Source organism: Flavobacterium sp. FlaQc-49 (assembly GCF_044005985.1).
Taxonomy (GTDB): Bacteria; Bacteroidota; Bacteroidia; order Flavobacteriales; family Flavobacteriaceae; genus Flavobacterium; species Flavobacterium cupriresistens.
The window spans coordinates 1-110,764 of sequence record NZ_JBIPCS010000015.1 but is presented as its reverse complement, the minus strand read 5'-3'; the positions used below and the strand labels follow the sequence as shown (position 1 = coordinate 110,764).

Sequence of the window (110,764 nt, the reverse complement as noted above, 5' to 3'; positions counted from 1 at the left end):
ACTATGTTTATCTGTTAGCGTTCAGTTTTCATTCTCAGACGCATTTATGTCACCCTGAGCGAAGTCGAAGGCTTGTTAGTTGTAAAGGGCTTCGACTTCGCTCAGCCTGACAGTTTGGGGTTTTAGTCTGAGGTTTCAGGTTTCAGGTTTCAAGTTGCGACTGAAAACTGCGACTGAAAACTAATAAGTATATTTCACGAAATTGATAATATATTTAGACGTCAGTTCGGGATATTGATGTTGGGGGGCGTGACCGGTTTCAGAGTAGACGATTAATTGCGAGTTGATCATTTGATTGATAAAGGGATACCAGTTTTCTACCGCAAAACTAATATCATGATCCCCGGAAATAACTAAAATCGGAGTTTTGGTTTTTTTAAGCTGTTCTCTCAGGTTTAAAATATCTTCCCGAAAACTGTCACCTCCTGAAAAATAGAGTTGAAAGACGTCCATGGTAGAGGGGATTTTTCCGATGTCGATTTTTTTATGGATTCTGTCGTGCGATACTTTTGCAGCAGCACGACTGGTTTCTGATTTTGGTTCGAAGAATAAAATGATTTCATCCTCAAAATCATTTAGCGGTTTTAGCACCACATCTAAAAAAGCAGGTTCAAGAGGGACTTTGTTTTTACCGGGAGGATTTGTTCCAAGTAAAATAGAATGTGTGACCAAATTTGGATATAATAAAGTCGCTGCCTGCGCTACCAAACCACCGTAAGACCATCCTAAAACGATAATAGTGCCCAATTTTAACGCATCGGCCAGATCTTTTACATCTTTGGCTACAAGCGCTATATCAGGAGCCAAAGTTCCTGTTGAAGAGCCGATGCCGGAATAATCAAAAGTGATTACATTAAATTTTTTAGCCATTACAGCTATAAATAAAGGATCCCAGGTGTCGAGTGTTCCTCTAAAACGGTTTATGAAAAGTATTGTTTTTCCTTTGCCGTAGGAGCGATACGCAATTTTTCGATCTCCTGTTTCGGCAAAACGAGTCTCTGTTTCATAAATTTTTTTCATACTTATAATTTAAAATTGGAAAAAAAAGAAGCGTATTTATAATCGGATTTTAAAGAATGTCCTGGCGTAAAAAAGAGAAATCTTCAATTAAAAACGGTTCTGCTTTGTTTAATGATGATTTAAGCAGACAAATGTTAAACCAAATTTGACGTTGTTTGAAATGCGATAATTTCCGCTTTCTGCGAACTTTTTAATTTGCAACAATTGAATTTCAAGATAAAAAGAAGCATCACTTTTGATGTTCTGTTTTTGCTGTTTCCTGAAATTCCGGATTTAATAGGCTAAAAGTATGAAACTTTTTGGTGCTTTAAAGTTAACTTATTGTAAAACAGTATTTTCAAATTGTAAATAAATCAGAGAAACGACCAACTACTTTTTTAAGCTACCGGAATTTGCGATTACCCGAAAGTAAAAGTTTAGTGCTTGTAGCTGTCGAATGTGTTTTTACAAGGTCTTTTTTTGTAATTTGGCTATTGAAAAAATAAGCAAACAGATGCCGTAAATCGTATTTATTCGAATTACGACTAAAAGCTTAAGTAACTACCTTTTATAAAATTTCATAAAAATAGAATGAACATAATTAGAATTCCTGATGAGCTTCTGGCTGAATCTTCACAATCGGTACAAGTTTTCGATTACAACAGTACGCAGGAAATTTCGAAGCAGCAGATCATTTTGAACCAGAACATATTTAGCTTTTTAGTAGAAGGCACAAAAGAGATTATTTTGGAGAATTCGTCTTTATCCATCACTAATTCAAAGTTCCTCATAATGAAATCAGGTCATTGTTTAATGACAGAAAAACTTTCTGAGACCAAGAATTATAAAAGTGTACTTCTTTTTTTTTCAAATGATGTTTTGCTGAAATTTATACGAAAATTTAAACTAAACAGCATTGAACCGACTGATTATAAACCAGTTTTTTCCTTTGAATATGATGTGTTTATAAAAGGATTTGTCAACAGTTTATTGGATATTTCAAAGCTTTCAAAAAATACACAGCGGGTATTATTAGAAGTTAAGTTTGAAGAAATCATGCTGTACCTGATAGAAACACGCGGAATAGATTTTATGCTGTCACTAACTTTAAACAATAGTGTTCCGACGCAAAAATTTATTCGTATTGTAGAGAGCAACCAGTTGAGTAAATTAACTTTAAACGAGTTGGCTTTTTTATGTGATATGAGTATTTCTACTTTTAAAAGGGAATTTGAAAAACAGTATTCCGAATCACCTAGTAAATGGTTTCAAAACAAAAGATTAGAATATGCACATTCTTTGCTCAATCAGGAGCAAAGAAGTTCGTCTGAAATATATTTTGAAGTCGGTTATGAGAACCTGTCAAGCTTTATTCAAGCCTACAAATCAAAATACGGGGTCACACCAAAACACCATCAGAAAATTTGAGCTTTTAGCAACAGTTTTTGAACCGGATGCTATAATTTCTAAACGGCTATGCGATTTAAATTTGTTTAAAATTATAAATCGCAATAAAATGAAAAAAGCAAATTTGATTCTGGTACTATCGTTAGTTTTCTCCGTTACCCTTTTCGGTCAAAAAACATTTACGCTAACCAGTAATGACCTTGGAGGAGAAATTACAAAAAAGCAAGAATTTAGTGGATTTGGCTGTTCCGGTGGTAACCAATCGCCACAATTACTTTGGAAAAATGCTCCGGAAGGAACCAAAAGTTTTGCCATAACGATGTACGATCCTGATGCGCCTACAGGAAGTGGGTTTTGGCATTGGATCGTATTTGATATTCCTGCAAACGTAAATGAATTGGTAGCCAATGCCGGGAACATAAAACTTAATCTGGCACCAAAAGAGGCTATTCAAAGTATAACCGATTATGGAATAAAAGGGTTTGGAGGAGCATGTCCACCCGAAGGACATGGATTTCATCAATATATACTAACTGTTTATGCTTTAAAAACTGATAAATTGGGCGTTACTGAAAATACAAATCCAGCTATAGTGGGGTTCAATCTTTGGAACCAGACATTGGCAAAGGCCAGTATTGTGGCTTATTACAAAAGATAGAAAATTACTCTGTTTTAATAGAATAAAAAATACAACGATGAGGTTGTATCATGAGTGAATATTGTATATAGACCCTGTAGAAATTATTTTTGCAGGGTTTACTTCAAAAAAAACATTTTGTAATTTTAATGTAGGCTGGTTTAGTTTTGCTTGTTTTTAATTTTTCCGATATAAAAGGTACTTCCTATAATTAGAACAATCAAAGCAGAGTAAAAATAACTAATCATATAATTGGTGTTGTGAATATAAACATGCAAAAAGTATTCAGTTGGATAGATAAAACCATAAGTTAGTAATCCCAATCCGGAAATTAAAAGAGTGTAAATAAACCATTTCATAATTTTTTGCACTATTTGTTAATATTTAAGGGGTTAAAAGAAATTTTCAAATGAGATAATGAATTTCATTTCTGTATGTTTTTTGAAACCACAGTTCCATTACATAATAACAAGAATATCACATCTACAATAAACTCTAATTCTGATAGTAAAGGAATATGATAGTAATGTTATGTTTATGAGATAATAGATATACGTATAAAATTGTTTTACGGATGTAATCATCTTATGTTTTAATGTTCTTGCGATTTTTGAATTGAAGGACATCTTCTTTCAAAAAATAAAGAATTGAAAAAGAGCAATCCGGTTTATTTTTCAGAGCAGGAAAGGGGTATCAAGTGAGAGAAAAGTAGACACAAAAAAGATTAAACTCTGGAAATAGATTCTAAAAAATAATAACTGAAACGCATTTTGTAAAATTATTTTTTGTCTTAACGAATAGCCATTTAAAAAAAAATATAAAAAAAAGGGAAGCCCAAAAGCTCAATTCAATCCGAATTGAGCTTTTGGGCTTTATCTGCTAAGAAGAAAAAAGAAGGCAAAAATGTAGAGCCATTATTTAGAAATGTGGAAAAATACAGGCTCTTTGTATTGTTTTCTTGTTTCATATTATAAAATGAAACCTGTTTAAAAAGAAATGAAAACTAAAAAAAAGTTAAATAACTTAATTTTAACGATAATAGTGGTGTAAAAAAAACATGGTCATTTTTTGAAAGAAGACAACTCCTTTTTTTAAAGTCAGTGATTTAAATTTTTTATCGGTCTAAAATCCAAATTATAGAATATGAAAATTAAATTACTATTTTCCATTGCATTTGTTTTTGTTGGTTTGAATATTCATTGTCAGGAAAATCAAACTCCTAAAGTAAGACCTTCTGACGGCAGTGTTCTTCCATTTCCTGAACCGCCTACAGCAAGTATAGCCGGAGAATCATTGGCAGAAAGCAAACACGTAAGGAGAAAATACCCAAGCCATTTACCAAAAGATGCACCCAATATTGTAATTGTTTTAATGGATGATGTTGGTTTTGGATTGCCTTCTACTTTCGGAGGAGAAGTAAACACACCAACCTTATCAAAAGTATACAACAATGGTATTGCCTACAATGAGTTTCATACTACCTCTATATGCTCGCCAACAAGAGCTTCTCTTTTAACAGGTCGCAATCACACCCGCGTTGGAAACGGTACAATCGCCGAACGTGCAGTAGATTGGGACGGTTATACCGGAATTATTCCAAAAGAAGCAGCAACAATAGCAGAGGTATTAAAAAATTACGGATACAGAACCTCAGCCTTTGGAAAATGGCACAATACTCCGGCGAATCAAACCTCTAAAATGGGACCTTTTGATTACTGGCCGGTTAATTATGGTTTTCAGCATTTTTATGGGTTTTTGGGTGGCGAAACCTCTCAATATGAACCCCGATTGATCAATGATTTTACGCCGATCGAACCTCCACACAAAGAAAATTATCACTTATCAGTTGATTTGGCTGATAATGCGATCGAATGGTTAGAAGATCGTAAAGCTTTTGCACAGGACGAACCTTTCTTTTTATACTTTGCTCCTGGTGCTGGTCATGGACCTCATCATATTTTTAAGGAATGGGCCGATAAATACAAAGGTAAATTCGATGATGGCTGGGATGCCTACAGAGAACGGGTTTTTAAACGTCAGAAAGCGATGGGTTGGATTCCAAAAGATGCACAACTCACAGAAAGAAATGAAAAAATGGCTTCCTGGGCGAGTATTCCGGAAAACGAAAGACCTTTTCAGGCTCGTTTGATGGAGATTTTTGCCGGTTTTGTAGAGCACTGTGACAGCCAGGTAGGTCGTATTTATGACAAGATTGATGAAATGGGTTTAAAAGAAAATACCATTTTTATTTATATCTGGGGAGACAACGGTAGTAGTGCCGAAGGTCAAAATGGCTCTATCAGCGAATTATTGGCTCAGAATAATATCCCGAATACGATCGCACAGCAAATTTCTACTTTAAAAGAGTTAGGCGGGCTGGATGTATTAGGAACCGCACATACTGATAATATGTACAATGCCGGATGGGCTTGGGCAGGAAATACACCTTTTAAAAATACCAAATTGGTAGCGTCCCATTTCGGAGGAACCCGAAACCCGCTGATCATCAGTTGGCCAAAAGGAATTAAACCGGATAAAACACCTCGTTCGCAATTTCACCATGTCAATGATTTAGTGCCAACATTGTATGATGTACTAGGTATTACACCTCCAAAAGTGGTAAATGGTTTTGACCAAATTCCTCTGGATGGAATCAGTATGAAATATACTTTTAATGATCCTAAAGCCAAACCGGCTCCAAAAACACAGTTTTTTGATAACAATGGTAGCCGTGGTATTTATAAAGACGGTTGGTACGCCTGTACTTTTGGACCGCTTTATCCATGGATTCCGGCACAAAAAGGATTAGCAGAATGGGATTCTAAAAAAGATGTTTGGGAATTGTATGATTTGACGAAAGATTATACACAGCACAACGATTTAGCAGCTAAAAATCCGAAGAAAGTGCAAGAGATGGAAAAAGTATTTTTAGATCAGGCGGGTAGTAATAAAGACTTCCCGATTGGTGCCGGAATCTGGTTGCGTTTGCATCCGGAAGATGTAATTACGTCTCCCAATACAAGCTGGACTTTTAGTCAAACCAGTACCAGAATGCCGGAGTTCTCGGCACCGGGTTTAGGTAAAAAGAGTAATAAAGTACTTGTTGATATTGATATTCAGGAAAATGCAAACGGAGTATTGTACGCTTTAGCAGGAGCCGGAGGAGGACTGACCTGCTTTATGGAAAACGGTAAAGTGGTTTATGAGTACAATATGATGCTTATACAAAGAACAACTTTGGAATCTAAAGAAAAATTAAAAGCAGGAAAACATACTATCGAAATTACAACCGTCCTTGCAAAACCATTAGCGCCGGCAACAGTTACCATGAAAATTGACGGTACAGAAACAGCTAGTGGGACAGTACCTATGACGGTTCCGGCAGCATTTAGTGCCAACGAAACTTTTGATGTGGGTACTGATTTGGGTTCTCCGGTTTCGTTACGCTATTTTGATAAAGCTCCTTTTGCGTTTAATGGAAAAATAAATTCGGTAAAGGTGGATCTCATAAAATAATTAATAAAAAAGGATATCTGTTTAAAATATAAACTGCAGACTATGAGAGTTAAAGAAGTATTTAAACCGTTTTTTTTATTTTGTCTGACAATTTTATGCTGCACTTTTGTGAATGCACAAGACGTACTTCCGTTTCCTCCTGCTCCGTCCGGATCTCAAGCTGGAGTAACCATTGAGACTTCGACCTATAAAAAAAGAGTTGAGCCCAAACATCTGCCGGCTGATGCACCAAATATTTTAATTATTTTAATGGATGATGCAGGACCGGGAGCAACATCAACCTACGGAGGGGAAGTAAATACCCCTACATTAAGCAGAGTTGCAAAAACAGGAATTTCGTACAATCGTTTTCATTCTACGGCCATGTGTTCACCAACCCGTGCTTCTTTGCTCACGGGACGTAATCATACTCGTGTAGGAAACGGACAGATTGCAGCTATTGCAAATGATTTTGATGGTTTTAGTGGTACAATTCCGAAAAGTTCGGCGACAATGGCAGAAGTTTTAAAAGACTATGGATATAATACAGCCGCTTTTGGGAAATGGCATAATACTCCGGAAGAGCAGATTACATCAAAAGGCCCTTTTGATTATTGGCCAACAGGTTATGGATTTGAATATTTTTATGGTTTTCTTGCGGGAGAAGCTTCACAATACGAGCCAACTTTGGTTAGAAATACTTCTTATGTCGAGCATCCGAAAACATCCGGAGGACATAATTATTATCATTTATCAGAAGACATTGCTGATGACGCTATTCATTGGTTGCAAGAGCAAAAAGCATATGCTCCGGAGAAACCGTTCTTTTTGTATTGGGCACCGGGAGCAGCTCATGGACCTCATCATGTTATGAAAGAATGGGCAGACAAATACAAAGGTAAATTTGATGACGGTTGGGATGCTTACAGAGAAAGAGTGTTCAAACGTCAAAAAGAAAACGGCTGGATTCCACAAAATACGCTGCTCACTCCACGCGCAACGTCTATGGCTTCTTGGGCAAGTATACCGGAGGCAGAAAAACCATTTCAACGTCGATTGATGGAGTTATGGGCCGGATTTGCAGAACATGCAGATTATAACGCAGGCAGGGTTATTGACGAAATTGAAAAACTTGGAGAATTGGACAATACCATTATTATTTACATATGGGGGGATAACGGTTCCTCTTCAGAAGGACTTAATGGTACAATTAGTGAACAATTAGCACAAAACGGAATTCCAACCAAAATCGAACAGCATATTGCTGCCTTAAATGAACTAGGAGGCTTAGAGGTGCTTGGCGGACCAAAAACAGATAATATGTTTAATGCCGGTTGGGCCTGGGCAACCAGTTCACCCTATCAGGGAACCAAATTACAAGGAGCTTATTTTGGAGGGATTCGTCAGCCGATGGCGATTTCGTGGCCTAAAGGGATCAAACATGATAGTACGCCAAGACCACAGTTTCATCATGTAGTTGATATCGTGCCAACAATTTATGAAATTAATAAAATTCCGGCTCCACAAGTAGTAAATGGATTTCCTCAAGATGGATTAGACGGGGTAAGTATTGTTTACTCATTTACCGATCCAAAAGCACCCGGAACCCATCATACGCAGTTTTTTGATATTATGGCCAGTCGTGGAATCTATCAAGATGGTTGGTTTGCAAGTGCCCGTGGACCAAGAGAACCGTGGGTAGGAGGAATTCCAAAAGGGATCAAAGAATGGTCACCACTAACAGATACCTGGCAATTGTATAATATAGACGAAGATTGGTCTCAGGCAGTTGATTTGGCGACAAAAGAGCCTAAAAAATTAGAATCTATGAAAGCTTTATTCTTAACAGAATCAGCTAAAAATAAAAATTTGCCTATTGGCGGGGGATTGTGGTCCACGGCCTTATATCACCCTGAAGATGCGCCGGCTTCGCTACTTACAGAATGGTCTTTTGAGTCTCCAATAAAAGGAATGCCGGAATCGGCTGCTCCAAAACTTGGAAAAGTTAGCAATATAGTAACCTTAGAAGTTGAAGTTCCGGAAAATGCCAATGGCGTTTTGTATGCCCTTGCGGGTTTTTCAGGTGGAGTAACTTGTTATGTAAAAGAGGGATACTTAAATTATGAGTTTAATTTATTTGAAGTACAACGCACGAAAGTGAAGTCGAAAGATAAATTGCCAACGGGTAAAGTTAAAATAGAAGTTGAATCTAAATTGGTGGATAAAATTGGTGGTGCGATGAATGTAACACTTAAAGTAAATGGTTCTGCAGTAGGGCAAGGTACTGTTCCTGCCGCAATGTCTCTTCATTTTACTTCTAATGCAACATTTGATATTGGTACGGATCTGGATTCTCCGGTTTCTTTAGATTATTTTGATCAGGCACCCTTTACATTCAACGGAAAAATCGGTAAGACCTCAATAAAATACGTAAAAAAATAAAAGAATGAAAATCGTAATAAAACAGATCAGACTTGGATTTTTAGTTTTACTGGTAACACTGTCGAACAAAAATTTTGCGCAAGGCGACGGAGCGAGAATGCTTTTATGGGGACCAACAGGAGCAACGGGTTTAATACCCAAATGGATGCATCTGAACCAGAATATAACCCCTGCTAATATTTTGGTTAATGGAGCAGACCTTACCATTAATGCTTTTCCTGTTACCCTGATTCATAATTTTAATTTGGGTGGGAATTTTGCTCAGATTATGTTAAATGCAGTACCGGGTAATGTTTCAGGAACTTTAAATGCTGCCGCATTAAGTAATCTCAATTTGCCGTCAACAATTGACGTAAGTTCCGGAGGTTTTGCGGATGGTTTTATCGGATTTAAATACGGATTAATAAATCAACCCGCACTGAATGTTAAAGAATACGTGGCGTATCAGCATAAAACTTTTTCGATGATGGGGTATTTCAGAACTTGGTATTCCGGCTCTTATGATAGAAATAAAGCGATGAATCTGGGGAGTAACCGATTTACGTTTGAATTGGGATTTCCAATGAATATTCATCTGAGTAAGGATCCCAAAAGAGTGACGTGGTTAGAGGTTTACCCATCGGTGCAAATGTATACGACCAATAGTGATCCTACTTTTATAACCCGGGCGAGAGAAACCAAACAAAAACCGCTGTTTGCTATCGAAAATCACTTGACTCATAATTTTACAGAAAAATTCTGGGCCGGCGCAGATTTGAGATACCAATACGGAGGAGCATTAGAATACGACGGAGTTAAACAAGACAATAAAATAAATGCATTGGGCGGTGGTGCGACAGTTGGTTATCAAATTATACCCCCTTTGGGAATTAATATGTCATATGCCGGCGTTTTTTCGAATCCGTCGAATGTAGATGCCAATATGTTTAAAATAACAGCCGTTTTTACCTATGTTAATTTGAAGAAATTGAAGTAGAAAAATCGAAACCACATGTTGACCTTGAGTCAAGGTGATTAATAGTAAAAAATAAATGTTATGAAAAAGATACTAGTTTTAGGTATGATTTTGTTGGCAGTTCAATTGACAACTGCTCAAAAAGTGATAAGAAAAAATAATAATGTGGTAAACAATAATAATGTCGGTTCCTGGCGTGTGATAGGCAGCAGATCGGTTACACACAATGCCGATCATGACAAACTTGATGTGACCCATCGGGATTCCTTTAGAAAATTAAAACTTAAGGTGACAGATTCGCCGCTTAACATGCAAAAAATGGTCGTAGATTATGAGAGCGGGGCACCTGAAAATATCGAATTAAGACAAAATATCGCCAAAGGAGGAGAAAGCAGAGTAATTGATCTTCGCGGAGGCAAACGCAAAATCAAAGCCATTCATTTTTGGTATGACACCAAAGGATTTTTAAATGGCAAAGCAGAAGTGACCGTTTTTGGCATGAAATAAACAGCATGAAATACTTCCCAAATTTTTAAACCTACTCTTTTTTTGATACCGGATTAATTCTGATTCCCAATGAGGAATTACTAAGGTCAAAATTAAATTTATGTATGTTACCAGGTTAGACGTTTACAATTTTTGTAATTGTGAATGATCTGATTAATGTTTGAATAAAGTTTTTCCACTATAAATAAGTATACTATATGGAACAAGATTACCAAACAAGACTTTTTGGATACAGAATTATCAGAAAAGGAATAATTTTTTGGAGCCTAATTTTATTTTTCGGCAATCTTATCAGCGTAAAAGCTCAAAATTGTACGGTTAATGCAGGTGTGCTCAATGAAACTATTTGCGCCATAGATCCTATGATGTTGCAAGGAAATAGTCCGGCTCCAATTATTGGTACTGCAAAATGGACACAAATAGGCGGGCCGTCTGTTACCATAACATCTCCAAATTCACCTACTACAACAGTAACCGGATATACCGGTGGAAATACCTATGTTTTTCGTTATTCGGCGATCTGTGGTGACGGTGTTGTGGCTTTTCAGGATAAAACAGTTATTGTGGTACCAATTACGGTAGCCAATGCCGGAGCCAATATCGCTTCGTGTCCTAATTCCACAGGAAGCATTGCTATTTCAGGGAATGCCCCTCAAAACCCGGGAGAAACCGGGCATTGGGAAATAACGGGAGCAAATAATGCAGGTGTTGTTATGAATTTTCCAACGTCGGCTACTACAACTTTAACACTGCCAACAACGAGTTGCGGTGTGAGTACATTGACCTGGGTAATTACAGGACCGGAATATTCACCCGGAAAATTTTGTTCCTCTTCTTCTTCCATAACTGTTACCAATTATGGAGGGGTTACACCAGTTAGCGCAGGATCAGATATTACGCTGACGAATTGTTATACGACTACGCAAAATGTGAATTTAAATGGTTCTTTCGGAGGTTGCGGATTAAATGGTCAAATGGGAACCTGGACCTTTGTCAGTGGACCCAACACACCAATAATTGGAAACCCAAATTCGAGTTCAACCAATGTTTCTAATTTACAGGAAGGAACTTATGTTTTAAGATGGACAGTTGTAGGACCTTGTGCATCGGGCAGCGACGAAGTAACTATTACAGTGCCAGCTGCTACACAAGACGTAACCGTACTTCCGGGAGGTACAGAACGTATTTATTTTTGTGATCCTACCATTAATCAGGTAACACTTTCTGCACCGGCGCCTTTGTATGCCGGTGAAACGGTTTTATGGACACAAATTGGTGGTACAACATTGCCTCCGGGATCTATACAATCGCCTGCAAGTCCAACAACTTTAGTGACAAATATTTCGGATGCAGGAGATCCTTATACTTTTCGATACACTTTAACAAACTCTAATACAGGCTGTGTTTTTACAAAAGATTATGTGGTAGAATATAAAGAGTCGACGCGAACCATCTCCGTAAATGGTGGAGAAGATCTTTATGGAAATTGTGAGCAAACTCAATTTACGATACCTATAGTTGTAACAGGAACAGGCTATAATCGATATAGAATTTTAGATGGTCCGATTGGTTCTCCTCTTGGTCCATTTCCGACGGCTCCTTTACAAATTGGAGAGACCAGTGTGACTTTGCCGGATTTAACAGTACCGGGTACTTATTCACTGCAATTTGCCAGAACAGAAGATGGAAATTTACCCGTAGGCTGTGATTATGGTTTTGATAGTATAGCGGTTATCGTATCTGCACAGGCTACACCTTCAAATGCGGGATCAGACGTTAGTTTAAATTGCGGTATGACAGCAGCACCTTTGGAAGGAGTTGGTACAACGGCAGAAGGAACTAGCTATTGGACACAATTAAGTGGTCCAAACGAGGCCAATATAGTAGACCATACGGCTCAGAATACCATGGCGACCGGTTTAATTCCGGGAACGTATGAATTTCAATATATTACAAAAGGAGGAGGTTCCAGATGTCCTTTTTCTACTGATAACGTGACTGTTTATGTTTCAAGCGGTATACTTTCAACAGTGAGTGCAGGACCGGATCAGGGGGCGTGTATAAATTCACAGCTTACTATGAATGGTAGCATTCCCGCATCGGGAGAATATGGAATATGGTCTCAGGTTTCCGGCCCCGATGTTATTGTTTTTGCAGATTCAAGTAATCCTACTACTATGGCAACCGGTTTTTTAACGGCAGGAGGGACAAATGTATTGCGATGGACCATAGGTTATTTACATCCGGGAACAAGTGGTTGTAGTACGCCAATTTCAGATGACATATCGGTATTAACTTCTGTAGATATGGCGGGTACTGTGGCTATGGCGGGTACTGATGCTTGTTATCCGACTAATACAACCACAATAAATTTAAATGCCAATACACCCGCAGTTGGTGAGCAGGGTACATGGACTGTTAATCCAAGCGCAGGAGTAGTTTTTGCCGATAATCATGACCCTCAGACAGCTGTTACAATTCCCGGTGATAATTTTTATAAATTTATCTGGACGATTACTTTAACCGGTGGTTCTTGCGGCAATTCTTCAGATTCAGTAGAAGTAACCGTTGCTGAAAATCCGGCAACAGCAGGAGCCGGTCCTGATCAAAGTGTTTGTGGTACAACCGTAACCATGGCTGCAACTTTGTCCAGTGGGGCTGTTGGGGTATGGTCAAGAGTTTCCGGTTTTGGTGATTATACAATTAGTAATGTAACAGATCCAAATGCTGTATTTACATTTGAGAGCAGTGGACCTTATGTTTTTCGTTGGACGGTAACTGCAGGTTCTTGTTCAACAGCATCAGACGATGTTCGAATCTTACTTGGTGTACCACCACAAGTTGCAAATGCAGGTCCTGATCAGGAAATTTGCAATGGAACTTCAGCAACGATGGCAGGAAGTTCTTATAATGAGTTTTTTGAAGGGGGTGAATGGTCGCTTTTAGCAGGAGCACCCAACATACCCTTGATTGTTGATCCAATGGATCCTAATACGGTAATTAATAATCTGGTAGAAGGAAAATACGTTTTTAGATGGAAGGTAACAAGTACGGAAAACTTTTTATGTCCGATATCATTTGATGATGTTATTATAGAAGTTGCAGCTCCGGCTTCGGCAGGATCTGATGCCACCTATTGTGATGTATCAAGTGTACAGTTGATCGGATCAGAAAATTCCACAGGAACCTGGACCTTAACAAGTGGTAATCCGGTAGGGGTTACTATTACGCAATCACCATCAAACAGTTACGTGGCCAATGCAACAGTGGTTCCTGGAAATACCTATGTCTTTACTTATACTACCAGTACCTATAGTTTTACATCAGGAAATACTTGTCCGGGAAATTCAGATACTGTAACCGTTACCGTAAACAGCGGGGCAAGTGTTCAGCCGGATGCAGGCCCCGATCAAACGATCTGTACGATCGATGTTGGGGGCATAATAACTTTAAATGGAAACACAAAACCAATAGACGTAGCTACTTCAGAATGGGAATGGGTATTACAACCCGGCACAAGTGTGGCTAATATTACCGATATTAATGATCCCGGGACACAAGTTACGGGTCTGACAGTACCCGGATTATACATCTTAAAATGGGTATTTAAAAATTCAAACGGAAGCCCGGGCGGAGGAGGAAGCTGTAGAGATTTATCCGATATCGTTCGTATTAATGTATTCCAGGCTCCAAGTCTGGCCGACGCAGGTCCTGACGATACAGTTGCTTGTCAACGAACTTATACAACCAATGCCGTTGCACCTACAGCAGGAATTGGAAGATGGTCTTTTGCAATACCGGCTGATGATCCGTCAGGAGGACAGGCGGTTATTGACAGCCCGAATAATCCACAGACAACTTTATCAAATGTTACAACTTTAGGAACTTACATATTAACTTGGACTGTGACAAACGGACCATTTACCAATCCATCAACATGTCAGCCTTCTGTAGATCAGGTTTCTGTTATTTTTAATGATGTGCCTCCATCTATTGCAAATGCAGGACCGGATAAGGAATTGTGCGCAGTGACTCAGACCAATCTGGCTGCAGTTCCTCTGACGCAAGGTGTAGGAACCTGGACGCAAACTCTGGGAACTTTGGCAAATATTGCGTCACCAAATGATCCAGCAACTCTTGTTTTTGGATTAACAACAGGGGTTTACGAGTTTACCTGGACGGCAGCGACAGCAAATAATGACGGCTGCTCTTCTTCAGATACAATGCGTATTGAAATTTACGAACAACCTATTAATGCCAATGCTGGTCCTGATCAGACTTTACCTCAGTTTGCTCCTGTAACGTTGGGAGCAACTCCGCCTACAGTTGGGCAAGGACAATGGGTTAAGGTTTCAGGAACTTCTTCGGTGGTTTTTAGCGATGTAACTTCTCCAACAACAGCGGTGTCTGGATTAGATGTAGGGACGACCGTTTTTGAGTGGCGTGTTACAAACGGCCCTTGCGCTGTTGCAACGGATCAGGTCAGTATTACTATAATTGCAAACACCGATTTGGAATTGATAAAATCAGTTACCCCAAACAATGTAAATGTGGGTAGCGAGGTAACTTTTATTATAAGTGTTTTTAATAACCCTAGTACAGGAGGAACCGTAGATGCTACAGGTGTAGGCGTAAAAGACCTTTTACCTGACGGGTATACCATAGTTCCCGGTTCTGTTAGCAATGGGGGAGTATATAATATAGGGGATTCTTCTATAAGCTGGTCTAATCTGAATGTTACACTAGGAGCACTTTTAGATCTTACTTTTAAAGCGACAGTAAATGCAACAGGGACTTATTTAAATTCGGCAGAGGTTGTGGCTTGTAATCAATTTGATATAGACAGTACACCAAATAATAATATTCCGACCGAAGACGATCAGGACGATGCTACAATTTCAATACAATCAGCAGATTTATCCTTGCAAAAATCAGTAGTGCCAACATTGGTAAGTATTGGAGATAATGTTGTTTTCACGGTAGTGGTGTCCAATTCAGGTCCAAATAATGCAACCAATGTTTCGGTTAGAGATCAATTGCCTGTCGGATATACTTATGTAAGTGATACCGGAGCAGGAGCTTACAATGATGCTACAGGAATCTGGACGGTCGGAACTTTAAATAACGGAAATTCCGCCACTTTAACCATTACAGCCACCGTAAAAGTAACGACGGTTATAAACGGTTATCAAAATACAGCACAAGTTATAACATCCGATCAAATTGATCCGGACAGTACACCGAATAATAATGTTCCAACCGAAGACGATCAGGATGATGCTACGGTTACTTTACAAGTTGCCGATTTAGAATTAGCAAAAACGGTTTCCCCGACTAGTACTACAGCCGGAGGAGTGGTAACCTTTACCTTGGCTCTTACTAATAATGGACCGGGGAATGCTACAGGAGTTGAGATTAAAGATTATCTTCCAAATGGCTACACGCTGGTTTCAGGATCCGTATCAAATGGTGGTACTTACGATGCCGCCAGCAGTACGTTGCTTTGGCAAAATTTAAGTTTAGTGAATGGAGGAGCATTGAATCTTACTTTTGATGCAACGGTTAATGTAACAGGTACTTATGTAAATACAGCTGAGGTTACCAAAAGTGATCTTCCCGATCCTGATAGTACGCCAAACAATAATATTCCAACCGAGGACGATCAGGATGATGCTACGATTGTCATAGAATCAGCCGATTTATCGTTACAAAAAACGGTAGTACCAACTGTTGTAAGTATTGGTGATAATGTGGTTTTCACAGTAGTAGTGACCAATTCCGGACCAAATAATGCAACCAATGTTTCGGTTAGAGATCAATTGCCTGTTGGATACACGTATGTGAGTGATACCGGAGCAGGAGCTTACAATGATGCTACAGGAATCTGGACTGTCGGAAATTTAAATAACGGAAATTCCGCCACCTTAACCATTACAGCAACCGTAAAAACAACGACTGTCGTAAATGGCTATCAAAATACCGCACAAGTTATAACATCCGATCAAAATGATCCGGACAGTACACCGAATAATAATGTTCCGACTGAAGACGATCAGGATGACGCTACGGTTACCTTGCAAGTGGCCGATTTAGAATTAGCAAAAACGGTTTCTCCAATTAGTACTACAGCCGGAGGAGTGGTAACCTTTACATTAGCTCTTACTAATAATGGACCAGGGAATGCTACTGGAGTTGATATTAAAGATTATCTTCCAAATGGCTACACACTGGTTGCAGGATCTGCATCAAATGGAGGTACTTACGATGCTGCCAGCAGTACTTTGCTTTGGCAAAACTTAAGTATCACAAATGGAGGAGCATTGAATCTTACTTTTGATGCAACGGTTAATGCAACAGGAACTTATGTAAATACAGCGGAAGTTACCAAGAGTGATCTTCCCGATCCTGACAGTACACCAAACAATAATATTCCAACCGAGGACGATCAGGATGATGCTACGATTGTCATAGAATCTGCCGATTTATCATTGCAAAAATCAGTAGTACCAACTATTGTGAGTATTGGAGATAATGTGGTTTTCACGGTAGTAGTAACCAATTCCGGACCAAATAATGCAACTAATGTTTCGGTTAAGGATCAACTGCCTGTTGGGTATACTTATGTGAGTGATACGGGAGCTGGAGCTTACAATGATGCTACAGGAATCTGGACTATCGGAACTTTAAACAATGGAAATTCCTCCACCTTAACGATTACAGCAGCCGTAAAAGCAACCGCTGTTGCAAATGGATATCAAAATACAGCACAAGTGATAACATCCGATCAAAATGATCCTGACAGTACACCAAATAATAATGTTACTACAGAAGACGATCAGGATGATGCGACAGTTACCTTGCAAAATGCTGATTTAGAATTAGAAAAAACAGTCGCTCCAACAAGTGTGACAGTAGGTGGAGTGGTAACCTTTACCTTGGCTCTTACTAACAAAGGACCAGGAAATGCGACGGGAGTTGACATTAAAGATTACCTTCCAAATGGGTATACACTGGTTTCAGGATCCGTATCAAATGGAGGTACTTATGATGCCGCCAGCAGTACTTTGCTTTGGCAAAATTTAAGCTTAGCGAATGGCGGAGCTTTGAATCTTACTTTTGATGCAACAGCAAATGCAACAGGGACTTATGTAAATACTGCTGAGGTTACCAAGAGTGATCTTCCGGATCCCGACAGTACACCAAATAATGATGATGGAGATCAAAGCGAAGATGATGAATCTGCCGCAACGATCACCATTTTGCCTAATATGGTAGATTTGTCCTTAACCAAAACAGTAGTGAATAATACTTTAACGCCACTGGTAGGCTCTCAGATTTCTTTTGAAATCAGAGTTAACAATAGCAGTCTAAATACGGCTACCGGTGTTCAGGTAAAAGACAAAATTCCAACAGGATATAGTTATGTTTTATTTAGCTCGACTTCCGGTACTTACAATGATACTACAGGAGTTTGGGATGTTGGAGTAGTTAATCCCGGAACAACAGAAATTTTACTATTGACGGTAAATGTAAATGCTACAGGCGATTATCTTAACATTGCGGAAGTAACAGCATGTGATCAGCCTGATATTGATAGTACACCAAATAATGGCGTAACAACAGAAGATGATTATGACACCGCAATTGTGGCACCAGTTTCACTTGCCGCCGACCTGTCTTTAACCAAAACAATTGTCGGAGGAAATACAACACCATTAGTAGGTTCACAAATTTCATTCGAAGTAATAGTAACCAACGGAGGCCCGCAAGATGCGACCGGAGTTCAGGTTACCGATAAACTTCCGACGGGTTATACGTATGCGATTTCGAATACCTCAGCAGGTACTTATGATGCCAGTAGCGGAGTTTGGGATATTGGTGGATTGCCAAAAGGAGAATCAGAAACATTAGTAATTACCGCAACCGTAAATGCTACAGGGGATTATCTTAATATTGCTGAAGTTACCGCAAGTGATTTGCCGGATCCTGATAGTACACCAAATAACGGAGTTGTAACAGAAGACGATTATGGAAGTGTTACAATAACGCCAATTGCTACGGTTGCCGATCTTTCTTTAACCAAAACAATTGTCGGAGGAAATACAACGCCATTAGTGGGCTCACAAATTTCATTCGAAGTAATAGTGACCAATGACGGACCTCAGGACACAAGCGGAGTTCAGGTTGTTGATAAACTTCCTACCGGTTATACGTATGTCAGTTCAACTCTTTCGGCAGGTACTTATAATCCTACCAACGGATTATGGAATATAGGAGGTTTGCCAAACGGACAATCGCAAACTTTAACGATAACAGCAATCGTAAACGCAACAGGGGATTACCTTAATATCGCTGAAGTGACGGCAAGTAGTTTACCGGATCCCGACAGTACACCAAATAATGGTGACGTAACAGAAGATGATTATGGAAGTGTTACGATAACGCCAATTGCTACGGTTGCTGATCTTTCTTTAACTAAAACAATTGTAGGAGGGAACACAACACCATTAGTTGGCTCACAAATTTCATTCGAAGTAATAGTGACCAATGGAGGTCCACAAGATGTGACCGGAGTTCAGGTAACGGATAAACTTCCTACTGGTTATACTTATGCCAATGCAACCCCTTCAGCAGGGACTTATGATGCGACTACCGGATTCTGGAACATAGGTGGTCTGCCAAACGGACAATCGGAAACATTAGTAATTACGGCAACGGTAAATGCAACAGGGGATTACCTTAATATCGCAGAAGTAACCGCAAGCAGTTTGCCTGATCCCGACAGTACACCGAATAACGGAGTTGTAACAGAAGACGATTACGGAAGTGTTACTATAATTCCGGTTGCTGCAATGGCCGATTTATCTTTAGCCAAAACAATTGTAGGAGGAAATACTTCGCCATTATTTGGTTCGCAGATTTCTTTTGAAATAGTGGTAACCAATAGTGGGCCTCAGGATGCAACAGGAGTTCAGGTTACGGAATCGCTTCCTACAGGTTACACTTTTGGTAGCGCAACTCCTTCTGCAGGGACATATAATGCCGGTAACGGAGTATGGAATGTTGGAGGATTACCAAATGGACAATCGCAAACTTTAACTATAACAGCAACCGTAGATGCAACAGGCAATTATACTAATGTTGCCGAAGTTACCGCCAGCAGCTTACCAGATCCTGATAGTACACCAAATAACGGTGATATAACAGAAGATGATTATGCAAATGTTGTCGTAACACCGGTTTCAGGTGTTGCCGATTTATCGTTGACCAAAACGATTGTTGGAGGAAATACAACAGCATTGGTTGGTTCAGAAGTTACTTTTGAAGTGATAGTAACTAATAGTGGTCCACAAGATGTAACGGGAGTTCAGTTAGGGGATAAACTTCCAACCGGATTTACCTATACGCGTTCCAGTATTTCAACAGGAACATACGATGCGACTACCGGAATCTGGAATGTGGGAGGCTTAATAAACGGCAAATCCGAAACCTTAACGGTAAGCGGAACAGTAAATGCGACAGGAGATTATGCAAACATTGCTGAAGTTACCGCGAGCAGTTTGCCGGATCCAGACAGTACACCAAATAATGGTGACGCAACAGAAGACGATTACGGAAGCGTGACGGTAACGCCAACTAGTTTAGCTGCCGATTTATCGTTAACCAAAACAATTGTTGGAGGAAATACAACAGCACTAGTTGGTTCAGAAGTTACTTTTGAAGTAATAGTAACGAATAGTGGTCCACAAGATGTGACGGGAGTTCAGGTAACGGATAAACTTCCAACCGGATTTACTTATACGCGTTCGAGTATTTCAACAGGAACATATGACGCCACTACGGGAATTTGGAATGTCGGAGGCTTAATAAACGGAAAATCAGAAACCTTAACAGTAAGCGGAACAGTAAATGCAACGGGTGATTATCTCAACATAGCTGAGGTTACCGCAAGCAGTTTACCGGATCCTGATAGTACACCAAATAATGGTGACGCAACAGAAGACGATTACGGAAGTGTAACGGTAACACCAACAAGTTTAGCTGCCGATTTATCGTTGACTAAAACCATAGTTGGAGGAAATACCACAGCACTGGTTGGTTCAGAAGTTACTTTTGAAGTAATAGTGACCAATAGTGGTCCACAAGATGTAACGGGAGTTCAGGTAGGGGATAAACTTCCAACTGGATTTACTTATACGCGTTCGAGTATTTCTACAGGAACATACGATGCGACTACCGGAATTTGGAATGTTGGAGGCTTAATAAACGGCAAATCAGAAACCTTAACGGTAAGCGGAACAGTAAATGCAACAGGGGATTACCTTAATATTGCTGAAGTTGCCGCAAGTAGTTTACCGGATCCTGACAGTACACCAAATAATGGTGATGCAACAGAAGATGATTACGGAAGCGTAACTGTAATACCAACTAATTTAGCTGCCGATTTATCGTTGACCAAAACAATTGTAGGAGGAAATACCACAGCGTTAGTTGGTTCAGAAGTTACTTTTGAAGTAATAGTAACCAATAGTGGTCCACAAGATGTTACGGGAGTTCAGGTAGGGGATAAACTTCCAACTGGATTTACTTATACGCGTTCCAGTATTTCAACAGGAACATACGATGCAAGTACGGGAATTTGGAATGTCGGAGGCTTAATAAACGGAAAATCAGAAACCTTAACAGTAAGTGGAACCGTAAATGCAACAGGGGATTATGCAAACATTGCCGAAGTTACGGCAAGTAGTTTACCGGATCCTGATAGTACACCAAATAATGGTGACGCAACAGAAGACGATTACGGAAGTGTAACGGTAACGCCAACTAGTCTAGCTGCCGATTTATCGTTGACTAAAACCATAGTTGGAGGAAATACAACAGCACTAGTTGGTTCAGAGGTTACTTTTGAAGTAATAGTAACCAATAGTGGTCCACAAGATGTAACGGGAGTTCAGGTAGGGGATAAACTTCCAACTGGATTTACTTATACGCGTTCGAGTATTTCAACAGGAACATACGATGCGACTACAGGAATCTGGAATGTTGGAGGCTTAATAAACGGAAAATCCGAAACCTTAACAGTAAGCGGAACAGTAAATGCAACAGGAGATTACCTCAACATCGCTGAGGTTACGGCCAGCAGCTTACCGGATCCGGATAGTACACCAAATAATGGAGTTACAACAGAAGATGATTACGGAAGCGTAACGGTAACGCCAACTAGCTTAGCTGCCGATTTAGCATTGACCAAAACATTGATAGGCGGTAATACCAGTCCGGCATATGGAACCTCAGTAACCTTTCAGATTACCGTAAACAATAAAGGACCACAAGGGGCTGGAAAAGTACAAGTGACAGACAAGTTACCGAGCGGTTATACCTATGTTGTATTTAGTTCTACTGCTGGTGTTTATGACGAAGTAACCGGAATCTGGGATGTTGGAGCAATTGCCAATGGAGCTTCAGAAACTTTATTGATAACTGCAATCGTAAATATTACAGGAGACTACCGCAATACAGCTGAAGTATTTTCTTCAGATTTGCCGGATCCTAACAGTACGCCAAACAATGGAGTGGTAACAGAAGACGATATAAGTTCTGTAATTTTGACTCCGGTTAATACTATTGCCGATTTGTCACTTGAAAAATTGGTAGTAGATGATATGCTGACTCCTTTAGTAGGCTCTCAGATTACATTCCAAATTACATTGATGAATTCAGGACCAAACATTGCTACGGGTGTTGAAGTAAAAGACCTGTTACCTGCTGGGTATACCTTTGTTTTCTACAATGCAAGTTCCGGTTCGTACAATAGAACGACAGGTATTTGGAATCCGGGAATTGTACTTCCAAACAGTAGTCAAACCTTGCTGATAAATGTTTTGGTTAATGCTCCGACAGGTACAGTTAATGAATACTTGAACATTACAGAAGTTACAGCAGCAGACGATTTTGACCCTGACAGTACACCAAATAATGGTATCACGACAGAAGACGATTACGACAGTATATCGGTAACGCCAATTATTGTTATGGCAGATTTATCTATAGAAAAAACAATTATCGGAAATCAAAAACCAAATGTGGGTGATATCGTTACGTTCCAGGTTAAAGTCAAAAATGACGGACCAGGAAATGCGATAGGCGTTGAAGTAAAAGACCTGCTTCCTTCCGGATTTGCTTATATGATGCACAGTGCAACAAGCGGAACCTACACCTTCGCAGACGGAAGATGGAATGTAGGATCAATTCTCAATGGCAACGAACAGATTTTATTAATTAATGCTACCGTTAAACCTGCGACAGGAGCTGCAAACGAATATTTAAACATCACAGAAGTTACAGCAAGCGCGTTACCGGATCCTGATAGTACACCGAATAATGGTGTTACAACAGAAGACGATTATGACAGCATTCTGGTAGATGTACAATTGGCGAATCTGAGTTTAGAAAAAACGGTTAGTAATGTAAAAGCGAATGTTAATGAAGTTGTAACCTTTACAGTTCAGGTTAATAATGCAGGTCCGGTAGTGGCAACCGGCGTTGCTGTCGAAGATTTACTGCCAATAGGGTACAGTAACATTACTAATATCACCGGTGGAGGTATCTACAGCGGATTTAGAATCACCTGGTCTAATTTGCAAATTCCACTGAGTGGCTTGACTTTAACGTTTCAAGCAACAGTTGAAACACCAAATGGTCTAAAAGATTCCGATTATGTAAATACAGCACAGGTTACAGCCAGTGATCAATTTGATCCAAACAGTACACCTGATAATGACGACGGAGATCAAAGCGAAGACGATGAAGACAATGCCTTTATTGAATCGCCAAAAACCGATATCGCGATTATAAAAACAGTCGATGCAACAGATCCTCCAATTGATGCGTTAATCAATTTTACAATTACAGCAGATAACATTGGAAGTCTAAAAGCAACAAATCTAGAAGTACAGGATATTTTACCTACAGGCTATCAATTTGTATCGTCGTCAACAAGTTCAGGAACTTTTGATGCCGGAACCGGAATCTGGAAAATACCTGCTGTTGATGTTAATTCAGTTCAGACTTTAACCTTAAAAGTAAAAGTACGTGACGTTAAAGACTATTTAAACACGGCAAAATTAATAGCCTTAGATCAAATAGATACGAATGCTTCCAACAATCAAAGCAGTGCTACGATTGAACCGGCCTGTTTAAAAATCCACAATGAGTTTTCTCCTAATGACGATGGTGTCAACGATGTATTCTATATAGATTGTATTGCCAACTATCCTAACAATGTACTCGAAATTTACAATAGATGGGGGAATTTGATTTATACACAACAGGGATATAAAAATACCTGGGACGGAACTGCCGACGGATCTTCAAAATTACTACCGGTCGGAACCTATTTCTATATTTTGGATCTGGGAGACGGAACGCCAAAAACATCAGGCTGGTTGTATTTAAAACGATAAGTAGTAAGTAAACGGAATAGTAAATTGCTAATAACATTGAACAATGGTCAGAAGATATAACCAAATTATCGCTATACTAATGCTGTTTATTGCAAACTTTATGTATGGGCAGCAAGATCCGCAATACACACAATATATGTACAATACATTGAGTGTAAACTCTGCGTATGCAGGATCTGCGGGGCATTTGACAATTACAGGGATCTACAGAACGCAGTGGGTCGGGCTGGAAGGAGCTCCGAACACGCAATCCTTTACACTGGATTCTCCCGTCGGAAAAAATGTCGGACTGGGATTATCAATCGTAAATGATGAAATAGGTCCGTCAGAAGAGCAATACGTTGATTTGAATTTCTCTTATTCAATAAAAGCATCCGATACCTACAAGCTTTCCTTTGGGGTAAAAGGAGGAGGAAGAGTAATTAATATCGACTGGTCTAAAGGTTCTTTTAAAGATAACGACGTTCAATTTCAGCAAAACATTCAGAATAAGTTTTTGCCTGTTGTTGGTGCCGGGATTTATCTGCATAGCGAAAAAAGCTATTTAGGATTATCGGTACCTAATTTTCTAACAGACGAACGCTACGATGAGGTTCAGGAAGGTTTGGCAGACGAGCGCATGCATTTGTTTTTAATAGGAGGATGGGTTTTTGACCTTAGCCCGAGTGTCAAATTCAAACCTGCTTTTTTAACCAAGTATGTGTCGGGTGCACCAGTGATTGTAGATTTATCGGCCAATTTTATGTTTAATGATAAGTTTAGATTGGGAGCCTCTTATCGTACAGGAGATTCCTTTAGTGCATTGGCAGGTTTCCAGATTACACCTCAGTTTTTAATTGGATATACCTATGATTATACAACTACTGAACTGCAGAAATTTTCGTCGGGAAGTCATGAGATCATGTTGCGCTTTGAGTTAAAATCAAAAGAGAAAGGACTAAAATCGCCAAGATTTTTTTAAACTAAAGAGTTATGAAAAAAATAATTACCCTAATCGGATTATTTATAGTGATGGCCGGCTTTTCGCAGACCAAAAACAAAACTGCTGATGCTCTTTTTGATAAAATGTGGTATTTAGAAGCCGCCAAAGCTTATGAATACGCCATAAAAGGAGGCGATCGTTCTATGGAAACCCTTCAAAGAGCCGGAGATTCGTATTATTTTAATACCGATATGCAGCAGGCAAACGAAAAATACCAATTGCTGATCGCGGAATATCCGAATGAGGTTTCGGCGGAATATCTTTTTCGTTACGCCCAGACTTTAGAAGGAATTCAAAACTATGAATTGGCTAAAAAGTGGTTGAAGAATTTCAGTAAAAAAGCAGAAGCCTCAGATGCGAGAAAGCAAAATTTCTCGCTGCAGGAAAATACAATCGAAAAAATTATGAATCTCGAACCCCAGTTCACCCTTCAAAATCTATCGATTAATTCTTCTTATTCTGATTTTGGACCTATGTTTTACAAAGGTCAGCTTATTTATTCGACATCTATAGATTCCTCTTATGCGGCCACAAGAAGATATGCCTGGAACGATCAGCCGTTTTTAAGTCTTCAGTTGGGAAAAATTAGTCCGTCGCAATCTGATGTGAGTCATGTCAGAAGATTTTCAAATGCACTTTATAGCAAATATCATGAGGCCTGTGTTGCTTTTTCGCCCGACGAAAACACCATTTATTTCACCCGAAATAATTACAATGGAAAACTCGGAAGAGATGGAAAAGGCAGGAACAATCTAAAACTATATTCTGCTACAGCCGTAACCAAAGAGGACAAAACAAGCTGGGAAAACATACAGGAACTTCCTTTTAACAGTGATGAATATTCAGTTGGACAGCCGAGTGTAAGCAAGGACGGAAAGAAACTTTATTTTATATCAGATATGCCCGGAACAATTGGTTCTACAGATGTTTTTGTAGTCGATATTTTGGGAGATAATAAATTTTCGCAAGCCAAAAATGTAGGTGATAAAGTCAACACCAGAGGACGCGAAATGTTTCCCTTCATTACAGATAAAACCTTATATTTTGCAAGCGATGGACATTTAGGTTTAGGTGGACTTGATGTTTTTGAAAGTCCAATAAAAGACGGTCTTTTTGAAAAACCGGTTAATCTTGGAGCACCCTTAAACAGCAATCTGGACGATTTTGCTTATATCGTTAACGAAGAAACTAATTTAGGTTTTGTGTCTTCCAACAGAAAATCCGGTAAAGGGGATGACGATATCTATTCTTTCGAAAGAACACCTATTTGTAAACAGCAGATTAAAGGGTTTGTTTTCAATGAAATTACAAAAGGAAAAATTGCAAATGCAACCGTGACTTTATATGCCGCCAATGGAGAAAAACTGGAAGAAACCACCTCAGGGGAATTAGGTGAATATCAATTTAAAACTCCGGTAGCCTGCAGCACCAGTTATAAAATTGAAGCGACCAAACAAGGATTTACGCCACTTGTACTCCCGGTTTTAACACAAGGCACTTCCGGAGAAACGGTGGTGGATTTAGGAATAAAGTCACCTCTGATTGTTAAAGAAGACGGTATTTTAAAAATAAAAATCGGAATAATTTTCTTTGACTTAGACAAATCCAATATCAGAAACGATGCTGCTATCGAATTAAACAAAGTCGTTTTATTAATGAATGAATATCCGGAAATGGTCATTAAAATCGAGTCCCACACCGATTCCAGAGCCAGAGACCATTATAACCTTATACTTTCAGACAAAAGAGCAAAATCCTCAAGAGATTATATCATTTCGCAAGGTATAGTCGCCGAGCGAATTGAAAGTGCCATTGGTTACGGTGAAACCAGACTAATCAACAATTGTAAAAATGGCGTTCCGTGTACAGAAGAACAACATCAGCAAAATAGACGTTCTGAGTTTATTATCATTAAGATGTAGTTTGTGAAATGTGATTTGTGAGATGTGATCTGTTAGCTGTTGAGTTTTCCTTGTCATTTCGAGGTACGAGAAATCACACAAGGTGGCTCCGTTTCCATTTTCCCCAATTTTGTCATACTGAGGAACGAAGTATCTTCACAAGTAATTCCGTAAAGTGAAGCTCAGCACTATCGATTCAGCAAACGTAGATCCTTCGTTCCTCAGGATGACAAACTGAATGTCTTTCTGTTGTGGAGGTCCTTGTGCGATTTCTCGGCTTCGCTCGAAATTGACATAGTTTGTGATAAAGTACACTCAGTTTATAGAATTTACTTCATAAAGTTTCTCCGTTTTTCAGAATTTAAATCTGACAGGTTTCAAAAACCTGTCAGATTTGGGTTTTAGTTATATAATTAAAGTCAAGGCTAACTCCGCTCAGAGAGACAAAATGTATAGAATATCGCCTGCTAAAATACCCCGTTTCGTTTATCGATCCACACTTTGGAATTTGGAATTTAAAAAATTGGAATTTTAGAAGATATCTCGTTAGTACAAATAAAAAAAGAGACTATTTCACTTGCGAAATAGTCTCTTAAATACGGATATTATCTTTCTTATTTAATTTCCGTTATAAACTCACTTTTAGGAGTTCTCACTTTTTTCATATTAACTAACCAGTCATTCGCTTCATCTCTGTAACCAAGCGTTAGTATTACGGCACTTTTAAGACCAAGTTCATTCAGACCTAAGAGTTTATCAACTTCTGCAGGAACAAAACCTTCCATTGGTGTTGCGTCTACTTCTTGTTCTGCAGCAGCAGCAAGTGCTATACCGAAAGAAATATAAGCTTGTCTTGCAGCGTGATTGGCATGCCATTCCTGACCAAGTGGCTCATACATTCCCCAAAGTGAATTTTTGTAATCGTCCATAGTATTGGCAGGCAATCCTCTTTCGGCAAGTGTTCTGTCGAATACAGTTGAGATTTTTTCTAATGAATAACCGTCCCAAGCTGCGAAAACCAATACGTGAGAAGCGTCTGTAATCTGGCTTTGATCGAAAGCTACTACTCTTAATTTTTCTTTTACTTCTTTATTAGAAATTACAAAAATCTGGTACGGTTGTATACCGGATGACGAAGGAGCTAGTTTTGCCGCTTCCAGGATGTAATCGATTTTTTCTTGTGGGACAACTTGTCCGTTCATTTTTTTAGTAGCATAACGCCACTCGAGTGCTTTTATTAAGTCCATATTCTTGATGTTAAATTTAAATTGTATTCAAATGTAAAAACTTTAAATGTATTTTTGTCATTCGATTACCAAAAGTAACCGTAACATTGAGGTAACTAACTGACATTTCATGATAAAAGAGCCCGAACACGATCTGAAAAAATGCAATCAACATATGATGGCAGTGCACGATGCCATGTATATTCTGAACGGAAGATGGAAAATTTCGATTATTGCATCCTTATGTTTTAATACTTTACGATTCACAGATTTACTTAGAGAAGTAGAAGGAATTTCGGGTAAGATGTTAAGCAGGGAATTAAAAAATCTGGAAGAAAATCAATTAGTAACCCGCACGGTTCTTGATACGAAACCAATCACCGTCGAATATAAACTAACGGATTATGGCCACACCTTAAAAGAAGTTATAGACTCTTTGGCAAAGTGGGGACATAATCACAGAAAGAAAATAACAGGAAAAGAATACGCTTAACTCTTTAATACTGATGCCCTTTGGAAGAAACTCTGACTGGCCAGTTTTTGTTCCGCTTCCTCAATTGCTTTTAAGAGATTATTTTGGTTATCTGAAATCTCTGTTAGTACATTTCGAATAAGATTCCAGACAGGTTGCATTTTTACGACAAGCTCTTTGCCTTTGACGGTAAGTACAATTAATCGTTTCCTTTCATCGAGTTTATCTTTTTTAGAGCTGATAATTTTTAGCTTTTCCAATTCTTTCAATAAACTTATAGTCGACGGATGGGTGTAGCCAATTTCGTTTGCAATTTCTACTACGCTTAACATTTCTTTTATATGTAAAGTATAAATGACAGGAAACCATTTCGGTTCAAAATCAATATCAAATGATTTGTAAACCAAAGCACCATCCTTTCGCAGCTGTTCGCTCAGTCGTTGTAGTCTGGTTGATAAGGCTAAAACACCTATTTCGTCTATTATATTCATTTTATTTGATTTAGTTGTAGCTGACGGAATACATTGTCGGCTTGCATTAATGGAAAATCATGCGGGAGTGCTTCTTTTTCTATTGCAATAAAATTATTTCTTTCATAAAATCGCAAGGCGGCCTGTAAAATAGAAACAGTTCCCAAATATAAGTTACTTAATCCGTTTTCTTTGCTGTATGTGATTAGTTGTTCTAATAGCTGCTGGGCAATATTGTATTCTTTACCTCTGTACTCTTTTAAAACAAACATTTTTCTGACGGCAGCATTTTCTTCATTAAATTTTACCAAGGCAATGGTGCCCACTAGTTTTTCGTCAATAAAAGCGCCAAGAAAACAACCGCCTGATTCGTAATAAAAATTCTTAATGTTTAATAAATCCGGCTGATCTTCTAAAGTAATGGCGACATTAAATTCGTTTTGTTGAATGTTTAAAATCAAATTTATGATTTCTCTTTCGTATTCGTTTTGGATAGGTTTGATCTGCATTTTTATAAGTATTAAATATAAGTACAAAACTACGTAGTTGAATACATATATCCAAATAAAAAAACTGAAAATCGTATGGATTGGATTTTCAGTTCATTGTAATAGTTAAAATTTAGTATAAAAATTTAGTTATTGGTTTACTAAATAAACAGTCCTTTATTTTCCGATTTTGTAGATCGATGCATTAGAACCATCTGTAACGGCATATAAAGCCCCGTCTTTTCCTTCTAAAACATCTCTGAATCGGCTTTTGTAGGTTGTAAGCAAACGTTCTTCGCCGATGACAACATTGTCCTTAAGTACTAATCTCACGACATGCTGACCACTTAAAGCGGCTACAAATAAATTATTTGCCCATTCATTAATTTGATTGCCTGAGTAAAAAGTAATCCCACTTGGCGAAATTACCGGATCCCAATAATAAACCGGCTGTTCCAAACCACTTTTGGTTGTAATTCCTTGACCAATAGGGCTACCACTATATTCAAGTCCATAACTGATTGTTGGCCAACCATAGTTTTTGCTTGCTGTGATTTTATTGATTTCATCACCTCCCAGCGGACCTAATTCAGCCTCCCACAGCTCTCCCGTAACCGGATGAATGGCGAGACCCTGAACATTTCGGTGTCCGTAAGAATAAATCTCCGGCAATACACCTGTTTGTCCAATAAAAGGATTTCCGGTTGCAGCCGCTCCGTTTTTGGTAATGCGAACTATTTTTCCGAGAGCCGCATCTAATTTTTGAGCCAATGGTCTTGACTGTATATCGGAGCGCTCTCCGGTACTCACAAAAAGATTGCCTTGTTTGTCCCAAGCAAGACGCGAACCATAATGAAGGGTACTGTTAAATTCCGGAATAGCTTTGTAGATTACTACTGCATTTTCAATTTTTGTTTCGTCGGCAGAAAGTTTTCCTTTTGCTACTGCAGTTGCCGTACCATTCGTTCCGGTTTGCGAAAAACTCCAATAAACCATTCTGTTAGTAGCGAAGTCAGGATCTACAGCAACGTCCAGTAAACCACCTTGTCCGCTACTGTTTACGGCTGGAATTCCGGTAATAGTTCCGCCCACTGTTCCTGCCTGAGTTACAATTCGCATAGTACCATTTTTTTGGGTGACCAAAATTCTTCCGTCAGGTAAGTTTTCCATTCCCCAAGGGTTGGTTAAACCTGTTGCAAAAACTTTAACGGTGTATTCTGTTTTGGTTTTTACACCTCCAATTCTGGTTTGTCCTTTAAAAGCCGGGTTGTATTTGGAGTTTGCCGGATTCGTTTCTACAGGTGGCAAGGTTGCTGTTGCTTCTTCTTCTTTTTCGTCGGTTGTATTTGATTTGTCATTGTTGCAGGATGCTTGCAAAAGCGCGATCAATACAACGGAAAAACACAAGAAAATTGGCCTGTTTTTTAGAAAATGTCTTTTCATAAATGTCATTTTTTAAGGTTAGAATTGGGTTTCATTAAATGTAACAATTTTGGAATTATTTTGTCGTTGAAAGAATTACATAATTCCCATGTCTTGAAAAATAATAAGTTACGAGGTCTGAAAGCTTTTACAAGATTTAATTTACCGGACTAACCTCAGCGAATTTTCAGGATTTTCAGCTTTAATTTGGAAGTTTTAGTTGTACTCTTTTTTTTCAATTCTCGGTAGTTTTATACATCGGATTTTGGCATCAAATAAATCTAACAAAATTAGCCTAAAAGTGAATTTTTGAAACAATTTTTCATTTCTCAGATGGTCACGTAAAGTATATCTTTGGTTGTTACACGAAGAAAAAAAAACAATTATAAAAAAGGAATTATGATAGTTTTAGGGGACAAAGAACATTATAAAGGAATTGGCCAGATTAAGTATGAAGGAAAGGATTCTGATAATCCGCTAGCTTTCAGATATTACAATCCGGAGCAAATTGTTGCGGGGAAAACGATGCGGGAACATTTTAAATTTGCCATTTCGTATTGGCATAGCTTTGGCGGAAACGGGTCGGACTTATTTGGACAAGGCACTCATCATTTTGCGTGGAATGAAGCAAGAGAGCCGATCAGAGCGGCAAAAATCAGAGCCGATGCGGCATTTGAATTTATAAGTAAAATGGGATTTGATTATTTTTGTTTTCATGACTTTGACCTGGTTCAGGAGGGAGAAAATCTAGGACAATCTGAAGTACGATTGGCTACGATGACTTCGTACTTGAATGAAAAAAAAGCAGGCTCGGAAATTAAGGTGCTTTGGGGGACAGCAAATTGTTTTTCGAATGCCCGTTATATGAATGGTGCCGCAACCAATCCTGATTTTAAGATATTGGCCAGAGCTGCCGCACAGGTAAAATTAGCGATAGATGCTACTATTGCTTTAGGTGGGGAAAATTATGCTTTTTGGGGTGGAAGAGAAGGTTATATGTCTTTACTGAACACCGATATGAAACGCGAATTGGATCATATGGGACAATTTCTGATTCAAGCAAGGGATTATGCAAGAGCCCAAGGGTTTAAAGGAAATTTTTTGTTAGAACCTAAACCTATGGAGCCTTTGAAACACCAATATGATTTTGATTGTGCTACTACAGTTGGTTTTTTACGTCAATATGGTTTGGAGAAAGATTTCAAAATAAATATTGAGGTCAACCATGCCACACTGGCGCAGCATACGTTCCAACATGAACTTGAAGTGGCGGCTCAATCCGGAATGTTAGGGAGTATTGATGCCAACAGAGGTGATTACCAAAACGGCTGGGATACTGCTCAATTTCCAAATAATATACAAGAGGTTACAGAAGCGATGTTGGTTTTTCTAAAAGCAGGTGGTCTTCAGGGTGGCGGAGTGAATTTTGATGCTAAAATAAGAAGGAATTCTACCGATATGGAAGATATTTTCTTAGCTCATATTGGAGGTGTAGATACTTTCGCAAGAGCTTTATTGACTGCGGATAAAATTATAACTTCATCCCCATATGATAGTTTAAGAAAGCAACGGTACAATTCTTTTGATTCGGGGAAGGGAAAAGAGTTTGAAGAAGGCAAATTAAATTTTACCGATTTATATCACATTGCGAAAGAAAATGATCCAATTGAATTACAAAGTGGAAAACAAGAACTTTTTGAGAATATTATTAATCGCTATATATAATCTGACGTTTTGAAAAAAAGAAAGACGACTCTCAAGACGTCTTTCTTTTGCTGCTTTTTGTGTAAGTCATTTTATATTTAATTCAAGTTGCGGGTTAATTATTCTTTTTTAACCTGTTACTATTTGAATGGACTCCAGCTTTAGTTCAATGTGATTAAGTTAAGATATTTTTTTCACGCAGATTTTGGAGATTCAGCGGATTTTTTATATTTCAATCCGCTAAAATCTGGGTGAGACTTTTTTTTAACAATCCTAATAACTTGTTTCATTTTGGAGATAAGAGAACTGGCAACTTGAATTATTTAGTATTGCTATTGAAAAATTCACACTATTTCATATCTGAAAAAAAGCTTACTTCTCCTTTTGCCGTTATTTGAAGCACCGAATTTTTTCCGTCTTTAGAAACCTCAACAAAGTAGTTATCAGTATCCGCAAACTTCTTATCATACCACAATAGATTAGAGTCATTGCTTTCATTATCATCATAAAAAGACACTTGCTTTTTAGTATACTCTTTGTATTTATCGTTTATTATTTTTAATGCTTTTGCCGGTAAATCTGTGATGTTTTTAGCGGTCATGGTTCCTACCAGTTTTGAGTTTGCGTCATAAAAAGCAGTACTAGCAGCTCCGTCTTTTGTGAAGCTGGCTTCATCATAATAATCGGAGCGTTTCCATTTTGCAGCGGTAGCATTTCCAAAATCGGATTTAAACTGATCTCTGGTAGTACTACTTACATCCTGTCCTTCTAATTTGCGAAGTTCTTTTCTTAGATCCTGTTTTTCTTTTTTCGCATTTGGATCGTTTTTATCTACTGCTTTTAGTTCACTCTTTATTTGTGTTTCTTCTGCTGTCTGAGCTTGTGAAACCGAAACATTTACCATTATGGCAACTAACAATACAATTATTTTTTTCATAATTTTAAAATTTAGTTTTTGTTAATGATTTAAGTTCTGAAATAGGTATTATAAGTGATTTACTTCGTTAATGTCTCCTGTATTCCCGTGTATCTCCTAAAAGAATTATCGGAGGCTTTCTTAGTGTTTTTTTATTTTTGAATGACTTTGTCAGAGCGGAAATAACTATTTTGAAAAAAAAATATAATTATTTGAATGTAAGGTTGTTACGTGTTTTAAGTATTACACGTTAGTATAGTAAAGTTACATATTTAAAATGAAAATTGGGTTAAATGAAGCATGTCCTTCGACATTGAAGTTATCCTACCGCTTTACATCAATGTTATTAAGTCGAAATATTTTTTCACGCAGATTCTGCGGATTTTTTTTATTTCAATCTGCTAAAATCTGCGTGAGACTTTTTTTGATAATCCTTAAATTAATTACAGTACGCTTTACATTGCTAAATTTTTTAGTCTGTCGGGATTGATAAAATTTAATGGTTTGCAATAGCGTAATTTTATAAACGTAAAGCGAACAGGAATGGCAGTCTGATTACTTTTTTTTCTTCATTTTTTTCAGGTAATCACTTTTTGCCGCAGGATACTTAGCAAAAGTCAGCGCAAAGCTAAAATCTCCAAATTTAGAGTTGTTTATAGTATCTCTTGAGTAAGGAGCAATTGTACTGAAAATATGACAGTCGAAGCACGTTTTGGTGGATTGTACATAGGTTTCCATTGTAGAATTGGCTATTACCGTACCTGCACCACTAAGCATTGTTGATCTATTTATATTTCTTGGTACCCGAATTGGAACAGTAGGATCAGGCTGAATACTCTGCGACCATATTACATCAATTAACTCATAATATTGCCAAACCGAATTGGGATAAAATTTCTTGATTTTTCGTTGCATCAGAGCATTAATAGGGGCGGCATTATTTTTATCAATACTGTTTACGCGAACGGTTTGTATGGGTACCGGACCTGCCTGATTCAGATAATAACGAGGAGGGGTATTAGGAATACAGGGTACAATTACGAGTGAATCCCCATTTGGAGTACGAATTTTGACTTCGCGGTCTTTACATTTGGGATCGTAAAAATTGTAGCCGTCTGGAGGAGCAGATGCGGTATTTAAATTATCCCTGTCAGGGACATTGTCTATGTGCTCAAACGTAGCCCATACCCATGTAGGCTGATTTTGTGTTTTATGCAGTATGTGCAATCCCACGAGTGCCACAACTGTCCTTCTTAGCCTTCTTGTAATCGGATCTAATACAATGGCTTTAGATAATTTATATCTTTTCCATTTCGATAATTCCGGCTTCACTACTTCCATCCATGCTGCTTTTAATTCGATAGCACCAACGATTCCGTTGTATTCCCCTTGCGGAAAATTAATGGGTAGATTCCGTTTTATAGTGTCATGTTGTACTTTGGCATTGTAAAATCCTTTCTCAACAATAAAGTCATAGTAGTCTTTGTTTAGCATAATTTCATACCACAAATTAGTGAAGTTTTGTGCTCCCAGCCAGCTTGGCTTGCCAACAGGTGATGCCTGATCGGGAGTGAAAGTGATTGCGGCACCGTTTTCTTCAATTTTATTGACAAATGTCAACAGTTTTGTATCTGTTTTATTGAAAAGAAGTTTCTGTGTTTTGAACATGCGGCTGTATTCGTCAGATACCATAGTTCCCCATGCAGGTGGTCTTGAACCGTCATCTTTAAACATTACTTCTCTGTGCATATAAGTTTCCCATTGCACAAAAGAATAATCATGTGGTGTACCAAAATCAGAAGACGGATTTGTAGGCCAGTTCAAAGAAATAAATTGCTGCCATGCAAAGCAATCGGCTAAGATCTGATGATTAAAAGTGAATAAATCGCCGGGTACTATATTATGAAAGGTTATAGGGAGAATATAGCTTGTTGAGTCGGTAGCATAACAATTGCAGGTATTGGTCTTGGTTGGGATAATAGCGGTATAAGAGGAGTCGGAGTTTCCAAGTTTTGCTTTTGTACTAATAGCGGCAAGTGGGATTATTACCACTCCCAGCCATAATATCTTTTTAGAAAGTATCGTTTTTATATTCATTGTTTCCAGGGTTTAAAAGAAAATAAAAGGGAAAACAGCAAGATTCGAATTGGATTCCTGCTTAATAGTTTTCCCTAATAATAGTAAATTAGTGTATTAGCCAATAGTAATTTTAACCGCTATACTGCCAATATTATCAACAAAACCGGCTCCGTAAGTGCCGTTTAGATCATCATTAATGCACAATTCCAATTCTCCCTGAAGATTATCGGGAACAGTAGTTCCCATACCAACAGGAAATAGGGTACTGCCTACTCGTCCTATTAAAGAACCATCATTTTGTCCCGGCAGGGTATAACCGTCTTGAGCGGCTCTAAAGTTTGGAGTTCCTGAAGCGTCGTACAATTGCCCGTTATTATCATCCGGATTTGATGTCCAGAGTCCGCTGTGGTACGCAATTTTTACCGGAGTTCCCGGAATCACTGTCACTCCCATATTTTGCCATTTCACATTGGCTTCTACTCTTCTGGGGGTGACTGTAAGCATTGCGAGCATTGCCTTACTTTGATTTTGACCGACATTGGTAACAAAAATGCCGTGTGATCCTGACGCAGCATTTGCGCCTACGTTTACGGAAATGTACAAAGCCGTATAACTGCCGGGCATACTATTTCCGGGTACGGCATAGTCGATGTTGACGCTGACAGAAGTAACCTCTGCTGTAATGTTAGCATCAGTAAAAGTTATTCTTGGAAAAGTGGAACGATTACCGGGTCTTGCAGTACAGGAGTCACAGATCAATACCATGGGTACCCGGTTTGCCGAGTTAGAAATGGCTGGCGGAATAAAAGTACTGTTACTTAATAACGGAATAGGATTATTAACAGGATTAGGAACTTTATATTCATACATAGCCAAAAAGTAGTCCTGATGAAAAAGTTGTAAGGGCTGGGCAAAAGTATTGGCCTCGTCCGGTGTACCTACGGCATTATAGCCTCTGGGTGCCACAGGACTGTCAAAAGAGCTGGCAACAATTTGTACTTGAAAAGTAGCCGCCACCTGTGATCCCCATAAAATAGGTTCCTTACCTATGGTTATATCACTAATTGTATAATTTTTTCGATCCGCCTCGGTAATTTCAAATACAGCATGAAGTATAAAATTACCCGGTAAACGATTGCCGAATTGATCTCTTAGATCTCTGTATCCTCGCGTAATTTTCCAAAATTTAGAGGCTTCATCGCGATCGGGAGTTTCATAATTTCCAAAGTTAGGCATTTGAATGTACAATCCCGGAGGATCCGTAATGGTTGCTACTTGCGGTATGTTGTTGCTAAGTAGGCCAGTAACAACATTATTTACATTGCCGCCAATGGCAGGATCGCTGTTACGGTTTTTTTGTCCGTATTGTGCGAAACATAATAAATCGTTGTAGGATCTTGGTGGCCACCTGGTGTCACCTGTAGCCGGATTATTGCGTTGTACCGTTGCGGCAGTAGCCAATCCGATTTCGGTTTGTAACGTATTTGGGGTACTGGTCAAATGCATGGCACCACCTGATGATCTGGTAGATGTAGTACCAACGTTCCATTTATTTAACGGATTGTAAACCGGGCCACGTGTAATAGGATTTACAGCACCTCTTAGGCTTAAGTCGGCAAGGGTAATTTCGGGTTTGCCCAGTGTTGATCGATACAGTTCCACTACTTTATTGTGGTCAATTAGCCACAGACTGTTCCAGTATTCCGGATTTTCGCAGGTAAAGTCAATTCGAATAATTTTGTTCAGTTCGTTTCTTGTAACGGCCCATTCACAATATTCATCCTGCCAGCCTCTCGGTCCATAAGGAAAATAGGGAATAGTTTCGGTTGGTATACCACAGGGATTGTTTTTGATATGTGACGGCATTATACCTGTATCTGCGATTTCATTTAATTTAAATTGTGGAACATTTGGAAAATTAAAAGCCAGTCTTCCGGGGAAGGCAGACCATGCCATAGGAAATGTTCTACCTCGCGGATTGTTTTCTATGGGATTGTAATAATTGGTTGTACTTGGTGCATTTGTCACATTCCAGGGATTGTTTAACATACCTTGTTGTGTAAAATCATTCAGGTTTGAACTCCATAAAGTATTCAACGCTATCTGTTTTGCACGATCACCTTGAAAATCCTGTATTGCAGCCGGTGTTCTGAATTGAAAATCAACAGCTGAATTATTGATTATAGCAATGTCATCCTGTTCGTTTGTGTCTTTTGTTTCCATAATATTAGTTTTTTGATTGGTCTTACTCGTATGGCTTTTCAGTACTCGCCCCGTTTTTTAAAGTGGGTTCAGGACTCCACATTATTCCTTTGTAATCTGGATTGTGTGGCAGATAAAATGGTATTGCGATAAAGTAAAAGAGGGGTGTAAAAAGAATGGAGCGTGTAGGATAGAGTTTGGACGAGTAAAATTAGAAACAATAGTTGTAAGAAATTAGCGTAGAAATACCTGTTTTAAGTATTTGGTAATCAGTGAATTGTTGTTATTTTTGATCTGGTATTTTTGTTTAAAAGAAAAGCCCGTCTTACAATTTGTAAAACGGGCTTTGGAGAAAATTTTGAACTGTATTAGGAACCGGGAACGCATCTGATTGATGCGTTCTGTAATAAACTCAAAGAGAAGAAATGACAAAGTTTTGATTTTTATAGTATCGGAACAAATGATCATAAATCAGTAGTTCATACGTTCTTTGCTTAGAATTGTATTGTCGGTTAAGCATCATGTGGATATGAGCCGAGAGAAATTGATCGAGAGGGATTTCGATTTTAGCCTTAATTTCTAATGCCATTTTGTTGCTTTTTTTGGTTTTAGCATCCACAATTTTTAGGATTGCGCCAAAATGGTTTTTAGATTCAGAAGACAAGATTTTATGTATTTGTGGAGATAGAACCTGATAGTTTTTTGCTAACTCTTTTTTTTGTTCTTTGTCACTTTCGAATTCCTGTTTAAAAGTTGTTTGCAAGCGATCCATCAAGGATAATTTTTCCTGATTTGATAATTGAAAAGAATTTAGAAACGAATCGATTGCATAAAAACTGAATAATAAAGGAAGTTCCTGTTGCTTAAACAAGGGTTTAATTTGGATATACTGCAGTATCATTTCACTGTCTCTGTAAAAGAGGCTTTCTGAAGTAATCATAGTTGTTTTGCCGTACCGCTCTATTTCTCTTTTATAAGTATCTGCTTGTAGGGTCCAGACCACATTTTGTTGTATCAGTTCCTTAAAAATAGAGTAGAAGGCTTGTATGGCAACGGATAAATGAGCCGGATTTTCTATTAAAAAACGAATACGGAGATGCTCTTCAGGATCTCTGTAGCGAATAAAGAACCATTTTGTAATGATTTTTTTGTGTTGCAAATGGGTGATAACAGGTTCTAGTTTTTCCAGTAAAACAGCATCGGAAGTTTTTACTCCGGTATAAATCTTATAGTACAACCATTCGCTGCCTAAACAAAAATCTCTTTGCATTTTTTATACTTTTTCTTTAAAATAGGAGAGTATAATCTGGTTAGAAAAAGAATCCCCTGTATTATTTTTTACAACTGATTTTTCTGTGAATAAAAATTCTTCAAGGAAAAAATCTTCTTTTTGTTTCACAGCATTTAAAAATAAAGCAATTCCTATTGGAGATTCAAAATCAAACAATAACGTATTGTCGGAATGAACCCAATTGGCAAAACGCGGAATATTTCTGCCTGATCTCCAATTAAAAAAAGCTTCCGTCAGTAGCTTTTGATCTGTTTGATAAAAAGGTACTATTTCTTCTTTTCGGACTCTCCATTTCGCTTTTGAAAGTATAATGTCATTGTAAATTACTCTTGGAAAAAAATCATAATCAGTCTCTAAAACGCCCCAATTAAACGAGTAGGCCGGTTTTTTATGCTGTAGTCCAAGATCACCCAAAAAATGATATAAGGGTAGTGAATTCTTAGAGAAGTTATGCGCATTAGATAAATAAGGCAGTACTTCTTTATTGTATTTTCGGGAGCGCAAAACAATTTTTTGGGCCGTCACAGCAATATACAAATCGTCTAAATCTAAGTTATTTTCTCTTGTAACACCGGGCGTACAGAGGTAACTAATTTCATGTTTTCGGAGGATAGGTCTTTTTAGTATATTTCCTGTTCTGGACTCGGGAATATGCACGACTTCGGCCAGTATTTTATCATGATAATATTCCTCTTCTTTTTTTACGATCTCTTTGGTGAGGTTATGAATAGCAGTATTACCGTTGCAAAAACGCCCCAATAGCTTTGCAGCACTTATATTTCCGGCTGAGGTTAAAGCAATTTTATCATCATTAAAAAGCTCAATCATTACCGAAAAAGTAACTGGTGTATTCTTAAAATGGTCATCAAAATCCGGAAAGTCCTTTTCGGTTAGTACGATATTTTCCTCGTTGTTAAAAAGACAATTGTGGAGCTTCTTTTGTAGAATATAATCAAAAGCGGTCCAAATCTGTTTTTTTTCTTTTGATTGTTTAGGACGAAATGAGAAATTTTCCAGTATTTCGTGCGTGTCATTCATCTCCTGATTTTGCAGATAACCAATCCCGATTTCTGTATCGAGTACAGTTGCCAGAGGCATTTCTTTGGATTCGTATCTTTTAAGAAAAGCTTTTTTAAAATTCTCAAGATTTTCGGATTTTTTCTGAACCTGAATGCCGTTTAGAAATTGAATCGCTTTGAGCACTTTTCTAGACACATTTTTATTCAAATTATTGTTTAGAGTTGCCGTATTCAAGTCCGTTTGAAAAAGGTATTTTTCTTCATAACGGGTTTCGATAGCTTCAATAGTCTGTTTGACTTGTTCATAAGACTCCTTTTTAGGAACTAAAGTTGTGTCCAGATCAGAAAGTTTTTCTTTTAGATTTTCAAGTAATCGTATTTCTTTACCAAAAAGAGGAATGGTATCAAGAATAGAAAAGACTCTTTTCCATTCATCAGTTCCGGTTACAGCCGCATCTAATTCACTTACTAAAAACTGAAAAGAAATTAATTGCTGAATAAATGCCTGAGCCTCTTTTTTTTCGGATGCATCTGCTGCTAAAAAAAGCGCCATTTCATCTACCGTACATCCTGATTTTGTCTGAAGCAAAATTTGTTTCAACAAATCAGATTTACGTAATGCCGATATCGTATGTTCTCGTTTTGTACCAACATACTTATATTCGATGAATCGAAAAAAATCGCCTATTTCGTAAATGGAAGAGTTGGGAAAATACTTCAGATGAGGAGCTACTTTTTTTCTATTTGCCGTATCCTGAAGCATGGCAACCCAATATTGCATATCAAATTGCGTAAACCGTGTATGTTCGGCAATCGAGTTTAAGGTAATATGAGTGGCCGCAGTATGTAAGCTGCCCACAGAACATCCGGCGAATAATCCGAAAGGGGTACAGCGGGAAGACATTCTGGCGACATACTTTAAAAAACTAAGCTCTAATCCTGTTTTTTTTTCTTGGGATAATGTTGGCATTTCCGCTGCCCATTTGTCTAATTGTTGGCGTAATTCGGGAGAAGCCAGATTAATGGCTTCTTTTATAACAGGGTCTTTATAGAATTCTACCGCTTTTTCAGAGGAGTAGCCTTTTAGCAGTCCGAGATAAGCGGACAGTGGAAATAAGGGTGTTCTAAGTACGTATTCTGAAAAGCTGTTGATTTTAAAATCAGACATTATTTTTTCTGTTTGTTTATTTTTCAGCAAGTTCCTGGATCTGTTATAATTTGCTTTATTTCTGTGGTAGTAAAATTCCAACCGTTTAGGTCATCTTTATAGCCGTTGTGATCATCATTTATGCCATGGTTTGCAATTTTCTTTGAGTAGACCCAAAGTTGTTCCTGCAAATCCTCGTGATTTATATCGGCCTGAGTATCTTTTACGGATTTACAGGGAGTAACAAAAAAGAAGGCAAAAAAATAAAACTAATAATAGATTTCACAAACGGTTGGAATGTTTTTTTTAGAAAGTTCGTGCATCAGTGTCGACCGTATGAGTTGGATTTGAGGGTGCTACATTACCGCCAACAATTACACGTAAATTTTTCAATTTGGCCACTTCCATTTTGTCTAAATCAAATTTTTTGTTTTCTTTCTTAATCTTTTTCATGTTTCTTTTATTTGTTGATTTGTTTGTTTGAATCGCAAATATATTTGTAGTTAAGGAATAATAATTAAAATCTGTTTTTGATTTATCGTAATTCATGAATTCCGATATTTGGAGTGGTTTAATTGATTGACTATTAAGCGGTTTTGTTTTTCAATGTCTCTTCAATTTGTTTCATAAAGTAAGTCGGTTTTATGCCTGTTTTCTTGTAAAAAGCGATAGAAAATGATTCCGCATTATTGAATCCAAATTCGAGGGCAAGTGCCTGAATGGTGTATTTTCTTAATTTTTTATCTTCCTTTAAAAACGTTACAGCATGTTCAATTCTTAAATCATTTATATACTGTATAAAACTTTTTTGTTTGTACAAGTTTACAATTTTGGATACATATCGGTTATTGGTATCAAAGGCATCGGATAGGGACTGAAGTGTGATATTGGACTCTAAAAAACGTTTTTCTCTTTCAAATTTCTCCAGTTTTTCTAAAATCTGACCCACTAATTCTTCATTTATTCCGATAGTATTTGCTTTTTCGGGATTTATGTTGTCCTGATGCTCTGTTTTAGGCGCTATTGTCTCGATGGTATCAGGCACTTTTTGCATCAGTTTTTCAAATCGGGCGCGATGTTTCTTTTTTGATTGGTATTGATAGTAGCCAAATCCTACAGCCAGAACCACTAAAATCGAGGATATTACTATGCCCCAATTGGATTGTGTCTTCTCTTTTTCGAGCGATTGGATTAAGGTTTCTTTTTCTAAAATTAAATTTGGCGTATCGTATTCAACACGCAGTTTTTTGGTGAGCTCTTTATAGTTCGCTTGTAAAACACTGTCAATATGCATGTATCGGGTTAAATACTTTAATTGATTGGTCTTATCTCCATTGTTTTTATAGTAGGCAATTAAATAGGGATAAGCGCTTTTAAATTCCGGTGCAATTGTTCTAGTAAGGTTATAAATGGAATCTACTTTTATAAAATTCTTAACGGCCTCTTTTTTATTGCCTAAACCATCATAAGTCTGACCCAGATAGAAGTAGGAGGCCAAAACATTGTCTGTGTTTTTGCAAAGTATAAGCTTAGGTAATGCCTTATTGATACTGTCTAAAGCGGCTTTGTAGTTTTTCTTTAGCGTCATATTGGCCCCTTCATTCAAAATAAAAAGGGCATTGTACTCCACGTATTTAGGTGATTTAGACTCATTGTACCCTATTTTGTTGTAATAAGTGGTAGAATCGGTCTGATTAAGTGCTTTATAGGCATCAGCCAATGCGAATACAGCATTCTGATAGGGATAATAATTTATAGGCAGGCTAATATCCTTTTTTTTGTAATAGTTAAAACATTCTTTATAGCCTACAAGTGCTTCGTTTATTTCACCTAATTCTTCAGATCTTAGAAGAGCGATGGAAAATTTAACCTTATAGAAAAAATCGATATTGTTGCTTTTGGCAATTCGCTCGGCTATTAAAAAGTTGTCTATAGCCTCTTTGTACTGAAATTTATTCTTAAACTGATAGCCTTTTTTGTAATAGGCAAAAGCAGGAAACTTATTATCATTTAGATTTTTTGAAAGATAGATAACGCTGTCAAAGAGTTTGATGGCTTCATTTCCTTGTTTTAACAATCCGAGTAAGTACAAACCACGTGCTTTTTCGATCGCAACTCCATCCTTATTGGCTTTACTCAAATAGGCATTGGCACAGTCCAATTGCAGCTTTTTGTCTTGTTCATTATTCATATAAAGCTCTTTTAACTCTGTATAAGAAAGTTTTATAAGATTTTTTTTAGGTGTTTGTGCCAGTAAAGTGGTACAAAAGAATAATAAAAGTAAAGTTTGTCTAAATTCAGATCGGGTCATGCAGTATAATTTTTCATAAAAGTAAGGTATATGCGTAAAATTCGACCTACAAAAAGAATTTTTTATGAAATATGTAATCAATTGATTTTTACGTAATTGTGTATTTTTTTTATCGGAATTCAAGAATTTCGTGTCAGGATTCCTGAATTCCGATAGCGTTCATTTGCGAACAATATTATGTTTTATCTAGTTTTGACTTCAGGAAAATGAAATTTTTAGAATAAAAAAAGCCTACAAATGCGATTGATCTTCCTAGGTGTAAATCGTACTTAATATTCCATTTCTAAGAAAGAAACTTTCCTGATGTTTATGATGGAAATAACCATTCAGATCATAAAAGGTTGAAAAAGAATTTGAATACTGGTATTCTGCAAAAGGCCAATTGAGGAAGAACGTATTTAAATAAAGCGCTTGCAAGCAAACCGATGGCACGGTTTATATGCCGAACTTTTAATGTACCCTATTTAAAACAAAAAATTATGAAATTAAGTTTAGACGCTTTAAAAAATAGAGCAGAAGCAGTAGCTTCACAAGAATTATTGGAAACTATCTCAGGCGGAGTTCAAGAAGCTTGTCACGATGTAAAAGTTGTAGCAGCTGAGTAATTAGTTCTATTAATTGATGCAACAGCAATGTGGCATCAATAGTAATGTACTTATAGATTTGTCCGTAATTAACATTTACATTTTTAGTAAAGGTTCTTTACGGACATTTTTTAAATTTTAAATATTTTTAAATTCTATATTATTATGGATAATGTCACTACTGCTAAAACAGAGCTTGTCAATACCATTAAGTTACTTATCTACAAAGAAGCGCCTGCTCTATTGGAAAATGTAAATTTTGATGATGATGATATTTTTTTAGAGCCCCTGTTATTTTCCTATTTCAGTTCTAAAAGAGAGTACACCTTTTCAAATGAACTTTTAGAAGAGGTAATACAAGGTTATTTTATAGATAAAAAAGAATTAAAAATCAAACATTCTTATCATAATGATATTGCATACATTCCAAATGTCGGCTATTTCCTGAAAGATAAAGAAGAATTACATGAGCCTATATTAAAGATTGGTGATTTTGAAATATTAAAAGAAATACACCCGACACAAAAACGTTTTTTCAGGGAATATTATAAAGGACATATTTTAAATCATAATCCGGAATATAGTTCGGTTTGGAAAGAAAATTACGAAGAGTTATTTGAAGCTATTGAAATTATAAAAAAGAATCTTCCGGAATTTTACGAGCAATTGGTTTTTTCGAACAAAAAAATCTATTTGCATGACAATCCGAAAATCTTAAATTTTGCCACTGTTGAAACGCTTGGCGCGCTGTATTTTTATGTCTTGGGGAAAAACAACCTCATCTACTACATTGAAGAATTGATACATCAGGGATCGCACAATTTTTTTTATTATGTATTACAAAATAAAAAAGATTTTTTTAAAATTGATGTAAGCAATTTAAGTATGCGGGAGTATACCAATCAAGAATGGGATTACAGAGATATTTACGGAGCATTTCACGGATTATATACCGTGACAAAAAGAGTAGAATGTTTTGATTTATTGGTGTCTCAGAATGTTTTTTCAGGAAGGGAAAAACACGAACTGTTAGGCAGGTTTACCGATCAGATCTTCAGATTTAGAACCGGTCTTGAACTTCTGGATTTTGATGTAGTTTTTACCGAAAAAGGAAAAGAGCTCTACGCGGAATACGATACGAGATGTCACACTATTTTAGAAAAATATAAAAAATTGGCAACCTTTTTTGATTTAAGTAATCGCGATCTGGATTTCAGATATGAGGATTTTTGCAAACTAAATCCAATTGAGGCATTTTATAAAAAGGAAAAAGAAAGTTTTTTTGAATTTTAACGACAACAATACTAATAACAATTACAATGGGATTAAAAATATTTCTTCTGACTTTACTACTATCGTTTACCATCTCTAATTTTGGTCAGACAAAATCCATAACGCTGTCGGCAAATGTCAATTTGCCTAAGGACACAATTGTATCGAATAGACTGGTTAAATCTTTAAATGATTTTCTGGCATTAAAAGAGAATCCAAATAAAGAAAACGTCTTTGTAGAGAAAGAAGATTTGTTGGAAACCTCTTTGTTATTGGATGAAATAAAAAAAATAGAGCGAAATGCTAAAACTAAGGACGATAATTTCTATAAAGGGTATTTAACAAACATAGTACAACTGGATAAAGATAATTTTTTAGTTCAGTTTTCGTATATGGGAGTAAACGAAAATATCCCTGTTTTGGCAGCCAGTTTTGAATTTATCGCAAAACAAAAAGATACTAAATTCTATTTTTCATCTCCGCTAAAGCGAAATACAAGCTCGTGGAAAACTAAAAAAATAGGGAATTGTACTTTTCATTTTAAAAATACTTTAGATAACAAAGTCGCTTCTGAATATGTAAAAACGGTAGTGCTTTTGGATAAAAAACTCAATACAACCAATGCACAAATTGAGTGGTACGGCTGCAAAGATTTTCCGGATATCCTGCACAATATTGGAGTGGATTATAAATTAGATTACAATGGCAAAAGTTCAACGAATTTTACAGCAAACGAAAACAACACTTTATTAATTGTAAGTGGTAATGATGATGAAAGCTTTAGCAGTTTTGATCCGCATGATTTATGGCACGAAAGAGCTCGTTTTGCTTATTCAAGAACACTAATAAACAAGCCGGTCGATGAGGGGTGCGCTTATCTTTACGGCGGAAGCTGGGGAATATCATGGGGAGATATCTTAAAAACATTTAAAGAAAAAGTAGCTTCAAACCCGAAAACTGACTGGCTGACTTTAGCCTTGTACGAAACACCTCAACTTAATTTTGGAGAGAGTCAGGAAAAACACTTAATGGCAGATTATGTGGTCAATGCTTTATTAGTTAAGAAAATCGAGAAAGAAAAAGGATTTTCTGCTGTTGTTGAATTTTTATGTTGTGGAAAAAATAAAAAAGGAGGCAGTGATAATTATTTTATCGTTTTAGAAAAGTTGACAGGGATCAACAAAACTAATTTTAATGCTAAAGTTTGGGAGCTGATTACAGAAAGTAAAGTATAAAATGATTAAAAAAAACTTCCACTATTTTAAACAATTGGACTACAGAGATTGTGGTCCGACTTGTTTAAGAATGATTGCCAAGCACTACGGTAAGACGTTTTCAAGAGAATTTTTAAGAGATAAAGCCGGTATAACCAAAATTGGGGTTACTATGGCTGGTATTGTCGAGGCCGCAGAAGCGATAGAAATGCGAACACTTGGCATGCGTATTTCGTTGGAAAGTTTGATAAATGAAGCTCCTACACCCTTTATTGTACCGTGGAGACAAAAGCATTTTGTTGTGGTATACAAAACTTCTAAAACAAAAGTCTGGGTTGCCGATCCGGCCATGGGGTTATTGGTTTATTCACACGAAGATTTCAAAAAAGCCTGGACCGATACTACAGACGGAACCGGCTTTGTATTAATTCTCGAACCCAATACCAACTTTAATGACCAGGAAGAACATAAAGAAACGTTGCAGGGATTTTCATTTCTGTATCCTTATTTCAGGCCGTATAAAAAACTAATTTATCAGATATTTATTGGCTTACTGGTTGCAACAGTCATTCAGTTTATTTTGCCTTTTCTGATGCAGTCTATAGTCGATGTCGGGGTTAATAATCAGGATATTCCTTTTATTTATTTAATTCTGATTTCGCAGTTTGTGCTGATTTTGTCGCAAACTTTGGTTACGGTTTTCAGAGAATGGATTCTGATCCATATCACCAGCCGATTTAATATAAAAATGATTTCAGATTTTTTATATAAAATGCTGAAATTACCGGTAAATTATTTTGAAACCCGAAATGCGGGAGAACATTTACAAAGAATTACAGACCATACCCGTATTCAGAACTTTATATCTTCGTCGAGTTTGAATATGGTTTTTTCGATGGTAACCTTTGTAATATTCAATATCATTCTGGCGTACTACGATTGGACTATCTTTTTTGTATTTATAATCGGTGCGGTGCTTTATGTAGGTTGGACCTTTTTCTTTTTGAAAAAAAGAGCAGAGCTGGATTTTAAAAGATTTGATCAGTTATCACAAAATCAAACGTCATTAATTCAAATTATTAATGGGGTTAAGGAAATCAAAATAAATAATTCACAGCGAAAAAATCGCTGGAGATGGGAGTTTAACCAGATCAGTTTGTTTAAGACTTCTTTGAGCACTTTAAAATTGGCCCAATACCAAACTATTGGCGCTAATTTTATCAATGAATTTAAAAATCTTATCATTACATTTCTTTCTGCCAAAGCGGTTGTAGATGGCAATCTAACCCTGGGTATGATGACCTCCATACAGTTTATAGTGGGGCAGCTTAACCTGCCTTTGAGTAATTTTGTGCTTTTTATTCAATCCTGGCAAGATGCAAAAATTAGTTTGGAACGTTTGTCACAAGTGCATCTTAAAGAGGACGAAGACCTTGTTTCTGCGCATAAGGCAAAAGAATTACCAAACGATAAGTCTATTAATTTAAAAGAACTGTCTTTTCGTTACGGCGGAAAAGCGTCTCCTTTAATTTTAAAAAATATTACCTGTACAATTCCCGAAGGCAAAACTACTGCGATAGTGGGTGCCAGCGGAAGTGGTAAAACGACCTTAATGAAATTGTTATTGAAGTTTTACAATCCTACAAAGGGAAGTATCAATATCGGGGCTATCAATTTGAATGACATTCACAATGATTTTTGGCGCTTAAACTGCGGAGCCGTTATGCAGGATACTTTTATGTTTAACGATACTATCGCCGGCAATATTTCTGAATCGGAACAGAATGAATTCATTGATAGAGATAAATTAAATAATGCGGCATTTGTAGCCAATATTGAAGATTTTATCGAAAGATTGCCCAATAAATACAATACCGAACTGGGAACTTCGGGAATCCGTTTAAGCGGTGGACAAGAACAACGTATTATGATCGCCAGAGCCGTTTACAAAGATCCTTTTTATTTGTTTTTTGATGAAGCTACAAGTGCTCTCGATGCTAATAATGAAAAGGTAATTATGGAAAATCTGGGGAATTTTATTCATGGAAAAACAGCCATAATTGTGGCGCATCGATTAAGCACGGTAAAAAATGCGGATAATATCATTGTTCTTGAAAATGGTGAAATTGTTGAGCAAGGCAATCATGAGGACCTGACTAAATTAAAAGGCAAATATTACGCTCTGGTTAAGAATCAATTAGAATTAGGAAATTAAGATGGAAGAACTAAATGATGACCTGAAAATATACAGTGAGGAAGTAAGAGATATTTTATCTGACCCTCCCAAAACCATTCAGAAATGGGGCAATACAATATTATTGGTATTTATAGTGATCCTGTTTTTAATCTCCTGGTTTGTAAAATACCCGGATATTATAGTTTCGCAAATTGTGATAACGACCAATACACCACCACAGAAATTGGTTGTTAAAACCTCAGGTAGGATTGAGGCTATTTTAGTAAAAGACAAAACACTAGTCAAGCAAAATAGGCCACTGGCGATACTCGAAAATTCGGCTAAATACCAAGACGTATTTATCTTGAAGAATATTTTGGATACAATAAATATAAACAAGAGTGCATTTCCATTTGAGAAATTAAACTCCGCACAACTGGGAGAGGTAGAAAGTGCTTTTGCCAACTTCAGAAAAGAAAGTGTGGCCGATCAGTTAAATGCGAAACTGCAGCCGTATCGCGTAGAAGGAACGGCTCAAAACTACGAAGCAATTCAGCTTCAAGAACGATTAAATCTTTTGGAAGGGCAAAAAGAAATTAATCAGAGTGAATTGGTGCTCCAGAAAAATGAATTAAATCGATTTGAAACCTTATTTCAAAAAGGGATTTATTCTTCGCAGGAAGTAGAGAGACAACGATTGCTTTTTTTACAGGCCCAGAAAAGTTACAAAGGTTTGCTGAGTACGATTTCGCAATTAAAATCGGCATTGAATGAATTAAATCGCAGCAGTAAAACAACTCATATAAACGAAAGCAAAGAACTAATTAATCTGGAGAATAATAAAATTCAGGCCTTTTACCAATTAAAAAAGGCTGTAAAAGACTGGGAATTAAATTATGTTTTAAGATCTTCAATCAATGGTAAAATCAGTTTTTTACAAATTTGGGCAGAAAATCAACCGGTCGAAGCTGGAGTGACGATTTTTGCCATTATTCCAAGTCGCGAAAGTGGTTATATTGGAAAAGTGAAAGCTCCGACATTAAATTCCGGAAAAATAAAAGTAGGTCAGAAGGTCAACATCAAACTTACCAATTTTCCGTATAGAGAATTCGGAATATTAAAAGGTAAAACCCAGGCAATTTCTTTAACGCCGGATAAAGAAGGCAATTTATTAGTTGACGTTTTATTGCCAAATGGCTTAGAAACGTCTTATAAAAAAGGAATTCCTTTTCAGCAGGAAATGCAGGGAAATGCAGATATAGTAACGGAAGACCTGCGATTAATTGAAAGATTACTGTACCAATTTAGGGATATTTTTGAAAGATAAAAAATAGGGAAAATTCCAATTTTTTGAAATTCCAAATTCCAAATTCCAAAACCTGAAACCTGAAACTTGAAACTCAAATCTCAAATTCCAAGTTTTACATTTTATATTCCACATTTGACCTGCTGAGTTTAAAACTTTAAGGAACTTTTAGACTTTATTGCTGTACCGCAATCCTTTTAATTTCGACGAAGGAGAAATCACGATCAATATTCTGATTTCTCAATCGTCGAGGGGATATATTTTGCTTTTTTTTCTTTGAAGATACTCACAATTACTTTGTGATCTCTACAAAATAAATTTGTTAAAAAATTGTATCTGAGTGTTTTACTTTCTAAAAAGCAATAAACCGTTGTTTACCTCATCAGATGCTATAAAATAGCTGTTTTCCTGATCGAATTGAATGGAGAAATCCGATTGGAACTCCAGAATTTCAAATTGCGATCCATCTCCGGAAAGAAGTATTCCTAAATAATCTTCTAAAAAAGCAATTTCATGTTCACAAATTAATTCGTTGAAAGGCAGGAAAAGATCGTAGGTCTTTGCTTCTCCATTTTGTTCTGTACGGAATGTTATTTTGTAAATTTCGGCTTCAAATGATACCGGAGAAATTTCTTTGTTTGCAACGTAGAAAGAATTACTTAAGTCGATGCTGTTTCCTGTTCTTTTAATTTTAAATACCCGCTCTAATAAATTGGATGCATTTTTGGTTACTGATTTTAACGTCATTGGTCATGTTGTTCTTTGGAATTTTAAAAAATGGAAACAATTAAATTTGGGGTAATTTGTTGTTAATAGTACTCGTAAAGTTACTTTTTCTTTTTGTTGTGAAGAACGAAATTAACAGCGATTTAGGAGAACAAATCCTTCTTTTTTTAGTTTCTATTTCCTTTGTTTAAAGGTGGTTAAGAGCAAAACAGACCGGTCTTTTTTTGTTTTCTTATTTTATGGTTTGGCGTCTGTAAAAGAGACTTTTTGATGGTGTTATTTTTCGGTATGAAATTTAGGATCAATAGTGATTAGAAGTTTTTTAAACAGCCGTATCAAACTATTTCTAATGGATTTGAGAATTAGTGTCATGGCGTCGAAATTTTCTACTTCTTTTTTTGTCTTTATGGCAATAATATTACTGATTATCGAAATGCCGTCACTTACGATAAGCAAATCCATAACAATGGTTACAAACCATTTAAAGTTATAATTTAGCCCTTTACTCATCAAGGCCAAAGCAGTTGGGATTAACAGCACGGCTAATTTGGATACAAATCCTAAAGCCAGTTTTTTAAAGCTAAAAGCATTTCCTAACACTATAGTTTTGATAATGCCTAAAATAGTATCTAATACCATTAAGTAAAACAATACTTTCACAATTTCGACATCCATTTCTAAGTAAACAAAAATGCCATAAAGCAATAATTTGATTTCGTTTGAATATTCTGAAATTTTATGTATCATCGGGATTGTGGTTTTATTAGTCGGTTGGGATAGGTTTTTTGAAGGGATTAAAATCAATTAGATTCGGTAAGTTGGTTACTCTTTTTCCGAATATCGACAGCGTAGAATGACTGTCGTTTTTTCTTAAATCATTATTTGGAACTTCCTGTACAGTATCAAATTGATGGACAGGAGCAGGGCTGACAAGAGTGTCATTTGTTACAGTTCGGATGATCCTGTTTCCCATAATGTTAAGGTGTAAACGAAGGTTTTTTGAAAATCTTAAATAATCGTTCCAGTCTAATATAGTATACAGGGTGTAAATAGGGTAAAAGCCTAAAGAACAGAGTAAGGCAGTGGAAAAAAAGATCCATTCGGTATAGTTTTTTTTTGAAATAAAGGAGGCGGGCAGTAGTAAGAAAACAATTGGTAATACGGTCAGGATGGTGACCAGTAGCCACAGTAATGCCGCAGTGGTAAAAATAAATTTTACTACTTTCATAGGTAATCTTTTTAAGGTGAATGATTTTAAGTAAGTACTCTTTTGGGGCAAAGTGCCCCAGAAGAGTACATTAAACTTATTATTGCATTGGTATATCTTTTTTATTATGAGCAACAATTCCCGAAATAACATAATTATCTACAGTTTCTACATCCAGAACAGCTACTTCCAGTGCTTCTTCTTTAAAAAGAATCGATTCGATAGCTTTTGTTTTTCCGTTTTTGTCAATCAATGACATATTTTGCAATACATTTTTAGTATTTAGCCATTGCAGGTTTTCACCGTCTTGAGTAATTAGTAAAGGATGTTCTGCGGTAACTTTAATGGTCGTATCTGCGGTTTTAATTTCGTAGTAATTAGGTTGTAAACTCGTTCTTTTGTTTACGACTGTTACTTCTGTTTTTACCGCTTCATTCAATTTTCCTTTCCATAACATAAAATTTCCGGCAGCCTCATCAATTTCGTTTGGAAAAGAAAAACCTTGTAGTTTATCTCCAACGACAATATTTTTTAGTTTTTTCGATTGTCCGGAAGCCATAGTTACCAAAGATTCTACGTCAAAACAAGTGGGGTCTGGCGGGATTATAATTATAGAAAATGGTTCGGTATAGTTAGATGAGTTTCCATTTTGATCAACCGCTTTTACTTTATAATTATGGATTTTTATTTCGTCATAGTACCTGTAATCGGTATAAAAGAGTTGATCCGTTGGAGCGAAATCGCTTGAATTATTAGGAACTCCATCTATTGCTCTATGTACCACATATTGAACTGGACCACTGTTGTTTCCAGCTTCCCATGCAATATGGATCTTACTATCGGCAGGATTATAATCAACCGTTAAATATGTTGGTGTCGCTAGCTGAATCGCGGCAGGAATTTCTACGGTAGCATTATTACTGCCGGAAGAATTTCCTGCTTTGTCTTTTGCAATAATCTGGTACGTGTACGATACGCCTGGAGGCAACCCTGCGTCATAATGAGAAAGAGCGGTATTGAGTTTTGTAGCCAGTAAGGCACCATTTCTATAGACTAGATAATTAGTAACACCAACAGCATCAGATGATGCACTCCAACTTAACGATGCATTTCTGCCGTCTAGTGACACTGTTAAAGTTGGAGCTGTGGGAGCTATTTTATCACTTGGCCGACCTGTATATTCTATGAAATGAACTACTTTGTAAGGACTTTGTAAAGGGAAAGGATACCCTTTTCCGGTTTCTCCTGTTCTGTTTGTTTCAGACAACCCTTCATCTCCATTACCCGAGTTGACTATGGTTTGCATATCATTGCGGCCACCACCATCAGTAGGTAAACCATGAGTGTGAGGAGGCATTTCGTTGATTTCTATGCTTTTAGCTACGTGACCTCCAACGTTTTCTAAGGAGTCAAACGGCCATATCCTATTCCCATTTTCAAAATAATAAGTTAGATTCTCATAATAACTTCTTTGTGCAAATTGCTTAGCTCGTTCTTGAGGATCAGGATTATAAAGTCCTACAGGCATCCTTCCACTCAAGGGCTCATACTCTTCCCATCCCTCAGGAAATGGCGCTGGTTTCCCCCAAATGGCAATCATACCAATAGGCACTGCCGTTGACACAGGTCTTGCTTCTAAAACATCCAGACGACTAATCAAAGAACTGAGAAGCTTATTACTTTTAATAATCTGATTTTGTCCATCTAATAACAACACGGCACCATCGGCATCTGAGGTCAAGGTATTATTTAAATGTACTTTTCCTCCAATGTGGGTATGATCCCAATCTGCTTGATAATTTAGGGTAAGGCTCGAGGTTGTTGCATTTTCGGTACTGTCTACTATGGCTCTTCCTAAATAATTGGCACCGTGTTTTAATCCTCTTCTTAACGGTGACCCTAGTCTGAAATCGTAGGCTCTTACATTTGCTTCAGGACTCTCACTTACATCTAATCTTGAGATATGATAAGCTGCCATATTCAAATTTCCTGTCATGGCTTTTGAGCCGTTAAGAGGTAGGTAGGTATCTTTAATTACATTAATTTGGTTAGTGTTTTCGTTGATCCCTGGCTTAACGACATTAGCAATATCACCTTCGATTGCAGTAATTCTTGGCTTAACGACATTAGCAATATCGCCTTCGATTGCACTAATTTTTGGTTTAACGAAATTGGCGATATCGCTTTCTATTGCATTAATTTTTGGCTTAACAACATTGGTGATGTCACTTTCTATTGCACCAATTCTTGGTTTAATGACATTGGCAATATCGCTTTCTATGGCACTAATTTTTGGTTTAACAACAGTAGCGATATCATTTTCTATCGCATCAATTTCATTCTGTAATCTTTGCAGAATGGCTTCAATAGCAGCAATATCCTTAACTATTTGGAAATCGTCCAATTCATAATAATATACCGTTAAGGCATCATTATTAGTTGTACCGCTTCTATCGGCATTGTTATAGTCGGTTTGACTGATGTATTGGGCTTCGTAATCAAAATAGGCGGTTTGAAATGTTCCTGTACCATATACTAAACTGGTCCCTGTTCGGGTCGTTTTTAAGCAGCTGTCTTGTGCTCCTTTTGCAATTGGATACAAAATGCCTTCTATTTTTTCTTCTCCCTGAGCGTTTTTTTCGATTTGGTGTATCACTGCCAAGCCTTGTTTCTCGATTGTTGCGGGAGCTATAATATAATTTATGGCTTCTCCAATAGTGGCAGGAGTCTTAATACTTAAATGTCTTTTTAATGCTTCGTATAATTCAGACCTGTAGGCGGTCTGAAGTCTTTCTAAAGTTTCTTGTTCGAGTGGAAATCCTCCTGAATGACTAAAATTTATTCTTTTCATTTTTTATTAATTTAAATGGCTGTTGTTTTTTTAAGTTTGTTCATACTTCTCTATGCTAGCTTCTATAATCTCTAGTTTATTTTTCCGGCTCATAGGAATAGCTTTCATAACTTTTACCGGCTAATCTGTAAAAATTAAGAAGATTGTGATAGGCCATAGTGGCCACTTTTATAGGTTCCGTTTTGTGAGGAGAAGCGTCTCTGTTTGCTTCGCAGACGATGGTTCCGTTTTTTAGTAAACTTTCCGGTATAAAAACTCTGAAATTGGCGTAGCTTATCTTGGTGTAATCGCTTCGATGAGCCAGATAAACCGGTTTATTGTTTCTTTTTTTATACCCATTGCGGTCAAAAATCTTTAACAGCGGAATCGATAATTTAAAGATTTTTAAGGTTGGAGTTGATAAAACTTTATCCGGTTCGTAATACTCTTTGTTCAGGTAGACATACTGTATGGTAGGTTTGACCGATTCGTCTATATAAATAAACTCCTCCCGTCTTTTTTGCTCCATACTTAAATTAGGATTGTAATTTTTGGTCACATTAAAAGTCTCGTTGAGTACTTTCTCCAGATAGATAATCTGACCGGTATGCTGCATTTTATAGAGAGTCTCTTCATAAATCTTAGCGATAGGCGAGAGTAAAACATTAAGCCAATGATAATGTGTCTGTTTTCTAAGAACCGGGGGGATCAGCCATAACAATAACTTTTCCCATTTTACTGTGGTGTATTTATTCATTGTCTATATTAGGTTATTGTTTATCTCGGTAGAAATTATAAGGAATGTAGTTTACCTCAACCGTTAGGGTATCCAAATCAAAATAACCGGCTTTAGGAATGAAATACTCCAGGTTACTAACATCGTAAAGTTCAGGAGCCAATTCATCATTTGGATTTTGGGCGACACTGGTTTGGAGCTTAGTTAATATTGGAATTTTAACGCCAGCGGCTTTCTGTAGCGCATCAACGAGATACGTTTTGACAAAGGCACCGTTAAATTCAATATTTCTTAAATGTTCTTTGGCAGCTTCCAGTATTGGATAAGTCTCGTTATCTGTTATCAATGAGCCGTTTTTGGAGTCCGGTTCGTAACCCTCCAATTCATATTTCTTCAATTTGTCTTTCTGCTCCGGTGTCAGGATACCCGTTAAACTTTTTAATTGATTGTATTCAATATCGTTCGGGTTAATATAAATTTGCAAAGGATCGATATAAACATTTAAATTTAATTTCAGAATATCACCCTGATCTGAAGTAATATGCACCTGATTTCCTGCATCTTTAATTTTGGCGATATATTCTTTAAAAGCATAAAGTTCGTTGGGAACATCTATTTTGGCGATCTGATCTCCTTTTACCGTAGCGACTTTTATAAAAACAACCCCGATTTTGTTGTGGAAGAAGTCCGAAAAAATTTGTTCAGGTTTTTTTTCGGTATCAAGGATGGTTCCTAAGTCAACCTCACTTACGGCGCAATATTTTATTATTTTAGACGATTCAATTTGTTCAGGACTAAGATCAGTGGTGTCAAATTGATACGAGCCCTCTTTCCAAACGAGTGACATTCCGTTGCTGGAATCAGGGTCTAAAGGGGTGCCGTAATGAAAGTTTAATGCCTGTTCGCGATACCAGTTTAAGGTATGAGGCCTTGATATTAAGGCATTTTTTTCTACGATTTTTTCGTGTAACCAAACAGCCGTAGCCACAATATTGACCCAAAGATTCCAGACACTTGTCTTTGATTGTGTTAAGTTGTTCAGGGAAGTATATTTCCCTTTCTCTAACAGAATTTCATTCTGTATTTCAGCAATTGTACGTGCCATATTTTAATTTTTTAATATAGTTTAGCCTGTAAGACATGTGTAATATGCTTATAGATACTTGTTTATGTTTGTTTTGTAAATACTACGGAGAAGTAGTTTTCTTTTTAGAGATTTCTAAAAAAGGGCGTTAAAGATTTGGTAGTAGCTGTCAATTGAGTTGTTTTCGAAGCACTATTTCAGGTAATTACAGCTAAGGTTGTTTCTTAATAAATGATAAAATCGTCTTCAATAATCATATAATCAATTCCTGAGAATTTATCCAATAAATACTCTTCTTCTTCGGTAAGAGCGGTTGCGGGCTTTAAATTTCTGGAACTGTAATACTCGACGATATCTTTCTTAAAAGCTTCTCTGCCCGTTTTTAAATCTTTGTAAACAGAAATATCTTCTGTAAGATCAAATTGATCATTGTCTTCTAAAAGGTCGAAGACTTTTTCGATACTACCGTACTCTTGTAAGGAGATGTCGAAAATGTTTTGGTTTTGTTGTGGTTTAATAGTTCCCATCGATTCTAATGTTTTGTAAATCGTTAACATCCAGTGTTGTCACATGAAAGTTGTCATACGTTAATTGTTTATCTATTTCGTTTTCTAATCTTAGCCTGGAAGTGGCATCAGGACTATTGATGTATTTTTTAATACCTACTCCAAGTATCGGAAACTCTTTATAGCCTCCTTTTTGACTTAGTAGCAGATGTTGCAGATTTTGCTGATCTGCCACTTCAAGGACAAAATCTTCGCCTGCAATCAGCAAGTCTTCTTCTATGATAAAATCTTTCATATTTCGGTTCTATTTGTTGTTTTTTTTTGATTAATTCTGCTCATGAAATCGTCTTAGAATCTGCGCGCTACATCCTAAAGATGATTTTTATTTGATACTGTAAAAATAAGCTATGCTTTGCCCTTTGCCAAGGTTTTTAGTGAGACTAATCTGTAGTTTCAGTAAGTTTGATTTTGTTTTAGAACGGCTTTTATTCGTAGTAACAGCAACTTTTTTTAGCAACTTTTTTGCTTTTTTTGATTCGAAAATAGGAGGGTCAAATTCGGGGAAGTACGAATTCAAGAATGACTTTAAGAATCATTTTTATAATGTTGTTTTTAATGGCATTCAATCTTATTTTAGAGATCCCGGTGTTTTGCAAGGCTTGTAAAACCAATAAATCGAGTTGACTTTTTAAGAGCCATTCAAATTCTTCTTCGGTCAGGGCTGCAGAAGCATACAAAGTGACCCAGCGTTCGAGTTTTTCTTTAGAGGTTTCCAAAAAAAGATTCAGGTCTTTTTCCAATTCAGATTTACTGTCTTTGTAACTTTTTGTTATAAGAATCCTTAACTGTTTTTTTAAGTCTTCTATTAATTTATCGTTATCCATAAGTTTTAAGTTTTACCATTAATTAAATCTAAAAGAGCATCCTTCGATTCTTTGTCTTTTTTAATCTCATATTGAATAAGTAAATCCAAAGCATCACTAAGCTGTTTTTTGGATTCTTCGATAAAACCCTGTGACAAAACGCCTTTTGTTTCCCAATGTTTGAAAAAACCGGTCAACAGATTTTTTTCCTTATCGGTGAGCAACTTCCACATCGCAAAAGTGATTTCATTATGAGGTTTGTTTTTTTCGTATTCTGCTAATTTTTCAATGTCAAGCAATACTGTTTCAACTTCCTCCTTATGCATTGCGTAAGGCGTATTGGCCTTACTCATTAAGGCAGTGATTGGTACTTTTAATGCGGTCGTTTTTTGATGTGAATACAAATCGTATAAAGCCGTTTTTGTCGAAACACAGGAAGTCATTACAAAAGCAATTAGAAAAGATATAAGTTGTAATTTCAAATGTTTCATCTGTTTACTTGTATAAGATTACATAGTTTTTTTTGTCTCGTTTTAACTTGCTGAGTTGTTTCCAGTCACCACATCCTTTTTTGTCAAAGTGTGGAAGGTCTTTAAAGGTTTTCCAGTCGCCGCCCCAGTTCCAGTTGTATTTGGCGAAAATTTTCACACATTCCTGCCAATCCGAAATCTGGTCGTTGTCCCAGTCTTTTGCCGTATCCCATGAAGCAACTTTGCCGTCTATAATAAGACAGATATCTACCGCAAAGCCAAAATTGTGAATCGATTGACCTCCTTTGGCATTGGTTACTTTTTTTCCAGGTTTGGTTCGTCCAAAAGCATAAAGATCGTCCTGTTCCGAAAAAGTTCTGAGTCCTTGTGTAATGCGCACTTTAGCTTTTCCGGTCAGGGCAAGATCGCATTCCTCAATAATTTTGGTAACTTCTTCCCTCACGGTAGGATGAAGCAAATCAATGTGTTTTTTTGTAGTTTGATCCATATTTGTATTTAGTAATGATTTCAGGTTTTAAGCGCAAGAAACCATCCCGATTGTTCGAAAACAATCCTGATGTTGATTTGGCGATAAGGTTATTTGTGTTTGAAATTTATTTTCGACTAAAACCAGGCAACAAATAAATTTCTCAAAAGCTCTTTTTTTAGGGTCGCATCCGATCTGGAGCAAATGGTTGTAAAGAACAGTGTAAAAATACGCTGAAATAGGGGGTTCTGAAAATTATTTGGCTTTGTAAATCAGTAGTTTCAGTAAGTGATAGTGCGGTTTTTTGATTTTATTTTCAGAGCTTTTAAATCAGAAAAAAGATAAAAAAATACCCGTTTTTCTGTAGTGGAAAAACGGGTATTTAGTTGAAAAAATTAGCAATAGACAATTAATTGATGGCTCTTAAAAGGATAATTTCTAAATTATTTTTTAGAATAATATTTATTCCAAAATGGAACTGCTACTGTCATTCCATGGTTGAATCTGTTTTTCCAATCCATTATATCCTTATGCTCATCGAATCTGAGTTCAGGACTTACACCGATACCAAAAAGACCTTGCCCTTTTGCCATTTTTGAGAGAACTTGAATAATCTTTGGGTTTAGCCGTTGATATTTAAAATAAGTTGGACCAACAATATCTCTTTGTTCAACGGTTAACGTTACCGTATCCCAGTTTTTTGCGGTCTGGCCTTTTAAAACGGGGCCATTGTATAAGTCTCTTAATTTTTTAAAAACATTATTAAAAATATCCTTATTGCCAGATTCTGCAAACGCTTTTATATCGGATTCCACATCATTATCAATAAGAGAACTGTTGATACTGTGAATATTGGACATCTGGGCAGCAACAACAAATGCTGCGCCTGCCCATTTCGTTTCGTAACCTCTTAATTCGGTCGTTTTTTGAAACCATTTGTAAAAGCCTGCTCGTTCCTCTATGGTCTTATAGGCATATTCACCGTTTTTTTGTTGAAGATTAAAATGATTCGCATTTTGCCAAACTAAATTATTTGTAATCCTGTCATCTTCTTTCCAATCCCCTTTTCCGAGCACGCCGTTGTAAGAATTTGGGCGTTCAATCGCTGGTGCCATGTCATCAAGGTCATCAGAAACGATAGTATTATTTTGAGACGATGTTACTTGGGGAATAGTACTGTTATGAGATGAAATTTCGTTCTCTTTTGTAATTGCAGTAAGATTCGCAGGATTGTTTATTTGAGAATTTTTAGCATTTTGAAGCAGTTCGACAGCATTTTTCTCGTCTTCCACCTGTTGACGCCAAATGCCAAGAATAATTTGTCTCAGTCTTGCCATTTCTGCCGGACTAGTATCTTTTAAATTTATTTTATGGTTTCGAATAATCATTAGGATGGAGTTTTATAGAAAGACAGAAAGGAATTTTGCGATTACAACACCTCTACTTTTACAGGTTTTGGTTGTATATGGTCTGAAAATGCTGTGGTAATGTTGAGACGTAAATCGTCTTCTTGCTCGATTTTGCCGTCACCGCCCAGGTAACAGTTTTTGAATAAAACTTCCAATGCCTTAAATTCATCCATTTTAGAAGCCTGCAATACCGCCGAACGAATACTGATGTCCGGTACTTTGAAATAAGCAAACAGTATAGTCCCGTCATCATCTGTGATCGTAAGTTTGATTACTTTTTTATGTTTGTATTTCCATTGGTTTAACTGTGCCTGCGTAATATTTCCGTCAAGAACATCGGCTGTTTTGGGTTGAGTTATTTCCATTTTGAAAGGTGTTTATTTGTTTTTATGATAGGGTAAGTACTGTCTGATTTATGGGTGTCTGTTGTTAATTGCAGTTGCACAAGCAAATACAAAGGCATAAGAATGCTATCCGACACGAGGAATATGATTCTTTAAATAATTAAGGTATTGGTATTGCTTTCTCATTAACATTTTCATCAAACCTAAAACCTAAAACCTAAAACATGAAACATGAAACGTGAAACCTGAAACCTGAAAAAAAAAGAGGCCGCCAGAGTTATTTTTTTGGAGTTAAATAAGCTCAAAGCAGCCTCCTGAAGTAGATTCCCAATCTAAAACGGACCAATCAAGAGCTGGTAGAATAGTTTGCTTGCAAAAATCATGTTCCTTGAACTTCTTTTTTGCGTAACGCAGTTGAATATTGGGTTTCTCTTTGAAGTCGGTTTTAGAGGAAGGGAAGGGGGAATTATAATTTTAGGAATTTATCAAGTGGATTAATTCCATTCAACGTGAGAGCAGATCAAATCAAAAGAAACGGCGATTTTAGTATCTCCTTGGCTAATTCCTCTGCTGTTTGAGTTGAACTCACAGTTTCTTACGGTGTGTGTAATCACCTCGTTACTGTCATCTAAATAACTTACGATGATGCTGAAAGGATTGATATCCTGTAATCTTTGTCCCTTTGGCAAAGCGGCCAAAATAGCTTCTACTTCATAGTTGTATAACGTAATCGAAGCTTTTGCCTCATATTTACCTCTACCTCTGTGGACTGGCATATCTCCGGCACCATAATGGTTTTCTTTAGATACTGAATCGCTATAGTTTACAGCGGTAATACCGGTAACGATGTTCCCTGCAATACTTACTTCAATTGATGACCAGCTGTGTTGTTGTCCGTTAATTAATGGTAATTTATTCATAATGTAGCTTTTGTTTATTTTTTAATGATCCTGATAACGATCGGGGAGTACCGTCATTCTTCAGTTGTTTGTTGCAATTGAAGACTGACGTTATCCGATGTGAATTTTTATTGTTTGTGAATTATAATTTGGAAAAGCAATTAGGCTTTGTCAATTCCAAAAGGATTTTTGAATCCTAAATCAACTTTAATTTTACGAGCCGTTCCAACCGGTGTAATCTCAGCAACTACTTTTAATTCTGAAGTAGCCAGGATGTTTTGTTTTGGATCTACATAAACATCAAATGCAGATACTTCCTGATTGGCTACCATTCCTTCTAAGGCGCTTCTGCATAAACCTTCGAAGCTTTTTGAAACAGATTGTGGTAATTTACCATCGATATCAACTAAAACCGGAGAAGCTAATTTTGGTAATAAGGCAGTACGTAACAAACGTGTTGCTTTATTGATTGTACGGTTGTTTTCTACATAAGCATAGTCTGAAGTACCTGCAATACAAGTATGACTATCATTAAAATAAAGACCCGGTAAACCAGTATGGGTTCTGGCGAAAATGTATCTTTTTTCGTTTAACGTTTCTAAAGTCCCCAACGTTTTAATTTCTTGCCCACCAATAAAACCTGCTTTTGCAAAACCTTCACCTGTAAGATTGAATTTTTCGATCCAGGCAATGTTCTCAGACACTTTTGCTCTGGAGATAGCTCCCAATGCCAATCCTACCGCTGCGGTATTTTTGTATGAATCTGTGTAAATGAATTCAATAGCGACTCCATTTACTTTTTTAGGTTCGTTTTGATCATCAAATACGAAATAAATACCTTCATCATCTCCTTTAGCCACTGTTTCATTTGGAGCTAGTGTATAAAGTTTTAAAGTATCTTTTTGAACTAACTTTTTTTCAAATGCTTTTTCGGCATCCATGGCTACGACAACAGATACATTTTCTGCACCCAATGTATCCAAAGAAGTAGCTTCTGCTGCAATAAAACCTTTTCCTTCTAAAATAACTTCAAAAGGCATATAGTCTTTATAACCAAGTGCTGCTTGTGTTTGTGCTGTTCTGGCTGCAGCTGCCACATCTTTAGCTGATGCACTGCCGCTAAAAATTATTGCCATTTGACGAATGTTTCCATTTGCCAGTTCTTGCATTTCCATTGCTTTTTCAGCGATAGCCGGGTATGAATCGGCAGTAGTTGCTAAAATATACAAGTCTCCTGAAGGATTCATTCTGAAGAATTGTTGAATTTGGTAGTATGCCGATTGTCCATTTACATCATAATCAGCCGTAATTCCTAACGCTTTCGCATCCTCTAATGAAGCTAAACGCTCTATTTTGTCTAATGCTAATGTTGCAGTCGCAACTCCGTCAAAAAGTAATCCTGAAACCATGTCCTGTTCCGGAGTTCTTCTTCCTAATCCGCCTGATAGTTTGCTAATCACTACATCGTTTAATGTACTCATAATATAAATAGTTTAATTGTTTAAAAAATATTTTTGTTTTTTGCTTGAAATGAAGCATAAGAATGGCCGTAACAAGTTGTTAAACTGGTTATTGTCAGTGAATTATTGTTTTAAAATTGAATTGTAATCTAAAAAAGATTGGTGCTTTTGAACCCTTTGTAACAACGGATTCTTTAGTTGGATTTTACTCTTGGCCAAGAGATAAACTTGCTTTTGATATCGAGTACAAATTTAAGGCTTAAGATCGCTTTTTCCAATTTTTTAGATGTGCAAAGCCAGTAGTTTCAGTGGTTTAAGCTCTGGCTTCAGAAGAAAGACCTTCGTTTATAATGGTATAAATCGTGCGCTCTGTCAAGAACAAAGTATCGGAAAGTTCAGAGACCACAACCTTCATTTGTTTGGCCTGATTACTATTTAAGTAGTTAATCACATAATCTCTTCTTTTGTCTAATAGTGTTCTGCTTCTTTTCATATTTGTGGTATTAATTGGTAGTGGGTTAGTTTTTTTATGGTGTAGGCTTTAGGCCGCAAGCTTTATTCTATATTCTGTAAACTTAATGTGCTGGTAAATTCAGATTAAATATTGTTTGTTACTTCTACAGTGCCACTCACTTTATTTGGGTTTATTTCGATTATTCCGTTGGTGAGGTCGTAACCAAGATCTTCGAGTGCTTCATTACTTAGTCCGTTGTTGAAAAGGATGTATTTCTTTTTTAATATGTTTTCAACTAAAGTGGTTTTATAGGTTATTTGCCAGATGAAATGGTCGTTTTTATTCCAATACACCTGATCATTGTTGCATTGTTTTTCGTTTATTTTAAATGTTGAATTGGTATCGATGAAACTGGTACTGGTACTGGCAGTCAAGATGGCCTTGTCGATACGCTCTGCAATTTCGAATGCCGCTTCATAACTTGTTGAAGAAATAATACCAACGGGCATCACAACATAGAGAGAAAAAGAAACATCAGCTTTGTAATTTTTCTCAGAAGAGGTCTCCCAGGTTACATTGTTGTATTTAAACAGTACTAAAGGTTTTTCGATAGTGGTTTTAAAAATAGCATCACTATACAAATGAACTACTGGCGCATCAGAAATAAACTGTGTTTCGATGGCGCTCTTTTTCTCTTTATAAAAATCTTTTAAAATCATATGTTGGATTATTTTTAAGCAAATATAAAACATATGTTTGGATATTGCAAACATATTACATAAAAAATGCAATAGTTTCAGTAATATGATAAGCCTGCTAATTGCTGTTTTTTGACCTGAAAAAAGGCTGTTTAATACAGTACTTTACTACAATAAAGAGTTCTTTATCTCTTGAAATAGTAGGGTTTAAGAAAAGTTGTACCTATTTCGTTTCAGGAAAAAATAAAAATGAAATTTTGATCTTATTGCAGGTAAATGCTTTGTATCAGTGAGTTAGTACGAGTTTAGTCAGCTTTGCATTACGGAAATCAGGTAAGAAAAAGAGTAATGGAGTATTGATAATTAAGTGTTTAATGAAAAAAAAGAGAAAGAAAGACAATTGTTAAGCATATATTATTTATTTTTGCAACATATAGTGGAATGTTTTACAGGAAATAAAAACATATTACATAAAGCAATGATAAGATGGAAATACACGCTAAAATAAAACGTATTATAGACGAGATGAATCTGAATAATAATTCCTTTGCTAAGTTAATAGGAGTAACCAGTACTACAATAGACAGTATTACTGGTGGCAGATTACAATCTGATGGAAACAGGAAAAGAACTAAACCGGGCTTCGATCTGATCAATAGTATAATTAAACACTGTAATGTAAATCCGGAATATTTTTTTGGTGACAGCGAAGAGATTTTTGTGACTGCAACAAATAGTAATGACGTCAATTTAAAATTACCTAAGATTATAACGGTAAATGAAAAAGGAGACGAGAATATTAATTTTATAGGGGTGAAGGCACGCGCCGGTTATTTAGACGGTTATTCTGATCCGGAATATATGGAGAGTCTTCCTTCCTTTAGCATGCCAATGTTAAAAAACGGAACCTACAGATGTTTTGAAATAAAAGGAAATTCGATGTCAACCACCATACACGACGGCGATTACCTTTTTGGAAAATACGTTGATAATTTTGATGATATACTCGACGGAAGGATTTATGTTATTATCAGCAAGAACGACGGAGTTGTGGTAAAAAGGGTCCTAAACCGAATCAGAGAGAGTGGAAAATTAATCCTTAAATCAGACAACAGAGACGGGAATTATCCGATGTATTCGATTTATGCCGAGGATATTTTAGAGGTTTGGTACGCAAGCATGTATGCTTCCAAACAAATGCCGGATCCGATTAATATTTATGAAAAACTACATACACTTGAAAGTAAATTCTACGAATTGGAAGAGACTTTAAAGAAAAAACTGAATTGATACAAAAGTTAAAACGAGGCTATCTAAAAATTACTTTTTGATAGCCTCGTTTATTTTAGATGTTTTTAAGTGAAGTGGAGTGTTTTTTATTGTGAAGTTATTTAAAGCAGCAAATCCGGTATTTTGAAGCTTTGATTATTTGGTGTCTATCTGATTGAAAGAGTTACTTTTTTGGATTTAATACTGCAGGTTTAAAATCAGAGTATTTTTTCTCCATTTGTTTCTTCCAATTTTCATAGGTAATGGTGTTGACATTTTTTTTGTGGAATTTCTCGTATTCCTTTGAAAAATATAGTTGAGCATAATGATCTCTGTCAATTTGTTCCCTTGTTAATTCCTTTTTTCTATTAAACAAAGCAAATATTTTTTCTCCTGTACTGTACAACCAAAGTTCTTTTTTAGTAAGAACTAACTTTTTTAAACCAGTGTCATAATACATCCAACCGTTCTGATTTTGCCAGGCAGTTGATAAATAAGTGTTTAAAATGGAACGATAGTTATAAAGGACCAGCTTATTGTATTTGTAGTCACTCCCGTCATCAATAAGAGAATAATTTGTATTGCCAAATAGTTGAATGTTTTTAGTTGTAAAATCAGCAAGCTCTTTTAAGAATTCGGAATCGTTGGCTTCTTTACATGCTACCGAAATAAAAGTACCACCATCCGGTAGCCTGTTTATTAAATTTTTTAAGCCCAAACAAGCTTTGATTTTTAATTCATCCGGACCGTTTTTGCTAAACAGAAGTTTTGATTTTTCGAATACTCGTAAAGCATATGCATCATCTATAGTAACGGGAATTTCTCCTAATTTAGAAATTACGAGTTTTATTTCGCGAATTTTGTTGGAAAATAAAATAGCCCTGCTGTTTTTACCTTTAGAAGTGTCGGAGAAGATATTTCCATGATGTACAATGCAAATATTTTCAAATTCATTGCTATCACCAAGATTATTAATTTCTTTTAGATTAGCCAGACTATCTAGTTTTTTAACGGTCCAGAGGTCATTATAAGTTCTTGAAAATTGTGTTGTACCTCCTAACTCCAAAACAATTAAAAGATTTATCTTTTTCTTTTCTACAACTAATGTTTGATCTTGAAAACCAGTATCGCCGTTAACTTCTTTAATTCTAAATGTTCTTTCCATCTTGTTTGTTACTAGTTTACGGTTTCAATTGCAATTTCTTCTTTTAAAATGGCAAGACCATCTGCATTGACCTCTCCGCTGAATTTTATTAGTTTGGTATTTGTTTTGACATCTTTGCCATCGACTTCGTCGATTACAATTACCACTGTTTCTCCTTCTGCGTAGTTTTTTGTTTTTACAACCAGGCTCACTTTATCTCCAATATAGGCTGTATCAATATCTTGGTCTAAATCTGCATTTTTCCAATTCACACTTACAATTTCCTTTGTTAAGGGAGTTACTGTTGGTGGTACATAAGCATCAAATACAACTTTTTTAGGCCCATTTTGAAGCGGATTTGTGATCTTGATTTCGCCCTTAAATTCGCATTTTAAAGTTGAAGTTTCTAAAAGCGCTTTTTTATTGTTTGCATTTACATTGGTCGCGGGTTTCTCCCATTTAGTTATTATATTAGGAGTACACGGCTTATTATTTTGTTTAGAACAGTTTCCGAAAAAAGGAGCTGTGAAAGTTTTTTCTTCGTCTGTAGCCATTAATTTTTCCTGAATAAAAACGGTGCTTTGAGATTTTACTTCTAAGATGCCTACTGCATTACCGCTATCGCACATACATAAAGCACCATCACATACATATTTGGTAGCCATAATTAGTTGATTTTTACGTTGGCTCCGCTAATAGTTGTATCACCGGTAGCATTGATATTTATTTTTTCGGTAGATTTCATATTTATGTTTTTCCCTTCGATGTTAATATCGCCTTCGGTTTTTAGGGTAATGGCTGTTTTTCCTTTTAGTTCAATTAAATTGTTATCGTCTTTTTTTAATCGAATACTATCGCTTTCGCCATTGAGTTCAAATGCCAATTTTTTGAGTTCATCCTCTTGGAACAGATAACCGGCTATTTTTTCTTTTTCAATGGTTAAAGAAGCCTGTTTTTTATCCTGATCGGTTTTTAATAAAATGGCGTACTTTTCGGGTGTTGCGACCAAAGAGTTTAATTCTTTACCTTGATTATTCTTAAATTTTAAGGAAACCGTATCTTTTGCTATTGCCAAAGCCAAACGTTCTTTTACTTCTTTGTTTTCAACAGAATTAAAAGTAGCTGTCAAACTGTCCGGCGAAAAATGGGTAACGGCCAATGGTTTTTCGTCAGCATCAAAGTAGCTGATTTTAAAATTTTGGTCCTTATCAAACTCTATTTTAGCGACATCTGTAATTTTGGCCTCATTACTTTCGCCTTCGGTATCCGTTTTCATGTAACGAATATGCAGTTTGGTACCATCGGCGCTATAATCAAAAAACAATTTGGGATCACTTGTGGCTTGTATGCGCCCCATTACTCTGTCGACTTCAGCATATTGCGAAATAAAGGCACGGGTTTCAACTCCATCTATTATAGTAGCCAAAACCCAGCTGTCTTTTTTAGGAATTGTGATAATTCCGTGCTCTAAATCCTGAATGGAGGCTTTTAGTCGTACATTTTTAAGTATGGCGCCATCGCCTCGCATGATGTTGACGGTATAAGCATCTTCGGGATTATGAAGTGATGCTTCCTCTTTGTTTATTTCAATGACTCTTGCCGCAAAAGTTTCAATACGTTGATTTTTAGCAGCAACATTTTTTACTAGATCTGTTATATTTTCCATTTGTGTATTTTTATATTGCTTCGACTCTTCTACCTATATAAATCCTTTGTCTGTAACCGTTCTCGCCATAACTTCGTTCTACTTTTTCGACCTGAAAAGTTCCGTTTTTTTCAATATCCTTTGCATTTTCAAGAATCACTTTATCTGTAGGACGCACAAACGGCTCGCCAAAAGTGAGAAAAGAACCTTCAAAACCACTTGGTTTAGATCCCATTGCTCTGAAAGCGGCATGTTGGAACAATTCTGCAGCAGTTTCTGCAGCAGCTTTTTTAAAAGCCGTTGGATCTGTAGGCAATTCATCTGTATCACTATGCAATACATGGGTTTTGATTAACTGTCCGTTTGGGTCGCCTAATTCAATATAAATGGGAGTGTTTGAGTTTTTAAAGTATTTTTCTACTCGTGTACGGGTATTCTTCGTGGACTCGTTCACTACTACTAATTTGTCTTCTATAATATTGTAATGAAACCTGAAAAGTGCTTTTCCTAAAAAACCTCCGGGAATGACTTGCATTACTTTGTTTAATTGGGAACTTAACAAGTCAAGACCTTTATTGATTAGTTTTTTTGTAATCGCTCCTACTAATGGACTTTTAATAAAATTTCGATCGATAAAACCTCCTAATTCAGTCGCCGTATATTGCTGTGGATTATTGGTAATGGTAAGTACCGGCCCTGTTTTTTCGATTTTAAAATAGGTGAAAATCCCGCGATCTTTCAGCATCTCAAATATTTGTGCCAGACTATGGTTTCTGTTGATCATGATGTTACCTAATTCCTCGTTAAGCGCATTTACTTTAAAAGGTAGTTTTAGCTCTCTGATTCTTTTTTCGAAGAACGTTTTAGGATTAAAATTTTCAACATTTATAGTAGGGTTTGCCGCAACAACATTAAGGACATCATTCGGATTCTGAACATCATCATTTTTTACTGCTTTTATCTTTTTTAAAGCATACATCATGTCTTCACAAGATATAGTCGCATTGATGTCTGATTGCACTCCGGTTATATACCCTCGAAAAGCAGATTTGTAATCGCCGTCATAGCCTAAAAATATTTCTATAAAATTTTCCAGTTTAAAAAAATCATGAATTGATTTTTCCTTACCACTTGCATTCGAAAACAGATTCTGATCAAAATCTTTGGTATCGGTATATACTTTTTTTGGCATTATAAGAGTAGCCGTATCGGTAAGCGATTTATACGAACTGCTGATGTCTACATTTTTTACATAGGTAAATTCGTAGAACTTCGGAGTTGGGATAAGTTTTACCGTTTCGTAGACTCTAATTTTAGCATTTAGTTTAAACATTGTCTCTAATTATTAGTTCTACGGTTTCATCTGAGGTCGCACTGGCAGTAAATTTTTGAATGTTTTTTGTTCCCGAAATAGAAGGGATAGAGTAGGAATCAATTACTAACTCGTAAATTCCAAATCGATTCAAAATGGCATGCGTAATTCTTAAGGAATAGGGAGCATTTAGAAATTGTTTCAATAAAAAAAGTTTTTCTTTTGGATATTCATCCCCTTTTTCATTCGCAATCAATCCGTCAATAGAAATACTAAAATCGCCATTGGTAATATGTTCTTTGATCGTTGAATCTCTTCCTTCGATGCTCTCTTTTTTTATGGTTTTTGAACGATTTAGATTAACGGTAACTGCATCGATTCGCAAGCTGGGAAGGGTAAGATCTTTTTTTACCAGAGGTTCGAAAACCAAGGGAGCAAAAACTCTCAGATTAAATTCACCGCCCGTTTTGTCTATAATAAAATCTTTCGATTCCGATTCGTTATAGTTAATACCGGTATATTCGTTGTCTTTGGAGTCTAAAATTTCGTTTACATTAAAATTGAATTTCATACGTATTTATTTTTTTATTTTTAGTTTGAAAATGTTTTAGCAAAGGCTGTGATAAAGGTATTTTCCAGTCTTATCTCATTGTGTTTTTGCAGCCACAGTGCTTCTTCGAGTAATTTGTAAAACTCGTCCATCGATAATTGATAGGGATCTACCTGAAAAGCCTGTCTGATAAGGGCAGCCGACTTTTTAAATTCATCTCTTTGGGGTGTGGCATCGATTGTAAATTCGCTATCTGCTTTTATCGTGGCTACAAGCGAATTTCCTGAAGAAAGCATGAATTCGTCTTCAAAATTTTCTTTTTCAAGCACACATTCTTTAAATAAATACAAGATGGCTTCATGCGGATTGTCCTTGTATATCTTTTGGTATTTTAGAAATGTAGTAAAGGATGGTTTTTTGCAGTAAGCAGTGGTCGATTGATCGTCGGAAGTAAGTTTTAATACCGTTCCGTATTTTTCTTTTAGTTTTTGAAGGGAAGTTTCGTCTGGCATTTTTTATGATTTTATAGATTAGGTCGTTTTAAGGGGAACCGGAAGTAGCTCTAAAAGTTTTTTACAGCATTTGACTCTAAATAGCGCTGTCTCTGCTTTCTTTCTTTATGGCTTCAGACAAGCTTTCCTTTTTTTCAGTTGGGCTTAAAGGACTAATCGTAAAACTGTCTATAAAAATGTTTCCTTGTGCTGGTTGTGCCAAGGGATTTTTAAAAGCACTCATGTCCGGTGGTCTAGGAGTTTCTCCTAGGTCTTTTGGTGTATAATCCATAATTAGTTTATTGTTATTTGATTATTAAAATTGATCTACAATTGTTGAGGTTTTGCTTTAAAATAAGCTGAAAATGAAAGGGAATGACTGCTCTTGTCAGGCGTACTGACAGTAGCATTAGCGTATGTAAAAGTAGTTCACAAGCAGAGAAAAAAAGAAAAATTGAACCTTTGGTTTCTGTAGTTTCAGTAGAAAATAGTAACTGTTTGTTGTTGGTTAACAGTGCGTTATGTTGTAGTGGTTGTTGGATTTAGAATTGCGTTAGTTTGCAATATTTACCATTTTTTTTTACAAACAAAGTACATCAAAGTCTACAAGAAAGCTTAAAAGCTCGAATAGACTTTGATGCACTATTTTTTATTATTTAGAAGCTATTTGTTTTTGGATTTGATGTCTAGCTTAATTTTATCCACGCCGACCAGACTCCATTTTTGCAATTTCGAACATAAGTATTAGGTACTGCGCCCATTGATACATAGGTTTGGGTTCCGTAATCTTCAGTGTCATCTGTTTTACAACTGGTTAGTATTCCCCAGGTTGCGGAGGTGCCTGTTTCAGGACAAAAAGCACTTTCGGTATGTACCTGACAGGTGTTGACCGAACTTCGTCTGTAACTCGTAAATAAAGTGTTTAGATTCGTGATACTTTTGTATGGAACGTCAGGTACGCTTATTTTATCTCTTACTCCGGCATGAGTTTCCCATAATATTCCATTAGAGTCACGCTCTATTGCTCCATTTTGCGGAGTCGTGGTTAACTGTCCGTTTGGGATTATGAATGCCGGATTTACGGTGTTACCGGGAGATGTTACTATAAAATCATCTTTCAAGGCTAATGTTCCGGATTTGTTCGGTACTAGAAAGGTTCTTGAGGCGGTTAAATTATCGGTATTAAGTTCTGCCTGAACCGATGATCTGCCAAATTTTATTCCATGGGAGCTTATTTCAGTTTTAAAATTACCGTTAGAATTGGGGCTAAGCAGCATTCCATCCTCTATTGCAGTTAACATATTGTAGGCAGAATTGTCTGGTCGTTTTAGAAAAAGCGTACCGTAATCTAGCATTACAAAGTTGTTAAAAGTTTTATGACCACTTATAGTTTGACTTCCGGTTTTCTTCACATTGTCACTATCTATAATGGTAACATAACCAAGTGTTGCTATTTGACTGGAATCGGATCCCGGCGCTGGGGTTATTGCTGTTGGTGCCCCCAAAAGTCTAGGGGAATAAATTGGTGCGTAATAGGAGGCAGGTTGTCCGGCAAGATTTGTTGCGTTATTGGCTGTGCCAGTTGTATCTTGGTTTAAGATTGGAAAATCGCTGGCTACTGCAATGGTATGGGCTCCGCTGGAAGTGGTGTTTTTCAGAATACCGGTTTCCAGAGCTGTTGTAGGTTCAGCATAATCTGTTCGAACTTGGGCAATAACAGGAACTCCGGTAGACGTTGTATTCTTTAAAATACCAGTTGCCATTCCTGAAAGTAAAGTTCCATTAATTCCTTTTACCGTTAAAATATTTTCGCCGGTCGCATCACCTGTATGGATGGCGTTGGATTTTTTTGCATCTAATTGTGTCTGAATACTGGAAGTAGCATCATTAAACGCTTGTTGCGTTGCCGATTGAAATTTTCTTTCTGCCGTTTCTGTAATCTGATTAGCCGTATAATCTCCGTTTTGGGAGGTAACAGCGCCATTACGGCCAAAGACTGTTGTAACATCACTGGTAGGAGTAAGTAATTCCTGCCAATCTGATTGTACGGTTGGATTTGTTCCTTTTAGAATGAAAGATTTGTTTAAATCGGTTCTAACTGCAATATCTCCGGTTTCGACTGCTAAAGTCAACATTTCTGCTTGGGAAGCAATTACAAAAGTGTTGTTTATAGTCAGGGCAGGAAGTTGTGAAGAAAGTAATTTTCCGTCTGCACCAAGCCCTGCATAACCATTAACGATATTTTTATTTGCAGCGTTTTCGGGAATAAAACCTAATGCGGGCTGTTTTGTATTCCAAGTCGTTTTCTCGTCATCTGTTACAAATCTATTATTGGGATTCTGAGTAATAATATCAGGGGAATGATTAACAGGATGAGTGTAATTTGCAAGTGTACCAAGTCTGGTGATTTCAGCATCAGCAAGTAAACTTTTACCAGAAGATTTGTCTACTTTTTTATTTTCTAATAGCTTTCCCATCTCGGCAGTTAATGCTTTTGCAGCTCCACCGCTCGTGAGATCATTTACCAAAATAGTACTTAAAGTAGCCTGGATAGTTTCAATGGCATCTACAATTTTTTGAACTGTGTCCAGATTACTATTGTCTGAAGCCAGTAAAATAGTAATATTGTTAATTTGCTGTTGTAAAATCATACCCTGTTCAGCACTTAAAAGCGAAGCAGAACCACCGGAAATCAAATCATTCACAATGTCTAAATATTGACTCGCTAATTTTGTAAAATGGTTTAATGGAGCATAACCGTCAGCGCTACCTTTTTGGGTTTTATCTTCTTTAGCTTCAAACAAAAAAGCGTGTGCGGTTTTATCGATTTTGTGGGCTTCAAACTGTACTTTCTCTGTTTTAGCATTTAGTGTGTCCGTTAGATCGGTTATCTTGGCTTGAGGAATTTGTTCGTCTTTATGCCAAAAACTTTGCCAGGTGTCCCAAAATTGCTTTTGGGTTGGCTTTTTTCCGGTTTTAAACCAGCCTAAAATGGTATTGATGTTTGTTATCATATTACATTGAAATTAATGGTTAATTGAATTGTTTTTTTGTACGATTAGTGCGCTTTTTTATGGGGCTCAGAATGGCCGTTATTTGCAGAAAATTGATCTCAAAAGGATGGAATTAAACTTCTCCGGGAGTTCAAAACGTAAAACAAAGCCAGCATTAGAAGGTTTTAATTCTCCAAGTCTGGCTTTGAGTTTAGTTAAATTAATGATTTAGCTGATTTTTTAGATTGCTGTCTCTGAGAATGATGCCCTTATTGATAGCTCTAATGCAGTAAAATGTGGAAGTAGTTTTTACAAGAATAGGACACAACCAAGTCTAAATTTTGTACTATTTTACCAGGTTGTTAAAGAAGAACGAACCCACGTATTTGTTGCTGTACAAACATAGATGTAAGTTGTTGTTATTCGAATTTCCCCAAGTGTGCCCGGAGCAGTTGCAGAGACTGGGGCGGTATCAAAGGCACTTTTATTGATTTGCCCGTTAAACGTCCAGTTTGTGCCATTGTTTTGAGCTTTTATCTGGCCTATACCGTTAGCAATTACAATATTATTCTCTAAAGCCGCCGGCAATCCTTCTGCTTTTCCAAGGACAATGTTTCCGGAACCAGTAGTTATACCATTAAAAATACCGCCGTTTGGGGCTATTACTAAGTTATTGCTACCCGTACTAACGGTCAATTTATAATCAGCAGTAGGTGTTAAGGTACCAATTATTACATTCCCCGATCCTGAAGATATGCCGACTCCCGAGCCATATCCGAGCGCTACGTTTCTGACACCTGTAGTATTTCTCCATAAGGAATAGGTTCCTATTCCAGTATTTTGGTCTGCGTAATTTCGAACTAAACTTTGAAATCCTACAGAGGTATTACCACTTCCAACAGTATTAAAATTTAAAGTTTGATGGCCTAAGGCTGTGTTCTCATATCCGGTAGTATTATAATAAGATGCCCCAACTCCAAGCCCGGTGTTTGATTTTCCTGTTGTATTATATTCTAAGACAAGAAAACCAATTGCGGTATTATATTCTCCGGTAGTATTAGATCTTAGCGTGTTTACGCCTATTGCAGTGTTGTTAGAAACGTTGGAATTACCTTTTCCAATTCTGATCCCATTGATTAATTTATCAACTCCACCCAATTCTTGTAATACTTTGTTATCAACAATTCCCGGTAGTGATGCACTTACGGGAGCAGAAGAAGATCCACCGGAAGTATTAATAATATAAGGGTTGTAGTTCGTTCCGGTTCCTGTAATAGTCATATTAGTTCCGGCTTGTATCCTTGTTTCACTACCATTGGCAGCAGCAGGGATATCGACTTTTTTTACAATTTTATCTGTTCCAATGACAAGAATTTTTTCAGTGTTATTCCCAGGGGGCACATTATCAAGTTGTAATTTTTTAGTTATAATCTGGTTTTGAGCATTTACGATCGTTCCGATTGCTAAAATGCATAGTGTAATTGTTTTTTTCATAGGTATTATTTTTTTAAGGTTTTGTTCTGGTTTATTCCGGTTGTCCAATTATAAATTCTTCCGAATCCTCCAAGCCACCAATCGTATCTATTAATTTAATAACTGTACCCGCAGTAAATTCAAACCAGGTTACCCATGTTTTCGGATAAGTGCCATTAAACCATGCGTTTGAAAACCCTTGTTCTCCCGGTTTTTTGTACATAAGATAGACTCCACTATACGCACCGCAGCTATGAGATCTAAGTAATACTTCATTATTAAGTTCATAAATGATAAAGTCATCATTACTTGAATCATTGGAAGTGAATGATACAATTCTGCCTACTTTATTGTTTAGTTTGGTAAAACTGGTCATCAAACTGGTATCTCCACCGTAGTACGTTGCTTCACAAAGGAAATTGTCTTGACAATAACCAATCACACTGTCGTCTATTTCTAAATAATCGGCTGTATTTGGTTCAACTTTAAAAACGATAAATTCTCCGGGTTTGACAATTTTAGTTTTTGCAAATAATTGGGCATGTGCTGTTTCATCTGTTTGGTGACTATCAAATAGATCGGTCTCTACTTTATTATTAAGGGTATCCACCAGATTGGTTATGTTTTTTTGTGAAATCTGTTCATCCTTATGCCAGAAACTTAGCCAGGAATCCCAAAATTGTTTTTCAGTTGGTTTTTTGCCGGTTTTAAACCAGCTTAAAATGATATTAATGTTTGTTGGCATACTGTTTTGGAATTAATAGTTAATTGAATTGTTTTTTTGTAAGATTAGTGCGCTATTATGTAAGCGCCAGAGTCAATGTTTTTGCGAAAAAAAACATTTAATTTTGTAAACTGGAATGCATTATAAAATGCTGGTATTTGATATTTTGGGATATATAAGGTAGTTGGGGAAAAGAGAAAAAAGTAATATACAACTCTTGTTTCCAGTAGTTTTAGTAGAAAAAAAACAGCATATAATGATTGATAGATAAAAAGTTAGAAGATTTTAATTACCAATTTTTTTATTCTTAAATTATTTAGGCAATATTAGGATGAAGTATATGTATTACACCTTTGATTTTATTGGATAGTCCATCCTCTGGAACGAAGTGTGGTCAATCCTTCGGTATTTGTTGGAGCGTTAAAGGTTGTTCCAATATATAAAGTTCCATTCAAAACCTCATCAGAAATACAGTAGTCTATGATTTTATCTTTAATTTTAGGTGTAAATGTATTGGGGCTAATAGCTAATCCTTTAAACTTGCTATTGCCGATTCTATTAATGTCAGAAATATCCTTGTTTCCCCAATTGCTAATACTTTCAAGGACAGGACAATTTTCTATGGATATGTTGAATATTCTAGGATAGACAGCGATTAAATTTTTTAACGATGGGCAATTCTTAAACGTTAGATCTGGGATTTTTTGCGTTATAAAATCTAAATCTAGTCTATTTAATTTAGGATGTGATATTGGAACCGTAAAATCAAAAACATCTGTAGCATTTCCAATGGATAAATATCCTAAATTTTGATAATCAGCTAAAATTTCAGTGACATCATAAATTTTAGTTTTAGAAAGACCGAGAGATTTTATCTTAATGTTTCCAACATTATCAGGTGGTAATAAGTCTTTTGTAAAATTAGCATTGTTATTAAAATCATATCCTGCTAGTGTCGAATTATTATGAAAACCACCATATATAGTTGTTGTGATGTCATTATTCAGTAACTGCTGGGAAGAATCCCATGTAGTAATAATTATGCTGAAATTGATATAGGTAATACTTTTATTATTTAAGTCAATAAAATTTGTATAAAACTCTTTTGTCGAAATGTAATATCCTATTTCTTCATTGATATTGTTATACGATAAATCAAAAGTTTGATTATCTGTATGTAAACCATTATAATAAACATGATTGCTGACCATGCCTACAATTTTTACATAAATTATTTTACCGACAGTTTTGGTATATTTTGGGAAATTAATAGAATAAGTTGCAGCATTTGATTTAGTTTTGAAATATAGATTGTATTCTATTTTGTTTTTATAGTTTTTCTTTCCGAAAACGGTATTTTGTAGTATGCCTGCCATATTATATTGAAATTAATCATGTTTTTTTAATAGTTAAAATGATTTAATAAGTAATCATTAATACTCCCGATGCTGTACGATAAATATCACCTGCTGTCAAACCGCCTGCTAAAGCTGCTGTATTGTTCTCATAAAGAGGTGCTGTTCCTATATTCATTGTTCCAATCAAAGATACTTTTGTGCCTCTTACCGTAATTTTATTTCCTATGTTAATAATGCTATTTGCGGCCGCGTCAGCTACAGCTCCTTCAGATCCTATATAAATGTTGCTACTTCCTGTTGTAACATATCTTCCTGCAAATTTTCCAATCCCAATATTAGCCGCTCCTGTAGTAACAGCGCCTAAGGAATAATTACCTACTGCATTATTTGAATTTCCTGATGTATTTAAACCTAAAGCAGTATGTCCAATAGCCGTATTAGAAAATCCTGATGTATTGTAACGTAAAGCATAAGTTCCGATTGCTGCATTTTTATCTGTACCGGTAGCATCAGACATGCAGTAGGCTCCAATAGCGGTAGATTGTCCTAATCCTGATATCATAGTAGACAGAGCTTTACATCCAATGGCTACATTATAAGGTGATGTTTGGTTTTCGGCTAATGCATATCCACCGAATGCAGTGTTTGCACTGGCGGTCGTGTTTTTGCCTAATGCTTTACCTCCAAATGCATCGTTATAAGAGCCAGTTGTGTTGGCATGTAAAGCGAAATTTCCTAATCCGGTGTTTGATTCCCCTACAGTATTAAATTCCAGAACTCCAAATCCAACACCTGTGTTATCCGATCCGGTTGTATTTACAGAGAGGACATTAACACCGAGGATTGTATTTGAAGTACCCGTACCTTCTCCTTGTCCAATTCTAACGTTATTAATTAATTTATCGACTCCACCCAGTTCTTGTAATTTTGTATTGTCAACAATTCCCGATTCCGATGCGCTTACGGGAGAAGAAGACCCATCGGAAGCATTAAGAATATAGGGGTTGTTAATAGTTCCCATTCCTGTAATAGTGGTGTTGGCTCCTGCCTGTATCTTTGTTTCACTACCATCGATTAGAAGAGCATTTACTTTTTTTACCACCTTATCCGCTCCAATGACAAGTAGTTGATCTGTGGGTAGTCCGATGGGCACAGAATTAAGTTGTAATGGTTTTGTTGTAATCTGGTTTTGAGCATTTGCGATCGTTCCGATGGCTAAAATGCATAGTATAATTGCTTTTTTCATAGGTATTATTTTTTTAAGGTTTTGCTCTGGTTTACTCCGGTTGTCCAATTGTAAATTCTTCCGAATCCTCCAAGCCACCAATCGTATCTATTAATTTAATAACTGTACCCGTAGTAAATTCAAACCAGGTCACCCATGTTTTCGGATACGTGCCATTAAACCATGCGTTTGAGAATTCGAGTTCTCCCGGTTTTTTATACATTAGATAAACTCCACTATATGCACCGCAGCTCAAAGATCTAAGCAGGACTTCATTATTAAGTTCATAAATGATAAAGTCATCATTACTTGAATCATTGGAAGTGAATGATACAATTCTGCCTACTTTATTATTTAGTTTGGTAAAACTGGTCATCAAACTGGTATCTCCACCGTAGTACGTTGCTTCACAAAGGAAATTGTCTTGACAATAACCAATCACACTGTCACCTATTTCTAAATAATCAGCTGTATTTGGTTCAACTTTAAAAACGATAAATTCTCCGGGTTTGACAATTTTAGTTTTTGCAAATAATTGGGCATGTGCTGTTTCATCTGTTTGGTGACTATCAAATAGATCGGTCTCTACTTTATTATTCAGGGTATCCACCAGATTGGTTATGTTTTTTTGTGAAATCTGTTCATCCTTATGCCAGAAACTTAACCAGGAATCCCAAAATTGTTTTTCAGTTGGTTTTTTGCCGGTTTTAAACCAGCTTAAAATAGTCTTGATATCTGTCGTCATAGTGTATTGGTATTAATTTTAATAGTGTAATTAAATGGTAGATTTTTTAGAAAGTCAAACTTTCCTGAAATTGATTTTGGAAGGAATACGATATCGGTTTCCGCGTAGTATTCCCTTTTTTAGGGCAACTGATTTGATGTTTTTTTACTGATGGAGGACTATTTTTTACTTCCCGTCCTCCTGGGAAATACGTTTACTTTGTTACACCGGTCTGATCACCGTCTTTGCTTACAATTAAGCCAAGAGCAATGCAAAGACCTGTTATTTGTGTGCCAACTTCTGTTGTGATATAACCCAAAGCAACTGCCGCTGCTACTCCTCCAACAATAATTCCTGTTACTGTTGTTTTCCAGTTTTTAATCATGTTTTTCATTTTTTATAGTTTAAATAATTAAGAGATTCAATACGTAATGGCAGGTGAGCTTGCACCTTATACAGTAAATATTTTAGAATGTTAAAACCTTTGCTGAGGTTGTTGTGTTGTTTTCATAAACAGGAGCGAACGAGAAATAATTAATGCTTAAAAATTTTCGTTTTCCCTATTTAGTATCTAATGAGACTTGGACTGTTTTATAAGATTGGTTTGGTAAATTTTGAAATTTCGGCTACCTATAAGACAAGCATATTAGCTGTTATTGGAGGGTGTAAAAGTAAGGTAGAGAAATGTAAAACGACCTAAAAAAAGACCACTGTATTCAGTAGTTTCAGTAAGTTCTGTTTCTGCTGAAACTACTGAATACAAGTGGATTGAAATTTTAAAATTAGGAACTCTGATAGTACTTTTACACTCAGAAAAATACTCTAGCCATGCGTAAAAATGCCATTCACAATTTCAATATTTCAATAGAAGACAGTACTGCTATAGGTAGCTCCGAACAATTAACTAAAGACATTCTAAAAGAGTTGGCCAAAGTTTCAAAAGAGATGAGCCAGCAAAAAGATATCGTACAAGAATGGGAGGAGCAAAAATCTCGTGAGGCTGCTGCTATTTTAAACAATTCCAATGCCTCAACCGAAGGAGGCGCTACCGATACGACTGTCGGAACGAACCAAAATTCGTTTACATCGATTAGCACTACTCCTTCGGTTTCTGAGGAGGCAAAGCCAGATTTTACTGCATCAACTATAAGAGAGACTACCAATAATAGTATTTCTTCAACTTTTTCGGAAACGATGTCAAATGATGCTGTGACAACTGTAGGAAGGGGTACTGCTAATAGTATTTCTTCAGGAACTTCATCAAATACTGCTAAAACAACTTTGGGAAGGGATAATAAACAAACTATTTCTTCAGAAACCAGCGTACATCAAACTGCAACGGCAGAAAGAGCTACCATTTCACCAAATTTATTGAGCACTACTTCTTCGACTACGAAGACAGCACAACAAACTTTAACCACTCCAACCGGAGGAGGCGCTGTTGATACTACAGGCAGAATGACTAAGAGTTCTTCCACATCAACAGGCAATACTTCTCCGGGATCAGGAGCTGCAAGTAGCATTCCAAATTTAAGTAGTGGTCTGGCGACTCAAACTTATGCTAGTGTGGCAGCACAACAAATCGTGGCGGTACCGCAAAAAATGCAAATAAACACGGGCGAACCAACATTAGAAGTTATAAAAGCAGCAATTAAAAAGAAATTAGCGATCGCGACTGTAACAGAGGATACCGTTGCGATAACGTACTGGACGGGTATTGCTAAAGCTTTTGAGGAAAGAGACGTTGCAGCAGATTTTGATGGTAAACCGGAGCATACATTATTTACAGAAATGTATGCCTTATTGAAACAATCCAATCAAAAGGTTATAGAAACTCAAAACTTTAATTGGGACATTGTCCGCAAAAAAATGATTAAAGCAATTGACTCTAATATATTGCATGGGAGAATTTCTAAAGGAAGTAAAGAGCGTTGGACGACGATTAAAAAACAATTAGGCGATGATAGTATTAACGTTGCTAACCTTTTTGAGCAATATGATGAACTTTTCTTATTGCTAAAAGAAGTCGAAGGGCTCGATGCCTTACCGAATACCATCACAATAACTTCCAAAACCAAAATATACCCGAATTTAAGTGCCGACAAACTATATGCATCAATTGGAAGAGAAGAGGTCTACGTATTCCTGAGAAAAATAGAAGACATTCAAGGAAGTGGCGTAAACAAAGGAGGTGTGAAAATTAAAAATGCAGAAGCAATTTCTTTTATTACAGGAGAAAGTCTCGAATTTTTCGTTGATGAAACCTTTATATATGAAAGTCTGCATGAGAAAGAAAACATAAACTGGATTGTTTATAACAGTAAAAACAAAAAGGACAAAGGAATTGTTTTTGCAGACAAAGGAACTTCGTTTCACTATAATTTTGACAAAGCAGGAACTTATAAAATAGAAGCATACGGATTTAGGCCCGGAGCAAACAATACTAAAACGATAAAAGGATCTGCTTTTGTAGAAGTAGAAATAATTACTCAGGAAATTTTAATTACCCCTCCTGCTGTTATTAAAGACAAACTTACAAGACCTTCTGCAGAAGCACAGTTATTTAAAGTCGCTTTAAAAGACACGAAAGTAAAAACATTAAATCCGCTAAAACTTTATTATCAGGTAGTGTATACAAATGCCAACAAAGTAAGTACGATTTCAGAAGAACAAGAAGTAGATTCAACAGGTACTATTAAACTTGTTATGGCTGATTTGGGTGAATTTACTATTAAAGTATCGAGTAAAGACCAGTACGTCTTGAGCAAAAATTATAGTATTAAAACGATTAAGAATTTTGTTGACACTATAACAAAAGAAGGGGGTGAAAAGAATATTTATCTATTGAAACCAATAAGTCAGGAAGCCAAATTCAAAGTTAAAACATTTAAAATTCCGGCTACTCTCGAGGAAAAGCAAAATGTAAAATGGCTGGTTTATGATAAAAACAATAAAGTATACATTCCGAATGGCTTGACATTGCAAGTAGAAAATAATCAAGCCAAAAAGCAATATTTAGCTAAAGGAGAATCTTTTGCTTTTCCTATTCCTAATTTAGAAGGAGAGTTTACTATTGAAGCTTACAGTAACAGTAGCACAAAAGAGGGAGGTAAATCGAATTCAACTTGTAAAATAGAGGTGAAATATCCGCAAGCAACAGAGGCAAGTTGGGCGTACAGTAATGGTAGTAAAAAGGGAACATCTGGTTTTGCGGGAGAAAGCAATTGGATAAAGGCAACTATTCCTAATTACAATAATCAGATTGTTAGGATCTATTTCTATTTGAATACGATTAAAACGAATCACTATTGTGATGTAAAAACAAACGAAAATGGCGAGATTTTTAAAGAAATAAAATTTGATTCTAATTTTAAGAGACAAATCGGATTCCAAAACAGAAAAACGGCCAATGTAGGGTTTAAACTGGAAGGAATGCAACAAGGAAAATTATATCCATTTAAAAAACCTGCTTATAAAGAAACAGATGTAGCATTGCGTGTTAGCGTTGAGAAAAAAATCATTGACGCTTATTTCAGATACGATGGCAATAGGGTAACAGCAGAAGATGAAATTTCTTTTAATGCGAAAGGCACCATCTTGACTATAGTCGTTAAAACCCAAAATATGATTGGTGATGAGGTTGTGTTAACCGCTCACAAAGTGGGAGAAAAAGCGGTTTTTTCGAATAAAGCAAAAGTAAATGCAGCAGGTGTGGCGGCAACAAGTTTCTCTATAAAACGTCCTGAAGGATCGAAAAATGGAGAAAAAATGAGTTATTATGTGGGAGTTGAAGGTTATTCTACGAAACATTTAACTTATAAAGGAGTGAATATGGTGGTGGGGGCTACAAATTCTATGAAGAATGACTCGAAAGGAGGTAGCAAAAATGCTATTGATATCGCCTATTTTCTGGAAAAATACAAAGGAGAAAATGAAGCGAATCTTAAAGTGTTGTTGACTGACATGAATGAATATTTTATGTTAGAAAAATTAGTGCCACTAAAAGAACAGGTAGCTTATATGCTTGCTACGGTTTACACGGAAACATTTAAAACATTTAAACCCGTAAGAGAAAGTTTTTGGATAAAGGATAAAGTTTCAAGAGAAAGAACCTATCACAGGTACGATCCGATTTTGGCAAATACTGAAAAAAGAAGAAAAACGGCAATTGAAAGAGGGAATACAAAAGAAGGAGATGGAGTAAAATATTCCGGTAGAGGTTATGTGCAATTAACATGGAAAAATAACTATGTAAAGATGAAAGACCAGTTTGGTGTAGATTTAGTCAACTATCCTGATAAGGCAATGGAGCCAAAAATTGCTGCCAAAATTATGATTTGGGGAATGAACAATGGTATTTTTACGGGTGTTAGTATCAGCAAGTATGTAAATGAGTCAAAAACGGATTATGTTAGTGCCAGAAAAGTTATTAATGGAAAGGATCAAGCCAGGTCAATAGCAAATGATGCTGAAGATTTTGAGCAAATGATAAAAATAGACAAGAGTACAAAAGTAGGCGAGGTAAAAAGAAAGCACAGTAATATTGTTACGTTTGATCGTGGTTTGTCACAAGAGCGAATTAATCAAATTAGTAATAAGACGATAACAGTTTTAGAAAATGCGGCCAATGATTCCCTAAATAAATCGGTAATCATAACCAGTACAATTAGAAATCCTATGCAACAAGCCAAAGCGATGTATGATAATGAGTCATCTGGCAATCATATTAGATATGCAGAACCGGGTAGAAAAGTAGTTAAGCTATATAATGATTCTGTGAAAAAAGGAAAATCTGAAAATGAAACCCTGAAATTGATGGCTGAAAAAATAACAGCACTTTATAAATTGGGTGAATTAGTTTCAAAGCATTGCGTACCAGAAGAGGTTTTTAAAAATAACAATATTGTTGATGTTTCTTTTAGTCGAGGGTTAATTAATAAATTAGATTTTATACAAAGTTTACTTAGGATAGATGCTGTGACTAAAATTATACATCCTTTTCCAGGACTTAAAGCACATAAAAAGCTGGTTCATGATTCGAAAGAAGGTGCAATACATGTTGAGGTAAAACAATAAAAAAAAGGATCATAATGTGGATTAAAATTTTAGATATCAATAAAATTACACTAAAAGATTTATAAATAATAAAAACATTTACTAACAAAGGGACTGTGTCGTAGTTTTAACGAGACAGTCCCTTTATTAATTCATGGCTATAAAATAACCGAAAAGCTATAACTAAACCTTGCGACCCTTGCGTAACCCCTTGCCATCCTTACGGTTAAATCCCCATAGCTAAAAATAACTAACAAATTAGTTTAAATATTAATAAATTAGTTTTGCTACTAATTAATTAGTAGTTATATTTGTGAAAAGATTTAACCATGATAAAATTAGCCAAAAGAGAAGAACAGATCATGCAGGTCTATTGGGATTTGAACAAAGCCTTCATTAGAGACGTAATTCCATTGTTACCCGATCCCAAACCACATTACAACAGTGTAGCCACAATAGTCAAGATTCTGGAAGAAAAAGGATTCCTGAATCATGAAACTACAGGAAACATGCATTGTTTTTTTCCGGTAGTCAGTAGAGAAGAATATCAGAAATTTGCTTTAAAAGATATCGTTAGTCAATATTTTGATAATTCGTATCCCCGAATGCTTGCTTTTTTTGCCAAGGAGCAAAAGCTTAGCGAGAATGAATTGGATGAAATAGTTGGCATCATTAAAAAAGGAAAAGTATGATACCTTATATCTTATACACCGCCCTGATTCTCTCTGCCTGTTTTGTATTCTATAAAGTACTGCTGCAGAAAGAAACGTTCTTTGATCTCAATAGATTTGTTTTGTTGGGCTGTATGCTTGTGGCTTTTATTTTGCCGTTGCTTCCCGTACCACATCAATTCTCATTTAGAAAAGATACTGTACTGACAACTATTCCGGCAGCTAAGGTTGCTGTTGACAAAACAACAACTGTAGTGAAACAAGCAGCACCACCCGTTCAGGAAGTTTTGGTGGAACAAACCCAACAGCACTTTAATGTTGAGGTAATGTTACAATGGCTGGTTTATTTGTATTGGTTTGGCGTACTAATCTTTGGACTTAACTTTTTGATGCAGGCCGTTGTACTGTTATATCGATCCTATTCCTTATCGGTCATTCAGGATGGTAAATTCAGGATTGTCGAGATAAAAGACGACAAAGCACCTTGTTCGTTTGCGAATACGATTTTTATCAATCCCGAAAAATACGAGTGGGATACGTACAATCAGATTTTGTTGCATGAGAAAATTCATGTGCAGCAAAAACACACTATTGATCTTTTACTGGCTGAGGTAGTTCTTATTTTTCAATGGTTTAATCCATTTGCCTGGCAGTGGCGAAAAGTACTGGAGAGCAATCTCGAATTTTTGACAGACAACAAAATGTTAGAACAGAACACAGTCGAAAAAGAAAGTTATCAGTTTAGCCTGCTCAAAGTAGCAGCGCCACAGTTTCCTTTGAGTCTTACAACCAACTATAATCAATCATTACTCAAAAAACGAATCATTATGATGAATTCAAAAAAATCAAACGTACACACAACCTGGAAATATTTTTTCCTGGTGCCTTTATTGGTATTGTTTGCCTGCCTTTTTAATCAACCGGCAGCGCAAAGTCAGACTTTAAATTCCGATCTAAAAGAGAAAGAATCTAAAGCACAGTCGAACATTCAGAACGGAATGGAAACAGAAGGAAACTGGTTTGCTACTATCAAAGGCAATACGGTAAATATCCAATTCAAAAACGACGGCGATAATAGTTCGTCAACGACTTTTCAATTGAGCGAATTGAAAGGATTGGCAATGGACAAAAAAAGCGAGTTCACCATAACACGTGAAGCAGGAACCATGAATTTTATCGGAAAATTTGAAGGACAAACCGGAATGGGAACCTATAAATTTGTTGCCAATAAAAATTTCAGTAAAGAAATGGCTCAAGAAGGAGTTGAAGTTGCAGATGATGAAGACCTGATGGTGTTTTTTATCGTAAATTTAAAAAGCTCTTATGTAAAAATGCTGAAGAAAAACGGTTATAAAAATGTAGATAAAGATCAGTTGATTCCGTTGGCAGCTTTAGACGTAAATGAAGACTATGTAACTTCTATCAAAGAATCGGGGCTTGTAAATTTTGATTTGGAAGATTTAATTCCTTTTAGATCAATGGGAATTGATAAAGCTTTTATCGACGAAATTCGCAAAGCAGGCTATAAAGATATTAGTGCCGATAAACTCATTGCCTTAAAATCTCAGGGTATTGACGGGAAATATATTGCCGATTTTCAGGATGCTAATAAAGGAAATTCGGGTAAGATAACCGAGGATGATATTATAGGATTTAAATCAATGGATATCGATAAAGATTTTGTGGATTCCTTTAAACAATTAGGATACAATGATCTTTCCAACGATGAACTGATGTCTTTAAAATCCTTAAATATTACTCCGGAATACGTAAAAGAGTTTGAAAAAATGGGGTACAAAAACATCAAAGTCGACGATTTGTTTGCTTTAAAATCCATGAATATTACGGCGAAATATATAAATGATATCGAAAAAGCAGGTTATAAAAATATCAAACCGGATGATTTATTTGCTTTGAAATCACAGAATATAACAGCCGATTTAATCAAACAATACAAAGACTTGGGATTTAGTGATTTGAATCTGGATGATGTTATTGCCGCAAAAGCGATGGGAGCTTCGCCTCAGTTTGTCAAATCGATGAAAGAAAAAGGGCATAATTTTAAAAACCTTGAAAAGTATGTAGAACTAAAAGCTATTGTTGGCAGATAAAACAGACCACAAATTTCGTTACTTACTTTAGGTCTGCATGTTTAGACCAAATACAAAAAACAGTTGAGGTGTAAGACTACAACTCAAATACAATAAAGCCCGAACCGAAAGGAATGGGCTTTTGTTTTGAATCAAAAAATCAGAAGACTTTTAAGAAATCCATGTTATAATAGTACTCCTTGCGGTTAAACCCCAAGCAAAGATTTATTGTTTTTTAATAATTCTACTTTGTGAATTGAAATAAACTTCGATAGAATCCTTGTAATTTTTTTTAACCAATACCCCATTTGAAGGAACATTAAGTCTTAACCGACATAATTTCGAATTAATTTTAAGCAAGACCAAATCTTCATTTCTTTCTTTAGATACAATGTATCCGTGATAAGACAACACGGGCCATTTGAGACTGTTATCTATTTTTGGAACTACAGCTGCAGTTGTTTTTTTTACAGGAATGTAATTCGAAATTACCTTTCTGGTGACAACAGTTGGAGTAGTTTGAAATTGTTTATTTAAGAACGGATCTCGATTTATTTTTTCTAATTCAAAAGTATCTTTGTTAATTTGATTGAGGGTTATATTCTTGAGTTGACTCTCGTTCTCCAAAGAAACCTCATTACTGGAAAACTGACGATTAATCGTTCTATAACCAACCGTTCCCCAAAGTGCAAGAACGGCTATAATTAGAATTATATTTATTTTCTTTTTTACCATTTTATTTAACAGTAAACTTAAATTTGGTGCTATTTGGACCAACATTTCCGGCGCCATCAATTGCTCTTATTCTCCAATAATAAACCCCTGCAGTAGAGAAGGATTGTTGAAGTGTTGTCGAATCGCTGTTTTGAGTTAGCATAATTATATTAAAATCGACATCATTGGAAAATTCCACTATATATGAAATTGGCGATTTTGCACTTCCCACATCATTTGGAATACTCCAGGTATAGTTCATACTCGAATTGATTGTTTGGGTTGAATTATCAGCAGGCAAAATATTTTTTGGCTGATTTGGATTAGTGGTATCGATATTGAATTTTCGTGCCGCGTATTGTTTTGTTTCCGAATCAATGTTTTTAGCCTTTAATCGCCATTCGTAATTTCCATCTTCCAGTGTTAGTAAATTGAGCGTAATAGAGGTATCCGTTATGTTAGGATTGGAATATACTTCTCGCCCTGTTACTGTATTGACAACTTTTACATTATAACTGCTGGCATAATTAAGAGCATCCCAATGTAAAGTCACATTAATAAAATTAACAAATCTATCATTTTCAGGACTTTTCAAGATCACTTGCTGATTGCTTAAATCTTTAGAAATTGTGGTCGAAAAATTAGAGGGAAAAGAATAAATAGACTCATAGGCATAATTCTCTCCTCTTACCCTCCAGACATAATCTCCAGCTTCTAAAGGTAAAGTTATGGCCGTTTTTGTAGTTAAAGAATCAAGTATCAATATTTGATCTGATCCATATACCTGAATACGATATTTATCGCTACCCTTCAGACTATTCCATTTAAAGCTGACCACGTTACTCTCAATTTCAGAATTATTTGTTGGTGAAAGAATTTGAACCGTATCGTCGCTAATATCTTCTTCAAGAATATCTTCGCAGGAATAGGTTAGGAATGACAAAAGAACTAGTATAATTTTATTTGTTGTTTTCATAGTTTTGAAAAATCATTTTTAAATGTAAAACTTCGGATTTATTATTATTTTTGGTTGTATAGAAACTCGTGCTGACTATTCTGGAAAGATTGAATTTTTTTTCAAAATCATAAGCTAGTTTTAAGAGCTGATTACTGTTGCCGGTTACGTCTAATTGATTGGTAATAATATGATAATCATCTTCAGGAAAATTATGTATGGGTTTCAGATCACTTATAGAGATTCCTGGGGAGTTTTCGGAAGCAAAACTTATAATACCTTGTTGTACCATTTCTTTTGATACGCCTTCTTTTCCAATTATTTTATCTAAATAGGCAAGATCTCTTGTGAGACCATTTGTGTTTTTTGCTTTTTTATTAATGTTGTCTGCTTTTTCTGATAGTATTCGATATTCTGTAATCACATCAAATAAAGTATGAAAAGATCTTTTATATGCGGTAAAAGACAGCATAAAAAAGAGCACTATCAAAGCGTGAAATTTTTGTTTATAGGAATAATTCTCAAACATTTTTCAGTGTTATTTTTATTTCGAATATTGATTTGTTTTTTTTGTCTTTTTTTAGGCTGATGATTTCAAAGCGCTGTAGCCAATCCATTTTTTTTATGTCTTCAAGCCAGTTGTTAAAAGAGGATTCTTGAAAAGTTTCACCTTTAATCAGGATAGTTTTGTTCTCAAAAAAAACTTTTTTATTTTCTTTATATTCTCCGCTTAGCGGTATAATGTTTAGCTCATTTAAAGAAATATCAGACGGAACAGATTTTATAAGCTGATAACCGTAATAAGAAAGAAACTTGGAAGATAAAACACCCGATTCTTTTAAGATATTCAGTTTTTTTTCTTTTTGAGCTTCCAGATCCAAGATCAGTTGATACGATTGGTTCGAATATACGGTCTGTAGATTTAATTCTGCATTTTTGGTACCATAATATTGTATTAGAAAGTAGCTTACTAATAATGAAACAAGGAAACCAACAAGCATAATGACACCTAAGTAATGAAACGCTTTTTTATAAATAAGTTCTTCACTGTTCAATGTTTCATTGGTCGTTTTTGAAACACCGTCAGGCTGAACAAAAAAATGAATTATGGTGCCATAAAGCGGTAAAAAAGTAGAAGAAACACTATCTTCTCCAATTTTGTAGGCTACCGTTTTTACCGTTTCGTTTTGCTTGGTGAAACGCAATAATTTATCGTTCTCAAATTCTAAAGATAAATCAGTTGAAAACAGTATTTCTTTTTTTAAGGTATTGTTTAATAAAGCTGCCAAAAAAGAACCAATATAAACATCTATAACCTGGAACCCTTTTTTCTGAAATTTGGAAAGAGTTTCTTCTACAATGTTTTTTCTGCAAAAACTGATAAAATTAGAATTTGCTCCTTTGATGTCTGTATAATAAATGGTATTATAATCAATGTTTTTCTGCCAATTTACATCAGCTTCATTTTCAAAATTAATTTCTTTATTTAAAACACCTTTTCCTTCTATTACAATTATAAGAGGTATTTTTTTATCTGTTGTTTTGGCTAATATTTCAAAGTTTTCAAAAGTTTGTTTGGAAACAATAGTAATCTTATTCGCTTTCTTTTTAATAGAAAGCAGATTGTAAACTTCGCAGTCTTCTTTTTTAATTACACCAACGACATTTATGTCATTTAGCTTTATAAATTTAGATAAAGTCGCTAACATTAGTAAATAACTGTTGGTTTAATAAAAATGTGAAGCTTAGAATCATTTTTAGCTTTTTTCCTGCTGCTGAAGAACCATTTTATAACGGGAACCCTTGACAGTAGGGGAGTTCCTGTTCCTGAATTTTCTTTTTTCAATTCATCCAGACCTCCGAGTAAAATCATTTCTCCGTTTTTTACGCGTACTAAAGATTCAAATTTTTGTGTAGCCTTTCCCGGAGGAGCATCTTCACCAACTCTGGCCAAAAAAGAACTCTTTTCTACCGCAATGGTCAATGTTACATTTTCGTCTGTTGAGACATGAGGTTTAATAGAAACACTCAAATTGGCATCAGTAGATTTCCATGTTCCCGAGTTTAGGATATCGTTTCCGATATTACTATTTATCAATCGGTTATTTTGCTCAAAATAATAACTGGTCTCACCAATTGATAATTTGGCTTCATGTCCGCTAATTGTAGCAATTTTAGGAGTAGATTCTATTTTTAAAACGGAGTTGTTTTCAAGGAGTTTTAGGTTTAAGTAAAACGATGAGGTTACTTTTCCTAATTTAAAAAGACCAAATCCGTTAAAAGCATCTATTAAACTATTTACCGAAGACCCGTTTAGCGTGACATCGGAGTTTGGAAATAAAACACCACTCGTTTTAGGCGTATTAATTTTGTCTAAACCTGCTTTTAATCCTGTTTGTATGTCGTATGATTTGTTGTACTGAACAATAATGACTTCTATTTGTACCATTGGTACAACTTTGTCAATTTGTTTCATGTAGATTTTCAGTTCATTAAGGATCGATCTGGATCCTGAGACAATCAGCCCGTTTAGCTCTATAAATTCTTTTATTTCTAATTTTTCAGAAAAGAGTTTAGGCAGGGTATTAATAACAGATTCGATCGATCTGTTTTCTAATTGAATCAGTTCTGTAATTCTCAAACCCTCTGTTGCTTCTTCACCAATGATATAAAAATGATCCTGTTTTTTATAGGTATATTTTTTTCCCTTAAAAATATGTTCCAAGAGTTGATCGAAAGTTATATTATCTGCCGAAAGCGTTGTTTTTTCGTTTTCAGGTTTGTTGTATAAAAAGTAATTAATATGCAGTTTTTCTGCTGCTTCAGTCAACAAATCTGCGGCATCTGCAACAAAGGCATTTACTTGTAGAAATCCGTTTTTGTTGAGGTTTACGTCATAAAAACCAGGAACTCCAAGGCTTGCTTTAGGCTGTTTTGCTTTAGGGCTGTTGCTTTGTAAGCTGGCAGTAGCGGCTGTGTTTTTTTGTATAAAATAAACATCATTATTATCCTTAATCGCAGATAAATCATTTGATTTTGACATCATTTCGATAACCTGATCAAAAGGACGATTTAAAATATAAGAAGAGATTCGGATATTTTTTATATCCTGTGCCAGAATTAGATTTTTCCCCGATTTGTCAGTAATTGCTTTTGCAACCGCAGATAAAGTATCGTTTTCTATTTTTATGGATAAAAAATCATTTTCCGGATTGTAACTTACATCAATAAATTTGGGACGTTTTTTCTCAACGACGGCAATAATTTTCCTTTTTTTGAAAATGATAATGTTATTGGTGAAGCTAACTTCTAAATCATATTTCTGCACAAGATGTATCAACACATCTTTTACTGTTACATCAAAAAAGTTATTGGCTACCGGTTGATTTAGTTCTGTATCAACATCAATATTTAATTGATGTTCTTCGGCAATTGAAGCAATAAAATCATGTAAAGCGAGTCCTGAAACATCAATTTTAATGGTTTCATTCAGTCCTTTTTTTTGTATCGATAATTCGTCAAATTTTTTACTTAGTTCAACAATATCCTGCTGCGCTGAAATAATAGTGGTAAAAAATAACGCAGCTAGTACGTATGCAACCTGTTTAAGCATTTATTTATATGTTTATTAAAATTGAATATATTTCTTCCAGAGAAGTTTCCCCTGTGGCTAAGAGGTCAAAAGCTTTCTCAGGAAGAGATTTGTAATCTTTATTGTTGTGGTATAATTTTGTGATTGTGTTATTTTTAATCGCTTCTGTAATTACCGGATCGATAGTTAGAATTTCATAAATTGCCGTCCTGCCTTTATATCCGGTATGAAAACACGTATTACAACCCACAGGCTTATAATACGTAGTAATGTCATAAGGAAATTTAAAGTTTAAGGGAAAGTCTTTACTATTGCAGTTTGTTTCTTTTTTGCAATGATCACAAAGTTTTCGAACCAATCTCTGAGCCACTGAAAGGTTTAAAGTTTCGGCAATTAAATAAGATGGAACCCCCATATCTATTAATCTGGAGATTGTTCCTATTGCAGAGTTGGTGTGTATCGTTGATAAAACCAAGTGACCGGTCAATGAAGCCCGAATTGCCATTAGTGCCGTTTCCGAATCTCGAATTTCTCCCAGCATAATAACATCAGGATCCTGACGTAAAAACGATTTTAAAGCGGCAGAAAAGGTCAGGCCAATATCTTCTTTTAATTGTACCTGATTAATTCCTTTCAAAGTATATTCAATCGGATCTTCTACCGTAACAATATTTCTTCGGCTGTCGTTTAATAATCTTAAGGTAGCATAAAGGGTCGTGGTTTTTCCCGATCCTGTTGGGCCGCTTATTAAGATGATTCCGTTTGGTTTTTTTACAGCTTCGAGGTAATTTTCTAATTCTTCTTTTTGTAAACCCAAAGTACTCAAATCTATATTTGAGGCATCCTGACCTAAAAGACGCATCACTATTTTTTCTCCAAATAAAGTGGGTAAAATAGAGACCCTGATATCAAAGGATTCATTGGTAATTCTTCCGTCCTGTGGCAGTCTTTTTTCGGTAATATTTAATTTGGCTTTTATTTTAACCTTATTGACTAATTCAAGGTAATTATCACGTTCTATTTTGTAACGTTCAATTAGTTGTCCGTCGATCCTAAAACGAATACGGGAGGAATCTTCATAAACTTCAAAATGAATATCACTGCATTTTAAAGATTTAGCTTCAAGTAATAGATTTTCGAGAAAATCGCCTTTGTCAACATTTAAAGATTTATTGGAGTTTAATGCTCGCTCTTTTCTGTAATAAATTGACAATGCCTTTTCTATTTCTTCTGCTTGTATAGGATGAAAAACGATATTTTTTCCTAAAAAAAGCTCCAGCTCATCTTGTGCCTCTTCATTATTGTTCGAGTTATCAACATACAATTCTAAAGTATTTTCAAAGTAAGACTTTGGCAATATTCGATATTGATTGGCAAGGTCATTAGTGACCATATGTTGCACGTCAGATTGAATTACGATATCTTGTGTCATTATAAAAAAGTGATTTTTTGGAGAAACATAAAGTGGTCTTTCAGCAGTACAATCAGTAAAAACAGGGCTGAAAATCCAGCTAACGGAACCGTTTCTTCTTTCATAAATCTTTTTAATGCAGTTTGCAGGAAAATGGCAAATAAAAGAGACAATATGAAAAACAATATGTAATTTTTAAGTAAGAACAGAGGACTTATGGCCACGTAAAATAATAAATCACCCAATCCAAAATAATGTTGGAAGGGATTTAAAAACTTTTTAGCCTTAAAACTCATATAGGCCGTCAAAATGCTTAACGTAATTAAAAAGAAACTGATATTAGAAATAAGTATCGTACTTAAGATTTTAATTTTAGATAAAATCAGAAAGCAGGATAAAATGAAAATTACGATTGGCAGCGCAATGTGTATTCTTCTGTATTTTAAATCCTGAATAAAAATTACAATCAAACAAAGCAATAAAATGGCATAAGCTATTTTCAATTTATTCTTTTGTTACTTCAGTTAATATTTTTTTACTGTCAATTTCCCAAGTATTAAAACTACCGTCACCATCTAAGTCAGAAGTCGCAGTTGCTCTGGCAGAGAAGGATTCGTTTGTAGCATCCAGTATTTCGATTCGGTAAACCGCCTGTCCGCCTTCTTCTACCGTTTTCTCCTGTTCAAAACCAATTTCTTCTAAACTGCCGGAGTATTTTGAATGCTTATAAAAGTAACTTTTTTCAAGTCCATAAACCTGATTAAGCATCGCTTGTGCCTCAATGGCTTTTGCCTGTCCAATTACTGAGGTTTGATTGGGTAGCACCATCAGAAGTAATATACCAATGATACACAATACAATTAAAATTTCTGTTAGAGAATAGGCTTTTACGCTTAATTTTTTGTTTAACGCGTGGTATTTTTTAATCTTATTCAACATATATCTATTTTTTATTTTTATTCAACATTGTTAGTCAATTACAGTAAAAACATAAATGTGGGTTTACTTTAAATAACTATTTATTTATAATCTTACTTAAATCAAACATTGGAGCATACATAGAAACCATAATTACACCTACAATGGCACCAATTACAATAATAATCATAGGCTCCAGAATAACACCGATCATCTTGGTCTGATGACTTATTTCTTCGTTATATTGCTCGGTTAGGCGCTCAAACATGGTCTCGAGCTGATTTACCTGTTCTGCGACTTCAACCATCGACACCATTTTGTTTTCAAATACAGGGTGTTTCCTTAAACTTTCATTTAGAGAGGCTCCTCTGGTGATGTCTTCTTTTATTTGCTGAATGGCAATTTCAATCGGGTAAAAACCGATCATTTTTGCCGTTAATGTCAATGAATTTATAAGAGTTGTTTTAGAAGTAATCAGTAAATTCATGGCCTGGCAAAAACGTGAAATATATATTTTTCGAATCAGATTTCCGAAATACGGAATTTTAAGAATTATTTTTGTGGTAAACGATCTGTAGCTATCTTTCTCTTTTAACAGGACATGAATCGTTATTAATCCAATAATAATTCCAATGACAATAGAAAAAATCATTCCGGAATGATTGGATATTTTCAAGATAATTTGAGTGCTTTTTGGCAATTCGCTTCCAAATTGTTTAAAGACAGAGCTGAACATCGGAACTACTTTATTCAACATAAAATATAAAACCAGAACTGTTACCAGCATAACAATTGTAGGATAGGTCATAACCGAAATGATCTGTCTTTTCATCTGAATTTTTCGATTGAAATACTTTTGTAATTCCCCTAAAACTTCCTCCAGTTTTCTGGTTTCTTCTCCAATTTGAATGCTATAATACTCGTAAGCAGAAAATTGATTGCTCTCCCGCATTGATTCGTAAATGCTTCTTCCTTCGACGACTTTTTCTTTGATTCGAAGAATTAATTCCTTTTCAAATGTATTGCTCGATTGATTGCTTAAAATTTCGAGTGCTTTTTTAAAATCTACTCCCGAACGTAAAAGCATGCCTAGCTCTCTATAGAAAATTTCCTTTTTTTTGTCGGAAAGTTTTTTAGAGAACTGAAAAGAACCAGTTTGAATCTTGAGATCTTTTGTCTTAGCTTTAGGTGTTTTATAGGTCGTTAAATCGAAACTCATTATTTTTTTATGGTTTGTAATAGTTCGTTTGGATATACTCTTTTGTAAAAACTTAAATCCATTTCCTTTTCATTTGCTTCGATATTTAATTTTACTTTTTGAAAAACAAATTGTTCTGATTTACTTCTTACAGTGTCCAGTAGTATGCGATTAAATTTGACTCTGAAAGTATCAATGAAAGTTTCACTGTTTCTCAGTATATAATCTTCTGAGAATTGATAGGAAACACGTTCTCCTGTATATCCGTTTAAGTAAATTTCATTTTCGACAACCATCATTTTTTCTTTTTCAAAAATATCTTTGTTTAAGCTATAGGTTAATCGGTTTAAATCGTTTATTAATTGATTTTGATTTTTAAAATCCAGCATTCTTCCTGTAATGATCGAAAAAATAACAAACAATATTCCCATGATAATAGCCGTTATTGCCATACCAACGACTGCTTCAATAATTGAAAAAGCGGGTAAAGATTGCAGGTTTTTACGGTTTTTGGACATAGAATTTTTTTTCAAATTTAGATTGGGTGCTGTCTTTATATGTTATTGCAATTTTTTTTAGATCATCGGTAATCGTTTCTTCTTCTATAAGCAGGTTTTGGTCTTCGTTATTGTTTAAAACAGAATCGCTTTTTAATTCAGACAAATAAAAAAGTTCATTAATTTTATTTTGAGTGTTGTAAAATTTAGCAGTAGTTTTTGGTGTATAAACGGAAGCAAAAATCAGGATTGCAAAATAGAGACAGATTGAAATTATTGTCAGTGCAATAACCGATTCCAGTATAGAATTGGCGGGTACTTTACAACACTTTTTTGATAACACCATAGGTCATTTTTTGAGTGTTGAACAAAGGAATCGAAATAAAATAAGCAGGTCGTTTTGTGGTATTAATTTCGATATTACTGATGAGGTTTTCATAGCTGGACGATCCGGTTTTCATAAAAAAGCGATTGGTATAAACCGAACCGTAAACATTGCTTTCCAACATCAGCTTTCCGGTGCAATACAAATCACCAAACAGTAAACCGTCTTTCTCTATTTCGATACTGTTTTTATCAATCTCTTCGGGTGTAGTGCCAAACAGGACAACCGCTCCCGTTATTTTACATTCTTTTTTTATTTTTATTTTAGCTTCCTCTTTATTTGCATTGTAAACACAAACGACCGATGGATAGTTTAAAGTTACTTTTTCCTCGAGTTCAATTCCGTGAGTTGCAAAAGCCTGAACAGTTCCTTTAAAACCTTCTTCAAATGTTATTTTCGGAGCCATTAAAATAACATCTTCCAGCACTGCGTTTTTCTTTACCCGTATAGAATCTTCAGATCGTAAAATAAAGTTGCCTTTGAAAATAACATTGGCCAAAATTGATTTTACCTGAATTTCTTGAGTAACCTTATTAAATGAATTATAATACAAAGAATCCTTGATTTTCTCTAGATCGGAAAGTTGTACTTGTTCGGATTTTATATTTGAAAACAACGTTTTAAAATTCGGATTTAGTTCCGGTAATTTTATATCTGAGAGTGTATTTTCCCCTTGTACAGTGAGTTGATTTAAACTGTTGTCGATATAAGAAGTTTCAATAAAAGTACGAGGCAATTGATTGTTTCCGATGAGGTTTACTTTTCCGGAATAAGAGAGAGATTTGGATAAATTGGTTAAGTAAATCGCAGTTTTATCGGTATGTCGTGCCCCAACAAAATGTACTGACGATACAGTATCGTTAGCAAGATATGAATTGGCTATAACCAAAGAGAGTAATCCGTATTGTTTAGTTTCATAGCTGCCTTCAATCTCTGAGTCCTCGTCTTTTTCGATTATTGTAACGACAGTTTTATTTCCTAAGGCAAAGTTTAAAACAGATTGATTTTGAATGTAAAGTTCTTCCTGTAAGTTGTAATAAAGATTGAGTTGATTGTACAAATTTGAAAAATACAATAGTGCACCACATATAATTGATACAATCAAGCAGACATAAATGGCATACAACAAACTGTGAGCTCTAATCATTATTCTGGAGCTTTATCCTTCTTTTTAAAAAGATTTTTAAAGAAATTCTTTAATTTTGACTCTTTTTTTGGTTCATTTTTAGCTTTTAGCTTGGCGTCTTTTTGATTTTTTTTCGCCGTTTTTTTTGAAGCAGCTTTTGATTCGGCTTCTTTTCTAGCCTCTTCTTTTTTCTTTGCCTTTTCTTCTTTATTTTTAGCTTTATAACCGTCAAGTTTAGCAGCATCAGAAGTTTCTTCTGCTTCTTTTTGTTTCTTTTTGGCTTCTTCTAATCGGACATTGTCCTGCTGAATACGATATTTTTCTGATCTTGTAAAAGTTTCTTTTTCTTTTACCACCAAACCTTTTCGGTACGTTACTGTCTCTTTACTTTCGATGTTACTCCATTTTCCTGTTTTGAGATTCGAGCTGTATTTACCATTTTCAACTAGATTGCCGCTTTCATCGTATCTGAAATATTTCCCGGATCTGAATCCATTGCTGTAGGTTAGGGTAGTAGCTAAAATACCATTCTGATGCCAGGTTTTCCATAAACCGATACGAAGTCCGTTTTTAAATTGACCTTGTTCCGCCAATTGATTGTTATGATACATTTTAACAAATTTATCATCTAATAAATCGCCAGCAATACCACCTTGGGCTTCATGTATTAATCCGCCTTTAAACCAATAGTAAGTTTTGTTTTCTTTGGGAGTTATCTTTTTGTCTGAAGTGTAAAATTCGTATCTGTATTCTTTATCAGTGATCCTTTTTATCAGGTAAGGATCAGCAAAAGATAGCAGTGTAAAAGCAAAAAGTAGTAGAATATAATGCGGTATTTTGTGTGTTTTCAAGGGGTTATTATGATTTTAAAAGGTGCGCAAGTTACTTTTTTTTCTTTTCATTATCAATGAAACGTCAGTTTGTTAGGACTAATTTTTTTGTAAATAATGTTTTAAAGTCTTACTTGTTGATTAGGTGTGTTTTAGGTTTTTGTAAAACGTATTTTTGATAAAGGGTATTATTAATTTCATTATGATATTTGTTAACTTAGAAATAATAGTGGAAATTTTGCAATTTTTAAAGAGTACAAAGACCATTGGTTAAAACCAACAATGAGTCAAATTCGGATTAATTATTAGAGATTTTTTCATTTTAAAGAAATCTTACTGCATTAAAAAAAGAACAGTAATTAGAATAGTTACGGGTTAAATTTTTATTTTTTTTCGTGTTAAAAATTTTGGATACTTTACTGTTTAAATATTTGATTTTTAGTGTGGTATATTTTGCTGATAATTTATAATTTAACTTTTTTTTATGTTATTTTCTGTTGTTTTAAATAAATTTGAGTCTTTTTTGGTGGTAAATTCTTAAAAAACAATACTTTTGCCGCTCCTAAGAAAATGGGATTATTTATGTTTAAATACGAATTTACGGCTAAATTTATTGCTAAAGTGTTGGCAGTAAGTTTGCTAATTGTTTTATTGCTTTCGTTTTATTTTATTAAATCGAATAAAGAGATTGTTTATGTTGACTCTGTTAAACTATTTGATGGTTTTGTGATGACCAAAGAAATGAAGAAGGTAGGAGAGAAAGAGTTTAATTCAAGAAAAGCAGTTTTAGATAATTTATACGCCACTTTGCAAAACCCTGAAACTTCTGAAGCTGTAAAAGCGCAATTAATGCAGGAGTTTGTAAGAGGCAAAGAAGAATTTCACCAATTTGAGCAAGCTTTTATTTCAGAAGAATCTTCAAAAATTTGGAAAAGAATCAAAAGTTATTCCTCAGAATTCTCCAAAGACAAAGATTACAAGCTGATTATTGGTTCCGACAGTCAGTCTAATGTTTTGTTTGCAGATGACGAGATTGATGTAACAGATGATTTACTTATCTATTTAAATAAAAAATATGAAGGGCTTAACTAAAATTGTTTTTGTCCTCGCGTTTATTATTTTGTCTTCTTGCAAAAAAGATAAAGAAACAACAACCTCAGATGATTCAGAGATTAGAGACCGCTATTTCAACCTCGAAAAAATAGGTTGGAAATCTCGCGTTTATACACAAAAGGTAGAAGATGTTGGTTTTATCGCCACAGAAGTTCCTGTTCAATATTACTTATTAAAAGATTTGGGGAATGAAGACCTAAAGACCGTAGATTCTATTTATGAAGAAAATAAGCGGGAAAGAGTTGTAGAATTTACTTTCCAACAAGAAGAAGAGAAAGATCTGCTCGATAAAAAATTTACAGGTATGGATTACACCGCTGCCGTAAAATATATGTCATTTGGACTTGAGAAGGACTTTTATGTTATCACCTCCAAAAAGGACACGATTGCTTGCTCAGGAGTTACCTACGAACGAAGTTACAAAATTGCACCTTATCAAAAAGTGCTGCTATTCTTCTCCGGAATAGATCCGAATGAAAAAATACAATTAGTATATACTGATTTTCTTTTTAGAAAAGGAACTCTCAAATTTCAATTTAAAGATACCTACACCCAAATAGCCTTATGATTACGCAAAAAAAAATAAGTAAATTTAAAAAAACGGTGGCTATTTACTTAGCAATGATGATTTTGTTGGAAACTTTCCAGCCTATGCAGCTTTATGCATTGACAGGAGGGCCTTCTCAGCCGGAATTTGAATCGTTTACGCCGATAGGAACATCTGATATGGTGGATCTGGCCAGTGGAGATTTTAATTATAATATTCCGATAATGGATGTGGGAGGATATCCTTTAAACTTAGCTTACAACTCGGGTGTGAGTATGGATCAGGAAGCTTCGTGGGTGGGACTTGGCTGGAATCTTGACGTGGGACAAATTACCAGACAGTTACGCGGTTTACCGGATGACTTTAATGGAGATGAAATGATCTATGAAAATAGTTTGAAACCTAATATAACGATTGGTTCCAATGTGAATGTCTTTGGAACTGCTTTTGGATTTAAGGAATCAAAAGCAAAAGCGAGTGTAGGATTAGCAGTTAAATTCAATAATTATGATGGAGTTACCGTAACATCAAGTGCGGGTTTGAGTTATCAAATAAGTAACAATCTTTCGGTGGGTATGAATATTGCGTCTTCAGCCTCTGAAGGTGTTTCGGTATCGCCAAGTCTTTCTTTTAGTCAAAGAATCACTGGGGCAGATAAAGGTAATAATGCGTTGGGAGCTAGTTTAGGAGTGAGTTATAATAGCAGAAAAGGTGTGGAAAGTATGACGCTGTCAACTTTTGCAAGTAAATCATTTACTAAGAGTGTTAAAGATGCAGCAGGCGCAACTAAGGACGTTACAACTAGTGAATCTACCAGCTTAAATTCAGGTACCCTTTCATTTGTAGATGCATCATTTACACCTGTTAAAAGAGTTGGGATGGCATCATCAAATTATATGTTTAGTGTGAATGTAGAAGGTGAGGTTTGGGGAATTGAGCCGGGAATGAAATTTTCCGGTTATATAACGAGTCAAGGTATCAGAGATTCCGAAAAGTATAAGTCTGAAAAAGCATTTGGTTTTGAGAATACTTATAACGCCGGAAAATCAGATGTTTTAGATTTCAACAGAGAAAAAGACAGGACATTTAATAAAAATACAACTTCATTACCGATCACGAATAATACTTACGATTTATACAGTATTCAAGGTCAGGGAATTTCGGGAATGTATCGTCCGTACAAATCTCAGGTAGGGTATGTATATGATAACGCAACTACAGACGTGAGTTCGGGAGGATCATTAGGTTTAGAATTTGGTGCCGGTGGTGGAGTGCACGTAGGTGTAGACGGTACGATGACTTTGGGTAACAGCCATTCGAGAGTATGGGAAAACTCTAATGCTGCTCTGGGGCGGTTTAAAGAAAAAAAGAGCAAGAGTCCTGATTACGAGAAAGTGTTTTTTAAGACCATTGGAGGAAACCATGTGGATCAGGAATTAAGTCTTTTAAACAACAAATTAGGAAGATATAGCCCTATAAGGTTAAACATTGAAGGAGGCAAATTCTCAAGAAGAACCAGTCAAAAGTATTACGCAAAAGATAATAAAGATGGCATCGAAAAAGAAGTTGACGGAGCGGGCTCATTATTGCGTGAGAAACGTTTATCAAGAAACCAGGCTATCCAAAAATTAACGCGTACAGAAGCCAAAGCATACGGCTCAGATTTGATAAGTCCTTATTCACTTAAAGGGAAACACGATCATCACACTACCGAAATAAAAGTAACAAAGGAAGGTGGAGAACGCTATATTTATGGTAGAGCTGCTTATAATGTAGTTAAAAAGGAAGTTACGTTTGATGTTGGTAATAATCCTGTCCACTATAAAGAGGGGTTAGTTGAATATAGAGGAAACGATAATTCGACCAGAAATGATCGGGAGGGAGATAAGTATTTCAACCGGATTACCACGCCTTCTTATGCACATTCGTATTTGTTAACCTCCGTTTTATCGTCAGATTACCAGGATATTAAAGGTGATGGACTTACAGACGACGATTTGGGAACATACACCAAATTTGAGTACGAAAACAAAAATAAGGATAAAGGGAATACTTATAAATGGAGAATTCCATTTAAAGGGAATATGGCCAATCATGATGAAGGTCTAAGATCAAGTAAAAAAGATAATAAAGGAAATTATATATATGGAGAGAAAGAATTGTTATATGTTAAAAAGATTATAACAAAAACACATATAGCTCTTTTTCATCTTTCTGAAAGAAATGATGGATATGGAGTTGCGGGCGAAAACGGATCGATAGGCAAAGATTCAAAAATGTACAAACTGGACAGTATTTCATTGTATTCTAAACCCGAGTATGATGCTAAAATCAAAAAAGGAGAAGTGCCAGTTGCGATCAAGAAAGCGCACTTCGAGTATAATTATAGTTTATGTCAGGGTATAGACAATAATATTAATGCAGCGGAAAAGGATGCATTTGCTGGACAAATAGGGAAATTAACACTAACAAAGGTTTATTTTACCTATAAAAATTCGAAGATGGGGAAATTTACGCCCTATGTCTTTAAATATGCTCCAAAACTGTTGACGGAGAATACAAAGGGCACACCAAATGAAAACTACAAAATTGAAAAAGATTCAGTAAACAACCCGGTTTATGATATGAAGGGATATGATGTCTGGGGTAGTTACAGACCATCCCTTGCACATGTAAATGGTAGTACAACCGGTAACTTATCAAATGCAGAATATCCATATATAGATCAAAATGATCGGGTAAAGGCAGACCAATATGCTTCGGCATGGCTGTTAAAAGCGATACGACTGCCGTCGGGTGGTGAAATCGAAGTTAATTTTGAATCAGATGATTATGCTTTTGTTCAGGATAAACAAGCGATGCAAATGTTCAAAGTTGTGGGCAGTGGAGATAGGACGCCGAGCAATTTGGATGACATTAATGCTACTATTAAAAAGAGAGCTATAGGTGAATATGTCTATGTTGAGATTGATAAAGATATGGATGAAAAAACCTTTAAAGAGAGTTATTTAAAAACGGTCGGTACAGAAGAAAACCCGCTTTATTTTAGATTCCTGCTCAATATGGTTGATCCAAGTCCTCTGGCTGGAGGAAGTACAGATAAGTATGATTATGTAACAGGTTATGTTCAAATAAATGCCGACAAAAACTGTGGTTTTTTTGCAACAAAAGACGGAAAAAATTATGCTTCCATTCCTGTGTTGTATGTGGGAGAAGGGGATGGATTTAGCGAAAAAACGGATAGAGATACAAACCCAATACAAAAAGCGGGATGGAATTTTGGAAGACAAAACCTAAATCGTCTTGTTTATAGTTTAGGCAATAAAGAAGATACCTCTGATGTAAAAGGGATTATTATGGAACTGATTGGATCTATGTCTAGTCTCTTAGACATTTTTGAGGGACCAAATACCCAATTAAGAGAAAAGGAAATTGCCAGCATGTTTGTCACCGGGAAGTCATGGGTCCGTCTTATGAATACTAATAATTGCAAAATAGGAGGAGGAAGCAGAGTTAAGAAAATTGAACTCCATGACCAATGGAATGTGATGACTGAGAATATTGAGAACAATCTTTATAAGCAATCATACGGGCAAGAATATAAGTACACTGACGAACATGGGAAATCTTCGGGCGTTGCAACCTATGAACCATTAGGATCTAAAGAAAATCCATTTGTTAAGCCTTTTTACGACAGAAGTAAAAGAGATTTATTGCTAGGTGCGGAAAGTGAAAATTATGTTGAGGAGCCATTAGGAGAATCCTTCTTTCCTAATCCGAAAGTTACGTATAGCCGTGTAACGGTATCGAATTTGGCACGAAAGAAAACCGAGAACAATCAAAACATGGTAGTAAAAAAGCATGCAACAGGATCTGTGGTGACGGAATTTTATACTTCAAAAGAGTTTCCGACGATTGTTGACAAAACAACTTTATCGTCCAATTTTGATTCATCGACAGCTTTAGCGGGTATAATGAATCTAAATGTTAGAAACCATATTTCTTTAGCGCAGGGATTTTCTGTACATACCAATGATATGGATGGAAAAATGAAAAGCCAGAAAGTGTTCGGAGAAGGACAGAGTAAAGTTATTTCTGAAGTTGAGTATAAGTATAGTGTAGAATCTAATCCCGGAGATATAAATAAGGGACGATTAAATAATATCATTGAAACAATCGATTCAAAAGGAGCAATCGATAAAAAAATGGTGGGTGTTGATTATGATGTTATAAACGATTTTAGAGAAAATAAAACCAAATCTACAACCGGTGGGGTTCATTTAAATATTGCAACACTTCCTTTTACGATAATTATTGTTGTTGTTCCTACCCCTATTCCAAGTTTTAGCGGGCACGAAGATCAAATTAGAATCGCTACAACAACAAAAGTTATTCACAGTTCAGGAATATTGGTAGAAAAGATTGCGCGTGATGTCAGTGCAGTAGTTTCTACAAAGAATCTGGCTTGGGATGCAGCTACAGGAGAAATTTTGTTAACGGAAACAATCAATGAGTATGGTGATAACTATTTTAATTTCAATTTCCCTGCCTATTGGGGGTATGATGGTATGAGTCAGGCAGTTAAAAATGCTGATTTTACATCTAAAATTGAAAAATTCAATGAAGGTTACAAGTGTGATGGAGATACAAAAGAAGCCGATTATTTAATAAATGGCGATGAGGTATATGTCACAGGATTTGATGCTGAAGACAATAGAATCGATTCCAGAGCCTGGGTTGTTAAAGTAGAGAATGAAAGTTTTAAACTTATTGATTTACAAGGAAAGTTGATTAAAAACATTGATAAATCAGGAAAAATTAAAGTAATTCGTTCCGGTCATCGCAACATGCAAATGGCAGGAATGGCAAGCATTACTTCAATGAGAAACCCATTATACAATTATGATGCAAACAATGAGATTGTTTCAATGAAAGAAAACATTGGAACGAATCCATTTGAATCCAGAGATGCAAGTAATAGAATTGTAAACGCCTCTGCCATATTGTATAAAGATATTTGGCCTTCACAATGTGAATGTAATTTACCTAAAATGGTATTCAATGAAAAAGGCGAATTGCAACATGAGTATGAAAAAACAACTTCGGCTAGTGATGATGCAGACGCGGCTAATTTTTATAACCCGTATGTGTACAACGTTCTTGGAAATTGGAGAGCAAACAGATCATACGCTTACCTGACCGGAAGAAACTATACCGAAGATCCGACACCTCGTAAAACTGGCTTTTTTGCAGATTTTTATCCGCTTTATGTCATGTTAGATAATAAATGGGGAATTTCAACTCATAAAAACAAATGGACGTCAGCTTCAGAAGTGACACAATACAATCCGTACGGACAGGAAGTTGAAAACAAAGATGCTTTAAATCGATATTCATCTGCTATATATGGTTATAACAACAGACTACCTGTTGCTGTAGCTTCTAATACGGAATATAGCGAATTGGCTTCTGATGGATTCGAAGATTATGATAGCAATCCTGATTGTGCAAAAGCGTCTCATTTTGACTACAAAGCACAATTAAAGCAAAATAATATTAGTGTTAGCACAACGCAATCGCATACAGGAAGAAAGAGTCTAAAGGTGGCTCCAAGCCAGAAGGCAATAGTGAAAAAACAGGTAATTCCTTGTCTAACACCAAAAACGGCTGCAAAAAAGTAATAATTTATGACTCACATGAAATTAACCAGTACATTAATTTTTAGCTTTTTTTGTATTCTTAGTACGAGCACAATATTTTCTCATAAGTTAAAAAAGGAAACTATTGGATTTACTGTAGTAGAAGGAAAAATATTTCTTAAGAAGTCCGGAACTACCGCACAAAACGGGAGTCTGGAAATTAGTATCTCAGGAGAGAAATATCCGGATTCTAAAAGAAGAAATAAAGCGATTTTTAGGAAAGACAATACAATCTCGCAGAATTCAAAGACAATTGACGAAAAATCTCTTGTTGTTATGGAAGCAGATATTTCTGCGGAAGAAAAAAGGTTTTTAAGAGAAATTTATAGTATTGCCTTAAACAAAAGTTTTTTAACAGGTTGGGATTTTAATAAACCTGTAAAAACTTATGCGGAAGAATCTAAATTAGGATGGAAAGGAGTAACAGTGACCAATGGACACATTACGGAACTTTATTTTCCTGCGGATGTAAATCTAAAGGGAATCATTCCTCGAAGCATAGTTGCGCTTAGGTATTTAGAAAGTTTTTCTATTACGGAAAATGCAAATCTCTTTGGACAATTACCTCAGGAAATGGGGCAATTACTTAACCTGAAATATCTTCAGATTAGTTATACCGGTGTGACCGGTTTGGTTCCGGATTTTGTTAATTGTCAGGCATTAAAAAAAGTGCTTTTAAACAATAATAAATTAGATTCTTTACCGGCAAATTTTAAAGCAGTAACAGCAAAAGTAGTGGTGAATTTAAGTAACAATAGTTTTAATGAACTTGATTCGGTGTTACCTGCAATGGAAAATATACCGGAGAATAATGCTAAATCTAAGAGAAGTACTAATGAAAAAAGTACCGATTTAAGAGGCGCTTCATTTAGTTCAACAATAGTTCCGAGTAGCGAATGTATTCCAATTATTGGAGAGATTGTGGTAGATAAATGTAAGACCAATGTTAGGGCAACGCCATCTTCACAAACAATCAAACCCGGAAGTGCAACCAGTATCTCTTTAACATCTTCAGTTCCGGGCACCATTTTTAAATGGGAAGTAGTCTCTAATGGCGCCTCCGGTGCTTTAGCGGGAACCGGAAATACAATTACTCAGATACTAACTAAAACGGGAGCTGCTGCCGGATTAGTTGTTTATACGGTAACGCCAATTTTGGGTACTTGCCCGGGAAGACCTATAAACGTAGTTATTGATGTAGAACTTTTATATACGAATAGTGTCAAAAGCGGTTCTTTCGTTAGAAACAATTGTGGTGCAGGAGGAACAGCGATTGCCGTAACCTATACCGTACCGGCCAATACATATTTTTCTTCTTCTTCTCAGGCTGAAGCAGACACACTAGCTCAAAATGATGTAGATACAAAGGGGCAGAATTATGCCAATACAACTGGAACCTGTTCTTATCTATTTGGGAATAATCCAAAAGGGGATTTTTTTACAAATGAGACCTGTGGCGGAAATCAAGAACCCGAGGTTGTAAGTTACAACGTTCAGGCAAACACTTATTTTGCAGCAACTCAAGAAGAGGCAGATCAATTAGCACAAGATGATGTTTATGCTAACGGACAAGCTTATGCTAATAGTCAAGGAGCATGTACTCCAATAAGGTAAATCATCACCTGTAGGAGGGCCAAGAAAATTTAGTGAAGTTAACATGACATTAATAAAGGATTGAGATAGGTATTCTTGTATAAAAACGATCTCTGGGCAATTCTATTTTAAAAATAATTAATTCCGGTTAAAAAAGAGACTGTCGGTTTTAAAAGTCGCAGCATAATAAAATTAAAAATGAAGAATATTTTTAAAACAAAGAAACAATGGAGCATGACTTTTATAGTGATGTTTTATTCATTAGTTTCATTTGCTCAGGATTGTCCATCCATTATAGGGGTGATTAAAACGACTCCTACGAAATTTCCTGAAACTTGTTTAGCAGATGTTTTTGCTAGTCCTTCTGCGCAAACGATTTCTACAGGGGAGACGACCGCTATTAGTTTGGTAGCAACTAAACCCAATACAACATATAGTTGGACCGTAACCCAGGTTGGTTTAACCGGCGCGACTTCGGGTACCGGAAATACGATAAGACAGCAATTAACAAATATAGGTAGCGAAACAGCATTTGCAACGTATGTGGTAATTCCTAAATTAGGAAATTGTTCAGGTGCACCAGTTACGATTGTAGTTAATGTAAGACCTTTATATAGAAACATTGTCAAAAATAGCACGTTCACCAAAAACAATTGTGGAAACGGAGCAATAGGATCTACTGTAATTTATACGGTAGCTGAGGGAACCTACACAGGAACGACACAGCTTGCAGCTGATGCTTTGGCAGAAAATGATAGTAAGACTAATGGTCAGGCTTATGCCGATGCCAATGGTACTTGTAGTTTTGAGAATGTGGTTAAAAGCGGATTTGTCAGAGACAATTGTGCTCCGGGAGGAATCGGATCTGCAGTAGTTTATACAGTAGGGGTAGGAAAATATAGAGCAGCTACTCAGGCCGCAGCTGATTTATTAGCACAAAACGATGGACAAGCTTATGCCAATGCCAATGGCACTTGTACTTTTAGCAGTACCAAAAGCGGTTCTTTCACAAAAAACAACTGTGATGTTGGAGGAACGGGATCGGTAGTAGTGTATTCAAAAATGATTACCTCAATTATCTCTCAGGAAGATGCGGATACTTTAGCACAAGATGATGTAAATCTGAATGGACAGGCTAATGCGAATAAAACGGGAACCTGTAGTTTTGGCAATGTTGCTAAAAGTGGATTTGTGAGAAACAATTGTGCCGTAGGTGGAATTGGATCTGCAGTAGTTTATACAGTAGCAGCAGGAAAATATAGAGCAGCTACTCAGGCAGCAGCTGATTTATTAGCAGAGAACGATGGACAGGCTTACGCCAATGCGAATGGTACATGTACTTTTACTAGTACCAAAAGCGGTTCGTTCACAAAAAACAATTGTGGTGTTGGAGGAACTGGATCAATGATAACATATTCAAAAACGGTTACCTCTAGTATTTCTCAGGCCGATGCAGACTCAAAAGCGCAGTCAGCAATAAATGTTGAGGGACCAGCTTATGCCAATGTCAATGGTACATGTAGTTTTAGCAATGTGGCAAAAAGCGGATTTGTCAGAAACAATTGTGCTGCGGGCGGAACCGGATCTGCAGTAGTTTATACAGTAACGGCAGGAAAATATATAGCAGATACTCAAGCAGCAGCTGATTTATTAGCAGAGAATGATGGACAAGCTTACGCTAATGCCAATGGTACTTGTACATTTAGCAGTACCAAAAGCGGTTCTTTTACAAAAAACAACTGTGGTGTTGGAGGAACAGGATCAGTGGTAGTGTATTCAAAAACACTTACCTCTATTATCTCTCAGGCAGATGCAGATAGTTTAGCACAGGCAGATGTAAATCAGAATGGACAGGCTAATGCCAATACAGCAGGTACATGTAGTTTTGGCAATGTTGCTAAAAGCGGATTTGTTAGAAACAATTGCGCTGCAGGAGGAACCGGATCTGCAGTAGTTTATACAGTAACAGCAGGAAAACATAGAGCAGCTACTCAGGCAGCAGCTGATTTATTAGCAGAAAACGACGGACAGGCTTACGCTAATGCGAATGGTACATGTATGTTTAGCAGTACCAAAAGTGGTTCGTTCACAAAAAACAACTGTGGTGTTGGAGGAACAGGATCAGTGGTAGTGTATTCAAAAACACTTACCTCTATTATCTCTCAGGCTGATGCGGATACTTTAGCACAGGCAGATGTAAATCAGAATGGACAGACAAATGCGAATACAACTGGTACATGTAGTTTTGGCAATGTTGCTAAAAGCGGATTTGTGCGAAACAATTGCGCTGCAGGAGGAACCGGATCTGCAGTAGTTTATACAGTAACAGCAGGAAAACATAGAGCAGCTACTCAGGCCGCAGCTGATTTATTAGCAGAAAACGACGGACAGGCTTACGCTAATGCGAATGGTACATGTACGTTTAGCAGTACCAAAAGTGGTTCGTTCACAAAAAACAACTGTGGTGTTGGAGGAACAGGATCAGTGGTAGTATATTCAAAAACGATTACGTCAATTATCTCTCAGGCAGATGCGGATACTTTAGCACAGGCAGATGTAAATCAGAATGGACAGGCTAATGCCAATACAACAGGTACATGTAGTTTTGGCAATGTTGCTAAAAGCGGATTTGTGCGAAACAATTGCGCTGCAGGAGGAACCGGATCTGTAGTTGTTTATACAGTAACAGCAGGAAAACATAGAGCAGCTACTCAAGCAGCAGCTGATTTATTAGCAGAGAATGATGGACAGGCTTACGCCAATGCCAATGGTACTTGTACATTTAGTAGTACCAAAAGTGGTTCGTTCACAAAAAACAACTGTGGTGTTGGAGGAACAGGATCAGTGGTAGTGTATTCAAAAACACTTACCTCAATTATCTCTCAGGCAGATGCAGATACTTTAGCACAGGCAGATGTAAATCAGAATGGACAGGCTAATGCGAATACAACTGGTGCATGTAGTTTTGGCAATGTTGCTAAAAGTGGATTTGTTAGAAACAATTGCGCTGCAGGAGGAACCGGATCTACAGTAGTTTATACAGTAACAGCAGGAAAACATAGAGCAGCTACTCAGGCAGCAGCTGATTTATTAGCAGAGAATGATGGACAGGCTTACGCCAATGCCAATGGTACTTGTACATTTAGTAGTACCAAAAGTGGTTCGTTCACAAAAAACAACTGTGGTGTTGGAGGAACAGGAT

81 protein-coding genes and 1 pseudogene are annotated in these 110,764 nt (G+C 36.0%); 25 read left to right on the top strand and 57 right to left on the bottom strand.

The genetic code is table 11. The features are described 5' to 3' along the window. Nucleotides 1-180: 180 nt before the first annotated feature. On the bottom strand, nucleotides 181-1,020 hold the full coding sequence (locus ACHRV3_RS21285) for an alpha/beta fold hydrolase (protein ID WP_395435559.1): 840 nt from the start codon (nucleotides 1,018-1,020) through the stop codon (nucleotides 181-183). Between the two features lie 570 nt (nucleotides 1,021-1,590). On the opposite strand from ACHRV3_RS21285, the gene ACHRV3_RS21280 reads away from it, so the two are divergent. Both ACHRV3_RS21280 and ACHRV3_RS21275 read left to right on the top strand, forming a co-directional pair. Next, complete coding sequence (locus tag ACHRV3_RS21280; RefSeq protein WP_395435558.1) at nucleotides 1,591-2,427, top strand: helix-turn-helix domain-containing protein; 837 nt, start codon at nucleotides 1,591-1,593, stop codon at nucleotides 2,425-2,427. 88 nt (nucleotides 2,428-2,515) lie between these two features. Continuing rightward, nucleotides 2,516-3,064: a YbhB/YbcL family Raf kinase inhibitor-like protein gene (locus ACHRV3_RS21275; protein ID WP_047778670.1), complete on the top strand. Its 549-nt coding sequence runs from the start codon at nucleotides 2,516-2,518 to the stop codon at nucleotides 3,062-3,064. A gap of 140 nt (nucleotides 3,065-3,204) precedes the next feature. On the opposite strand, the gene ACHRV3_RS21270 is transcribed toward ACHRV3_RS21275, so the two are convergent. Then, a complete protein-coding gene (locus tag ACHRV3_RS21270) occupies nucleotides 3,205-3,402 on the bottom strand; it encodes a hypothetical protein (RefSeq protein WP_395435557.1) in 198 nt (65 codons plus the stop codon). Between the two features lie 784 nt (nucleotides 3,403-4,186). On the opposite strand from ACHRV3_RS21270, the gene ACHRV3_RS21265 reads away from it, so the two are divergent. The 7 genes and pseudogenes from ACHRV3_RS21265 (at nucleotide 4,187) to ACHRV3_RS21235 (ending at nucleotide 26,809) form a co-directional block, all read left to right on the top strand. Beyond that, entirely contained in the window at nucleotides 4,187-6,559 is a 2,373-nt protein-coding gene (locus ACHRV3_RS21265; protein WP_395435556.1) for an arylsulfatase, read from the top strand. A gap of 42 nt (nucleotides 6,560-6,601) precedes the next feature. Beyond that, nucleotides 6,602-8,116 (top strand): annotated as a pseudogene (locus ACHRV3_RS21260) (arylsulfatase); the annotation flags it as partial. Between the two features lie 868 nt (nucleotides 8,117-8,984). Beyond that, the gene (locus ACHRV3_RS21255) at nucleotides 8,985-9,956 is read left to right on the top strand and encodes a transporter (protein ID WP_230002868.1); all 972 of its coding nucleotides are present in this window, start codon (nucleotides 8,985-8,987) and stop codon (nucleotides 9,954-9,956) included. A gap of 60 nt (nucleotides 9,957-10,016) precedes the next feature. Further along, on the top strand, nucleotides 10,017-10,442 hold the full coding sequence (locus ACHRV3_RS21250; protein ID WP_053004322.1) for a hypothetical protein: 426 nt from the start codon (nucleotides 10,017-10,019) through the stop codon (nucleotides 10,440-10,442). Nucleotides 10,443-10,639: 197 nt separating this feature from the next. After that, on the top strand, nucleotides 10,640-23,905 hold the full coding sequence (locus ACHRV3_RS21245; protein ID WP_395442790.1) for a PKD domain-containing protein: 13,266 nt from the start codon (nucleotides 10,640-10,642) through the stop codon (nucleotides 23,903-23,905). A gap of 43 nt (nucleotides 23,906-23,948) precedes the next feature. Then, on the top strand, nucleotides 23,949-24,866 hold the full coding sequence (locus ACHRV3_RS21240; protein WP_230002866.1) for a type IX secretion system membrane protein PorP/SprF: 918 nt from the start codon (nucleotides 23,949-23,951) through the stop codon (nucleotides 24,864-24,866). Between the two features lie 11 nt (nucleotides 24,867-24,877). After that, complete coding sequence (locus tag ACHRV3_RS21235; RefSeq protein ID WP_395435553.1) at nucleotides 24,878-26,809, top strand: OmpA family protein; 1,932 nt, start codon at nucleotides 24,878-24,880, stop codon at nucleotides 26,807-26,809. A 593-nt stretch (nucleotides 26,810-27,402) separates the two neighbouring features. Here the strand turns inward: ACHRV3_RS21235 and ACHRV3_RS21230 are convergent. Then, complete coding sequence (locus tag ACHRV3_RS21230) at nucleotides 27,403-28,035, bottom strand: NAD(P)H-dependent oxidoreductase (protein WP_395435552.1); 633 nt, start codon at nucleotides 28,033-28,035, stop codon at nucleotides 27,403-27,405. Between the two features lie 109 nt (nucleotides 28,036-28,144). Between ACHRV3_RS21230 and ACHRV3_RS21225 the strand changes: the two genes are divergently transcribed. After that, nucleotides 28,145-28,507, top strand: a complete 363-nt coding sequence (locus tag ACHRV3_RS21225) for a winged helix-turn-helix transcriptional regulator (RefSeq protein ID WP_395435551.1) — start codon at nucleotides 28,145-28,147, stop codon at nucleotides 28,505-28,507. Here ACHRV3_RS21225 and ACHRV3_RS21220 read toward each other — a convergent pair. The 3 genes from ACHRV3_RS21220 to ACHRV3_RS21210 form a co-directional block, all read right to left on the bottom strand. After that, the gene (locus ACHRV3_RS21220; protein WP_395435550.1) at nucleotides 28,504-28,977 is read right to left on the bottom strand and encodes a MarR family winged helix-turn-helix transcriptional regulator; all 474 of its coding nucleotides are present in this window, start codon (nucleotides 28,975-28,977) and stop codon (nucleotides 28,504-28,506) included. The two genes, ACHRV3_RS21225 and ACHRV3_RS21220, sit on opposite strands and share 4 nt — an antisense overlap. Beyond that, nucleotides 28,974-29,465 (bottom strand): GNAT family N-acetyltransferase, encoded by a 492-nt coding sequence (locus ACHRV3_RS21215; protein ID WP_205625367.1) that lies wholly within the window; start codon nucleotides 29,463-29,465, stop codon nucleotides 28,974-28,976. Before ACHRV3_RS21215 ends, ACHRV3_RS21220 begins: the two co-directional genes overlap by 4 nt. A gap of 156 nt (nucleotides 29,466-29,621) precedes the next feature. Further along, nucleotides 29,622-30,887, bottom strand: coding sequence for a PQQ-dependent sugar dehydrogenase (locus ACHRV3_RS21210; protein ID WP_395435549.1), 1,266 nt, complete (start codon nucleotides 30,885-30,887; stop codon nucleotides 29,622-29,624). A 378-nt stretch (nucleotides 30,888-31,265) separates the two neighbouring features. Between ACHRV3_RS21210 and xylA the strand changes: the two genes are divergently transcribed. Continuing rightward, entirely contained in the window at nucleotides 31,266-32,591 is a 1,326-nt protein-coding gene (gene xylA / locus ACHRV3_RS21205) for a xylose isomerase (RefSeq protein ID WP_395435548.1), read from the top strand. 328 nt (nucleotides 32,592-32,919) lie between these two features. Here xylA and ACHRV3_RS21200 read toward each other — a convergent pair whose 3' ends face one another. From ACHRV3_RS21200 to ACHRV3_RS21170, 7 genes are all read right to left on the bottom strand, one after another. Then, nucleotides 32,920-33,507 carry a hypothetical protein gene (locus tag ACHRV3_RS21200; RefSeq protein ID WP_395435547.1) on the bottom strand — a complete coding sequence of 196 codons (588 nt, stop codon included), beginning with the start codon at nucleotides 33,505-33,507 and terminating at the stop codon, nucleotides 32,920-32,922. A 534-nt stretch (nucleotides 33,508-34,041) separates the two neighbouring features. Further along, the gene (locus ACHRV3_RS21195) at nucleotides 34,042-35,583 is read right to left on the bottom strand and encodes a hypothetical protein (RefSeq protein WP_395435546.1); all 1,542 of its coding nucleotides are present in this window, start codon (nucleotides 35,581-35,583) and stop codon (nucleotides 34,042-34,044) included. A 96-nt stretch (nucleotides 35,584-35,679) separates the two neighbouring features. Continuing rightward, nucleotides 35,680-37,788, bottom strand: coding sequence for a hypothetical protein (locus tag ACHRV3_RS21190; RefSeq protein WP_395435545.1), 2,109 nt, complete (start codon nucleotides 37,786-37,788; stop codon nucleotides 35,680-35,682). A 391-nt stretch (nucleotides 37,789-38,179) separates the two neighbouring features. After that, nucleotides 38,180-39,037 carry a thiopeptide-type bacteriocin biosynthesis protein gene (locus tag ACHRV3_RS21185; RefSeq protein WP_395435544.1) on the bottom strand — a complete coding sequence of 286 codons (858 nt, stop codon included), beginning with the start codon at nucleotides 39,035-39,037 and terminating at the stop codon, nucleotides 38,180-38,182. 3 nt (nucleotides 39,038-39,040) lie between these two features. Continuing rightward, complete coding sequence (locus ACHRV3_RS21180) at nucleotides 39,041-41,245, bottom strand: lantibiotic dehydratase family protein (RefSeq protein ID WP_395435543.1); 2,205 nt, start codon at nucleotides 41,243-41,245, stop codon at nucleotides 39,041-39,043. Nucleotides 41,246-41,530: 285 nt separating this feature from the next. Then, a complete protein-coding gene (locus ACHRV3_RS21175; protein ID WP_395435542.1) occupies nucleotides 41,531-41,773 on the bottom strand; it encodes a hypothetical protein in 243 nt (80 codons plus the stop codon). A 37-nt stretch (nucleotides 41,774-41,810) separates the two neighbouring features. Further along, on the bottom strand, nucleotides 41,811-43,415 hold the full coding sequence (locus ACHRV3_RS21170; protein WP_395435541.1) for a helix-turn-helix domain-containing protein: 1,605 nt from the start codon (nucleotides 43,413-43,415) through the stop codon (nucleotides 41,811-41,813). A 599-nt stretch (nucleotides 43,416-44,014) separates the two neighbouring features. Here ACHRV3_RS21170 and ACHRV3_RS21165 point away from each other — a divergent pair. From ACHRV3_RS21165 to ACHRV3_RS21145, 5 genes are all read left to right on the top strand, one after another. Beyond that, nucleotides 44,015-44,140, top strand: a complete 126-nt coding sequence (locus tag ACHRV3_RS21165) for a hypothetical protein (RefSeq protein WP_255663417.1) — start codon at nucleotides 44,015-44,017, stop codon at nucleotides 44,138-44,140. A gap of 144 nt (nucleotides 44,141-44,284) precedes the next feature. Then, entirely contained in the window at nucleotides 44,285-45,412 is a 1,128-nt protein-coding gene (locus ACHRV3_RS21160; RefSeq protein ID WP_395435540.1) for a hypothetical protein, read from the top strand. A 26-nt stretch (nucleotides 45,413-45,438) separates the two neighbouring features. Further along, nucleotides 45,439-46,626 carry a hypothetical protein gene (locus ACHRV3_RS21155; protein WP_395435539.1) on the top strand — a complete coding sequence of 396 codons (1,188 nt, stop codon included), beginning with the start codon at nucleotides 45,439-45,441 and terminating at the stop codon, nucleotides 46,624-46,626. Nucleotide 46,627: 1 nt separating this feature from the next. Next, nucleotides 46,628-48,820: a peptidase domain-containing ABC transporter gene (locus ACHRV3_RS21150; RefSeq protein WP_395427793.1), complete on the top strand. Its 2,193-nt coding sequence runs from the start codon at nucleotides 46,628-46,630 to the stop codon at nucleotides 48,818-48,820. 1 nt (nucleotide 48,821) lies between these two features. After that, the gene (locus ACHRV3_RS21145) at nucleotides 48,822-50,108 is read left to right on the top strand and encodes an HlyD family secretion protein (protein ID WP_395435538.1); all 1,287 of its coding nucleotides are present in this window, start codon (nucleotides 48,822-48,824) and stop codon (nucleotides 50,106-50,108) included. 324 nt (nucleotides 50,109-50,432) lie between these two features. Here the strand turns inward: ACHRV3_RS21145 and ACHRV3_RS21140 are convergent, their stop codons facing one another. The 17 genes from ACHRV3_RS21140 to ACHRV3_RS21060 all read right to left on the bottom strand — a co-directional run bounded on the left by ACHRV3_RS21140 (nucleotide 50,433) and on the right by ACHRV3_RS21060 (nucleotide 64,281). Then, nucleotides 50,433-50,834, bottom strand: coding sequence for a hypothetical protein (locus ACHRV3_RS21140; protein WP_395435537.1), 402 nt, complete (start codon nucleotides 50,832-50,834; stop codon nucleotides 50,433-50,435). Nucleotides 50,835-51,089: 255 nt separating this feature from the next. Then, nucleotides 51,090-51,560, bottom strand: a complete 471-nt coding sequence (locus ACHRV3_RS21135; protein WP_047778689.1) for a phage holin family protein — start codon at nucleotides 51,558-51,560, stop codon at nucleotides 51,090-51,092. A gap of 16 nt (nucleotides 51,561-51,576) precedes the next feature. Further along, on the bottom strand, nucleotides 51,577-52,041 hold the full coding sequence (locus ACHRV3_RS21130) for a hypothetical protein (protein WP_395435536.1): 465 nt from the start codon (nucleotides 52,039-52,041) through the stop codon (nucleotides 51,577-51,579). Nucleotides 52,042-52,120: 79 nt separating this feature from the next. Then, nucleotides 52,121-54,871: a hypothetical protein gene (locus tag ACHRV3_RS21125; RefSeq protein ID WP_395435535.1), complete on the bottom strand. Its 2,751-nt coding sequence runs from the start codon at nucleotides 54,869-54,871 to the stop codon at nucleotides 52,121-52,123. A gap of 76 nt (nucleotides 54,872-54,947) precedes the next feature. Beyond that, nucleotides 54,948-55,607: a hypothetical protein gene (locus ACHRV3_RS21120; protein ID WP_047778692.1), complete on the bottom strand. Its 660-nt coding sequence runs from the start codon at nucleotides 55,605-55,607 to the stop codon at nucleotides 54,948-54,950. 13 nt (nucleotides 55,608-55,620) lie between these two features. Then, a complete protein-coding gene (locus ACHRV3_RS21115; protein ID WP_395427798.1) occupies nucleotides 55,621-56,691 on the bottom strand; it encodes a hypothetical protein in 1,071 nt (356 codons plus the stop codon). A gap of 203 nt (nucleotides 56,692-56,894) precedes the next feature. Further along, nucleotides 56,895-57,197, bottom strand: a complete 303-nt coding sequence (locus ACHRV3_RS21110; RefSeq protein WP_047778694.1) for a hypothetical protein — start codon at nucleotides 57,195-57,197, stop codon at nucleotides 56,895-56,897. Further along, a complete protein-coding gene (locus tag ACHRV3_RS21105) occupies nucleotides 57,184-57,471 on the bottom strand; it encodes a hypothetical protein (protein WP_047778695.1) in 288 nt (95 codons plus the stop codon). The genes ACHRV3_RS21110 and ACHRV3_RS21105 overlap by 14 nt, the downstream gene beginning before the upstream one ends. A 256-nt stretch (nucleotides 57,472-57,727) precedes the next feature. Then, nucleotides 57,728-58,060, bottom strand: a complete 333-nt coding sequence (locus ACHRV3_RS21100) for a hypothetical protein (RefSeq protein WP_047778696.1) — start codon at nucleotides 58,058-58,060, stop codon at nucleotides 57,728-57,730. A gap of 5 nt (nucleotides 58,061-58,065) precedes the next feature. After that, nucleotides 58,066-58,530, bottom strand: coding sequence for a hypothetical protein (locus ACHRV3_RS21095; protein ID WP_395435534.1), 465 nt, complete (start codon nucleotides 58,528-58,530; stop codon nucleotides 58,066-58,068). Nucleotides 58,531-58,534: 4 nt separating this feature from the next. After that, nucleotides 58,535-59,017, bottom strand: a complete 483-nt coding sequence (locus ACHRV3_RS21090) for a M15 family metallopeptidase (protein ID WP_395435533.1) — start codon at nucleotides 59,015-59,017, stop codon at nucleotides 58,535-58,537. Nucleotides 59,018-59,439: 422 nt separating this feature from the next. Next, a complete protein-coding gene (locus tag ACHRV3_RS21085; RefSeq protein ID WP_395435532.1) occupies nucleotides 59,440-60,384 on the bottom strand; it encodes a hypothetical protein in 945 nt (314 codons plus the stop codon). Between the two features lie 41 nt (nucleotides 60,385-60,425). Then, entirely contained in the window at nucleotides 60,426-60,770 is a 345-nt protein-coding gene (locus ACHRV3_RS21080; RefSeq protein WP_047778700.1) for a hypothetical protein, read from the bottom strand. A gap of 473 nt (nucleotides 60,771-61,243) precedes the next feature. Continuing rightward, nucleotides 61,244-61,669 (bottom strand): hypothetical protein, encoded by a 426-nt coding sequence (locus tag ACHRV3_RS21075; protein WP_035684757.1) that lies wholly within the window; start codon nucleotides 61,667-61,669, stop codon nucleotides 61,244-61,246. A 140-nt stretch (nucleotides 61,670-61,809) separates the two neighbouring features. Next, entirely contained in the window at nucleotides 61,810-63,129 is a 1,320-nt protein-coding gene (locus tag ACHRV3_RS21070) for a DUF2586 domain-containing protein (RefSeq protein WP_395435531.1), read from the bottom strand. Between the two features lie 292 nt (nucleotides 63,130-63,421). Beyond that, complete coding sequence (locus ACHRV3_RS21065; RefSeq protein WP_131701558.1) at nucleotides 63,422-63,601, bottom strand: hypothetical protein; 180 nt, start codon at nucleotides 63,599-63,601, stop codon at nucleotides 63,422-63,424. A gap of 104 nt (nucleotides 63,602-63,705) precedes the next feature. Next, entirely contained in the window at nucleotides 63,706-64,281 is a 576-nt protein-coding gene (locus tag ACHRV3_RS21060; RefSeq protein WP_395435530.1) for a hypothetical protein, read from the bottom strand. A 465-nt stretch (nucleotides 64,282-64,746) separates the two neighbouring features. Between ACHRV3_RS21060 and ACHRV3_RS21055 the strand changes: the two genes are divergently transcribed. After that, entirely contained in the window at nucleotides 64,747-65,550 is an 804-nt protein-coding gene (locus tag ACHRV3_RS21055) for a S24/S26 family peptidase (RefSeq protein WP_230002843.1), read from the top strand. A 163-nt stretch (nucleotides 65,551-65,713) separates the two neighbouring features. Here the strand turns inward: ACHRV3_RS21055 and ACHRV3_RS21050 are convergent, their stop codons facing one another. The 14 genes from ACHRV3_RS21050 to ACHRV3_RS20985 form a co-directional block, all read right to left on the bottom strand. Beyond that, the gene (locus ACHRV3_RS21050; protein ID WP_395435529.1) at nucleotides 65,714-66,694 is read right to left on the bottom strand and encodes a hypothetical protein; all 981 of its coding nucleotides are present in this window, start codon (nucleotides 66,692-66,694) and stop codon (nucleotides 65,714-65,716) included. 11 nt (nucleotides 66,695-66,705) lie between these two features. Then, nucleotides 66,706-67,338, bottom strand: coding sequence for a DUF4280 domain-containing protein (locus ACHRV3_RS21045; RefSeq protein ID WP_395435528.1), 633 nt, complete (start codon nucleotides 67,336-67,338; stop codon nucleotides 66,706-66,708). Nucleotides 67,339-67,340: 2 nt separating this feature from the next. Next, nucleotides 67,341-68,339 (bottom strand): hypothetical protein, encoded by a 999-nt coding sequence (locus tag ACHRV3_RS21040; protein WP_395435527.1) that lies wholly within the window; start codon nucleotides 68,337-68,339, stop codon nucleotides 67,341-67,343. Nucleotides 68,340-68,349: 10 nt separating this feature from the next. Then, nucleotides 68,350-69,651 carry a hypothetical protein gene (locus ACHRV3_RS21035; RefSeq protein ID WP_395435526.1) on the bottom strand — a complete coding sequence of 434 codons (1,302 nt, stop codon included), beginning with the start codon at nucleotides 69,649-69,651 and terminating at the stop codon, nucleotides 68,350-68,352. Next, entirely contained in the window at nucleotides 69,644-70,201 is a 558-nt protein-coding gene (locus ACHRV3_RS21030; RefSeq protein WP_395427809.1) for a DUF6046 domain-containing protein, read from the bottom strand. The genes ACHRV3_RS21035 and ACHRV3_RS21030 overlap by 8 nt, the downstream gene beginning before the upstream one ends. A 20-nt stretch (nucleotides 70,202-70,221) precedes the next feature. Next, nucleotides 70,222-70,692 (bottom strand): hypothetical protein, encoded by a 471-nt coding sequence (locus ACHRV3_RS21025; RefSeq protein ID WP_395435525.1) that lies wholly within the window; start codon nucleotides 70,690-70,692, stop codon nucleotides 70,222-70,224. Nucleotides 70,693-70,768: 76 nt separating this feature from the next. Continuing rightward, a complete protein-coding gene (locus tag ACHRV3_RS21020) occupies nucleotides 70,769-70,963 on the bottom strand; it encodes a hypothetical protein (RefSeq protein WP_395435524.1) in 195 nt (64 codons plus the stop codon). A gap of 394 nt (nucleotides 70,964-71,357) precedes the next feature. Next, the gene (locus tag ACHRV3_RS21015) at nucleotides 71,358-73,685 is read right to left on the bottom strand and encodes a pyocin knob domain-containing protein (RefSeq protein WP_395435523.1); all 2,328 of its coding nucleotides are present in this window, start codon (nucleotides 73,683-73,685) and stop codon (nucleotides 71,358-71,360) included. Nucleotides 73,686-74,015: 330 nt separating this feature from the next. Then, entirely contained in the window at nucleotides 74,016-75,158 is a 1,143-nt protein-coding gene (locus ACHRV3_RS21010; RefSeq protein ID WP_395435522.1) for a hypothetical protein, read from the bottom strand. 31 nt (nucleotides 75,159-75,189) lie between these two features. Continuing rightward, complete coding sequence (locus tag ACHRV3_RS21005) at nucleotides 75,190-75,882, bottom strand: hypothetical protein (RefSeq protein ID WP_395435521.1); 693 nt, start codon at nucleotides 75,880-75,882, stop codon at nucleotides 75,190-75,192. Between the two features lie 338 nt (nucleotides 75,883-76,220). Further along, the gene (locus ACHRV3_RS21000) at nucleotides 76,221-77,237 is read right to left on the bottom strand and encodes a hypothetical protein (protein WP_395435520.1); all 1,017 of its coding nucleotides are present in this window, start codon (nucleotides 77,235-77,237) and stop codon (nucleotides 76,221-76,223) included. A 43-nt stretch (nucleotides 77,238-77,280) separates the two neighbouring features. Beyond that, entirely contained in the window at nucleotides 77,281-78,465 is a 1,185-nt protein-coding gene (locus ACHRV3_RS20995) for a hypothetical protein (protein ID WP_395435519.1), read from the bottom strand. A gap of 31 nt (nucleotides 78,466-78,496) precedes the next feature. Continuing rightward, a complete protein-coding gene (locus ACHRV3_RS20990) occupies nucleotides 78,497-79,189 on the bottom strand; it encodes a hypothetical protein (protein ID WP_395435518.1) in 693 nt (230 codons plus the stop codon). 193 nt (nucleotides 79,190-79,382) lie between these two features. Next, entirely contained in the window at nucleotides 79,383-79,562 is a 180-nt protein-coding gene (locus tag ACHRV3_RS20985; RefSeq protein ID WP_047778710.1) for a hypothetical protein, read from the bottom strand. Nucleotides 79,563-79,996: 434 nt separating this feature from the next. Here ACHRV3_RS20985 and ACHRV3_RS20980 point away from each other — a divergent pair, with 434 nt between their 5' ends. The 3 genes from ACHRV3_RS20980 (at nucleotide 79,997) to ACHRV3_RS20970 (ending at nucleotide 87,005) form a co-directional block, all read left to right on the top strand. Then, complete coding sequence (locus ACHRV3_RS20980; protein WP_395435517.1) at nucleotides 79,997-84,244, top strand: hypothetical protein; 4,248 nt, start codon at nucleotides 79,997-79,999, stop codon at nucleotides 84,242-84,244. Between the two features lie 308 nt (nucleotides 84,245-84,552). After that, complete coding sequence (locus tag ACHRV3_RS20975; protein WP_047778711.1) at nucleotides 84,553-84,915, top strand: BlaI/MecI/CopY family transcriptional regulator; 363 nt, start codon at nucleotides 84,553-84,555, stop codon at nucleotides 84,913-84,915. Next, the gene (locus ACHRV3_RS20970; protein WP_395435516.1) at nucleotides 84,912-87,005 is read left to right on the top strand and encodes a M56 family metallopeptidase; all 2,094 of its coding nucleotides are present in this window, start codon (nucleotides 84,912-84,914) and stop codon (nucleotides 87,003-87,005) included. The genes ACHRV3_RS20975 and ACHRV3_RS20970 overlap by 4 nt, the downstream gene beginning before the upstream one ends. Nucleotides 87,006-87,209: 204 nt before the next feature. Here the strand turns inward: ACHRV3_RS20970 and ACHRV3_RS20965 are convergent, their stop codons facing one another. The 13 genes from ACHRV3_RS20965 to ACHRV3_RS20905 all read right to left on the bottom strand — a co-directional run bounded on the left by ACHRV3_RS20965 (nucleotide 87,210) and on the right by ACHRV3_RS20905 (nucleotide 98,631). Continuing rightward, a complete protein-coding gene (locus ACHRV3_RS20965; protein ID WP_131701559.1) occupies nucleotides 87,210-87,719 on the bottom strand; it encodes a hypothetical protein in 510 nt (169 codons plus the stop codon). Between the two features lies 1 nt (nucleotide 87,720). Continuing rightward, nucleotides 87,721-88,674 carry a hypothetical protein gene (locus tag ACHRV3_RS20960; RefSeq protein ID WP_395435515.1) on the bottom strand — a complete coding sequence of 318 codons (954 nt, stop codon included), beginning with the start codon at nucleotides 88,672-88,674 and terminating at the stop codon, nucleotides 87,721-87,723. Continuing rightward, nucleotides 88,658-89,182 (bottom strand): hypothetical protein, encoded by a 525-nt coding sequence (locus tag ACHRV3_RS20955; protein WP_230002829.1) that lies wholly within the window; start codon nucleotides 89,180-89,182, stop codon nucleotides 88,658-88,660. Before ACHRV3_RS20955 ends, ACHRV3_RS20960 begins: the two co-directional genes overlap by 17 nt. After that, nucleotides 89,175-90,362 (bottom strand): hypothetical protein, encoded by a 1,188-nt coding sequence (locus tag ACHRV3_RS20950; protein WP_395435514.1) that lies wholly within the window; start codon nucleotides 90,360-90,362, stop codon nucleotides 89,175-89,177. The genes ACHRV3_RS20955 and ACHRV3_RS20950 overlap by 8 nt, the downstream gene beginning before the upstream one ends. Next, entirely contained in the window at nucleotides 90,362-92,266 is a 1,905-nt protein-coding gene (locus ACHRV3_RS20945) for a type II secretion system protein GspD (RefSeq protein WP_395435513.1), read from the bottom strand. Before ACHRV3_RS20945 ends, ACHRV3_RS20950 begins: the two co-directional genes overlap by 1 nt. A gap of 4 nt (nucleotides 92,267-92,270) precedes the next feature. After that, nucleotides 92,271-93,677 (bottom strand): GspE/PulE family protein, encoded by a 1,407-nt coding sequence (locus tag ACHRV3_RS20940; RefSeq protein WP_230002826.1) that lies wholly within the window; start codon nucleotides 93,675-93,677, stop codon nucleotides 92,271-92,273. Beyond that, nucleotides 93,677-94,159, bottom strand: coding sequence for a prepilin peptidase (locus ACHRV3_RS20935; protein WP_047778719.1), 483 nt, complete (start codon nucleotides 94,157-94,159; stop codon nucleotides 93,677-93,679). Before ACHRV3_RS20935 ends, ACHRV3_RS20940 begins: the two co-directional genes overlap by 1 nt. Before the next feature lies 1 nt (nucleotide 94,160). Further along, a complete protein-coding gene (locus ACHRV3_RS20930) occupies nucleotides 94,161-94,595 on the bottom strand; it encodes a type IV pilin protein (RefSeq protein ID WP_395435512.1) in 435 nt (144 codons plus the stop codon). Nucleotides 94,596-94,671: 76 nt separating this feature from the next. Further along, nucleotides 94,672-95,793 (bottom strand): type II secretion system F family protein, encoded by a 1,122-nt coding sequence (locus tag ACHRV3_RS20925; protein ID WP_395435511.1) that lies wholly within the window; start codon nucleotides 95,791-95,793, stop codon nucleotides 94,672-94,674. Then, the gene (locus ACHRV3_RS20920) at nucleotides 95,793-96,290 is read right to left on the bottom strand and encodes a type II secretion system protein J (protein ID WP_395435510.1); all 498 of its coding nucleotides are present in this window, start codon (nucleotides 96,288-96,290) and stop codon (nucleotides 95,793-95,795) included. The genes ACHRV3_RS20925 and ACHRV3_RS20920 overlap by 1 nt, the downstream gene beginning before the upstream one ends. Next, nucleotides 96,274-96,615 (bottom strand): hypothetical protein, encoded by a 342-nt coding sequence (locus tag ACHRV3_RS20915; protein ID WP_395435509.1) that lies wholly within the window; start codon nucleotides 96,613-96,615, stop codon nucleotides 96,274-96,276. Before ACHRV3_RS20915 ends, ACHRV3_RS20920 begins: the two co-directional genes overlap by 17 nt. After that, a complete protein-coding gene (locus ACHRV3_RS20910) occupies nucleotides 96,590-97,801 on the bottom strand; it encodes a hypothetical protein (RefSeq protein ID WP_395435508.1) in 1,212 nt (403 codons plus the stop codon). Before ACHRV3_RS20910 ends, ACHRV3_RS20915 begins: the two co-directional genes overlap by 26 nt. Next, complete coding sequence (locus ACHRV3_RS20905) at nucleotides 97,801-98,631, bottom strand: toxin-antitoxin system YwqK family antitoxin (protein WP_047778725.1); 831 nt, start codon at nucleotides 98,629-98,631, stop codon at nucleotides 97,801-97,803. Before ACHRV3_RS20905 ends, ACHRV3_RS20910 begins: the two co-directional genes overlap by 1 nt. Before the next feature lie 561 nt (nucleotides 98,632-99,192). Here ACHRV3_RS20905 and ACHRV3_RS20900 point away from each other — a divergent pair. The 5 genes from ACHRV3_RS20900 to ACHRV3_RS20880 all read left to right on the top strand — a co-directional run. Continuing rightward, nucleotides 99,193-99,702, top strand: coding sequence for an OmpH family outer membrane protein (locus tag ACHRV3_RS20900; protein WP_165579395.1), 510 nt, complete (start codon nucleotides 99,193-99,195; stop codon nucleotides 99,700-99,702). After that, the gene (locus ACHRV3_RS20895; protein ID WP_395435507.1) at nucleotides 99,686-100,291 is read left to right on the top strand and encodes a hypothetical protein; all 606 of its coding nucleotides are present in this window, start codon (nucleotides 99,686-99,688) and stop codon (nucleotides 100,289-100,291) included. Before ACHRV3_RS20900 ends, ACHRV3_RS20895 begins: the two co-directional genes overlap by 17 nt. Beyond that, nucleotides 100,288-105,951 (top strand): hypothetical protein, encoded by a 5,664-nt coding sequence (locus ACHRV3_RS20890; RefSeq protein WP_395435506.1) that lies wholly within the window; start codon nucleotides 100,288-100,290, stop codon nucleotides 105,949-105,951. The genes ACHRV3_RS20895 and ACHRV3_RS20890 overlap by 4 nt, the downstream gene beginning before the upstream one ends. Nucleotides 105,952-105,957: 6 nt before the next feature. Continuing rightward, a complete protein-coding gene (locus tag ACHRV3_RS20885) occupies nucleotides 105,958-107,583 on the top strand; it encodes a DUF5977 domain-containing protein (protein ID WP_395435505.1) in 1,626 nt (541 codons plus the stop codon). 177 nt (nucleotides 107,584-107,760) lie between these two features. Beyond that, on the top strand, nucleotides 107,761-110,764 hold a 3,004-nt coding region (locus tag ACHRV3_RS20880), incomplete at its 3' end, for a DUF5977 domain-containing protein (protein WP_395442789.1).

Bases quoted from the DNA above. Each gene is read 5' to 3' on its own strand.
- ACHRV3_RS21285 (WP_395435559.1), bottom strand. From the start codon at position 1,020: ATGAAAAAAATTTATGAAACAGAGACTCGTTTTGCCGAAACAGGAGAT.
- ACHRV3_RS21280 (WP_395435558.1), top strand. From the start codon at position 1,591: ATGAACATAATTAGAATTCCTGATGAGCTTCTGGCTGAATCTTCACAA.
- ACHRV3_RS21275 (WP_047778670.1), top strand. From the start codon at position 2,516: ATGAAAAAAGCAAATTTGATTCTGGTACTATCGTTAGTTTTCTCCGTT.
- ACHRV3_RS21270 (WP_395435557.1), bottom strand. From the start codon at position 3,402: ATGAAATGGTTTATTTACACTCTTTTAATTTCCGGATTGGGATTACTA.
- ACHRV3_RS21265 (WP_395435556.1), top strand. From the start codon at position 4,187: ATGAAAATTAAATTACTATTTTCCATTGCATTTGTTTTTGTTGGTTTG.
- ACHRV3_RS21255 (WP_230002868.1), top strand. From the start codon at position 8,985: ATGAAAATCGTAATAAAACAGATCAGACTTGGATTTTTAGTTTTACTG.
- ACHRV3_RS21250 (WP_053004322.1), top strand. From the start codon at position 10,017: ATGAAAAAGATACTAGTTTTAGGTATGATTTTGTTGGCAGTTCAATTG.
- ACHRV3_RS21245 (WP_395442790.1), top strand. From the start codon at position 10,640: ATGGAACAAGATTACCAAACAAGACTTTTTGGATACAGAATTATCAGA.
- ACHRV3_RS21240 (WP_230002866.1), top strand. From the start codon at position 23,949: ATGGTCAGAAGATATAACCAAATTATCGCTATACTAATGCTGTTTATT.
- ACHRV3_RS21235 (WP_395435553.1), top strand. From the start codon at position 24,878: ATGAAAAAAATAATTACCCTAATCGGATTATTTATAGTGATGGCCGGC.
- ACHRV3_RS21230 (WP_395435552.1), bottom strand. From the start codon at position 28,035: ATGGACTTAATAAAAGCACTCGAGTGGCGTTATGCTACTAAAAAAATG.
- ACHRV3_RS21225 (WP_395435551.1), top strand. From the start codon at position 28,145: ATGATAAAAGAGCCCGAACACGATCTGAAAAAATGCAATCAACATATG.
- ACHRV3_RS21220 (WP_395435550.1), bottom strand. From the start codon at position 28,977: ATGAATATAATAGACGAAATAGGTGTTTTAGCCTTATCAACCAGACTA.
- ACHRV3_RS21215 (WP_205625367.1), bottom strand. From the start codon at position 29,465: ATGCAGATCAAACCTATCCAAAACGAATACGAAAGAGAAATCATAAAT.
- ACHRV3_RS21210 (WP_395435549.1), bottom strand. From the start codon at position 30,887: ATGAAAAGACATTTTCTAAAAAACAGGCCAATTTTCTTGTGTTTTTCC.
- xylA (WP_395435548.1), top strand. From the start codon at position 31,266: ATGATAGTTTTAGGGGACAAAGAACATTATAAAGGAATTGGCCAGATT.
- ACHRV3_RS21200 (WP_395435547.1), bottom strand. From the start codon at position 33,507: ATGAAAAAAATAATTGTATTGTTAGTTGCCATAATGGTAAATGTTTCG.
- ACHRV3_RS21195 (WP_395435546.1), bottom strand. From the start codon at position 35,583: ATGAATATAAAAACGATACTTTCTAAAAAGATATTATGGCTGGGAGTG.
- ACHRV3_RS21190 (WP_395435545.1), bottom strand. From the start codon at position 37,788: ATGGAAACAAAAGACACAAACGAACAGGATGACATTGCTATAATCAAT.
- ACHRV3_RS21185 (WP_395435544.1), bottom strand. From the start codon at position 39,037: ATGCAAAGAGATTTTTGTTTAGGCAGCGAATGGTTGTACTATAAGATT.
- ACHRV3_RS21180 (WP_395435543.1), bottom strand. From the start codon at position 41,245: ATGTCTGATTTTAAAATCAACAGCTTTTCAGAATACGTACTTAGAACA.
- ACHRV3_RS21175 (WP_395435542.1), bottom strand. From the start codon at position 41,773: ATGAATTACGATAAATCAAAAACAGATTTTAATTATTATTCCTTAACT.
- ACHRV3_RS21170 (WP_395435541.1), bottom strand. From the start codon at position 43,415: ATGAATAATGAACAAGACAAAAAGCTGCAATTGGACTGTGCCAATGCC.
- ACHRV3_RS21165 (WP_255663417.1), top strand. From the start codon at position 44,015: ATGAAATTAAGTTTAGACGCTTTAAAAAATAGAGCAGAAGCAGTAGCT.
- ACHRV3_RS21160 (WP_395435540.1), top strand. From the start codon at position 44,285: ATGGATAATGTCACTACTGCTAAAACAGAGCTTGTCAATACCATTAAG.
- ACHRV3_RS21155 (WP_395435539.1), top strand. From the start codon at position 45,439: ATGGGATTAAAAATATTTCTTCTGACTTTACTACTATCGTTTACCATC.
- ACHRV3_RS21150 (WP_395427793.1), top strand. From the start codon at position 46,628: ATGATTAAAAAAAACTTCCACTATTTTAAACAATTGGACTACAGAGAT.
- ACHRV3_RS21145 (WP_395435538.1), top strand. From the start codon at position 48,822: ATGGAAGAACTAAATGATGACCTGAAAATATACAGTGAGGAAGTAAGA.
- ACHRV3_RS21140 (WP_395435537.1), bottom strand. From the start codon at position 50,834: ATGACGTTAAAATCAGTAACCAAAAATGCATCCAATTTATTAGAGCGG.
- ACHRV3_RS21135 (WP_047778689.1), bottom strand. From the start codon at position 51,560: ATGATACATAAAATTTCAGAATATTCAAACGAAATCAAATTATTGCTT.
- ACHRV3_RS21130 (WP_395435536.1), bottom strand. From the start codon at position 52,041: ATGAAAGTAGTAAAATTTATTTTTACCACTGCGGCATTACTGTGGCTA.
- ACHRV3_RS21125 (WP_395435535.1), bottom strand. From the start codon at position 54,871: ATGAAAAGAATAAATTTTAGTCATTCAGGAGGATTTCCACTCGAACAA.
- ACHRV3_RS21120 (WP_047778692.1), bottom strand. From the start codon at position 55,607: ATGAATAAATACACCACAGTAAAATGGGAAAAGTTATTGTTATGGCTG.
- ACHRV3_RS21115 (WP_395427798.1), bottom strand. From the start codon at position 56,691: ATGGCACGTACAATTGCTGAAATACAGAATGAAATTCTGTTAGAGAAA.
- ACHRV3_RS21110 (WP_047778694.1), bottom strand. From the start codon at position 57,197: ATGGGAACTATTAAACCACAACAAAACCAAAACATTTTCGACATCTCC.
- ACHRV3_RS21105 (WP_047778695.1), bottom strand. From the start codon at position 57,471: ATGAAAGATTTTATCATAGAAGAAGACTTGCTGATTGCAGGCGAAGAT.
- ACHRV3_RS21100 (WP_047778696.1), bottom strand. From the start codon at position 58,060: ATGGATAACGATAAATTAATAGAAGACTTAAAAAAACAGTTAAGGATT.
- ACHRV3_RS21095 (WP_395435534.1), bottom strand. From the start codon at position 58,530: ATGAAACATTTGAAATTACAACTTATATCTTTTCTAATTGCTTTTGTA.
- ACHRV3_RS21090 (WP_395435533.1), bottom strand. From the start codon at position 59,017: ATGGATCAAACTACAAAAAAACACATTGATTTGCTTCATCCTACCGTG.
- ACHRV3_RS21085 (WP_395435532.1), bottom strand. From the start codon at position 60,384: ATGATTATTCGAAACCATAAAATAAATTTAAAAGATACTAGTCCGGCA.
- ACHRV3_RS21080 (WP_047778700.1), bottom strand. From the start codon at position 60,770: ATGGAAATAACTCAACCCAAAACAGCCGATGTTCTTGACGGAAATATT.
- ACHRV3_RS21075 (WP_035684757.1), bottom strand. From the start codon at position 61,669: ATGAATAAATTACCATTAATTAACGGACAACAACACAGCTGGTCATCA.
- ACHRV3_RS21070 (WP_395435531.1), bottom strand. From the start codon at position 63,129: ATGAGTACATTAAACGATGTAGTGATTAGCAAACTATCAGGCGGATTA.
- ACHRV3_RS21065 (WP_131701558.1), bottom strand. From the start codon at position 63,601: ATGAAAAGAAGCAGAACACTATTAGACAAAAGAAGAGATTATGTGATT.
- ACHRV3_RS21060 (WP_395435530.1), bottom strand. From the start codon at position 64,281: ATGATTTTAAAAGATTTTTATAAAGAGAAAAAGAGCGCCATCGAAACA.
- ACHRV3_RS21055 (WP_230002843.1), top strand. From the start codon at position 64,747: ATGGAAATACACGCTAAAATAAAACGTATTATAGACGAGATGAATCTG.
- ACHRV3_RS21050 (WP_395435529.1), bottom strand. From the start codon at position 66,694: ATGGAAAGAACATTTAGAATTAAAGAAGTTAACGGCGATACTGGTTTT.
- ACHRV3_RS21045 (WP_395435528.1), bottom strand. From the start codon at position 67,338: ATGGCTACCAAATATGTATGTGATGGTGCTTTATGTATGTGCGATAGC.
- ACHRV3_RS21040 (WP_395435527.1), bottom strand. From the start codon at position 68,339: ATGGAAAATATAACAGATCTAGTAAAAAATGTTGCTGCTAAAAATCAA.
- ACHRV3_RS21035 (WP_395435526.1), bottom strand. From the start codon at position 69,651: ATGTTTAAACTAAATGCTAAAATTAGAGTCTACGAAACGGTAAAACTT.
- ACHRV3_RS21030 (WP_395427809.1), bottom strand. From the start codon at position 70,201: ATGAAATTCAATTTTAATGTAAACGAAATTTTAGACTCCAAAGACAAC.
- ACHRV3_RS21025 (WP_395435525.1), bottom strand. From the start codon at position 70,692: ATGCCAGACGAAACTTCCCTTCAAAAACTAAAAGAAAAATACGGAACG.
- ACHRV3_RS21020 (WP_395435524.1), bottom strand. From the start codon at position 70,963: ATGGATTATACACCAAAAGACCTAGGAGAAACTCCTAGACCACCGGAC.
- ACHRV3_RS21015 (WP_395435523.1), bottom strand. From the start codon at position 73,685: ATGATAACAAACATCAATACCATTTTAGGCTGGTTTAAAACCGGAAAA.
- ACHRV3_RS21010 (WP_395435522.1), bottom strand. From the start codon at position 75,158: ATGAAAAAAACAATTACACTATGCATTTTAGCAATCGGAACGATCGTA.
- ACHRV3_RS21005 (WP_395435521.1), bottom strand. From the start codon at position 75,882: ATGCCAACAAACATTAATATCATTTTAAGCTGGTTTAAAACCGGCAAA.
- ACHRV3_RS21000 (WP_395435520.1), bottom strand. From the start codon at position 77,237: ATGGCAGGCATACTACAAAATACCGTTTTCGGAAAGAAAAACTATAAA.
- ACHRV3_RS20995 (WP_395435519.1), bottom strand. From the start codon at position 78,465: ATGAAAAAAGCAATTATACTATGCATTTTAGCCATCGGAACGATCGCA.
- ACHRV3_RS20990 (WP_395435518.1), bottom strand. From the start codon at position 79,189: ATGACGACAGATATCAAGACTATTTTAAGCTGGTTTAAAACCGGCAAA.
- ACHRV3_RS20985 (WP_047778710.1), bottom strand. From the start codon at position 79,562: ATGAAAAACATGATTAAAAACTGGAAAACAACAGTAACAGGAATTATT.
- ACHRV3_RS20980 (WP_395435517.1), top strand. From the start codon at position 79,997: ATGCGTAAAAATGCCATTCACAATTTCAATATTTCAATAGAAGACAGT.
- ACHRV3_RS20975 (WP_047778711.1), top strand. From the start codon at position 84,553: ATGATAAAATTAGCCAAAAGAGAAGAACAGATCATGCAGGTCTATTGG.
- ACHRV3_RS20970 (WP_395435516.1), top strand. From the start codon at position 84,912: ATGATACCTTATATCTTATACACCGCCCTGATTCTCTCTGCCTGTTTT.
- ACHRV3_RS20965 (WP_131701559.1), bottom strand. From the start codon at position 87,719: ATGGTAAAAAAGAAAATAAATATAATTCTAATTATAGCCGTTCTTGCA.
- ACHRV3_RS20960 (WP_395435515.1), bottom strand. From the start codon at position 88,674: ATGAAAACAACAAATAAAATTATACTAGTTCTTTTGTCATTCCTAACC.
- ACHRV3_RS20955 (WP_230002829.1), bottom strand. From the start codon at position 89,182: ATGTTTGAGAATTATTCCTATAAACAAAAATTTCACGCTTTGATAGTG.
- ACHRV3_RS20950 (WP_395435514.1), bottom strand. From the start codon at position 90,362: ATGTTAGCGACTTTATCTAAATTTATAAAGCTAAATGACATAAATGTC.
- ACHRV3_RS20945 (WP_395435513.1), bottom strand. From the start codon at position 92,266: ATGCTTAAACAGGTTGCATACGTACTAGCTGCGTTATTTTTTACCACT.
- ACHRV3_RS20940 (WP_230002826.1), bottom strand. From the start codon at position 93,677: ATGACACAAGATATCGTAATTCAATCTGACGTGCAACATATGGTCACT.
- ACHRV3_RS20930 (WP_395435512.1), bottom strand. From the start codon at position 94,595: ATGTTGAATAAGATTAAAAAATACCACGCGTTAAACAAAAAATTAAGC.
- ACHRV3_RS20925 (WP_395435511.1), bottom strand. From the start codon at position 95,793: ATGAGTTTCGATTTAACGACCTATAAAACACCTAAAGCTAAGACAAAA.
- ACHRV3_RS20920 (WP_395435510.1), bottom strand. From the start codon at position 96,290: ATGTCCAAAAACCGTAAAAACCTGCAATCTTTACCCGCTTTTTCAATT.
- ACHRV3_RS20915 (WP_395435509.1), bottom strand. From the start codon at position 96,615: ATGGTGTTATCAAAAAAGTGTTGTAAAGTACCCGCCAATTCTATACTG.
- ACHRV3_RS20910 (WP_395435508.1), bottom strand. From the start codon at position 97,801: ATGATTAGAGCTCACAGTTTGTTGTATGCCATTTATGTCTGCTTGATT.
- ACHRV3_RS20900 (WP_165579395.1), top strand. From the start codon at position 99,193: ATGTTTAAATACGAATTTACGGCTAAATTTATTGCTAAAGTGTTGGCA.
- ACHRV3_RS20895 (WP_395435507.1), top strand. From the start codon at position 99,686: ATGAAGGGCTTAACTAAAATTGTTTTTGTCCTCGCGTTTATTATTTTG.
- ACHRV3_RS20890 (WP_395435506.1), top strand. From the start codon at position 100,288: ATGATTACGCAAAAAAAAATAAGTAAATTTAAAAAAACGGTGGCTATT.
- ACHRV3_RS20885 (WP_395435505.1), top strand. From the start codon at position 105,958: ATGACTCACATGAAATTAACCAGTACATTAATTTTTAGCTTTTTTTGT.